Below are 109706 nucleotides of genomic sequence, written 5' to 3'. Positions count from 1 at the left end.
GCGATGCGGAAGCCGTCTCGCACCCGCCGCCCACGGGAGACATCGGCCAGCGCTGTGTCGAGCTCGGCGCTGAGGGTGCGCAGTCCCGGGCGCGCACGTTCAGCCACCGCTTCCGGCAAATCCTCATCCGGGAAGTCGACGGCCGCTTCCAGCATGGCCAGAGACTGGATCAGTAAATCACGCCAGCGGTCATAGCGCTGACCCAGCGCCCCGCCGACCTGGCCGAGCGCCTGCTTGCGCTGAGCCTCGGTTTCGGCGTCGATCAGGTCAGCGACGCCCTCGGCCTGGGTCAAATCGAGCTTGCCATTCTCGAAAGCCCGACGAGTGAACTCCCCGGGCTCAGCCAGGCGCAGACCCAGGTCCGATAGCGCCGACAGCAGCGCCTCGACCACGGCGCGACCGCCGTGCACGTGAAACTCGGCGCTGTCCTCACCGGTATAGCTGGCCGGTCCCTCGAAGCGCAGGACGAGAGCCTCGTCCAGATCCACCCCACCGTGACGCAGGGTACGCAGCGCCGCCATCCGCGCCTTGGGCGGGTGGCCGGTCAACGCCTCGACCACCGACAAGGTCGCGGGACCCGAGACCCGCACGACGGCCACGGCCGCGCGTCCCGCCGCGGTGGCGGGCGCGAAAATCGTATCCGTCATGGCTTAGTCGCGCTTGCCGGCCGCCGCGCCCGCCGCCGCCGTCATCAGTTTGCGGAACTGCTCCTGGGCGCCGGTGCCGAACGCCATCCAGTTCTTCATCAGCTCCTCGGGCGCCAGCATGGCCATGTTGGCGTCCATGCGGTTCTGCATCTCCTTCACCAGATGCTCGTTCAGGGTGCTGACGTCGGGCAGGCCCAGGAAGCTTCTGGCTTCGACAGGGGTGCAGTCGATCTCGATGGTCATCTTCATGCGGAGGTTCCCTTCGGGTAGGGCACGATATTGTTATGGGCCAAGGCCCGTCGGCTCAGGTTAGAGCGCTTTGGTCGAAAGTCACATCGGTCTGACTTGGGACACAGTAAGGACGGAGACCCGCGATGAGTGAGACCCTCACGATCACCACGCCCGATGGCGACTTCTCGGCCTATGTCGCCCGGCCCAAGGCCGAGAGCGCGCCGGCCATCGTCGTGATCCAGGAGATCTTCGGCGTCAACAAGGTGATGCGCGACATCGCCGACGGCCTGGCCGCTCAGGGCTATGTCGCGATCGTGCCCGACCTGTTCTGGCGGATCGAGCCCGGCATCGACATCACCGACCAGTCCGAAGCCGAGTGGAAGCGGGCGTTCGAGCTGTTCAACGCGTTCGACGTGGACGCTGGTATCGGCGACATCGCCGCCACCATCACCAAGGCCCGCGAACTGCCGGGCGTCAACGGTAAGGTCGGCGCGGTCGGCTACTGCCTGGGCGGCCTGCTGGCCTTCCTGACCGCGACCCGCACGGACGTCGACGCCAGCGTCTCCTACTACGGCGTCGGCATCGAGAAGCACGTGAACGAGGCCGAGAAGCTGACCCATCCGCTGCTGATGCACATCGCCGAGAAGGACCAGTTCGTCCCGCCGGAAGCCCAGCAACTGATCCTGAGCGCCCTGAAGGATCACCCGCAGATCGAGCTGCACACCTACGCCGGCCGCGACCATGCCTTCGCCCGCGAGGGCGGCGCCCACTACGATGCGGCTGACGCGGCCAAGGCCAATGGCCGCAGCCTCACCTTCTTCCAGAAGGCGCTGGGCTAGTGCTCGCGATCCAAGCTGTTCGCACCGGCGGTCCGGAGGTTCTGGAAGCCGTGGAGCTTCCCGTCCCCTCGCCTGCCGCCGGACAGATCCTCGTGCGTCACCAAGCCGTGGGCCTGAACTACATCGATACCTACCACCGTTCAGGCCTCTACCCGCTGAAGATGCCGGCGGTGATCGGTCTCGAGGCGGCCGGAATGGTCGAGGCTATCGGCGACGGCGTCACCCGGTTCCAGGTCGGGGACCGCGTCGCCTACAACGGAACCCTGGGGGCCTATGCCGAAGCGGCGGTCGTTCCGGCCGAGCGCGCGGTGAAGGTTCCGGAGGGCGTCAGCCCGGAGACCGCCGCCGCCGTCCTGCTCAAGGGCATGACCGCCGAGTTTCTGGTGCGGCGATGTTTCCACGTGAAACCTGGCGACCTTGTCCTCGTCCACGCGGCCGCCGGCGGCGTCGGCCAGATCCTGGTCCAGTGGTGCAAGGCCCTGGGCGCGACGGTGATCGCCACGGCTGGCGGCGAGGCCAAGCTGGCCCTCGCCCGCCAGCTTGGCGCGGACCATGTCGTCGACTATCGCCACGAGGATGTCGCCGCCCGGGTCGCCGAGATCACCGGCGGAAAGGGCGTGGCGGTCGTCTATGACGGAGTCGGCAAGGACACCTGGGACGCCAGCTTCAAGAGCCTGGCCAGGCGCGGGATGCTGGTCACCTTCGGCAACGCCTCTGGCCCGGTCCCGGCCTTCGCGCCGCTGGAGCTGTCAGGCAAGTCGCTGTACGTCACCCGCCCGCGCCTGTTCGACTACATCGCCACGACCCAGGAACTGGATGAGAGCGCCCAGGCGCTGTTCGCCGTCCTCGGCTCCGGCGCGGTGAAGATCGACATCGGCCAGACCTTCCCGCTGGCCGAGGCCCGCGCGGCGCATGAAGCGCTCGAAGGTCACCGTACGACCGGTGCCACCGTGCTCATTCCGTAGGGCCGAACCCGGCCCGACCAAACCAGTAGGGCCCAATAAAAAAGGCCCCGGGTAGCACCGGGGCCTTTCTCGTATCGGCCAAAAGCCAAAATGTGAGTCCGTTTGGACTCAGGTGTTCATCGACTGGAAGAAGTCGCCGTTGGTCTTCGACTGACGCAGCTTGTCGAGCAGGAACTCGATCGCGTCCGATGCGCCCATCGGGTTGAGGATGCGGCGCAGCACATACGTCTTCTGCAGCTGGTCGCGCGGCGTGATGAGTTCTTCCTTGCGGGTGCCGGACTTGAGCACGTCGATGGCCGGGAAGATGCGCTTGTCGGCGACCTTGCGATCCAGGACGATTTCCGAGTTACCGGTGCCCTTGAACTCTTCGAAGATGACTTCGTCCATGCGGCTGCCGGTGTCGATCAGGGCCGTGGCGATGATCGACAGCGAACCGCCCTCCTCCACGTTGCGCGCCGCGCCGAAGAAGCGCTTGGGGCGCTGCAGGGCGTTGGCGTCGACACCGCCGGTCAGCACCTTGCCCGACGACGGGACGGTGGTGTTGTAGGCGCGGCCCAGACGCGTGACCGAGTCCAGCAGGATGACGACGTCGCGCTTGTGCTCGACCAGGCGCTTGGCCTTCTCGATGACCATCTCGGCCACCTGCACGTGGCGCGTCGCCGGCTCGTCGAAGGTCGAGGCGATGACCTCGCCCTTCACCGTGCGCTGCATGTCGGTGACTTCTTCCGGGCGCTCGTCGATCAGCAGGACGATCAGGTAGCACTCGGGGTGGTTGGTCTCGATCGACTTGGCGATGTTCTGCAGCATGACCGTCTTACCCACGCGCGGCGGGGCGACGATCAGGCAGCGCTGGCCCTTGCCGAGCGGAGCGACGATGTCGATGACGCGGCCCGAGCGATCCTTGATGGTCGGATCGGGCAGTTCCATGTTCAGGCGCTCGTCGGGATAGAGCGGCGTCAGGTTATCGAAGTGGATCTTGTGCTTGACGTTGTCAGGCGCTTCGAAATTGATCTTCGCCACACTGGTCAGCGCGAAGTAGCGCTCACCTTCGCGCGGCGAGCGGATGGCGCCGTCGACGCTGTCGCCGGTGCGCAGGCCATACTTGCGGATCTGTGAGGGCGAGACGTAGATGTCGTCCGGGCCCGGCAGGTAGTTGGCTTCCGGCGAGCGCAGGAAGCCGAAGCCGTCCTGCACCACTTCCATGGTGCCCGAGCCCGAGATCTCCACGCCTTCTTCGGCGAGGGTCTTCAGAATGGCGAACATCATGTCCTGCTTGCGCATGGAGTTGGCGTTCTCGACCTCGAAGGTCTCGGCGAACGCCAGCAGGTCGGCCGGGGATTTCTCCTTCAGCTCCTGCAGGGACATGGACTTCAGGCCCAGGGCGGCGACGGCTTCGGCGATCCCGGAGCCATCGTCTTCGCCTTCGGCCTCGGCTTCCGCGTCGGCGGACGCGGCCTCCACCGTCGTATCGATATCGACGGAGCTCTCTTCGGGGGTCGCCTCTTCGGCGGTCCCACCATCCGAGGCGAGAATTTCGTTTTCGGTTTCTTCGGTCATGACAAGACTCAAGAGTGGGCGCGGACCCCAAGACGGAGTCCGGCCGGTAAGACTTCGATGGTCACACCGGTCCGCCCATGCGGACGGACCAGGCGAGCGCGTCGATTGACGATGACGCGGATCGTTCGGGGGACGGACCTTGGAGCGGATCGCTCGCGGGGCGCGCCAGGACGGGCGCCGGTCCGTAGAGAAGGAGTTCGGAAAATCCGAACTTCCCTGGATGCAAACCACGCGGCGAACCGGCGGTCAAGCCGCCGGCCGGACTCAGTGGTTCAGGAACTTGGTCGTCACCGACAGGACGATGACGATCGCCAGCACGAACGGGATCTCGTTGGTCGCCCGCCAGAACTTTTCGGACCGGGGATATTCGCCCTTCTCGAACTTCTTGCGCGAGGCCGACAGAAAACCGTGGAAGCCGTAGAGCCCGACGAGGGCCACCAGCTTGGTCGCCATCCAAGGCTCGACCAGGAAACTCCAGCCGCGGATCTGGGCGTCGGCCAGGATCAGACCAAGACCGAACAGCGCCGTGGCGATCGAGGCCGGATTGATGATGCCGCGTAGCAGACGCCGCTCCATGACCGTGAAGGTCTCGTGCATCTCCGAGCCCGGCGTCGCCTTGCTGTGATAGACGAACAGGCGCGGCAGGTAGAGCATCCCGGCCATGAAGGCGATGACCGACAGGATGTGCAGGCCCCGCACGACGTTGAAGTGCGCCACCAGGAAATCGGTCATGCCGAGGCCGCCTCTTTGCACGGACAGTTGAACGCGCCGCAGCGCCAGTCGCCGCCGGGAACGACGCCATTGCTGGCGAGGGCCTGACGGACCATTCCGGCCAGGCTGGCTATGAACTCCGGCGCGACGCCCAGGGCCGGTACGCGGATATAGGGCGCGACGCCGACCGCCGTCGCCAGCTCGGCGTATTCGTGGTCCAGTTCGACCAGGGTCTCGACGTGCTCGGAGACGAAGGCGATCGGGGTGATGATCAAGCCCTTGCCTTCGGCGCCCGCGCGGCGGATCTCGTCGTCGGTCGAAGGGCCGATCCACTTCATCGGCCCCACCCGGCTCTGATAGCTGACGGTCCAATCCAGGCCCGCCGGCAGCCTGGCCGCCACCGCGGCGGCCGTGGCCTCGATCTGCTTCTGGTAGGGGTCGCCGCCCAGGATGACCTTCTCCGGCAGGCCATGGGCCGAGAACAGCAGGCGGACATTCGCCGGCGAACCGGCCTTCTCCCACGTCTCCCGGATCAAGCGGGCATGCGCTTCGACGAGCCTGGCCTCGTTCGGATAGCAGCAGACCGTGGTCTGACGTCCGGGACCCGAATAGCTCTTCGCCCAGGCCTTCAGCGACGAGCCGGTCGTGGTCTCCGAATATTGCGGATAGAGCGGCAGCAGCACGATCTCGTCCGGCGCGAAGGCCTTCACCTGCCTGGCGGTCTCAGCCGTCAGCGGGTTCCAATAACGCATGGCGATGAAGCACTTGGCCTCGACGCCCGGCAAGCTCCTGGCCAGTTCGGACTCTAGCGCGCTGGCCTGCTTCTCCGTCTCCGGCAGCAACGGCGAGCCGCCGCCCATGATCGCGTAGTTGGCCTTGGCCATCTTTTCACGGCTGGTCGAGATCAGCGCCGCCAGCGGATAGCGGGCGATGGCCGGCAAGCCAATGATGGCCGGGTCTCGGAACAGGTTGAACAGAAACGGCCGCACCGCGCGCGGACCGTCCGGCCCGCCGAGATTGAACAGGACGACGGCGAGCTTGCGGGTCATCCGCCAACCTTGTGGCCAGTCACCCGCTCCAGCACCAACTCGACATTGGCGATCGGCGTGTCGGGCAGGATGCCGTGTCCCAGATTGAAGATGTAGGGACCCTGGTTCCACTGTTCCAGCAACTGGTCGACGCGACGCAGCAGCGCATCGCCACCGGCCCGCAGCAGCAGCGGATCAAGCGCCCCCTGGATGGTCTTGGTCTTCTGGATCGCTTGACCCAGCTTGGCCGAGGCCGAGGTGTCGAGCGCCACGCCCTGCACCGGAACCTTGGCCGCGTAGTCCTCGACCAGCGTTCCGGCGCCACGCGGGAAGCCGATGATCGGCACGGTCACGCCGCGCGCCCGCAAGCCCTCGATGATCCGGATGTGCGGCTGGGTGACCAGCCGATCGAACAGCGGCTCGGACAGGCCCTCGGCCCAGCTCTCGAACAGCTTCAGGGCCTGGGCCCCGGCGTCGACCTGCATGGCCAGATAGTCGACCGTCGAGTCGACCAGCACCTGGATCAGGGCGTCCAGCTTTTCAGGGTTCTGATAGGCGTAGGTCCGCGCGCCGCTGCGATCGCTGGAGCCGCCTTCGATCATGTAGGTCGCCACCGTCCAGGGCGCGCCGGCGAAGCCGATCAGGGCCTTGGACGGATCGAGCTCTGAGCGAACCCTCGTCAGCGTCTCCCCGACGAGCTTGAGGGCCTCGCCCGCATTCCCGGCCCTTTCGGCCATGGACTCGATCGACGGCATCTCACCCAGCTTCGGGCCTTCGCCGGCCTCGAACCAGACCTTCTGGCCCAGAGCGCCCGGGATCAGCAGGATATCGGCGAACACGATCGAGGCGTCGTAGGGAAACCGGCGCATCGGCTGCAGGGTGACTTCCGCCGCCTTCTCCGGATCGAAGCAGAAACTGATGAAGTCCGGAGCCGTGGCGCGCACCGCGCGGTACTCCGGCAGATACCGTCCCGCCTGACGCATGAACCAGATCGGAGGATTCGCGTGCTTCTCGCCGGACAGCGCGGAGAGAAACTTCGGGGTCCCATTTTCAGGGCGTTGGGTCGGAGACGTCATGGAACGGGTTAAAGCCCGGCGAGCGTCCAGGCTCAAGCCCGTAAGGCTCCTAAGACCTTCCTCTCATATCTTAATAAGAAATTAAGTTTGAAAGAGGGGGTGGGAGGGCAACTGCATAGTGGGGAAAACGCCTGACGGGCGAGTGACTCGCACAGCCGATCCCTCGTTACCCCCAGCCCTTCCCACATGGGGTTAAGGATCTGTTAATCATGTGGACAGACCCGTAAGCGCCTTGAAGGCTTAATGAATTCTTAACACGCCGAGGCGGGAGAAAGACCCTTCGCGAGACTCTGTCCCGAGCCTTGGACAGTTGGGATTCACTTATCGGGGGATGCGGAGCGAGCCTGGGGATGGTACGCGGGCAATGCGACCGTTGATCACAGCGGCGCTATGACACGACGTCTCTTGGGCCATTCGGCGCCCGGGCGTCCCCAGAGGCAGGACAAGTGGTTAAGCAACCGTTAACGGATGATCCACAGGAGAGTCTGGCTCGGGGGGAAGCGGAACGGCTGCCACCGCGCTTCGCCACCTACTTCCATATCCACCTGGTGTCCGATTCCACCGGCGAGACTCTGAACGCCATGGCGCGCGCGGTCTGTGCTCGCTTCACCGACATCCTGCCCATCGAACATATCTACGCGCTGGTTCGCTCCACGCGGCAGCTGGATCGGGCGCTCGAGGAGATCGGCGGCGCGCCTGGCGTGGTGATGCACACCATCGTCGATCCGGGCCTGCGGGCGGCGCTGGAAGAAGGCTGCCGCAAGCTGGAGATGCCCTGCATCGCCGCGCTGGATCCGGTGATCAGCGCTATGTCCCGCTATCTGGGCGCGCGGATCTCGACCCGGGTCGGGGCCCAGCACGCGCTGACAAACGACTATTTCGACCGTATCGAGGCGCTGGACTACGCCATCGCCCACGATGACGGCCAGGGCGGCCAGGACCTGACCCAGGCCGATGTCATTCTGGTCGGCGTGTCACGGACCTCCAAGACCCCGACCTGCATCTATCTGGCCCACCGTGGCGTGCGCGCCGCCAATGTGCCGCTGGTCCCGGGCCGGCCGCCGCCGCAGGATCTGTTCGAGCTTAAGAACACCCTGATCGTCGGCCTGATCACCTCGCCCGATCGCCTGATCCAGATCCGCCGAAACCGCCTGCTCTCCCTCAAGGAAAACCGCGAGAGTGACTATGTCGACGGCGACGCCGTTCGCCAGGAGATCATCGCCGCCCGCCGCCTGTTCGAGCGGATGAACTGGCCGGTCATCGACATCACCCGTCGCTCGGTCGAGGAGACGGCGGCGGCGGTCATCAACCTCTTGTCGGGCGGCCGCGGCAAGGTCGAGGTCCTGAGATGACCCCCGTAACGCTCGCGTCCAAGAGTTCGGCGCGACAGATGATCCTGAAGAACGCCGGCGTCGCCTTCGAGGCGTTCAGCCCCGGCGTCGACGAGGACGCGGCCAAGGCCGGTCTGCTGGCCGAAGACGTCACGCCGCGCGACATCGCCGACGCGCTCGCGGAGATGAAGGCGGTCAAGGTCTCGACCAGACGCTCGGGCCTGGTGATCGGCGCCGACCAGACGCTCGACCTCAAGGGCCGGCTGATCGACAAGGCCAATTCCCTGGAAGAAGCCCGCGAACGCCTGCTGGAACTCCGCGGGACAAGCCATAAGCTGCACTCGGCCGTGGTCGTGGCCCGCGACGGCCAGCCGATCTGGCGGATCGTCGAGAGCGCCAAGCTGTCGGTGCGGCCGTTCAGCGAGGCCTGGCTCGACGCCTATATCGAGCGTCGCGGCGAAGCCCTGCTGTGGTCGGTCGGCTGCTACGAGCTGGAGAGCGAAGGCGTGCAGCTGTTCGACGCCGTCGACGGCGACTATTTCACCATACTGGGCCTGCCGTTGATCGGGCTTCTGGACTTTCTGCGTCTTCACGGAGCCCTGGCCGCATGACCTCCCAACGGGCTTCGGGGATCTCGGGAGCCGCCATCGTCGGCGGCGTCTGCGGCGCGCCGATCAAGCATTCGATGAGCCCGCTGATCCACAATGCCTGGATCCAGGCGGCGGGGCTCGACGCGGCCTATGTTCCGTTCGCGCCCGGCGTGGACAATTTCGAGACCTTCGTGAACGGCTTCCGAGGCGGCGCCATCCGGGGGCTCAACGTCACCATCCCGTTCAAGGAACGCGCGCTCGCGGTCGCCGACCACGCCAGCGACCTCGCCAGGATGGCGGGCGCGGCGAACCTGCTGATCTTCGAGGCCGACGGCTCGATCCATGCCGACAACACCGACGGGCCTGGCCTGTTGGGCGCGCTCGCCGAGCAGGCGCCAGGCTTCGCCGTCTCGGCCGCGCCGGTCGTGATCCTTGGCGCCGGCGGCGCGGCGCGTGGCGCGACCGCCGCCCTGCTGCTGGCCGGCGCGCCCACGGTCCGGATCGTCAACCGCACCGTCGAGAGGGCTCAAGAGCTGGCCGACGCCTTTGGCGAAAAGGTCGTGGCGGCCGGCGAGCCGGACCTTCCGGTCCTGCTGGCCGATGCGGGCCTCGTCATCAACGCCACCTCGCTCGGCCTGGGCGGCGGCGAAGGCCCGGCGGCGGATCTAGCCCTGACGCCGGAGACGGCGGTGATCATGGACATGGTCTACAAGCCGCTGCGAACCGAATTTCTCCGTCGCGCCCAGGCCGCCGGTCGCCGCACCGTCGATGGCCTGGAAATGCTGCTGCGCCAGGCCGTCCCAAGCTTCGAGCGGATGTATGGCGTGGCGCCGCCAGCCGAAGTCGACGCGCGCGGCCTGTTGCTGCGCCTTCTCGGAGAGGCCTGACATGTTGATCCTGGGTCTCACGGGCTCCATCGGCATGGGCAAGTCGACGACCTCGGCCCTGTTCCAGGCCGAGGGCGTGCCCGTCTACGACTCTGACGCCGCCGTCCACGCGCTCTACGCCAGCGGCGGCGCGGCGGTCGGGCCGGTGGGAGAGGCCTTCCCCGGCGTCGTCGTCGACGGCGCGATCGACCGGGCCAAGCTCAGCGCCCAGGTGGTCGGCAATTCCGAGGCCCTGGCCAAGCTGGAGGCGATCGTCCACCCGCTGGTCGGCGCTCATCGCATCGGTTTCTTCGAGAAAGCCCAGGCCGAGGGCCACGAGATCGTGGTGCTGGACATCCCCCTGCTGTTCGAGACCGGTGGCGAGAAGAAGGTCGACAAGGTGGTGGTCGTCTCGGCGCCCGCCGAGATCCAGCGGCAGCGTGTGCTGGCCCGTCCCGAAATGACGCCGGAGAAGTTCGAGGCGATTCTGGCCCGCCAGACACCGGACGCCGAAAAACGCGCCCGCGCCGACTTCGTGATCGATACCAGTCAGGGCGTGGAGCACGCCCACGCCCAGGTCCGCGACCTTCTGACTCTGTTGAGAAGTCCCGGCCCCGCTTGAAGCTCGCCACGAACGGCGGCATTGAAGGATCATGGCCCGGGAAATCATCCTCGACACCGAAACCACCGGCTTCGATCCGAAGACGGGCGACCGCCTGGTCGAAATCGGCTGCATCGAGGTGGTCGACTTCATGCCGACCGGCCGCTCGTTTCATGAATATTGCGACCCGTTGCGCGACATGCCGGCCGAGGCCGAGAAGGTCCACGGCCTGTCGTCGGCCTTCCTGACCGGCAAGCCGAAGTTCCACGAGATCGCCGACAGGTTCATCGACTTCGTCGGCGACAGCGTCGTGGTCGCCCACAACGCCGCCTTCGACCGCTCGTTCGTCAATTTCGAACTGGAGAAGTGCGGTCGCGCGCCGATCCATGAGGAGCGCTGGATCGACACCCTGGCCATGGCCAAGAAGCGCTTTCCGGGCATGTACAACTCGCTCGACGCGCTGTGTAAGCGGTTCAAGATCAGCCTGGACAGCCGCGACAAGCACGGGGCGCTGATCGACTCGCACCTGCTGGCCGAAGTCTATCTGGAACTGCAGGGCGGCAAGGAACGCGCCCTGGAACTGACCCACGTCGAGACCCTGTCGGTCTCGGCCGCGATCCAGGGCTCGTACGGCGCCCGGCCGCGTCCGCTGGCGCCCCGCTCGACCGACGCCGAACGCGAGGTCCACGCCGCCTGGATCCGCAAGAACCTCAAGGACTCGGCGCTCTGGATCAAGCAGGGCATCGTCGCGGCCGAGGGTTAGGACCGCGCGTCTCTAGAAGCCGTACTTGGCGAACGCCTGGACCCGGTCGAGCGCGCCGTCGGTCCCGCTTTCCAGAACCCGCCGGCCCTTCATGTACTCGATCCCCACGTCGAAGCCCGCCACGGGCGTCCAGATCAGGTTGCCGTGCAGACTTTCGGCCCGACGATTGACGTTCAGGCCCGAGGCGGCCGGATTGTCGACGGCCTGGGTCGAATAGAACAGGCTAGACCGCAAGGCCGGGCTCCACAGATGGCGGTAGGCGACGAACCCGGCCGTGACGCCGACCGGCCGGATGGCTCCGGCGCCGTCCGCGGCGACGTCGTTGGCGAAGTTCAGACCGACATAGCGTCCGATCCCTCGACCGCGCGTCAGCATCAGCCGGATATCGTCTCGCCCGCCGACCTTCACGCGCGCCGCGGCCGAGAGGCCCCAGCCGAAAGCGGCGTCGCGAAGCCCGCCCTGGTCGACCGAGAGCCGGCGGCCCAGGGCGGCAAGCGACCAGTCTCCCCACGGACGGCGACCGTCGAGGCGAACCACCAGGTCGGGCAGGCGATTGTCATCGGCCACGAGGCGGGCGCCGCCGCCGGCGGGCGTGACCGTCGTCTCGGGATTTTCCAGGGCCAGGGTCAGCGGTCCCCGCGTGCGCCGGATCTGCGCCTGACGGACGAAGACGAGGCCCTCGCTCGGGCCGAGATAGTCGGCGGTTTCCGGCAGGACCGCGATGTTCTGGAACGTCGACCAGTCCTGGCCAAACAACCAGCCGTCGACCGACACATAGGCCCGGCGCAGCGCGAAGGTCGACGGATTGGTGGTGCGCGCGTCGCCGCCGCCCGGCAGGGTCTGGAAGTCGCCCTCGATCCTGGCCTGGATATCGTGACCGCCCAGTCGGCGGCTGGCGCTCGCCCAGAGACGGGTCTGGCGGGCGTTGAAATCGACCTTCGCGCCCTCTCCCGCCCCGGCGACAGGGATCGCCCCGGGCGAATAGAAGTCGCGAATCGGATCGCCCAGCGCCGGATCGGCGCGCTGGAACCGGGTGGCCATGGCGTCCAGCTTCACATAGCCGCCGAAACGCAGCTCGAGCCGGTCCGTAGCCGTCGGACCGGACGGCGGCCTAGCGGCTGGAACGATAGCTGGCGGCGCGGCCTGGGCGTCCCGGGCCGCCATCTGGGCCTTGAGGTCGGCGAGGGCGCTTTCGAGTTCGCGCACCCGGGCCTCCAACTGGGGATCGGCGGCCCGGGCCAGGGACGGGACGGCAAGCATCGCCAGCATCGCGGCCAGGGCGGCGCGGTCGCGGAACATGGCGCGGCCCTGCGTTAGCCGGCCGCCCGCAGAGCGGGCCCGGCCCGTCCGGCGGCGCGCCCGACTTGTTCGCCCAGGCGGAAACGACCCATCAGCCGCACCAGCTCGACGGTCTCGTTGCGCAGCGAGTGCACCGCGGCCGTCGATTCCTCGACCATGGCGGCGTTCTGTTGCGTCGTCTGGTCGATCTGGCCCATGGCCATGTTGATCTGGCCCAGGCCGTGGGACTGTTCCTGGGTCAGGTCGGCGATCTCTCGGACGACGGTGTCGATCTCGGCGACCTTGGAGACGATGTCGCCCAGGGCGGCGCCCATGACGCGCACCTGGTCGACCCCCTCGGCGATCTGGGCCGTGGTCGAACCGATCAGGCTCTTGATCTCGCGGGCGGAATCCGCCGAGCGCTGGGCCAGGGCGCGGACTTCCTGGGCGACGACCGCGAAGCCTCTGCCGGCTTCACCGGCGCGGGCGGCCTCAACGCCGGCGTTCAGGGCCAGCAGGTTGGTCTGGAAGGCGATCTCGTCGATGACGCCGATGATCTGATGGATCTGTTGCGAGGAGTTCTCGATTTCGCTCATCGAGGCGATCGCCCGTTCGGCCACGCCGCCGCTGTATTCGGCCTGCTTCTGGGTCAGGGCCACGGCGGCGCGGGCTTGGCCCGCGCCCTTGGCCGAGCGGCTCACCGCGTCGGTCAGCTCACCCAGCGCCGCGGCGGTCTCCTCCAGGGTCGCGGCCTGCTGCTCGGTGCGCCGCGACATGTCGTTGGACGCCGAGGCGATCTCGTCGGCGCTGCTGCTGATGCCGGCGGAATTGTCCTGCACCACCTTCATGGCGTCGGCCAACTGGTCCAGGGCGGCGTTCAAGTTCTCGCGCAGCACGGCGTATTGCGCGGGGAAGTCGGCGGCCAGCCGGATCGTCAGGTCTCCGTCGGCCAGGCGGGCGGCGACGGCGGTGACATCGGCCACCACGCGCTCCTGGATCCTCGCCGCCGCGAGGTTCTCGGCCTCGCGTTCGTGGCGAGCGGTCTCGGCGGCCGCCCGTTGCAGCGCGGCTTCCGATTCCAGCCGGTCCTTCTCCACCGCGGCCTCGCGGAAGACTTCCAGGGCCTGCGCCATCTGGCCGACCTCATTCGAGCGATCGACGAACGGCACCGGGCTTTCCTTGTCGTTGCGGGCCAGGGCGGTCATTCGCAGCGTGAGGGCCTTGACCGGGCGCGAGATGGTTCCGCCCAGCAGGCTGGCCAGCGCGGCCATGGCCAGAAGGAGAACCAGGCCCACGGCCGTGAGCTCCAGCGCGGCCTTGTTCACGGCGGCCTCAATGTCATCGACATAGACGCCCGAACCGATGACCCAGCCCCACGCCGGCAGCAGCTTGACGTAGGAGATCTTGGGCTGGGGCGCCTGGTGGCCGGGCTTGGGCCACTGGTAGTCGACGAAGCCTTCGCCCTTGGTCTTGGCCACCTCGGTCATCGCCGCGAACAGCGCCTTGCCATTCGGATCGCGCAGGTTGGACACATCCTTGCCATTCAGCGCTGGCTTGAACGGGTGCAGCACCATTCGCGTGTCGAGGTCGGTGATCCAGAAATATTCCTGGTCGCCATAGCGCAGCGCCGACACGGCCTCCCGGGCGGCGGTCTGGGCCTGGGCGCGGGTTATGCGCCCGGTCCGGGCCTCGGCTGCGTAGTGCGCGACGATCGAACTGGCGGTCTCGACCTGGCTTCGGGTCTTTTCGGCGATGTCGGCGTGCATGGTCGCGCCCAGCTTCACCAGGCCCAGGCCGATCGCCACCGCGAGGCCCAATCCCGTGAGCAGGATAACCAGTCGCAACCTGGCCATGATCGAGAAATCGCGGAATTTTCGCACACCGTCCCCCTGGAGAGGATTGACCAAGTTAACCAAGGGTCATCGGGCGCTCAAAGCAGTTAAGCAAAGATGGTCGCTAGGCTCTCGCAGCTGCGACAACTTGTCTTGGTTTCGTCCTCAACAAGAAAGTTACCGGTATCATTTCCCGGATTTGGGTAAAGTGTACTCAAATCGGGAAATAGTACTTTTGGCTAGGTCGGGACCGCGACGACAGCTTTACAGCCGCAAATCCGCCGTCACCGGGGCATGGTCGCTGGGTCGCTCCCACTCCCGGACGGTGTCGTGGACCCGCGAGGAGACCTTGCCGTCCACGATCGCCGCGTCGCGCAGGCCGGGGCTGGCCAGGATGTGGTCCAGGCGCAGGCCGCGGTTGGACTTGCGGAAGTCGGCCGCGCGATAGCTCCACCAGGAGAACAGTTTTTCCGGCTCCGGCGTCGCCAGGCGCGGCAGGTCCAGCAGGTCCATCGACTTCATCATCGCGTCAAAGGCCTCGAGCTCGCCCGGGGTGTGGCTGACCACCTTGAGCATCTGGCGGTGGCTCCAGACGTCGTTCTCGCCCGGTGCGATGTTGAGGTCGCCGGTGACGATCAGCGGCGCTTTGGGATCGCGCTTCTTCAGGGCGGCGGTCAGGGTCTCGTAGAAGTCCAGCTTGTGGTCGAACTTCGGATTGCCGATGCGGTCGGGCGTATCGCCGCCGGCCGGGATGTAGAAGTTCTGGATGTCGACGCCGGCCACCTTGACCGCGACGCAGCGGGCGTGACCCTCGCGGCAGTTCATCAGGGTCGGGACATCCTCGAACGGCAGGCGCGAGGCGATGGCCACGCCATGCCAGCCCTTCTGGCCCGCGATCTTGAGGTGCTTCAGGCCCATGGCTTCGAAGGCCTCGCGCGGGAACTCGCCCTCCTGGCACTTGATCTCCTGCATGCACAGGACATCCGGCGCCTGCTCGTCGACGAAGCGGGCGGCCTGTTCAGCGCGGAGGCGGACGGAATTGACGTTCCAGGTGGCGATACGGAGGCGCATGGCTTGGCTTTAGGGGGTTTGCCGACGCCTGAAAAGAAAAACGCCCCAACGCAGGGGCGTTGGGGCGAAAGTCTAGTCTCTCATGCCGCCGCCGGGAGGGGATAGGATCCGGCACGGTTTGCGAAGAGCGGGTCGGTCGCTCATCGCCATGCGTGTTAAATATGCCACTTCAAAACTTTAAGTCAACCCTGGATCAGGTTGATTCTTGCCTGTTGTGAGAATGTCACATTTCGGCGGCGCTAGGGTTTGCCGACCTTGCGACGGGGGTCGGTCAGCACGAAGAGCTTGGGATCGAGGTCCGAGGTCTCGGCGAAATCGATCAGGCGCACGCGGATCTGACCGCCCTTGATGTCGGTGACCGTCCAGCCCATCAGGCCCACGGGCGCATTGGAGAAGTCCATCGAGATGCGGCCCAGCGCCTGGCGCTTGGCGTCCTGGGCGACGATGGTGAAGCCGTCGGCCAGCGGGCGAATGTCGGTGATGGTCACGCCGCGATCCAGGCGCACCTCGCGGGCCAGCAGCAGGTTCAGCGGAGTCTTGCTGAGCGGATAGCTCTCATAGGTCTTCAGCCGGCTGTCGAAGATGTTGACATTATTGCCGTTGCTGACGACCAGCAGGCCCGCGGGCGGGTCATAGGCGAACCGCGCCTTGCCCGGGCGCTGCATATAGAAGGCGCCCTGCGTCTGGGTCCCGCGCGCGTCGGTCTGCACGAAGCGGCCCTTGGCCGAGCCCAGGCCCTGGATATAGGCGGTGGCCTTGTCCAGCAGGGCCTTCTGTTCGGTGGTCAAGGCGGCCGGGACCGGCTTGGCGTCCTGAGCCAGAACCGGAGAAGCGATGGCGGCGGCCAGGCCGGCCGCCAGAAGAATACGGCGAGTGGTCATGCGATCTCCTTAGCCTCAACCTTGGCCCGCGCGAAGGCCGCCGCGAGGCCATTTTCCGGCGCCCCGATGAAGCGCCGTTCAGGTTGGGATGCTGGGAACGCGTCCAAACGGCCAAGGTTTCCCCTCATCCCGCTCTCCCCGGCGAAAGCCGGGGCCCAGATTCATCCTGAGCGTCAGATGTTGAAGCGCCCTCCGCCGAGGGTCGACGAAGGGCACTCTGGGTTCGATCTGGACCCCGGCTTTCGCCGGGGAGAGCGGAGTAGAAATTACATCGGCGGTGGCGGCGGGGCCAGGATCTCGCGCTTGCCCGCATGGTTGGCGGCGCCGACGACGCCTTCCTTTTCCATCCGCTCCATCAGCGAGGCGGCGCGGTTGTAGCCGATCTGCAGGCGGCGCTGGATGTAGCTGGTCGAGGCCTTGCGGTCGCGGGTGACCACGGCCACGGCGTGGTCGTAGAGGTCGTTGGACCCGCCCTCGCCGGCGAACGCGCCCTCGATGGCTTCTTCCTGTTCCTCGTCGCCGCCGGCGGTGACTTCTTCCAGATATTGCGGGATGCCCTGGTCGCGCAGGAACTTGGCGACCTGCTCGACTTCGCCGTCCGAGACGAACGGGCCGTGCAGGCGGGTGATACGGCCGCCGCCGGCCATATAGAGCATGTCGCCCTGGCCCAGCAGCTGTTCGGCGCCCTGCTCGCCCAGGATGGTGCGGGCGTCGATCTTTGAGGTGACCTGGAAGCTGATCCGGGTCGGGAAGTTGGCCTTGATGGTGCCGGTGATGACGTCGACCGAGGGGCGCTGGGTGGCCATGATCAGGTGGATGCCGGCGGCGCGGGCCATCTGGGCCAGGCGCTGCACGGCCCCTTCGATGTCCTTGCCGGCCACCATCATCAGGTCGGCGACCTCGTCGATGACCACGACCAGATAGGGCATGGCCTCGGGACGGATCTGCTCGGTCTCGTAGATCGGCCGGCCGGCGTCGTCGAAGCCGGTCTGGACGGTGCGCTCGAAGTGCTCGCCCTTGTCCAGCGCCTCGTTGGCCTTCTCGTTATAGCCGCCGATGTTGCGCACGCCGATCTTCGACATGCGGCGATAGCGGTCCTCCATCTCGCGCACGGTCCATTTGAGGGCCACGACGGCCTTCTTCGGATCGGTCACGACGGGCGCCAGCAGGTGCGGGATGCCGTCATAGACCGACAGTTCCAGCATCTTCGGGTCGATCATGATGAAGCGGCACTTGTCGGGCGGCAGCTTGTACAGGATCGACAGGATCATGGCGTTGACGCCGACCGACTTGCCCGAGCCGGTGGTGCCGGCGATCAGCAGGTGGGGCATCTTGGCCAGGTCGGCGATATAGGGTTCGCCGCCGATGGTCTCGCCCAGGGCCATGGGCAGGATCTGGCTGGCTTTCTCGTAGTCGGCGCTCGAGAGCAGGTCGCGCAGATACACGGTCTCGCGCTTGGAGTTCGGCATCTCGATGCCGATGGCGTTGCGGCCTTGGGCCACGGCCACGCGGCAGGAGATCACGCTCATCGAGCGGGCGATGTCGTCGGCCAGGGCCACGACACGGGCGGTCTTGACGCCCGGCGCCGGCACCAGCTCGTACATGGTGACCACGGGGCCGGGACGGATCTGGTCGATCTGGCCCTTCACCCCGAACTCGGCCAGCACGCTTTCCAGCAGGCGGGCGTTCTGGCGCAGGGCGGCGGCGTCGACTTCCGACGAGCGTGGCTTGGACTTGGCCAGCATCGCCAGCTCCGGCAGCTGGAAGCCCGCCTCGTCGTCGAAGTCGAAGGCCTTCTGCTGCTCGCGCGCCTCGCGACCCGATTCCTTGGGTACGGTCTTGGGCTTGGCGATCGCCATCGGGCGGGCGTCCAGCGAGTCCTCGAAGGCGTCCTCGTCGTCCTGCGGCGGCGGGGTGTAGGCGCGCTCCGTCGCGCGCTGCGACACCGGGGTCGGCGCGGCGGCGACCACGGCCTCGTCGTCATCGGCGTCAATCGGCGGCAGGCGGCCCGGCCGCTCGCGCTGGGGCGGGGCCTCGGCCTTCTCCCTCTTGGCGCGGGCCGGCTTGGGGGCTGGCTCCGGTATCGGTTCCGGCTCGGCGCGGACGCGCGGCTGCAGGGCGTTGCTGACGGCGGTGTGGATGGCGTCGGGATCAACCTCGCGCACGCCAATGGCGAAGCCCAGGGCGACGATGGCCGCGACGGCGAACAGGATGGCGGCGACGATCGTCGCGCCGGGAATGTGGGCGAAGCGCAGGACGCCGGCCACCATGTGCAGCAGGGCGTCGCCCCAGAAGCCGCCCAGGCCCTTCTCCAGCTGCCAGATCGCCGGCGGCGGCGGAGCCGCGAGGGTGGCGGAGAGCGCCAGCAGGCCCAGGGCGCCGACAAGGGCGCGCTGGCGCAGATCCTTGCGCTCGGCGTCCGGGTCGGCCTGGGCCACGCGGGTGACGCCGAAAACGAGCATGAACAGGGCCACGCCCCAGCCGGACAGGCCCAACGACTGCATCAGCAGGTCGGCGATCGCCGCGCCGGGCGCGCCCAGGGCGTTGCGGGCGGGTTCGCCGGTGGCGGCGTTCAGGCTGGGGTCGGTGGCGTTGTAGGTGGCGATGGCCAGCAGCAGGACGGCCCCGATCACGGTGATGATCCCGCCCCGGAACCGGGCGGTCCAGGGCTGGACCCAGCCGTAACGGATCGCATCCCAGAGGAGCTCCGTCGTGGATCGCCGCGCGGCTCGCGCCATGAAAGTCTCCGAACTCAACTTCGCCGTCTGACCCTCAGAATGGGTCGAACCGCGATGTTGTGCCCGAAGAGCGTTAAGAGGCGTTTACGGCGTTCGTCAGGACATGATTCACAACGTCGCGGATGCGCCAGGACGCAGGGCGCTATTCGGGCAAGGCTCAGGCCGCCTCGAACGTGACCGGTCCGCCCCAGAACCCTTGAACCAGTCCGTTCTGCGGTCCCGGCGTTCCGGTGGTCAGGAACACCCGCCCGCCCTTGGTTCCCGTGGCATAGTCCGGATGGCGCTGCAGATAGAGCTCCAGCGCGTCGGCGGTGGCTTCGGGCTGCTGGATCAGCGGCGTGCCGGCCGGCAGGGCGGCGCGGAACAGGTCGGCGATGATCTCGTAGTGGGTGCAGCCCAGCACCACGCGGTGCGGATAGCGGCCGATGCGGGTCTTCAGGGCCTCGACGTGACTCTCGACCGCCTTGGCCAGCTCGACCACCGAGGCGTCGCCCTCGATCAGAGGCACGAGCTCCGGGCAGGCCTCGGAGAACACCGCCAGGTCCTGTTTGCGCTTGTCGATCTCGATTTCGTAGACGCGCGAGCGGACCGTGGCCTGGGTGGCGAAGACCCCCAGGATGTCCAACTGCTCGACCTTCTCGCCGCGCCGCTCGGCCTCGTGCTCCCACGGCAGGCCGGTGGCCTTCTCAATGGTCGGCACGATGATGCCCAGGATGTTGACCGGCCGGCCGATGTCCTTGCGGTAGCCCGGAAGCCAGGTCTGCTGCAGGCGGCGCAGGGCGATGGCCGAGGCGGTGTTGCAGGCCAGGACCACCAGGCTGGCGCCGCGGTCGAACAGGCGGATGCAGCCGGCCTTGGTCAGCTCGACGATGTCCTCGCCGGTGCGCACGCCATAGGGCGCATGGGCCTGGTCGGCCAGATAGGTGAAGTCCGCCTGGGGCAGACGCTGCACGAGGGCGCGGTGGACCGTAAGGCCGCCCACGCCGGAGTCGAAGACGCCGATCATGGGCCAAGCTGTAGCCGCCAAAGCGGGCGTCGTCCACGGACTGGGCGCGGTTCCTGAAAGGTTACGCGCCTGTCATGTGACACGCCCCGGAACCTTGTTAGGGTCGCTGCCAAATCTTCACCGGAGACACTCCGTGCAACGTCGTACATTCCTGGCCTCGGCCGCCGCCACCGGCGCGGTCGTCGCCCTCAATCCGAGTTTGTCCATGGCCCAAGGCGCGAACCCCATGACCCAGAAGTGGGTCGGCCCCTATGGCGGCGTGCCGGCTTTCGACAAGGTCAAGGTCGCCGACTTCAAGCCGGCCCTGGAAACGGCCATGGCCAAGAACCTGGCCGAGATCGACGCGATCACGGCCAACAAGGCCGCGCCGACTTTCGACAACACCATCGGCGCGCTGGAAGACGCCGGCCGGATGCTGAACGACGTCTCGACCTACTACGGCGTCTGGGGCTCGACCATGAGCACGCCCGAGTTCCAGAAGGTCGAGGAGGAGATGGATCCGAAACTCTCGGCCCACGGCGACAAGGTCAACCAGAACGCCGCGCTCTTCGCCCGCATCGAGGCGGTCTACAATTCGCCGGACAAGGCCAAGCTGACGCCGGAACAGCAGCGCGTGCTGTGGATCTACTACACCAACTTCGTGCGCGCCGGCGCCAAGCTGTCGCCCGAGGCCAAGGCCCGGGTCGGCGCGATCAACACCGAGCTGGCCGGCCTCTACACCAAGTTCAGCCAGAACCTGCTGGCCGATGAAAGCACCTGGATCGAGCTTTCCGACGCCGATCTCGCCGGCCTGCCCCAGGGGCTGAAGGACGCCGCCGCCTCGAACGCCGCCGCGCGCAAGCTCCCGGGCAAGTTCGTCGTCGTCAACACCCGCTCCAGCGTCGACCCGTTCCTGGCCGCCTCGCCGGTCCGCGCGGCCCGCGAGAAGGTCTGGCGGGCGTTCGTCAATCGCGGCGACAACGGCGGCGCGACCGACAACAACGCCATCATCAGCAAGATCCTGAAGCTGCGCGTCGAGCGCGCCAAGCTGCTGGGCTACAAGACCCACGCCCACTGGCGCCTCGAGAACGCCATGGCCAAGACGCCCGAGAACGCCATGGCGCTGATGGAGGCGGTGTGGACCCCGGCCATCGCCCAGGTCGCCATCGACGTGGCCGACATGCAGGCGATCATCGACAAGGAAGGGGGCGGTTTCAAGCTGGAGCCCTGGGACTACCGGTACTACGCCGAGAAGGTCCGCCTGGCGAAGTACGCCCTCGATATGAACGAGGTGAAGCCGTACCTGCAGCTGGACAAGCTGCGCGAGGGCATGTTCTGGGCCTCGGGCCAGCTCTACGGCTTCCAGTTCAAGAAGCTGGAAGGCGTCCCCGTCTACCACGAGGACATCACCGTCTATGAGGTGACCCGCGCCGGCAAGCATGTGGGCCTGTGGTACTTCGACCCCTATGCCCGCCCGGGCAAGCGTTCGGGCGCCTGGATGAACGCCTACCGCACCCAGGAGCGGTTCAAGGGCGAGGTCACCACGATCGTCTCCAACAACTCCAACTTCATCAAGGGCAAGCCTGGCGAGCCGCTGCTGATCTCTTGGGACGACGCCACCACCCTGTTCCACGAATTCGGCCACGCCCTGCACGGCCTGAACGCCAACGCGACCTATCCGTCGGTGTCGGGCACCAACGTGGCGCGCGACTATGTCGAGTTCCCCAGCCAGCTGAACGAGCACTGGCTGCCGACGCCGCAGGTGCTGAACCAGTTCGCCCTGCACTACCAGACCGGCAAGCCGATTCCGCAGGCCCTGGTCGACAAGATCGAGGCCGCCGGCAAGTTCGGCGAGGGCTTCGGTACGACCGAGTACCTGTCCAGCGCCCTGATCGACATGAAGCTGCACCTGGCCGGCGACGTCGACATCGATCCGGACAAGTTCGAGCGCGAGGAGCTGGCCAAGCTGAACATGCCGCACGAGATCGTCATGCGTCACCGCACCCCGCAGTTCGGCCATGTGTTCTCGAGCGACGGCTATTCGGCCGGCTACTACAGCTACCTGTGGGCCGACACCCTGACCGCCGACGTCGCCGAGGCCTTCGAGCAGGCGCCCGGCGGCTTCTATGACAAGCCGACCGCCAAGCGCCTCTACGAGACGATCATGTCGAAGGGCAACGCGGTCGACCCTGTCGACCAGTTCCGCGCCTTCCGCGGCCGCGACGTCAAGATCGGGGCCCTGATGCGCAAGCGCGGCTTCCCGGTCCCGGCAGGGGCTTAGGCGCCTGACCCACGCCCTTCTCCCGCCACGGGAGAAGGGCTAAATGGGCTCGGGGGCTGAAGGAGTATCTATGGCTGCGTCCAAGCTCGTACCTCTGGCCCTTTGCTTGGCCCTCGCCACCCCTGCCCTCGCCCAGACCGCGCCTTCTCCGCCCGTGGTCGAGCTCGGCCAGGCCCCGGCTCAGGACGAGAGCGCGGTGGTCGCCGAACTGACCGTGGTGGCCAAGCCCAAGGGGCCGGCGATCTGGCTGGTCGAGAAGGACGGGGCCAAGCTCTATATCCTCGGCTCGGCCGCGCCCCTGCCCCATCAGCTGAAATGGGAAAGCCCGCGCCTGAACAGGGCCTTGGACAAGGCCAGCCTGGTGCTGGTCCCGCCTCAGGCGGCGGTCGGCGTCACCCAGGCGGCGGGTTTCATCCTCAGCTTCGGCGGCGGTCTGCGCCAGCCGATGGGCAAGAACCTGGAAGACCAGCTACCGCCCGACCTGAAGGCGCGCTTCGTGGAGTCCCGCAACCAGGCCCGCAAGGGAGCGGGCGAGTACAAGAACTGGAAGCCGGGCGTGGCCGGCTTCCTGCTGCTTTCGGATTTCCGCCAGGCGGCGGGTCTCTCCGAAGCCAAGCCGGTCAGCACGGTCGAGCGCATGGCCAAGGCCCGCAAGCTGAAGGTCAAGTCGGTCGGGCAGTACCGGATGAGCGCGGTGACCTCGATCGTCTCGAAGCTTTCGCCCGAGGACCAGCTCTACTGCCTGCGGGTGGCGCTGGACGAGATCGCCTATGATGGGGCCCATTCCACCACGATCGGCCAGGATTGGGCGGAGGGCGACCTCGGCTCGGTGCGCGCCCGCTACCGCGCCAGCGGCGCCCAGCGCTGTCTGCTGCGCGCGCCGGGGGGGGCAGCCCTGCTGGAGAAGGGTGTCGACCAGACGACGGACGCCATGACCGACGCGCTGAAGCGTCCCGGCGTCACGGTGGCGGTGGTCGATCTCGGCTTCCTGCTGCCGGCCAACGGCGTGCTGGACCGGCTGAAGGCTGGCGGCGCGACGGTGAGTTCGCCCATCGAGTAGGGGATCGTTGACGCCTGCCCGCCCCTGCCCTCAACCTCGGGCGGGGAGGGACCTCACATGAAGACGATGATCGCCGCCGCCGCCCTGGCGCTGCTGGCCGCCGGTTCGGCGCGGGCCGAGGTCGCGGACGCCCAGCCCAGCGGATTCGAGGTCCGGCATCAGGTCGTGATCGCCGCGCCAGCCAGCGCCGTCTGGGCGACGCTGGTGCAGCCTGCGGAATGGTGGGCCTCGGCCCACACCTGGTCGGGCTCGGCCGCCAACCTGTCGCTGGGCGCGGCCTCGGGCGGTTGCTTCTGCGAGCGGCTGCCGAACGGCGGCTCGGTGCTGCACATGACCACGGTCAACGCCGCGCCTGGGACGAAGCTGGTGCTGGTCGGCGCGCTCGGTCCGCTGCAGAGCTCCGGCGCCAGCGGGGCCCTGACCTTCCTGCTCGCCGAGAAGGACGGCCAGACGACGGTGACCGTCACCTACGATGTCGGCGGCTATTTCAAGGGCGGGCTCGACAAGATCGCCGCGCCCGTCGACGGGGTGCTCGCCCAGCAGGTGGCCGGGCTGAAGGCGGCGGCGGAGGCGAAGTAGGCAAGAAAAAGCCCGCCGGACCGGTCGGTCGGCGGGCTTTAGTCTTTCAGGGCTTCGAGGCTCAGGCGCTTTCCGCCATGCTGTCGTCCGAGGCGCCCAGCAGGGCCATCTGCAGGCGCGATCGGTCGCGGCGGGCCGCCTCCAGGGCGCCTTCGGCCAGGGCGGCTTCCGAGGTGAGGCGCTCGATCGTGGCCTGGAGTTCGGCGACCTTGTCCTCGTGTTCGCGACGGAGCTGGTCCTGGGCTTCCTGCATGCCGTCGAGGCGCGAGCGCAGTTGCTGAGCCCGTTCCTCGGCGCGCCTCATAGCCTTTTCCTGGGCGACGGCGCTCTTGGCCAGCTGGTCGGCGCGCTCGATCGCCGTGGCGCGGGCGGTGTCGACACCGGCGTGGCGCTGACGCAGGCCTTCGGAATCCTCCTCCAGCGTGCGGATGCGTTCCAGGGCGCGTTCCAGGGCGACGTTGAGGTCGCCGGCGCGGCGCTCGACCGCCTTCTGGTGCGCGGAAGATTCGGCGAGACGGGCCGAGATCTGGCCGTTCATCTCTTCCAGCTTGTCGGCGCGGCCGGTGGCGGTCTCCAGGCGGGTCTGCAGGGCCGAGATCTCGGCGCGGGCCGCCTCGACCTGGCTTTCCAGGTTGCGGATGGTGCGACCGCTGTCGGTCTGGTGGGCCGAAAGGGCGTTCTCGATCGCCTGCACGCGGGCGCGTTCGCCGGCCAGCTGGGCTTCGAGGTCGGTTTCGATGCGCGACAGGCGGGCGACGTCCAGGCCGGCCTGGTCGACGCGCTTCTTCAGGGTCGCGACTTCGTCGCCCAGCAGGGCGTTGTCCTGGTTGGCGCGGGCGAGCGCCGCCTCGGCGTCGCCGCGGCGGGTGTCGATGTCCTGGGCCTGAAGGCGCAGGCCCTCGACGTCCTGCACCAGGTGCTCGATGCGGGCGGTGGAGTCGCGCAGGCTGGCGTCGAGGCTGGAGACCTTCAGATCCGACTGCAGCAGGGCGTTGCGCAGGCGGTCGATTTCGAGGGCGTTGTCTTCCAGCGCGGCGTCCTGGGTCTGGCGGCGGGCGTCGGACTCTCCAAGAGCGGTTTCGGCGGCGGCCAGGCGGGCGCTGACCTCGCGTTCCTCGGCCTGGATCTGGGTGACCTGGCGCTGGGCGTGCTCGTAATTGGCGCGTAGGGCGATCAGCTCGGCGTGTTCGGCGCGGCGGGCTTCGAACTCCTGGGCGACCGGACCACGGATCTCGGCGATCAGCGGCTCGATGGCTTTCAGGTGCTCCATCACGCGGCCGATGCTGTCGAGACCGCCGTGAATGGTCTCGTAGCGCTGGCCGATGGCCTGGGTGGATTCGATCTGATGCTGCACGGCCTCGACCCGGGCCTCTTCACCCAGAACGGCCGGCTTGGCGTTCTTGTTATCGCGAGGATTCTTCGACAGCAGTCTCATATCGCCCACCTTCACCCCGTGCGACCCCATCGCGACCTGAAAGGCCGCCTTGCGAACGCCGCGAATCTCTTACCCAGAGGTTAACAACCTAGTTTATTGGCAAGGTGAATGTCGAGGGGCGGACGCCGCGACCTGGCGTCGCGCACGGGCCTCAGAAGCCCGAAAACTGGGGACGATCCGCCGTTTCGACCGCCAGTACCCGGCCGACCGCGTGAACCACGGCGGCGATGCGCAAGGCGGCCTGGACCTGGACGGGCTCCACGCCGCGCTTCCGCAGTTCCGTCTCATGGCTTTCGAGGCAGGCGCCGCAACCGTTGATCGCCGACACGGCGATACACCAGAGTTCGTAATCGACCGCCGTCACGCCGGAATGGGTCAGGCGGTTCATCCGCAGACGCGAGGCCAACGCACCGTATTCGGGCGCTTTCATCAGGTGAACGGCGCGAAAATAGACGTTGGTCATGGCCATCATCGCCGCGGCGGTCTTGGCCGCGGTGAAGGCCTCGGACGAGAAGCCGGCCTCATGCGCGGCGATGGTGATCGCCTTCAGGGTCTCTGGCTCGCCGACCGCGCAGGCGCTGGCGACGAAGCAACCCCAGCGCGCCTGGTCGCTCAGCACGGTCTCGCCGGCCAGGGCGCCCAGATTGGTCCCGATATCCTTGGCGTAGTCGGGCAGCTGGGCGCGTAGGGCCTCGATCGACATGGGGACGCTCCGTGAGATCTGGAGCGGGCTTAGCATCGCGGGAAAGGTTCGTCCCGGTCCGCGCCGCTGGGAGGGGGAGACGCGGGCGGACCGGGTTCAACGGGTTGGGGCCCGGCGTCGGTGGGGGGGAGACACGCCGGAACTTCACCGTGAGACAGAGGTATGCGCTGACCGGTCAGATAGCCAATCGATAGTTTTTGGCTTTCCGATAGATCACGCCTATATCCAGGCCATGCTTCTCCCGACCCTTCGCCAGCTGCAGTATCTGAAACTCCTCTCGGAGCACGGCTCGTTCAGCCGGGCCGCCGAGAGCGCCTATGTCACCCAACCCACCCTGTCGGCCGGCATCCAGGAACTGGAAAAGATCCTGGGCGCGCCGGTGGTCGATCGCGCGCGCTCGGGCGTGATCCTGACCGCCGCCGGCCAGGAGGCGGTGCGGCGAGCCGAGGATATCCTCGCGCGGGCCGAGGACCTGGTGCAGGCCGCGCGCGGGGCCGGCCAGCCTTTGGCCGGTCGTTTCCGCCTGGGCGTGATCCCGACCGTGGCTCCGTACCTGCTGCCGCGCGCCCTGCCCGTCCTGCGCGACAGGTTCCCGAAGCTGAAGCTGTTCCTGCGTGAGGACCTGACTCAGCGGCTGATCGCGGCCCTGAAGAGCGGGGCGCTGGACGCGGCGCTGATCGCCCTGCCCTACGACATGTCCGGCCTGGACTGGGCGCATGTCGAGGACGACGAGCTGCTGGCCGCCGCGCCCGCCAACCACCCGATGGCCGCCTCGACCCGGGTCGATCCCGACAGCCTGCGTGGCGACGACCTGATCCTGCTGGAAGATGGCCACTGCCTGCGCGACCATGCCCTGGCCGCCTGCGGCCTGGAGCCGCCGCGCGGCGTCGGCGACGACGAGACCTTCGCCGCCACGTCGCTGCCGACCCTGGTGCAGATGATCGGCTCGGGCCTGGGCGTCTCGTTCCTGCCGGCTATGGCGGTGCACGCGGGCCTAACCGACAAGACCGCGCTGACGATCCGTCCCCTGGCGACCGAGCATCCCAGCCGCGAGATCGTGGTGGCCTGGCGGGCAGGCTCCAGCCGTGGCGTCGAAGGGCGGCTGCTGGCCGAGACCTTGCGAGAAACCGAAGCTTAACGCGCCGCCGGCCTGGCGGCGCGCGACATCCTAGTGTGCTGGATTTGAAGTTCGCCCGTACTTGGATCAGGCTCTGAGCGAACTTCAAATCCAAAAAAGCACACTAGAAACATAAACTTACTAGTGTCCTTATCGATTCCGAAGTTCGTCGGAGCTTGCCACAAACGCTTGCGAACTTCGGAATCGGGACACTAGACCGCGTGCGAGATCGGACCCTCGGCGCGGCCTTCGACGAACTGGCGGACATATGGATTGTCGGTCGTGCGCAGCTCGGCGGCCGGCCCGCGCCAGATGATCTTGCCGCCATGCAGCATGGCGATCTCGTCGCCGATGGTCTGGGCCGAGGCCAGGTCGTGAGTGATCGACACGGCGGTCGAACCCAGGCGCCGCACCTGGTGGGAGATCAGCTCGTTGATCGCCGCCGCCGTGATGGGGTCCAGGCCGGTGGTCGGTTCGTCGAAGAACAGGATCTCGGGTTGGGCGACGACGGCGCGGGCCAGACCGGCGCGCTTCTGCATGCCGCCCGACAGCTCGGACGGGAAGCGGTCGGCGACGTCGGGAGACAGACGCACCTGCTCAAGGGCTTCGATCGCCCTTTCCCTGGCCTCCTTGCGCGGCGCGCCGTCGGCGTTGATCAGGCGGAAGGCGACGTTTTCCCAGACGGTCAGGCTGTCGAACAGGGCCGCGCCCTGGAACAGCACGCCGACGCGGGAGAACAGCTTGCGGCGGGCGCCCTCCGACAGGGTGACGGTGTTCTTGCCGTCCAGCTCGATCTTGCCGGCGTCCGGGCGCATCAGGCCGAGCGCGGTCTTGATCGTCACCGACTTGCCCTGGCCGGAGCCGCCGATGATGACCAGCGACCGGCCTGGCGCGACCGACAGGTCGAGGCCGTCGAGGACCGCGCGGCCCTCGAAGCGCTTGGTGACGCCCTTCCAGGCGAGTTTCGGGGTCACGTCGGTCATGAGGCGTGGGTGAAGAGGGTGGTCAGGAGGTAGTCGGAGCCGAAGATCAGGATCGCCGACGAGACCACCGCGTGGGTGGTGGCCCGGCCGACGCCCCGCGCCCCGCCCTTGGCGTTGTAGCCGTGGTAGCAGCCCATCAGCGCCACGATGAACCCGAACACCGCGGCCTTGATCAGGCCCGAGACGATGTCCCAGCTCTGCAGGAAGTCGATGGTGTTGCGGATGTAGACGGCCGAGCTGAAGTCCAGCACCCGCGTGGCGACCAGCCAGCCGCCGGCGACGCCGATGGTGTCGGCCACCGCGGTCAGCAGCGGCGTCATCAGGACGCCGGCCAGCAGGCGCGGGCCGACCAGATAGCGGAACGGGTCGGTCGACAGGGTGCGCATGGCGTCGATCTGCTCGGTCGCCCGCATGGCGCCGATCTCGGCGGCGATGGCGGCCGAGACCCGGCCAGCCAGCATCAGCGCCGCCAGAACCGGGCCCAGCTCGCGGGTGATCCCCAGGGCAACGATCTGCGGCATCACCTGCTCGGCGTTGAAGCGTCCGCCGCCGGTGAAGATGTTCAGGGCCAGGGCCGCGCCGGTGAAGATGGCGGTCAGGCCCACCACCGGCAGCGAGAAGAAGCCGATGGCCACGAACTGGCGCCACAGCTGGCCGAGGAACCAGGGCGGGGTCAGGGCGGCGGCGACGCCGCGCACGGCGAAGACGCCGACCGACCCGACCATGCGCACGGCGGCCAGTGTCGAGCGACCCAGAGCCCGGACGGGGCTGGCAAGAGAACGAGGGGCGACCTGCCGGGCCGCCTCGGCCGCGGCCATGTCAGTAGCTCGCGGCGGGCTGCGAGGCGTCCGGCGCGGGTGCGTCCGACGAGGCCGCCGCATCCGAACCACCCTGCGGACGGATCACCGAGCCGATCAGGCCGAAGATGTCCACGGCGCCTTGCGTGTTCTCGATCTGGCCGCCCGGCTTGATGTCGTCCATGGCCGCGCCCGGCGCGATCGAGACGTGCGCGCCGCCCAGCAGGCTGTCGCTGGTGATCTTGGCGGTCGAGTCCGACGGCAGCTTGACGGTCGGATCGATGCTCAGCTTGGCCACGGCCAGGAAGGTCTTCGGCTCCAGCGTGATCTGCGAGACCGTGCCGACCTTGACGCCGGCCACGCTCACCGCCGCGCCCGGGGCCAGCGAACCGGCCTCGCCGAACTTGGCGTTGATCTCATAGTTTCCGCGCTTCATGTGGACGCCGCCCACGCTCAGCGAATAGGTCAGAAACCCCGCCGCCAGGGCGAGGACGACGACGCCCATGGCTGTCTCGGCCCATTGTTCGCGCAATGCCAAATCCCCTTGGTCCTTAACGTGTCGTCCCGTCGCTACTTGCGACGGCCAGAAGGCGCCGCGCCGCCCTTCTGGAGTTGATTGATCAGCACGTCGATGTTGCCGCCGGCGTTGTCGATCGTCGAGACGAAGTCCTGCTGCTGGGTGATGGCCAGCCAGATCCCCTTGAACTGGACGTCGACGACCTTCCAGGTCTGGCCGCCGCCCAGCACGCGCCAGGAGACCGGCAGGGGCTGGGTGATCTGGCCGCCCGAGATCACGGTCTTGACCGTCACGTCGCCCGGCTTGTTGACCACCGAGCCGACCACCTTCAGCTGCTCGCCGCGATAGTCGTCGATACGGCTCTGATAGACGTTCTCGGCATAGGTGCGGAACACCGGCGTGAAGCGCGCGCGCTGCTCAGGCGTGATGGTGCGGGCGTACTTGCCCAGAACGAAGTTGGTGATGCGCGGCACGTCGGCCAACTCGTCCACCGCCTGGTGGAAGACCTGGGTCTTCTGGGCGTCGCTCATGCTCTTGTTGGCCAGCACGGTGATCACGCGCTGGGCCTTGGCCTGGACGAAGGCCTCGGCGCCGGCGTCGCGCGCGCTGTTCTGGGCCAGGGCCGAGCCGCCGATCGCGACGGCCCCGAAGAACGCCAAAAGCGCGGCGTTGGCGCCGCGCCGGGTGGAGGTGGTGTTGGTCATGGTCTTACCGGTCATGGTTTGGGCGTCGCGGGTGAAGCGTCCTGAGGCGGAGCTTCCGGAGGCGGCGCGTCGAAGTCGGGCAGCACCTCGGCGTCGCCCGTGGCGTCGCGGACGAAGGCCTCGCGATACTGGGTATAGGCCGAACGGGTGGTGACATAGGGGTCGGCGGCGTCCTTCAAGGCCTGGAACGCCGGGTCGGTGTTCGAGCGCAGATCAACGATGGTCACGCCCGCACGGGCCTTGCCGAAGTCGGTGGAGAGGCCGCCGACATACAGCGAGACGGGGTCGGTGACGAAGTCGAGCGCGCGGCCGACGCCGTCGCGGACATTCAGCGGACCCATCAGCGGCACATAGAGATAGGCCCCGGGCTTGGCGCCCCATTTGCCGAAGGTCTGGCCGAAGTCGGCGTCGCGACGCGGCAGGTTCATCTTGGCGGCGACGTCGAACAGGCCCAGGACGCCGAAGGTTGAATTGACCACGAAGCGGGTGGTCGAACGCATGGCGCGCTTGGGCTTTCCTTGCAACACCATGTTCATGACGGTGTTCGGCTCGCCCAGATTATAGACGGCCGAGCTGACCCGGTTGCGGACCACGCGGGGCGTAACCGCCATGTAGCCGTGGGCGATCGGCGCCAGGATCACGTGATCCAGGCCCATGCCCAGCTTGAAGGCGCCGCGATTGAAGCCTTCCAGCGGATCGTTGGCCGCCTCGACGTTCGCGGTGGTGCCGACCGACTGGCCCTTGACGCCCTGTTCCCGAGCGAGGGCCGTCGAGAACGTCGCCAGGCTGGCGGCCGCAGCAAGCCCCATGGCGGCGATACGCCGACCGGTCGCCCTGCGGCGGAGGCCGTTATCCTGGTCGTTCAAGCCCGTGCTCCTGCGTCTACACGCCGGCATGTATTCACGCCGCAATCCGTATCAAGACTGATTACGTTGTATTTCGGCCACGTTGGGTCGGCCTTGCTTCAAATCGCCCTGACTTGAAGCGGCGGGCCGCGAAAAGGGCGCCGCCGCGCCGCCGCGTTCTTCGACATAATCAGATATATCGAAAACAGCTCTTGACCCAGCCGCAATCCGATATATCTATAAATCCGATATAACGAAATAGGATCTAAAAACACAATGTTTGGACGACATCACCATCACCGCGGTCACTGGCGCGGCCACGCCGACGAGCATCACGGCCGTCATCCCTTCGGCTTCCACGGCGGCCCCGCCGGTCATCATGGCGGCCCGCGCGGTCGCGGCGGCCGTATGGGCCGGTTCTTCGATCATGGCGACCTGCGCTTCGTGGTTCTCAAGCTGATCGCCGAGAAGCCCAGCCATGGCTACGAGCTGATCAAGGCCATCGAGACCGCGGCCGGCGGCGCCTATACGCCCAGCCCCGGCGTGGTCTATCCGACCCTGACCCTGCTGGAAGAGTTGGGCTACGTCACCGCCAGCGACGCCGGCGGCGGCAAGAAGCTCTACACGATCACGCCGGAAGGCGAGGCGTTCCTGGCCAGCAACGACGCCCCCGTCCGCTCGCTGTTCGAGCGCATGGCCGAGGCCGCGTCCGCCAGTGCCGCCTTCTCGCCGCAGATCATGCGGGCTCGCGAGAACCTCAAGACCGCGCTGCGGCTCAAGCTGCACGGCGGCCAGCTGAGCGCCGAGCAGATCGCGGCCATCGCCAAGGCGATGGACGACGCCGCGGCGGTCATCGAGACCATCTAACCGGAAGGAGGGACGGCATGGAAAGCCACGCTCGCGTCGCCACCGACAAGGCGGCCCGTTACATGACCCAGCTGGCCAAGCACTGGAGCCACAAGTTCGAGGTCGCCTATGACGAGACCTCGGCCCTGTTCCCGCTGCCGTTGGGAACCTGCCGGATGGTTGCTCATCCCGATGGCCTCGACATCACCGTCGAGGCCGCCGACCTCGAAGGCCTGGCCCGGCTGGAGGACGTGGTGGCCAAGCACCTGGACCGCTTCGCCTTCCGCGAGGGCGAGCTGAAATACGGTTGGACTCGCGCCTGGGCGGCCGGTTCGGTTGATCCGCGGGCCATGCGGATCAACGCTCTCCACTAGGGATCCGCCAAGGATCAGTGCAGGCCGCGCAGCAGGTCGATGCGGCGCATGGCTTTGCCGGGGATTTCGGAGATCCGGCCCAGCGGCAGGGATTCGGCGACGCTGCGCATGCCGTAGGCGGCGTGGCGGACCAGGGTCGGCAGCGAGGGCGAGCCCAGGAAGCCGAACACCACCGTCTGACGGGCGTTGGACAGCTCACGCTTGAACCGGTAGTCGCCGGTGCCGAGGTCCAGGCGCGAATAGTCCGTGCCGTCCATGCTCTTCAGGATGTCCTGAAACAGCAGCATGCCAGGCGAATAGCGCTCGAGCTCTGGATTATAGGCGATCAGCCAGCCGTGGAGCGTGTGCTCACCGCGCAGGTGCAGGTGCACGGCCGCCAGCTGGTCTCCCAGATGCAGGGTGTAGAGCCCGCCGCCGAAGTGGGGGGCGCGGTTCTGGAACAGCGCCTCGACGAGGTTATTGACCCAGGGCGTCTTGAAGAGGTCGGTCTGGCCGGTGGCCAGCAGCTGAGCTCGCTTCCAGGCGATCAGCTGGTCGAAGTCGCCGCGGCTTTCCGACATGGCCGTGTAGCGCGAGGGCCCGACCTCGCGCTCGGCCTTGCGGCGCTTTTTGTCGATGTCCTTGAGTACGCCGACATTGGCGGCCTTGCGCTCGGCGGCGTAGGCCTCGTAGCCGTCTGGCAGTTCGATGATCCAGGAGTCCGCCTGCCCACGCCCGTGGCGGGCCAGGGTCTCGTCATCGGCCAGCATGTGACAGAAGTCGATGCGCGAGGCGTGCAGGGCGGTTAGCAGGTCGCGCGGATTGACCGCGACGCCCGGGGCAGAGACCAAGGCCTGATAGTCGCACATCGGAGCGCCGGCCGGCATGGCCACGCCGTGACGGATGCGGGCCGGCAGGAAGGCCAGAGCCTCGCCCTCGGCGCCGCGCACGATCGCGACCTTGACGTCCTCGCCCTTGTCGCTCTGGGCGCGGGCGACCGATAGGGCCCAGTGCGGCGACAGGAACGGCGAGTCCAGCCGCGCCTGGCTGCGCTGCAGCTCCATCCACCGCGCGATATCGGCGGGGGAAAGGTCCAGGGCTTTGACGACTTGGATGGGCACTGTGACGGGTCCGGCAGCTTTGTCGGAGCGCATCTTGGCGTCGATAACTTTCGTTTGGGTTGACGGCGCGGCGTTATCCGAAACGCCGCGCCGTTTTGCTCAATCCATCAGCTTGCGGCTGAGATAGACATATTCCAGAGCCTGGCGACGGGCCGTCTCGGCCAGGTTGGCGCTGGCCGCGTGCCCGCCGTCGATGTTCTCGTAATAGAGCACCGGATAGCCCAGTTCCTCGAGCCTTGCGGCCGCCTTGCGGGCGTGGGCCGGATGGACACGATCGTCCTTGGTCGAGGTCTCGATGAACACCTCGGGGTACTTCTGGCCGGCCTTGAGGTTGGAGTAGGGATCGTACTTGGCGATCACCGCCCGCTCGGACGGGATGGCCGGGTCGCCATATTCGCCCACCCACGAGGCGCCGGCCCCGATCTGGCTGTAACGGATCATGTCGAACAGCGGCACCTGAACGACGATGGCGTTGTAGAGTTCGGGCCGCTGGGTCAGGGCCACGCCCATCAGCAGGCCGCCGTTGCTGCCGCCCATGATGCCCAGGCGGCGCGGCGAGGTGATCTTCCGCGTGATCAGGTCCTGGGACACGGCGAAGAAGTCGTCATAGACCTTCTGGCGGTTGGCCTTCAGGCCGGCCTCGTGCCAGGCCGGGCCGAATTCGCCGCCGCCCCGGATGTTGGCGACGACGTACGTGCCGCCGCGCTCCAGCCACAGCTTGCCCATCACGCCCGAATAGCCCGGGGTCAGCGGCACCTGGAAGCCGCCATAGGCGTAGAGCAGGGTGGGGGCCTGGCCGTCGTACTTGAGGCCCTTGGGCCGCACGACGAAGTAGGGAATCTTGGCGCCGTCGGTGCTGGTCGCCTCGAACTGCTCGACCACGTGGGTCGAGGCGTCGAAGCGCGCCGGCGAGGCCTTGACCTGCTCCAGTTTCAGCGAGCCGGCGTCGGCCAGCCAGTAGGTGGTCGGAGCCAGGTAGCCGGTGACGGTGACGAACAGGCGCTCGTCCTTCTCGGCGGTCGAGCCCAGGCCGATGGCGCTGTTGGCCGGCAGGTCCAGGGCCTGTGAGGTCCAGCCCTTCGGGCCGTGGGTCAACACGAGCGCCGCGCCCTTGACGTTATCCAGCAGACCCACGACCAGCTTGGTGCGGGTGGTGGTCACCTGTTCGACCGATTGGCGGGCCGTCGGGCGCAACACCAGCGTCGCCACGGCCCGGTCCGGCGCGGCCTTCAGTCTGGCCAGGTCGAAGCTGACCAGGTCGCCGGTCTTGAAGCCCTTCCAGTCCTGCTCCATCAGCACGATCATCTGACCGGCGACATAGCCCTGGACCGAGCTCTTCAGCGGCAGGTCCAGCTTCACGGGCTTGTCGCCCTCGAGCAGATAGGTTTCGGCCTCGAAGAAGGTCACGCCTCGGCCGGCCATCACCGCCACGGCCTTGCCGTCGGCGTCGCGCAGAACGAACGGATTGACCGAGACGTCGGTGTCGACGCCCCGGAACACCTCGACTGCCTGGTCCAGGGTCTGGCCGCGCTTCAGGGTCTTCAAGACATAGGCATAGCCGGACTTGGTCAGCTCGCCCGGCTTCCACTCCCGGCCGACCAGCAGGGTGTCCTTGTCGAGCCAGGTGTAGTTCTGCTTGCCCTCGGGCAGGACGAAGCCGCCCGACACAAAGCTCTTCATGGCGGTGTCGAACTCCCGGACCGTCACGGCGTCCTTGCCGCCGTCCGACAGCGTCACGAGGCACCGCGTGTCCTCGGGCGGCAGGCAGGATGCGCCCTTGAACACCCAGTTGGCGCCTTCGGCCTTGGACAGGGCGTCGATGTCGAGGATCGTTTCCCAGGCCGGATCGGCGGTGCGGTAGCTCTCCAGGCTGGTCTCGCGCCAGACGCCGCGCACGTGATCGGCGTCCTGCCAGAAGTTGCGCAGGGAGCCGTCGCCAGCGAACGAGACCCCCGGCACGCGGTCCTTGGCGTTCAGGATCGCCAGGGCCTTGGCCTCCAGGTCCGCATAGCGCTTGTCGCCCTGCAGCACCGGCAGCGTCCTGGCGTTCTGGGCCTTGGCCCAGTCCATGGCGCGCGCGCCCTCGATCTCCTCCATCCAGAGATAGGGATCGTTCTTGCCCAGCTCGGTCAGCGGGGTGCGGGCTTCTTCGGCGGCCTTGGGCTTGTCGGCTTCGGCGGCGATCGCGGGGGTTATGGTCATCAAACTCGTGGAGGCCATGAGAACGGTCAGCAGCTTACCCACTTAGTGATCCATCAGCTGGCGCGACAGGTAGGTGTAGTGCAGCGCCCAGCGGCGGGCGTTGTTCTTGGGGTCGGCGCCATTGGCGTGGCCGCCGTCGGTGTTCTCGAAATAGAGGTGGTCGACGCCCAGATCGTCCATCCTGGCGGCGAACTTGCGGGCGTGGCCGGGGTGGACGCGGTCGTCCTTGGTCGAGGTGGTGATGTAGGCCAGCGGGTATTTCACGCCCGCCTTCAGGTTCTGGTACGGGCTGTATTTCTCGATCCAGGCGCGCTCGGCGGGGATGGCCGGGTCGCCATACTCGCCGATCCACGAGGCGCCGGCGGGCAGGTAGGTGTAGCGGATCATGTCCAGCAGGGGGCTCTCGACCACCACCGCGTTCCACAGGTCCGGACGCTCGGTCAGGGCCACGCCCATCAGCAGGCCGCCGTTCGAGCGGCCATAGGCGCCCAGGTGGCGCGGCGTGGTCGCCTTGTCGGCGATCAGCGTCTCAGCGACCGCGAAATAGTCGTCATAGGCCCGCTGGCGGTTGGCCTTCAGCGCCGCCTCGTGCCAGGCCGGTCCGAACTCGCCGCCGCCGCGGATATTGGCCACGGCGTAGGCGCCGCCGCGTTCCAGCCACAGCTTGCCGATCAGCGGGTCGTAGACCGGCAGCTTGGAAAGATTGAAGCCGCCATAGGCGTGCAGGAGGGTCGGGTTCTGGCCGTCCAGCTTCCAGCCCTTCTTGTGGACCAGGAAGTAGGGGATGGCCGTGCCATCCTTCGAGGTCGCCGACTTCTGCTCGACCACCAGGTCCTTGGTCTCGAACTGGGCGGGCAGGGCCTTGATCGTCTGGGCGGTGGTCCCGGTGGCGTCGGCCAGCTTCAGCTCGGTCGGGGTGAGGAAGCCTTCGTTGGTGTAGAAAACTTCGTCGCCCTCGTCCGAGTGCGAGACCAGGGCCACAGAGGCGTTGTCGATCACCGGCAGGGCCTGGGAGGTGACGCCGAATTCACCGCGCAGCCGCAGGCTGACCAGGCTGCCCCGGACGTTGTCGTAGACCACGGCGACGACGCGGTTGTCGGTGACGGTGAGTTGGTCGATCGACTGGCGCGGACCCGGGGCCAGGAGCTGGCAGGGATCGCAGTCATTGCTGATGACGATCTCGGGGTCCTTTGCCTTGGTCAAGAACTTGGTCGAGGCCGCGACGATCGAACCGGCTGGATAGGTGTAGGGGTGCGCGCCGATGGTGACGGTCCACGGCTCCTCGATCTTCAGGACGAGCTTGCCGTCGATAAGGCCGCGCACGCCGACCTTTTCCGGGATCGGCAGACGCTTGGCGTCCTTGCCGTCCCAGATATAGGTCTCGTCGTGAAAGAAGTCGGTGGCGCGGGTCAATAGGACGATCCGATTGCCGGCGGCGTCGTGCAGCACGTTCGGCCCGGCCGAGACGTCGGACTTCTGGCCGCGGAAGACCTCGACGGCCTGATCGAGGGTCTGGCCCCGCTTCAGCGTCTTGATGACGAAGCCGTAGCCGCTCTTCGTGGTCGTGCCTCCACCCCAGTCGCGCGTCAGGATCAGGGTGTCGGGGTCCAGCCACTCGATCGACTGCTTGCTCTCGGGCAGCACGAAACCGCCCGCGCCGGGGTCGACGAAGCTCTTGGTCGTCAGGTCGAATTCGCGGACCGTGACGGCGTCCTTGCCGCCGTTGGACAGATTCACCAGGCATCGGTCGTGGGTCTTGGGACGACAGTCGGCGCCCTTCCAGATCCAGTTCTTGCCCTCGGCCTTGGCCAGGGCGTCCAGGTCGATGACCGTTTCCCACTGCGGGGCGGCGGTCTTGTAGGACTCCAGGCTGGTGCGCCGCCAGACGCCGCGCACGTGGGTCTCGTCCTGCCAGAAGTTGAACACCGTCTTGCCGATGAAGGTCGGCATGGCGATCCGGTCCTTGGTCGACAGGATCTTCAGGGCCTGGTCCTGCAGGCCAGCGAACCGCTTGTCGCCCGACAGGACCGGCAGGGTCTTGTCGTTCTGGGTCTTCACCCAGGCCAGGGAGTCGGGGCTTTCCACCGCCTCCAGCGCCAGGTGCGGATCGGCGTCCTGGGCGAGGGCGGGAGCGGCGAGGGCGAAGGCCAAGGCGATCGCCGAGCAGGTGCGGAGCAGGGTCATGGCGCGGGACGGTATCGGAAAATTTCCCCCGCGCCAGAGCTAGGCCGAGCCGATCACGCCCCGTCGTCCGGAATGTTCAGCAGAACGCCGCAGGCCTTGCAGTGGACGGCGTCCGGATCGTGCCGGCGCAGGCCGCAGGCGTGGCACTGATAGACGACCTTGTGCGGCCGCAGGATCGACTGGATCAGGCCGATGAACAGCGACACCCCGCCCAGCATCACCGCCATCGACAGCAGCTTGCCCCACACGCCGGGCAGGGTGACGTCGCCATAGCCGGTGGTCGTCAGGCTGGTGACGGTGAAATAGAGGGCGTCGACATAGCCGCCGATCCCCTCGTGGCGGCCGGCGAAGCTGGAATAGACGAAGCCCGTGACCACGAAGACGAAGGTGACCAGCGAGCTGGCCGCCCGGGTGATGTCCTCGATCCGGGTGTCGTCGTAGCGCCGTCCGACCGTGCGCCAGAAGAACTCGCTGTGGATCAGGGTCCACAGGCGCAGCACCCGCAGGAAGCCGAAGTTGAACAGCCAGGCCGGGAACAGCAGGGTGGCCAGCACGAACAGGTCCAGCCAGGTGATGGGCTTCTTCAGCCAGGACCTGATGTCCCCATGGGCGATGGCGCGCGCGACAAGGTCCAGCGCCAGGAAGGCCGCCACCCCGTAGTCGATCAGATAGAAGGTCAGGCCGTGCCGCTGCATCAGCGGGGCGGCGATGAAGAAGGCGATGATCGCCAGGTCGATCAGGATGATCCCGTAGCGGAACCGCACCGCCGTCGGCGAGGCGCCGTGATAGAGGGCCCGCAATCGCGCGCGCAGGCGAAGGCCGGCGTGGTCCTGTTCGTCGCGGTGCATTTCGCTCTGCTTTCCACTATATAGCCCGGCTATGAGCCGCACCTTCCTGAAGATGAACGGGCTGGGCAACGACTTCGTCGTCATCGAGACCCAGACCCAGTCCTTTGAACCGACCCCCGAGGAGATCCGCGCGATCGCCAAACGCGGGGACGGCGGCGTGGGCTGCGATCAGGTCATCGCCATCGATCCGCCGAAGGCGCCGGGCGCGTCGGCCTATGTGCGCTTCTGGAATTCGGATGGCGAGGAGACCGGCGCCTGCGGCAACGGCACGCGCTGCGTGGCGTGGCTCTTGATGCAGTCGTCCGGCAAGGACGCCGTGGCGTTCGACACCGTGGCGGGCCGCCTCTCTGGCGTCGCGGCGGGCGAGAAGCTGGTGACGGTCGACATGGGCGTCCCGGGCCTGGACTGGACGCAGATCCCGCTGTCCGAAGAGATGAACACCGAGCGGGTCGAACTGCAGGTCGGTCCGATCGACGCGCCGCTGGTGCATACGCCGGTCTGCGTCTCGATGGGCAATCCGCACGTGGTGTTCTTCGTCGACGCCCCGGTCAGCGACGCCTTCGCCACGGGTACGGGCAGCCTGGTCGAGCATCACCCGCTGTTCCCGGAAGGCGTCAATGTCGGCTTCGCTCACATCGCCGCGCGCGATCACATCCAGCTTAAGGTCTGGGAGCGCGGCGCGGGCCTGACCGCCGCCTGCGGCACCGGCGCCTGCGCGGCCCAGGTCGCCGCGGTGCGTCGCGGCCTGACCGACCGCAAGGCTCGCGTCCAGTTCGAGACCGGTTCGCTGGTCATCGAATGGCGCGAGAGTGACGGTCACGTGATCATGACCGGCCCGATCACCATGGACTATGCCGGCAAGCTGCCGGAGACGGTCGCGGCCTGAGGTCATGGCCAGCTACACCGTCATCAAGGCGACGCCGAAGCCCAGGCCGGAAGCGGGCGAGGAGGGCGGTCCGGCCACGACCATGTCGGGCCCGGACGGCGTCGACGTCGTCACCTTCGGCTGCCGCCTGAACGCCTATGAGAGCGAGGCCATGCGAGCCCGCGCCGCCGCCGACGGTCTGTCCGACGCGGTGGTGTTCAACACCTGCGCCGTGACCAACGAGGCCGTGCGCCAGGCCCGTCAGGCGATCCGCAAGGCGCGCCGCGAGCGGCCGGACGCGCGGATCATCGTCACCGGCTGCGCCGCCCAGGTCGATCCGGCCGCCTTCGCCGCCATGCCTGAGGTCGATCTTGTGCTAGGCAACGCCGAAAAGGCCGCGCCGGGCGCGATGACGGACACGACCGCCCGGGTGCGGGTCAACGACATCATGTCGGTCAAGGAGACCGCCGGTCACCTGATCGACGGCCTCAAGGATCGCGCCCGGGCCTATGTCGAGGTCCAGAACGGCTGCGACCACCGCTGCACCTTCTGCATCATCCCCTATGGTCGCGGCAATTCGCGCTCGGCGCCGGCCGGCGAGGTCGTCGAGCAGGTCCGCAAGCTGGCGGCCGAGGGTTATCGCGAGGTGGTGCTGACTGGCGTCGACGTCACCTCGTGGGGCGCGGATCTGCCGGGCCAGCCGACCCTGGGCCAGCTGGTCGGCCGCATCCTGCGCATGGTCCCGGACCTGCCCAGGCTTCGGCTCTCGTCGATCGACGCGGCCGAGATCGATCCGGACCTGTTCAAGCTGCTCGAGACCGAGCCGCGTCTGATGCCGTACCTGCACCTCAGCTTGCAGGCGGGCGACAATATGATCCTCAAGCGCATGAAGCGCCGCCACAGCCGCGAGGACGCGCTGAAGCTGGTGGCCGAGGTGCGCCGCGTGCGTCCGGACACCGCCTTCGGCGCCGACCTGATCGCCGGCTTTCCCACCGAGACCGAAGAGGCGTTCCAGAACACGCTGGACCTGGTCGAGGAGGCGGGTCTGGCCTTCCTGCACGTCTTCCCCTACAGCGCCCGCCCCGGCACCCCGGCCGCGCGGATGCCGCCGGTGAAGGGCCCGCTGATCAAGGCGCGCGCCAAGCGCCTGCGCGAAGCCGGCCAACGCGGTCTGGAGCGCCACCTGCAACGCCAGATCGGTCGGACCTTGCCGGGCTTGGTCGAACGGGAAGGCGTCGCCCGCGCCGACGACTTCACCGAGATCCGCTTCACCGGCGCCGCGCCGCTGGGCGAGATTGTAACCTTCACGATCACCGGCCATGACGGGGCTCACGTCATAGCGGAGCGTGCAAACTGATCCGGTCAGCCTGGGCCCTTCTGGCGCTTTGCCTGCTGACGGCCGCGCCGGCGCGCGCCGACGAGCCCAAGCCCGTGACCCTCAGCGTCATGACCTACAATATCGAGGGCCTGCCCTCGCTGGTCCGCAAGGGTCGCGGGACGGCGCTGAAGCAGATTGGCCACGAGCTGGCCGCCATGCGCGCCAAGGGCAAGGAGCCGGACGTCGTCCTGATCCAGGAGGGCTTTCGCGACGAGACCTGGGATCTGATCGACGAGAGCGGCTATCCGTACGTCGCGCGGGGGCCGCGCAAAGGCCAGCGCGACGAAAACTACCTGAAGAGCGAGAAGACCGACTACCGGCGCGTGAAGTATCGCCGCCAGGGCGAGGGCTGGGGCAAGTGGGGCTCCAGCGGCCTGTGGGTGCTGTCCAACCATCCGATCGACTGGGTCAAGTCGCACGCCTACCGTTACTGCGCGGGCCTGGACTGCCTGGCCAACAAGGGGGTGATGCTGGTCTCGATCCAGGTCGCCGGCCTGCCGACCTCGGTCGAGATCGCCGACACCCACATGAATTCGCACGGGGCTTCGAAGGTGCCGCGCAAGCGCTACAACGAGGCCCACGCCCTGCAGACCCAGGAGCTGGGCCGGTTCCTGCAGGCCAGCCGTACGCCCGGCGCGCCGCTGATCGTCGGCGGCGACTTCAATGTCCGCCGCTCGCCCGATCGCTTCGACAAAATGATGAGCGACTACCCGTTCATGGTGGTCAGCCGGTGGTGCCACGAGAACCCGGGCGCCTGCGACACCCAGATCTCTTACACCGGCGAGGCGCCGTGGCTGAACACCCAGGACCTGATCGGCTTCCTGGGCGGCGATGCGGTCGAGGTCACTCCCAGGGCGGTCGAGGCCACCTTCGATGGCGCGGACGAGCCGGTGCTGTCCGATCACAACGGCTACAAGGTCACCTTCAGGCTGACTCCGAAGAGGTAGGGACATCCTGCTTCAGGTCTTGCTCAAGGCGGTCGAGGCCGCCAGAGGTCAGGCGTCGCGGGCCTCTTCTTCTCCCGCGAAGCCCGGCAGGCTCCAGCCGAACTTGATCGCGCAGGCCCGCAACCCGAACGCGGCGACGAACCCCGTGATCCCCGCCGGCCAGAACGGCGCGCCCAGCAGTTTCAGGACCGCGAAGACGCTCGCCCCCAGCAGCGCCGCGGTGATGTAGATCTCGCGGCGTAGCAGCAGGTTCGGCTCCTCGGCCAGGACGTCGCGGATCACGCCGCCGAAGGCGGTGGTCAGCACGCCCATGACCACGGCGCTGAACGGGTGGACGCCCAGGCCCAGGGCCTTGGCGGTGCCGACCACGGCGTAGGCGGCCATGCCCAGGGCGTCGAGCCAGAGGAGGGCGCGGAACCGCCATCCGCGTTTGCCCAGCAGCCAGACCACCGTGGCGGCGGCCAGGCAGGCGATGATGTAGCCCGGCCGCTGCACCCAGAAGACCGGCGCGCCGATCAGCAGGTCGCGCAGGGTGCCGCCGCCCACGCCGGTGATGGCGGCGAAGAATCCGAAGGTGATGATGTCATGCTTGCGTCGGGCGGCCGCGAGGGCGCCCGTTGCCCCGAAAACGGCTACGGCGGCGTAGTCGAGCCAGAAAAGCGCCGCGCCCAGTGGGTCAAGTTGCAAGTCCATGCCCTTTCTTCGCACGCGTTGCGCGACCGCGCTAACCTCGCGCCGGTAATCTCCGATTTACACTTTCGCCCGTTCCCCTAAAGGAGCGCGGATGAGCGAGAAGCCCGAACAGAAAAAAGGCTGGTTCCAGCGCCTGACCTCCGGCCTGACCCGGTCGTCCCAGCAGATGACGGACCAGGTCACCGGGGTCTTCACCAAGAAGCCCTTGGATCAGGAACAGCTGGACGCGCTGGAAGAGATGCTGATCGAGGCCGATCTCGGTCCGCAGATCGCCGCCCGCATCACCGAAGCCTTCGGCAAGGCGCGCTTCGGCAAGTCGTCGACCGACGACGAGGTCAAGGAGGCCCTGGCCGAGTTGATCGCCGCCGAACTGGCCGATCGGCAGGGCGACTTTGACCCGCTGAGCGGTCCGCGCCCCTATGTGGTGCTGTTCATCGGCGTCAATGGTTCGGGCAAGACCACCACCCTGGGCAAGATCGCCGCCGACCTGACCGAGAAGGGCGCCCGCGTCCTGATCGCCGCCGGCGACACCTTCCGCGCCGCCGCCGTCGAGCAGCTGAAGGTCTGGGCCGACCGCGCCGGAGCCGACTTCATGTCCAAGCCCACCGGCTCGGACGCAGCCGCCCTGGCCTATGAGGCCGTCGAGCGGGCCAAGGCCGAGCACTACGACGTGGTGCTGATCGACACGGCCGGCCGCCTGCAGAACAAGCAGGGCCTGATGGACGAGCTGCTCAAGGTCATCCGTGTCGTGAAGAAGGTCGATCCCGACTATCCGCACGAGACCCTGCTGGTGCTCGACGCCACCGTGGGCCGCAACGCCCTGGCCCAGGAGAAGATCTTCGGCAACCAGGTTGGCGTGTCCGGGATTGTCATGACCAAGCTGGACGGCACCGCGCGCGGCGGGGTGCTGGTGCCGGTGGCGCGCGCTTCCGACAGCCCGATCAAGCTGATCGGCGTCGGCGAGGGCGTGGAAGACCTGCAACCGTTCGACGCCCGCGCCTTTTCGCGCTCCCTCGTCGGCCTGAAGGACTGATCCGTGAGCGAAGCGTCCGCAGAGACTCCGAAGAAGAGCAACGGCTGGGTCCGGACGGTCGTCGACTACGGCGCGGCCATCGCCTTCGGCGTCGCCTATTTCGTCACCAAGGATTTCCAGAAGGCGACCTGGGTGCTGGTCGCCGCCTCGGCCGCGGCCCTGGCCATCGGTTTCGCGGTCGAACGGCGCCTGGCCCTGCTGCCGCTGTTCTTCGGCGGCATGGCGCTGATTTTCGGCGCGCTGGGCCTGATCTTCCATTCCGACGTGTTCGTGAAGATCAAGGTCACGGTGATCAACCTGGCCCTGGCCGGCTTCCTGTTCGGCGGCGTCTTCACCGGCCGCCAGCCGCTGAAGCTGATCATGGGCGAGGCCCTGCACCTGTCCGACGCGGCCTGGCGCACCCTGACCCTGCGCTACGGCGGCTATTTCGGCGTCGTGGCTCTGTTGAACGAGATCGTCCGCAACACTCAGGATACTGAAACCTGGGTGAAGTTCCGCCTCGGTCTCTTGCCTTTGGCGCTTGTGTTCGTCGCCACCCAGGTGCCGTTCATGATGAAACACATGGCCAAGGGCGACGAGCCGGCCGCGGTCGAGCCGCCGGACGCCGGTTTCTAGAGGCGCCGTTTCCACCGTCCACGGACCGTTGTCGTCAAATCGACGTGTAAAGGTGCTACCTTTCGTCCGTCGGCCGAGCACGGCCTGCGGAAACGGGGGCGCGAGCATGGCCAAGAGCAAGGGCGAAAAGACGGTCGGGGGTCTCCTGGAGCGCTCGCCCAGCCACCTGCTTCACCGGGTCCTGCAACTGGCGCTCGACATCTACGCCGAGGAGTGCGGCGAGGCGGGGGTCACCCAGCGCCAGTTCGCCGTGCTGGCCGCCGTGGCCGAGAACGAGGGCGTCACCCAGACGGCCCTGGTCCGCGCCACCGGCATCGACCGCTCGACCCTGGCCGACATGGTCGCCCGCATGATCACCAAGGGCCACCTGGAGCGCCAGCGCTCCAGTGAGGACGCCCGCGCCAACAGCGTCCGCCTGACTGACGCCGGCCGCGAGGCCCTGGAGGCCATCCGTCCGATGGTCGGCATGGCCGACGCGCGTATCCTGGCCCTGCTGAAGCCCGGCAAGCGCGAGGGCTTCCTCGACCTGCTGTCCGACATGGCCGGCGCCGAGCTGCACCCGGCCGAACCGGAGCCCAAGGCCAAGAAGCCGAAGGCCGAAAAACCCAAGAAGGACAAGAAGCCCAAGAAGGACAAGGCCGCGAAGAAGGCGGCCTGAGCCTCTCTGGGCTAGACCACGATATTCAGCAGCGAGCCGGGGCGCAGGATCCTCGTGGGCTGGGCGTCCGGCTGCACGAACGGCTTCTGCGGCGCCTGGCGCTGTTGCGGCTGGGCCATGGTCTGCATCTGCACGGTCGACGGCGCGACGGCCGGACGGGTCGGGGTCGCGTCGCCCAGGGCCTGCTGGAAGAAGGCCGCGCGCGTCTGAGCGGCCGGACCCGTAGCGGGGGCGGAAGCGGGCTTCGACGGGACGGACGGCCAGCCGGCCGGGCGAACGTTGCTCATGACGCGAACTGTAACATGGTTAACGGAGGTTCGGCGAGTATGGTCAACGCCGCGTTAACGCGATAGCTCCGCGACCTGAGAGCGCACCCTCGCGCGAGACTTGACGTCTGGAGACCCCGTGAGCCGGCAGAAGATAATCTTCCTGATCGTCCTGGTCGTGGTCGGGCTGTTCATCGCCTCGATGGTCGGCTCGATGATGCCCAGCAGGCAGGTCCTGCCGAACGGCTACCAGATCTCGGTCGGCGGCAAGGGCGAGACCTGGATCCGGTCGCCCGACCGCCAGACCCTGGTGACCGACGTGAGTTCGGTCTGGACCTCCGCCGACCGGATGCTGGTGGAGCGGCATGCGACCGACGAGAAGCCGCCGTTCGAGCTTCTCGATTGCGACTACCAGGTTGCGGAGGGGCGCGGCGCCTTGCATCCGGTCGTCAAGGCCGAGGCGCTGGCCATGCTGGCGGGCCTGGAGCGTCAGGCCGTGTCGCCCAAAACCTGCGTGAAATAGCGCCTGGAGCCCTTTAGCTTCAGGTGGCGTCACCTAAAGCTAAAGGGATATAGATATTTGATTCTATAGACTTTCGTCCCGTTAGGCGGTTCCGCTAAACGGGACAGGCCTTAGGTGCGCGGCGGCCTGCTAAAGCCGCTCCGGGATCCGCACCATCATCCGCTCGTAGCCCTTCACGAAGGTCGAATAGACTCGCTTGGGCTCTTCCAGCACCTCGATCCGGGGGAAGCGCTTGAGGATCTCTTCCCAGACGATCTTCAGCTGCATCTCGGCCAGGCGATTGCCGACGCAGCGGTGGATGCCGAAGCCGAACGACAGGTGACGGCGGGCGCTGGGCCGGTCGATGATGAAGGCGTCGGCGTTCTCGATCACCGTGTCGTCGCGGTTGCCCGAGACGTACCACATGACGACCTTGTCGCCCTTCTTGATGGTCTTGCCGCCCAGCTCGTAGTCCTCCAGCGCCGTGCGGCGCATGTGGGCGAGCGGGGTCTGCCAGCGAATGATCTCCGAGACCATGTTCGGGATCAGGCTGGGGTCGGCGCGCAGCTTGGCCTCTTCCTGCGGATTCTTGGACAGGGCGTAGAGACCGCCGGTCAGCGAGTTGCGGGTCGTGTCGTTGCCGCCGACGATCAGCAGGATGACGTTGCCCAGATACTCCATCGGCGGCATGTCGCGGGTGGCCTCGCCGTGAGCCAGCATCGAGATCAGGTCGTTGCCCGGCTCGGTCTGGTTGACCCGCTCGTTCCACAGATTGGTGAAGTAGCCCAGGCACTCCAGCAGCTCAGCGCGGCGGGCGTCCTCGCTCTCGATGATGCCGCTCTCGGGCGAGGCGGTGGCCACGTCCGACCAGCGGGTCAGCTTGCGGCGCTCTTCCCAGGGGAAGTCGAACAGAGTGGCCAGCATCTGGGTGGTCAGCTCGATCGAGACCTTGTCGACCCAGTCGAACGGCTCGTCGATCGGCAGGTTGTCGAGGATCTGGCAGACCCGTTCGCGGATGACGCCTTCCAGCCGGCCCAGGTTTTGCGGCGAGACGATCGGGCTGACCGTCTTGCGCTGGATGTCGTGCTTGGGCTGGTCCATGGCGATGAACATCGGCAGGACGAAGTCCTCGTCGAAGTCGCGGATGGTGATGCCGCCCAGGTGCGCGTCCGACGAGAAGACCTGATGGGTCGTGTCGACGGTCATGATGTCGTTGTAGCGGGTGATCGACCAGTAGGGGCCGGTCTCCTCGTCGCCCTTGGAATAGTGGACGGGGTCCTCCTTCCGCAGCCGCTCGAAATAGGGCCACATGGCGTCGGCCTGGAACAGGGCCGGGCTGGCCACGTGGATGTCTTCCAGGGGCATCGCGTAGGCTTCAGCCCGCGCGGCTTCCTTCAGGTCAACCGAACCATCGCTCATCTTCAGGATCCTCCCGCGGACCATTGTTATTCCGCCATACCGCCAGAAAATGACGCCTGTGTCACTTTTAAAATTCGCCGGTCTACGGTCTTGTGAACGCGGCGGCCGGTCTTGCGTCACGACCTCGCGAGGTCCATTTCAGAGTCATGTTCATTCAGACCGAAACCACCCCGAACCCCGAGGTCCTGAAGTTCCTGCCCGGCCGCGAAGTGCTGGGCTCAAATACTTCGGGCGGGGGCGCGCGAGAATTCCGCACCCCGGAAGAGGGCGACGCCTCGCCGTTGGCCAAGGCCTTGTTCGACCTGGGCGACGTGACGCGGGTGTTCTTCGGTCCCGATTTCCTGACCGTGACCAAGGGCGAGGACGCCCAGTGGCCGCACCTGAAGGCGCCGATCCTGGCGGCCATCATGGACCACTTCACCAGCGGTCGGCCGGTCCTGCTCGACCAGAGCGCCAACGCCCATGGAGGTGGCGGCCACGACGAGGACGGCGTCTATGACGAGGAGACCTCGCAGATCGTCGCCGAGATCAAGGAACTGCTCGACACCCGCATCCGTCCCGCCGTGGCCCAGGACGGCGGCGACATCGTCTTCTCGCGCTTCGAGCCGCAGACCGGCGTGGTCTGGCTGCACATGCGCGGCGCCTGCTCGGGCTGCCCGTCCTCGTCGGCGACCCTGAAGGCCGGCGTCGAGAACATGCTCAAGCACTATGTGCCGGAAGTGACCCGGGTCGAGCAGACGCTCTGAGGGCGCGGGCTTGATCCTGTCGCGCGGGCGGCTATATCGTAACCCATAGAGTTACAGATAGCCTCCCGAAGGATTGATCATGGCCAAGCTCGAAGACGGCGCGCTCGCCCAGCTGTTCACCGAAGCCCGCACCCGCAACGGCTGGGACCCGACCCCCCTGCCGGAAGAGACGCTGCACGCGCTGTACGAACTGGTGAAGTTCGGCCCGACGGCCGCCAACGCCAGCCCGGCCCGCTTCTATTTCCTGACCTCGCCGGAAGCCAAGGAGCGCCTGGCCAAGCTCGCGTCGGGCTCGAACGCGCCAAAAATCCTGCAGGCGCCGGTGACGGTGATCGTCGGCTACGACCTCGATTTCCCGGAAACCCTGCCGAAGCTGTTCCCGCACGCCCCGGGCGCCAAGGACTGGTTCAGCGACATGACGGCCCGTGAGTGGGGCGCGCTGCGCAATAGCTCGCTGCAGGGCGGCTATCTGATCCTGGGCGCGAGAGCCCTTGGCCTGGACGCCGGTCCGATGTCCGGCTTCGACAACGCCGGCGTCGACGCCGAGTTCTTCGCGGGCACCAACATCAAGAGCAACTTCATCGTCTCGATCGGCCACGGCACGGACGAGGGCCTGTTCCCGCGCAATCCGCGTCTCGCCTTCGACGAGGCGGCGAAGATTCTGTAACGCACCCAGCCTTGTCATCCCGGAAGCCTCGCAGAGGCTGTCCGGGACCCAGGAGCCGGCGCGGTGCGGCTACCCCTGGGTCCCGGTTCTCCGCTTTGCTGCGGCCGGGATGACAAGCATTTTGTGCGTGTTGCGAACATTCGCTAGAAGAGGGTCATGACCCTCCGCCACACCCTCCTCGCCCTGCCGCTCGTGCTGCTCGCCGCCTGCGGGCCGGCCAAGAAGGACGAGACTCAGCCCGCTCCTGGCGCGACGCCCGCCGCCGAGACTGGCGCGAAAGCCCCCGTGCGTGTCGCCATCGCGCCCTATGCCGGCGGCCCGCTGAAAGTCAGCAACGACGGTGTCGGTCCGATCAACGGCTCGGTCGCCTTCGATCTGGCCACGTTGAAGGTGCTGTTCCCCAAGGCCAAGGTCGAGCAGGCCTTCATGCACTTCGGCGAAGGCCCGGCCCAGCCGATCATCACTGTCGAGCAGGACAACACGCCCTTGGCCGAGATCGGCAAGAACGACGAAGCCGAGATCGCCTATGTCCTGGTCGACGCCGGCGATGCACGGGGCCCCAAGGACGAGCAGCTCCTGGCCAAGTGGGCCGGCCTCGGCTTCACCGTCGACCAGTGCCGGGCCGGCGAAGGCCGCGAGATCAACCAGACGATCTGCGTCCGTCCCGAGGCCCCGAACGTCTCCTACGTGTTCGGCATCCCCGGCTACACCGGCAAGGCCGTGCCGCCCGAGGCGACCCTGAAGGCCAAGGGCCAGCTGAATGCGTTCATCTGGCGTCCGGCCGAAGGCGCGGTCGTCGGCGCCGGCTGATCCATGATCCTGTCGATCGACACCTGTCTCGGCGCCAGCTCGGTCGCCGTGCTGGACGGCGAGCGCGTGCTGGCCGCCCGAAGCGAGCCCATGACCCGCGGCCATCAGGAGCGGATCGGCGTCCTGGCGCGCGAGGCGGCCGCCGAGGCCGGCGTGGCCTTCGCGGATCTCACCCGCATCGGCGTGACGGTCGGCCCCGGCTCGTTCACCGGACTGCGCGTGGGCCTGGCCTTCGCCAAGGGCCTGGCCACGGCGCTGTCGATCCCGTGTGTCGGCGTCAACACGCTGGAGAGCCTGGCGTTCGGCCACAAGGGCTTCGTCGCCGCCGTCATCGATGCGCGGATGAGCCAGGTCTACATCCAGGTGTTCGCCGACGGCGCCTCGCTGATGGCGCCGGACGCCCTGAGCCTCGGCGAGGCCGCCGCGCGCCTGGCCGAGCTCTATTCCGGCGGCCCCGCGACCCTGGTCGGTTCCGGCGCGCCGCTGCTGGCCGACACGCTGAGCGGCGTCACCGTGCTGCCCCTGGCCGCGCCGGATCCCGTCGCCGTCGCGCGCCTGGCCGCCGCCAAGCCCACGCCGAGCCATTCGCCCCGGCCGCTCTATCTGCGCGCGCCCTACGCGACCTTGCCGGCCGCCCAATCATGAACCTGCGTCCCGTCGGCTCCGAGGCCGCTTTCGATCTCGCCGATCTCCACGACAAGGCCTTCGACCGGCCCTGGACGGCGCCGGAGTTCGACGACCTTTTGAAATCCCCCGGCGTCTTCGCCGTTCTGGGCGAGGCTGGCGACCCCGCCGAGGCCAAGGGCTTCATCCTGTGCCGCTCGATCGCCGGAGAGGCCGAGATCCTGACCATCGCCGTCGATCCGGCTGCCCGCCGCCGTGGCTGGGGCGCGGCGCTGGTGGAAATCGCCGCCGGAATCGCCGCCGAGACGGGGGCCGAGGCGATGTTCCTGGAGGTCGCCACGGACAATCTGGCGGCCATCGCCCTCTACCAGACGACCGGTTTCGCCAAGGTCGGCCTGCGCAAGGGCTATTATCCCCACCCGGATGGGGCCAAGGACGCGCTTGTCATGCGGCGGGCGCTTAACACTTAAGGGCCGACCGCCTATCTTGCCGCGACTCAGACGGAGGTTCCGCCGTGGATCGACTCGAAAAGGCCTGTATCGAAAAGGGCATGCGCATGACGGACCAGCGCCGCGTGATCGCGCGCGTGCTGTCGTCGGCCGACGACCACCCGGACGTCGAGGAACTGCACCGCCGGGCCCACGCCATCGACCCGCACATCTCGATCGCCACGGTCTACCGTACGGTCCGCCTGTTCGAGGAAAGCGGCATCATCGAGCGCCACGACTTCCGTGACGGTCGCTCGCGCTACGAAGAGACGCCCGATCACCACCACGACCACCTGATCGACATGAAGACCGGCAAGGTCGTCGAATTCGTGGACGAGGAGATCGAGGCCCTGCAGAACGCCATCGCCCGCAAGCTGGGCTACAAGCTGATCGACCACCGGCTGGAGCTTTACGGCGTTCCGCTGGAGGATTGATCCGGCGAGGGTGTGGCCCTGGCGAACTTGCGCCAGGGGCCGCGTGACCCCATAACCTCGCGCATGAGCGAGACCCCGCAAAAGCGCCTCTATATCAAGACCTACGGCTGTCAGATGAACGTCTACGACAGCGAGCGCATGGCCGATGTCTTGCGCCCGCTGGGCTATGGCGTGGTCGATGACCCGGAAGGCGCGGACCTGGTGGTGCTGAACACCTGCCACATCCGCGAGAAGGCGACCGAGAAGGTCTATTCCGAGCTCGGCTACATCAAGCAGATGAAGGACCGGAAGGCCGAGAGCGGCGGTCGCATGACCATCGCCGTGGCCGGTTGTGTCGCCCAGGCCGAGGGCGTTCAGATTATGCAAAGGCAGAAGGCGGTCGATCTGGTGGTGGGGCCGCAGGCCTATCACCAGCTGCCCGAGCTGATCGCCCGCGCCCACCGGGCGACCGGCGAGCGCCTGGCCGCCGATTTCGCCGCCGACGAGAAGTTCGACGCCCTGCCGGCCGAGCGCCACGTCACGGGCGTGACCGCGTTCCTCACCGTGCAGGAAGGCTGCGACAAGTTCTGCACCTTCTGCGTGGTGCCCTATACGCGCGGCGGCGAATGGTCGCGGCCGGTCAACGACATCGTCGAGGAAGCCAAGCAATTGGCCGGAAAGGGCGTGCGCGAAGTCACCCTGCTGGGCCAGAACGTCAACGCCTATGACGGCGACGGCTCGACCCTGGCCAAGCTGGTCCGCCAACTGGCCAGGATCGATGGCCTGGACCGCATCCGCTACACCACCAGCCACCCGCGGGACATGGGCGAGGACCTGATCGAGGCCCACGGCGAGCTGCCCGAGCTGATGCCCTACCTCCACCTGCCCGTGCAGGCGGGCTCGGACAAGATCCTCAAGGCCATGAACCGCGATCATACGGCCGAGAGCTATGTGAAGCTGATCGAGAAGATCCGCGCGGCGCGACCGGACATCGCCATGAGCGGCGACTTCATCGTCGGCTTCCCCGGCGAGCGCGACGGCGATTTCGAGAAGACCCTGGAGCTGGTCCGTGAGGTCGGCTTCGCCAGCGCCTTCTCGTTCAAGTATTCGCGCCGTCCGGGGACGCCGGCCTCGGCGATGCCCGGCCAGGTCGACGAAGCGGTCAAGGCCGAGCGCCTGGAGCGTCTGAACCAGCTGCTGGACGAGCAGCAGCGCGCCTTCAACACCAGCCAGGTCGGCAAGGTGATGCCGGTGCTGTTCGAGAAGTCGGGCCGCCACCCTGGCCAGATCGTGGGGCGCAGCCCATATCTGCAGGCCGTCCACGCCGAGGGCCCCGAAAGCCTGATCGGGACGATCGCGCCCGTCCGCATCGAGAGCGCCGCCAAGATGAGCTTGGGCGGCGTCCTGGAAGCCCAACCCGACACTATCCAGCCCATTTGGGAGACCGCTTGAGCCGCACCCCTGAGTTCCTGCCGCTGTCCGATGACGCCGTCGTCGCCGTTACCGGCCCGTCCGGCCGTCACGCCGCCCTGATCGAAGACGCCTTCAAGGTGCTGATCGAGACCCCGGGCGGCGGCGTCACCCTTACCGGCGACGCGCGGGGACGCACCGGCGCCAAGCGGGTGCTGCAGACCCTGGCCGCCCGCGCCGACGCCGGCGAGGAGGTGGTCGAGGCCGACGTGCGCATCGCCATCGGCCAGGCTCACGAGACTGGCGGCCAGGCCTCGCCCCGCGCGGTGCGCAAGGGCAATGTCTCGCCCAAGACCAAGGGCCAGGCCCGCTACATGGAGGCCATGGCCAGCCATCCGCTGAGCTTTGGCCTCGGTCCCGCCGGCACCGGCAAGACCTTCCTGGCCGTGGCCCATGGGGCGGGCATGCTGATGCGCGGCGAGGTCGATCGCCTGATCGTCACCCGTCCCGCCGTCGAGGCCGGCGAGAAGCTGGGCTTCCTGCCGGGCGACCTGAACGAGAAGGTCGATCCTTACATGGCGCCGGTCTGGGAGGCTCTGACCGACATCATGGGGGCCGATCAGCTGCGTCGGCGTCGGGAAAAGCTGGAGATCGAGGTCGCCCCGATCGCTTTCATGCGCGGCCGCACGCTGGCGCACGCCTTCGTCATCGTCGACGAGGCCCAGAACTGTTCGCGCCTGCAGATGAAGATGGTCCTGACCCGCCTGGGCGAAGGCGCGCGCATGGTGGTGACCGGCGATCCGACCCAGGTCGATCTTCTGAACCCGCGGGATTCGGGTCTGGCCCATGCCGTCTCGATCCTCGAGGGGGTCGAGGGCGTGTCGGTGTCGCGCTTCACCTCGGCCGACGTCGTCCGCCATCCGCTCGTCGAGCGGATCGTCAAGGCCTATGACGCCGACGCGGCCCAAAGCACGCCCCGGTAAGTGAGTACGCCCCTTTAGATGACCATCACCGTCGACATCGAGATCGAAGACGAGGCCTGGACCCGGGCCGAGGCGGATACCGAGGCTCTGGTCTGGCGCGCGGCCCAGGCCGTGCTGGACGCGCACGAGGACATCGAAGGCCAGGGGATCGTGATCCTGCTGACAGACGACGACAGCGTCCAGGCCCTGAACCGCGACTTCCGCCAGAAGGACTACGCGACCAACGTCCTGTCCTTCCCCTCGCCGCAAAATCCGGAAGCCAACCCCGAGGGTCAGATCGGCGACATCGCCCTGGCTTATGGCGTCTGCGCCCGTGAAGCGGCCGAGCAGGGCAAGCCTCTCGCCCACCACCTGCAACATCTGGTGGCGCATGGCGTGCTTCATCTCCTAGGATATGACCACGAGGACGACGAAGAGGCCGAGGCCATGGAGTCGTTCGAGCGCGAAATTCTGGCGGGTCTGGACGTTCCGGATCCTTATGCCGGTGATGAAGAGGGGCGCTGACAGGGGCCATGCCCAGCGACGAGCCTAGTCAACAGCCCGCCGGTCCGGCTCGCAGGAGCCGGGGCGTGCGGGCGTTTTTCCGGCGTATGCGCCGACAGCTGACCGGCGGCGAGCCCTCGCGGCCGCCCGAACCCCCGGCCGCGACCGGCGTCATCGACATCGTCGACCAGGCCGAGGCCTTCCAGACCTTGCGGGTCGCCGACGTCATGACTCCGCGCGCCGACATCGTCTCGGTCGAGCTCTCGACGCCGTTCGAGACGGTCGTCGCCCAGTTCGCCGAGGCCGAGCACTCGCGGATGCCGATCTATCGCGAGACCCTCGACGATCCCGTCGGCGTCGTCCACGTCAAGGACATCTTCCGCCTGCTCTCCGACGAGGCCAGACGGCCGGCGGCGGGCGATCTGGTGCTGAACAAGCTGCGCCGTGACGCGTTGTACGTGCCCGCTTCGATGAAGGCCGCCGATCTCCTGCTCCGCATGCGCACCAGCCGTATCCACATGGCCCTGGTCATCGACGAGTTCGGCGGCACCGACGGTCTGGTCTCGATGGAAGACCTGATCGAGGCGGTGGTCGGCGAGATCGACGACGAGCACGATGACGCGGCCGCCGTCGCGATCGTGGCGCGGCCAGGCGGGGTTTTCGACGCCGACGCCCGCGCGCCGCTGGAAGAACTGGAGGCCGCCCTCGGCCGCGAGCTGGCCCCCTCGGACATGGAAGAGGACATCGACACGGTCGCCGGCCTGGTCGTGGCCCTGGCCGGCCGCGTGCCGCAGCGGGGCGAGGTCATCGCCCATCCGGACGGCTACGAGTTCGAGGTGGTCGAGGCCGATCCGCGCCGGGTGCGCCGGGTGCGTGTGCGCGGCGGTTCGTCACCGCAGGCAGCGCTGGCCGAGACCGTTTCCGAGGGCCTTGGAGCCTCGTGACCGCGTGGACGGACTTCCGCGCGAAGGCCTGGAGCGCCCCGCTTCTGGCGTTGATCGCCGGCCTTGCCGCCGCCCTGGCCCATCCGCCGTTCGGCGTGCTGCCGGGGCTGCTGGGCTATGCCGTTCTTCTTCATCTTCTGGACGACGCCAATCCGGCCAAGCCGCTGCGCTCGGCCTTCTGGCGCGGTTGGCTGGCCGGGGTGGGGTATTTCGGCCTGAGCACCTGGTGGATCGCCGAGGCCTTCATGGTCGACGCCGCCAACCAGGGCTGGATGGCCCCCTTCGCCGTGGCGGCCATGGCCTCGGGCCTGGCGCTGTTCTGGGGCCTGGCGGCGCTGCTCTACCGCTGGGTTCGGCCGGCCGGCGCCTGGCGGGTCCTGACCTTCGCCGGCGCCTTCGCGGCGCTGGAATGGATGCGCGGCCATGTCCTGACCGGCTTTCCCTGGAACCTGCCGGGCGAGACCTGGCGGGCGGGATCCTTCCCGTCCCAGGCCGCCGCCCTGGTCGGCGCCTACGGCCTGACCTGGATCACCCTGGCCATCGCCGCCGCCCCCGCCGTCTCCATAGTGTCCTGGCGCGAGGGCAGGGCCGGGAAGATCGCGCTGGGCTCGGCCGCCGCCGGCCTCGTCGCGCTCTACGCCTATGGGGCGGTGGTCCAGTCGCGGCCGCTGGTCGACGGCCCGCCGACCACCGTGCGGATCGTCCAGGCCGACATTCAGCAGGACGCCAAGTGGGACGCCGAGCGCTTCTCGCGGATCGTACAGTCCTACGTCTCGCTGACCGCGGCGCCGTACAAGGACAGGCCCGCGGACATCGTGATCTGGCCCGAGGGCGCCTTGCCGGCGGCGACCAACGATTATCTCGCGCCGGGGACCTGGGTCCGCCAGGCGATCGTCGACAGTCTCCAGCCTGGGCAGCTGCTGCTGATCGGCGGTTATCGTTACGAAGGGCCGGTCCAGGCGCCAGTCTATTATAATAGCCTGATCGCCCTGCGCCGCACGGCCACGGATCTCGCGGTGGTCGGGATCTATGACAAGCATCGGCTGGTGCCGTTCGGCGAATACCTGCCGGCGGAGAAGTTCCTCACCCTCATCGGCTTCAAGAGCCTGACGCATCTGGGCGACAGCTTCGCCACGGGTCCGCGCCCGGCCCCTCTTCGCATCGCGCCCGACCTGCTGGTCCAGCCGCTGATCTGCTACGAGAGCCTGTTTCCGGGCTTGGCCAAGCACGATCCGAACGTCCGGGTTTTGATCAATGTGTCGAACGACGCCTGGTTCGGCGTGACGTCCGGCCCTTTGCAGCACCTCAATCTGGCCAGCTATCGCGCCATCGAGAGCGCCAAGCCGATCCTGCGCGCCACGCCCACCGGAGTAAGCGCTGTCATCGACGCGCATGGTCGAATCATCCCGGGGGCCCGGCTTGATTTAGGCAAAAGCGGCGTCGTCGATGCGCAAATACCGGGGATGGGTGAGGTTACACCCTTCGACAACTTCGGAAATCTCGCGTTTCTTGCGCTTCTACTGATATCTGCGGTTGCGTCAGTTCGCCCGCGAGCAGGTAAGTCCTTTTCCTCTATTGCGCGCCTGTAAGACTTAGGCTGAATTAAAACCGCAATTTCAGCTATCAAGCGTGGGTATGAGCGACCTGCCGCACACCGAGCGCCACCCCAACCCCATCGACCTGCACGTCGGGGCGCGTATCCGCATGCGCCGGAAGATTCTGGGCGTCAGCCAGGAACGACTGGCCGAGCACCTGGGTCTGACCTTCCAGCAGATCCAGAAGTACGAGCGCGGCGCCAACCGGGTCAGCGCCAGCAAGCTCTATGAAATCGCCAAGAGCCTGCAGTCGTCGGTGGCCTATTTCTTCGAGGGCCTGGCCGATACCGCCAGCGAGGGCGTGGCCGAGGGCGGCGAGGTGTTCGTCCACGATTTCCTGATGACGCCCGAGGGCCTGGAACTGGCCAGCCTGTTCCCTCGGATCACCAAGCCGAAGGTGCGCCGGCGGATCCTGGAGCTGGTTCGCTCGATGGCCGAGGAAGAGGAACCCGGCGACGACGAGTCGTAAGTCTCTCAAGCGCCGCTTGATCGCATAAACATATCTTTATATGGTTCCGGTCTAACTGACGCCGTACCGGGCGCCTGTCCGCCTGCGCGGAATTTCATGACCGGAGCTGTCTCTTGAGCCGTTCGTCCTACATCTTCACCAGCGAGAGCGTCTCTGAAGGTCACCCCGACAAGGTCGCCGACCGTATCAGCGACACCGTTGTCGACGCCTTCCTGACCGTCGATCCCGAGGCGCGCGTCGCCTGCGAGACCCTGGTGACGACCAACCGCATCGTCCTGGCCGGCGAGGTCCGCGCCGGCAAGCCGGATGGCGACAAGAAGGCCAACAAGCAGCTGACCAAGGACATCCTCGCCTCGCTCGAGCCCAAGGTTCGCGCGGCGATCAAGGATATCGGCTACGAGCAGAAGGGCTTCCACTGGCAGAAGGCGAAGTACTCGAACTTCCTGCACGGCCAGTCGGCGCACATCGCCCAGGGCGTGGACGCCACCGAGAAGAAGGACGAGGGCGCCGGCGACCAGGGCATCATGTTCGGCTACGCCAGCACCGAGACCCCGGAACTGATGCCGGCCACCCTGCAGTACAGCCACAATGTGCTGAAGCGCCTGGCCGAGCTGCGTCACAGCGGCGAGCTCTCGGCGCTGGAGCCGGACGCCAAGAGCCAGGTGACCCTGGAATATGACGGCAATGGCCGCCCCGTGCGCGTCGTCTCGATCGTCGTGAGCCACCAGCACAAGAAGAAGATCGACGGCAAGGCCGCGACCTCCAAGCGCGTGCTGGACCTGATCAAGCCGCACATCCTGCCGGTCTTCCCGGACGGCCTGATCACCAAGAAGACCCAGTGGCTGGTCAACCCGACCGGTCGCTTCGAGATCGGCGGCCCCGACGGCGACGCCGGCGTCACCGGCCGCAAGATCATCGTCGACACCTACGGCGGCGCGGCCCCGCACGGCGGCGGCGCGTTCTCGGGCAAGGATCCGACCAAGGTCGACCGCTCGGCGGCCTATGCCTGCCGTTACCTGGCCAAGAACGTCGTGGCCTCGGGCCTGGCCGACCGCTGCACCATCCAGATCGCCTATGCGATCGGCGTGGCCCACCCCGTCTCGTTCCACGTCGACCTGCACGGCACCGGCAAGGTGGATCCGGCGGTGCTGGAAAAGGTTCTGCCGCAGCTGATCGGCGGCGCTACCCCGCGCGCCATCCGCGAACACCTGCAGCTGAACCGCCCGATCTACGCCCGCACCGCCGCCTACGGCCACTTCGGCCGCACGCCGGACAACGAAGGCGGCTTCTCGTGGGAGAAGACCGACCTCGTGGGCGAACTGAAGGGCCTGGCGTAAGCCTCACCTTCGACCCCTCGCGAAACGGGCTCCGATCCATCCGGGTCGGAGCCCGTTTTCATTTCGCTTTCAAAGCTCTAAGACGCCGCCCATGACTTCCGCTCCCATTCCCCACGGACCGCTGCGCTCGTTCGGTCGCATCAAGGCGCGCCCGGTGAAGCCGCGCCAGCAGGCTCTGCTCGACACCCTGCTGCCCGAAATCGCCGTGCCGCAGGGCCCGTTCCAGCCCCTGGACCTGATGCCCGACGCCAAGGCCGTGTGGCTGGAGATCGGCTTCGGCGGCGGCGAGCACATGGCCGCCCAGGCCGGCCGGGTTCCCGAGACCCTGGTCATCGGGGCCGAGCCGTTCGTCAACGGCGTGGCCAGCGCCGTACGCCATGTGGAAGAGCAGGCGCTGAAGAACGTGCGCATTCATGAGGGCGACGCTCGCGACGTGGTCGACTGGCTGCCCGACGCTTGCCTCGATCGCGTGTTCATCATGTTCCCCGACCCCTGGCACAAGGCGCGCCACAACAAGCGCCGTCTGATCCAGCCGGAGTTCGTGGCCAAGCTGGCGCGCGTCATGAAGCCGGGCGCGGCCCTGCGCTTCGCCACCGACTGGGCCGACTACGGCGAGTGGACCACCGAGCGGGTCCTGGCCGATCCGAACTTCCGCTTCGCCGACCCGGACGCCGACCGCAACGCGATCCCGGCCGACCACGTGACCACGCGCTACGAGGAAAAGAAGCTGGGCGACTGCGCCCCGGTGTTTCTGGACTTCGTCAGGGCATAGGCGCTGACCTTCCCTCCCCACGAGGGGGAGGGGCGTCATCGTCTGGCCTAGTAGGTTTCGTTGTAGCGCTTGATCGCCGTGCGGATGATGTCGGCGGTTTCCTCGATGTCCGCCCAGCCGCTGATCTTGGTCGACTTGCCCTTTTCCAGATCCTTGTAGTGCTGGAAGAAGTGGGCGATCTGCTCGGTCAGGATGGTCGGCAGGTCGCGCCAGCTGGACACGCCGGTATAGAACGGGTGCAGCTTGTCGACCGGCACGGCCAGGATCTTCTCGTCTGAACCGGCTTCGTCGACCATCATCAGGGTGCCGATCGGGCGGCAGCGGATGATCGCGCCCGGCACCACCGGGGTCGGGCCCACGACCATGATGTCGGCCGGGTCGCCGTCGTCGGCCAGGGTGTGCGGGATGAAGCCGTAGTTGGCCGGATAGAACATCGCGGTGTGCAGGAAGCGGTCGACCATCAGGGCGCCGCTTTCCTTGTCGATCTCATACTTCACCGGCTCGCCGCCCTGCGGGATCTCGATGATGGCGTTGAGGTCGTAAGGCGGATTGGCCCCGGTGGGGATCTTGGAGAGGTCCATTGTGACTCTTCGTCTTATGAGGTCCGCGGGGAGGCGGCCTGCGCGGGCTGGCTTATAGAGCGTGATAGCCAAAAGTGTGAGCGGTTTTGGCGGCCATCACGCTCTACTTTTTTAAAACGAGCCTGTTTATCCATTTTGGATGCAGGCATCCAAAATGGACAGGCTCTTCCTAAAATTGCTGCGGCGCGGAAGGGGCGTACGCCGATGGAGTCGACAAGGTTTTTCAATTCGCCTATAAAGCGTCCTACATCGTCCGTTAGCGCTAGATGGCGCTTTCGAGCGGCGGCCGAAAGGCTGCCGCTTTTTGTTTGGCTGAACGGGAGTTTTCCCGCCAGCCGTATCGAGTTGAGAAGAACGTGCGCGGCAAGACGCAGGAAGACCGTGATCTGATCGACATGCTCGATCCCGTGGCCGAAACCCTTGGCTACGAGATCGTCCGGCTGCGCCTGATGGGCGGCGCCGAGCAGCGTCGCCTGCAGATCATGGCCGAACATCCGCTGCAGGAAGACGGCAGCGGCGGCGACATGAACGTCGAGGACTGCGCGAAGCTGTCGCGCGGGATCTCCGAAATCCTCGACGCCGCCGACCCGATCGCCGGCGAATATACGCTGGAGGTCTCCAGCCCCGGCATCGACCGGCCGCTGACCCGCCTGAAGGATTTCGCCGACTATGCCGGCCTCGAGGCCCGCATCGAACTCGACCGCGTGGCCGAGGGCCGCAAGCGCTTCAAGGGCGAGCTGGCCGGGATCGAAGACGACCAGGTCGGCCTGAACATCGAGGGCGAAGACGACGTCACCGTCTACTTCCCCTTCGCCTGGATCATCGACGCCAAGCTCGTCATGACCGACACCCTGATGGAGCGGGGCGCGAAGCAGCGCGCCGCCCGCATTCAATCCGACAACGACGACCTGTCCGAAAGTGAAGAGGACTGACCATGGCCATCGGCATCTCCGCCAACCGGCTCGAACTCCTGCAGATCGCCGACGCGGTCGCGCGTGAAAAGAGCATCGAGAAGGAAGTCGTCATCGAGGCCATCGAGGACGCTCTGCAGAAGGCCGCCCGCGCCCGCTACGGCGCCGAGCACGACATCCGCGTCAAGATCGACCCGCGCACGGGCGAAATGACGCAGAAGCGCGTGATCGAGGTTGTGCCCGACGACGCCGAGCTGGAAGGCGAGATCGGCAAGATGCAGCTGTCGATCGCAAAGCGCACCTGGCGCGACGCTGAGGTCGGCAAGATCTACGAAGAAGTTCTGCCGCCGTTCGAGATCGGCCGCGTCCAGACCCAGATGGCCCGCCAGGTCGTCATGCATAAGGTCCGCGAAGCCGAGCGCGAGCGTCAGCACGAAGAGTACAAGGATCGCGTCGGCGAGATCGTCAACGGCAGCGTCAAGCGCGTCGAATACGGCAATGTCATCGTCGACCTGGGCCGCGGCGAAGGCATCATGCGCCGCGACCAGTCGATCCCGCGCGAGAACTTCAACGTCGGCGACCGCATCCGCGCCTACATCTACGACGTCCGTCGCGAGACCAAGGGCCCGCAGATCATGCTGAGCCGCGCGCACGGCGGCTTCATGGCCAAGCTGTTCGCGCAGGAAGTGCCGGAAGTCTATGACGGCGTCATCGAGATCCGCGCCGTGGCCCGCGACCCGGGGTCGCGCGCCAAGATGGCCGTCATTTCCAACGACAGCTCGATCGACCCCGTCGGCGCCTGCGTCGGCATGCGCGGCTCGCGCGTGCAGGCGGTCGTGGCCGAGCTGCAGGGCGAGAAGATCGACATCATCCAGTGGTCGGAAGACGAGGCCACCTTCATCGTCAACGCCCTGGCCCCGGCCGAAGTCTCCAAGGTCGTCATGGACGAGGAAGACGAGCGCGTCGAAGTCGTGGTGCCGGACGAGCAGCTGTCGCTGGCCATCGGCCGCCGCGGCCAGAACGTCCGCCTGGCCTCGCAACTGACCGGCTGGCAGATCGACATCATGACCGAGAGCCAGGAGAGCGAGCGCCGTCAGCGCGAGTTCGCCGAGCGCACGACCCTGTTCCAGGAAGCGCTGGACGTCGACGAGGTCATCGCCCAGCTGCTGGTCACCGAAGGCTTCGCCGCGGTGGAAGACGTGGCGTTCGTCGAACCGCACGAGATCGCCTCGATCGAGGGCTTCGACGAGGAAACCGCGGAGGAGCTGCAGGCCCGCGCTCGCGAATTCCTCGACAAGGAAGCCGCCGCCCTGGACGCCAAGCGCCTGGAACTGGGCGTGCAGGACGAACTCCTGGCCGTCGAGGGCGTGACCCTGGCCATGGCCGTGGCCCTGGGCGAAGGCGACGTGAAGACGGTGGAAGACCTCGCGGGTCTGGTGCCGGACGACATGCGCGGCTGGTTCGAGACCAAGAACGGCGAGCGCGTGCGCGAGCCGGGCATCCTGGAAAGCTTCAACCTGTCGCCGGAAGACGCCGAGGCCCTGATCATGCGCGCCCGCGTCGCCATGGGTTGGGTCGAAGCGCCGCCGGAACCGGAATACGAAGCGGAAGCCGAGTATGAGGCCGAAGCTGAAGGCGAAGGCGAAGCCGTCGCCGAGGCCCCCGCGACCGAAGAAGCCGTCTCCGAAGAAGAGGCCTAAGCCCTTCGGAGCGTGAAACGACGGCCTCGCGGAGCGATCCGCGGGGCCGTTCGCCATTCCGGAGCGCGGCGTTCGCCTCGCTCCAAGCAAAAGACAAGATGACCGAGACCGACCCCAAAACCCACGCCGAGGCCAATCGTCTGCGCAAGGACATCGTCCTGGGCGAGGCGACGGACGAAGCGCGCCTGGTCCGCTTCGTGGCGGGGCCGGACGGGACGGTCACGCCCGACGTGGCGAGAAAGTTGCCGGGCCGAGGTATCTGGGTCGGCGCCGACCGGGACTCGATCGCCACCGCGGCCAAGAAGGGTCTGTTCTCGCGCGCGGCCAAGACCAAGCTGACGGTTCCGGCGGATCTCGCCGACCAGGTCGAGGCCTTGCTGGTTCGCCGGCTGCTGGACAGCCTGGGCCTTGCGCGCAAGGCTGGAAGCATTATCTCGGGATACGAAAAGGTGGTCGCCGCCCTGGGAACGGGCAAGGTGGCCTGGCTGATCGAGGCGTCCGACGCGGCCGCCGATGGTCGCCGCAAGATACTTAACGCCGCCCGAAAGGCCCCCACGCCGCCTCGTTTGCTGGGCGCCTTCAATTCGGATGAATTGAGTTTGGCCTTGGGCGGGGAGAATGTGATACACACCGCACTCCTCGCCGGGCGCGGCGCCGAACGTTGGACATTGGATGTCGAGCGTTTGTCAGGTTTCCGCCCGCTTTTGCCTCCCGAATGGTCGGCGAACGGACGTGAGGACGGCTAGCGGCCTTCCCGCCCTCGGCGGATGAGAAGGTCACTGGACTAAGAGGGCGGGCCTGTTCGCCCTGGTCGGTCAGCCGGCCGGGACAGGCTCTAGAGCTTTTGCATCCCACTGGATCCGCTTCAGTGCGATGGAAAAGCTCTAGAATCTTAGACGTTGGGCGCGGCTATTCGGGTCGCGTTCGTGAGTGAAGGGTCGGGAAACGCGCTTGCCTCGGCAGGTACGTCCAGGCCCCTTTCTCACATGGAAAATGCGGTTTTTTAGCCAGGTACCGCCTGGCGGAAGTACAAGCGAGCGCATGAGCGACGAGAACGAAAACGGCCGACCCGGCGGACGAGCCCCCATCACCCTGAAGCCCCGCCAGGGCTCGGTGAGCGCCGGGGTCGTGAAGCAAAGCTTCAGCCACGGCCGGACCAAGACGGTGGTGGTCGAAACCAAGCGCACGCGTCCGCACGCGTCCGCGACGGGCAATCTCGCCGCGCCGTCTTCGGCTGAGCGTCGCCATGACGCGCCGCCGCCGCGCCAGCAGTCATCGCAAGGCGGCGGCCACGCCCCGTCGGGCGGCGGTTCGGCCGGTGGTCTCTCGCAGGAAGAACTGCGCGCTCGCCAGCGCGTCGTCGACGCCGCGCGCGAAAACCAAGCGCGTCAGGCGGCCGACCAGGCCGCCGCCGAGGCCCGCGCCCGCGCCGCTCAGGAAGCCGCTCAGCGCGAAGCCGCCGCTAAAGCCGCGGCCGAACGCGCCGCCGCCGCGCCGCCGGTTCAAGCGCCCGCCGCTCAAGCACCGGCTCCGGCGCCGGCTCCGGTCGCGCCCGCCGCACCGGTGACGCCGCCACCGGCCGCGCCGGTTCAGCGTCCCGTGGCCCAGGCTCCGGCGGCGCCGCGCGCCGAGGCTCCGCGCCAGGACGCGCCCCGTCATGAAGGTCCGCGTCACGACGGGCCCCGCCCGGCGGCTCCCGCTGGCCAGACCCGCACCTACGAGCCTAGCCGCGAGCGTCGCGACGATCGTCCGAGCACGACGACCTATCGTCCGGCCCCGCAAGGCGACCGTCCGTTCAACCAGCGCGCCCCGCGCCCCGACGCCGGCGCCAACTTCGGTCAACGCGCCCCGCGTCCGGAAGGCGACCGCCCGCGCGGTCCGCGTCCCGACGGCGATCGTCCGCAGGGCGACCGCGGCGGCTATCGTGGCGACCGCCCGCAGGGTGATCGTCCGCAAGGCGACCGCCCGCAGCAGACCGTCCGCTATTCGGCCCTGGCCCCGCGCCCGGCGCCCGGCGCCCGCACGGGTCCCGGCGGCCCGCCGCGCGGTCCGCGTCCGGGCGTGCCGGCTCAGGCTCCGGCCACGCCGGAAATCCAACGCGCCATGCGTTCGGCCCCGCGTCCCGGCGGCGAAGTCAGCCGCCGTCCGGACGACGACGATGATCGCCGCAAGGCCGCCAACGCGCCCAACAAGGCCGTCTCGCGCGTCAAGGGCGCTCCGCAGCGCCGCGAAGGCCGTCTGACCATCCAGGCCGTGGCCGGTGATGGGGATTCCGCCGACCGCATGCGCTCGCTGGCCTCGGTTCGCCGGGCCCGCGAACGTGAAAAGGAAAAGCGTCGCGGCGGCGTCGCCGAACAGACCCGCGTCGCGCGTGAAGTCGTCATTCCCGACGTCATCACCGTGCAGGAGCTGTCCAACCGGATGGCCGTGCGCGGCGTCGAGATCATCAAGTTCCTGATGCGTCAGGGCGTGATGCTGAAGATCAACGACGTCATCGACAACGACACCGCCGAGCTGGTGGCGACCGAATTCGGTCACACCGTGCGCCGCGTGTCGGAAGCCGACGTCGAAGAAGGCTTCATCGGCGCCGAGGACATCGACGATCACCTGGAGCCGCGCCCCCCGGTCGTCACGATCATGGGTCACGTCGACCACGGCAAGACGTCGCTTCTGGACGCTCTGCGCTCCACGGACGTGGCGGCCGGCGAACACGGCGGCATCACCCAGCACATCGGCGCCTATCAGGTTCGCCTGAAGGACGGTCAGCGCGTGACGTTCCTCGACACGCCCGGCCACGCCGCCTTCTCGGCGATGCGCGCCCGTGGCGCCAACATCACCGACATCGTCGTGCTGGTGGTGGCGGGTGACGACGGCGTGATGCCGCAGACGATCGAGGCGATCAAACACGCCAAGGCCGCCACCGTGCCGATCATCGTCGCCGTCAACAAGATGGACAAGCCGGGCTCGGATCCGACCCGCGTGGTCAATGAGCTGCTGCAGCACGAGATCGTCGTCGAAAGCCTGGGTGGCGACACCCAGATCATCGAGGTCTCGGCCAAGGCGCGCACGGGTCTCGACGAGCTGCTCGACGCCATCCTGCTGCAGGCCGAAGTGCTGGACCTGAAGGCCAACCCCGACCGCACCGCCGACGGCGTGGTGATCGAGGCCAAGCTGGACAAGGGTCGCGGCGCGGTTTCGACCGTGCTGGTCAATCGCGGGACGCTGAAGCGCGGCGACATCGTCGTCGCCGGCGCCCAGTTCGGCCGGGTTCGCGCCCTGCTGAACGAGCGCAACGAGCAGCTGACCGAAGCAGGGCCCGCCACCCCGGTCGAGATCCTGGGTCTGGACGGCGTCCCCTCGCCCGGCGAAGCCTTCGCCGTGGTCGAGAACGAAGCCCGCGCCCGTGAACTGACCGAGTACCGCATCCGCCAGAAGCGCGAGAAGTCGATGGCCCCCGTGGGCGCCGGCGCCTCGATGGCCGACATGATGGCCAAGCTGCAGGACAAGAAGCTGAAGGAACTGCCGCTGGTCATCAAGGCCGACGTGCAGGGTTCGGCCGAAGCGATCATCGGTTCGCTGGACAAGATGTCGACCGACGAGGTCCGCGCGCGGATCATCCTGTCGGGCGCCGGCGCGATCAGCGAAAGCGACGTCATGCTGGCCAAGGGCGCCGGCGCGCCGGTCATCGGCTTCAACGTCCGGGCCTCGGCCCAGGCGCGGGCCCTGGCCGAACGCGAAGGGGTCGAGATCCGCTACTACGCGATCATCTACGACCTGCTGGACGACATCAAAGGCGTGCTCTCGGGCATGCTGGCCCCGATCCAGCGCGAAACCTTCCTCGGCAACGCCGAGGTCCTGCAGGCCTTCGACATCTCGAAGATCGGCAAGGTCGCCGGCTGCCGGGTCACCGAGGGCGTGGTCCGCAAGGGCGCCAAGGTCCGGATCATCCGCAACGACATCGTCGTTCTGGAACTGGGCACCCTGGCGACGCTCAAGCGCTTCAAGGACGAGGTCAACGAGGTCCCGTCCGGTCAGGAGTGCGGCATGCTGTTCGCCGGCTTCCAGGACATCAAGGTCGGCGACACCATCGAGTGCTTCACCGTCGAAGAAATCAAGCGCCAGCTCGACTAGGGCTGATCGCGAGATCGAAAATTCGAAGGGCGCGGATCGCGAGGTCCGCGCCCTTTGTCTTTGTCCGGGTATTGCTTGGGGACTCGAAGCGAGACTGGAAATCGCCCCAATCCGGCGCTACCCCTTTCGCATGCGTATCAAGGCCCTCCTCGCTCTCACCGCCGTCGCCGCATCGCTCGCGGCCTGCGCGACCGTGAATCGTCTCGACGCCGGCGGCGACGTGCACGACCTGCTGGTCGCCATCCGCGACAACGACCGGGCGACGTTCGAGGCGCATGTCGATCGCCGGGCGCTGAAGGCCCAGATCGAGACGCGGCTGATGGAAGAGGCGCGTCAGCGCGGCGGGCAGAGCAGCGGGGTCATGGCCCTGGCCGCCCTGGCGGCGGGCCCGTTGGCCGACGCGGCCGGCGAGGCGCTGATCCGGCCCGAGACCTTCCACGCGGCCGCCAACTACTATGGCTACACGCCCGATCGGCCGATCCCGGGCCGGGTGGCGATCGCCGGCGCGCTACGCCCCGTCGGCGACGGCCGGGTCTGCGCGGCCAAGAAGGACGGCCCCTGCCTGCTGACCTTCACTCAAGAGGGGGCGACCTGGCGCCTGACGAGCTTCGACGCCGAGGCCGCGAACCTGCATCTGAAACGATGAAGCCAGTCGTCTGGGGGGGCGTCGCCCTAGCCTTGCTGTCGGCCACCGCCGCCCGGGCCGAAACCCGGCTGTTCTCGTACGACCCGATCTCGGCCGACGCCAAGCGGCTGACCGGCGCTGGCGTGACCATCCTCTTCAACCAGGGCTTCATGGGCGCCAGCCGGCCGATCAAGGTGCTGGCCACCGGCGTGCCGGCCGAGGCGCGGCTGAAGGACGGCCGCCAGAAGGATCTGGGTCCAGGCGGCCTCTCGGGCATGGAGGGCGTCGACGCCGACGCCTCGCTCTACGAGGTCGATGCCACGGCGGCCCAAGGCAAGATCTATGTCCGCGCCTTCTGCCCCGGCTCGACGCGGCTGTGGCTGTCGTTCAGCACCATCGCCTTGCGCCGCGACCTGCGGATCCAGGCGTTCGGCGACGATCCGAAGGCGGAGGGGAAGGCGCGGCTCTGCGGCACGCTGGATTTCTCGTATCGCGGCGAGTGGCGCCTGCCGCGCGGCCGCGATGGACCGGACCCGATGTCGGACTGGACCGACAATCCCCAGCATCCCGACACAACCAACTAGGCGATCGTTCAAGAATTTAGCCGCCGCATGTCGCAACAACAGGGGCTGGCGCGTCTTTAGGATGAGGCCGGCGATTTCCCGGCGGGAGACGCGCGATGCGGTTCATGGTGTTGCTGAAGGTCGAAACCGACGTCGGGCCGGAACTGGGCCAGGCCATGCGGAACTATGACGCCGAACTCGTCAGGGCCGGCGTGGCGGACCGGGCGAGGCTGTCGGCCCGCGGCGCGCGGATGGAAGCCGACGCCTCCGCTGAAGGTCGAACCCTGGCCGGCTTTTGGGTCTTCGATGTCGCCTCGCGCGAGGACGCCGCCGCCTGGGTGCGCCGTTGTCCCGCGCCGGCGGACGGTTCGGCCGAGATCGAGATCCGCCTGCTGCTTGAGCCGGGCGATCTCTCCGAACGTCCCGAGCCGGGCAGGCCGCGGCCCGCCTGGAAGCGGGCGATGGCCTTCTGATCCTGACCGGGAGCCTTTTGCTTTGACGCATTTTCCGACGCCGAACCGGTATCCACTTCGTCGGAAAATGCTCTAGCCTTCTCGAAACAAAGAGGGGGCGGGCATGGCTGACGACGGGCTGTCGGGATTCGAGCGCTTCGAGTTCGACGACGGGCGCTGGACGCGCGAAGTCTACAAGATCGGCTCCGGGCCGGCGGTGATCGTCATCCACGAGGTGCCGGGCCTGCATCCGGGCGTGCTGGCCTTCGCCCGCGACCTGGCCGCCTCGGGCCTGACCGCCTATTGCCCCAGCCTGTTCGGCAAGCCCGCCAAGCAAGTCACGCGCGGCTATGCGATCGGGGTGATCCTCAAGAACATCTGCGTGCGGCGCGAGTTCAGCGTCTGGAAGGACGGCCGCTCCAGTCCGATCGTCGACTGGCTGCGGGCCCTGGCCCGCCAGGCGCACGAGGACTGCGGCGGCAAGGGCGTCGGCGCGGTCGGCATGTGTTTCACCGGTGGCTTCGCCCTGGCGATGATGACCGAACCGGCCGTGGTGGCCCCCGTGCTGTCCCAACCCTCCCTGCCGTTGAAGGACAAAGGCGGCCTGGACTGCTCGGCCTCGGAGCTGGCCTGCGCCAAGCGGCGGTTCAAGGACGAGGACCTGTCGCTGCTGGCCCTGCGCTTTTCCGCCGACAAGCTGGTGCCCGACGCCCGCATCGCGCGCCTGAAGGCCGAGTTCGGCGACAAGGTCGAGGTGGTCGAGCTGGATGACGCGGACGCCGCGCCGGGCGTGCCCATGGCCCCGCACTCGGTGCTGACCCTGCACCTGCACCGCTCGGTCCCGGACAGCGGCTCGATGAAGGCGCGGGACAAGGTGATCGCGTTCTTCAAGGATCGGGTTGGCGCCTAGGGAAGGGGGCGGGGCTGGACTTCCGCCGCTTACGCGCCTAGACACCCGCCTCCGATTTTCCCCGCGCACCGGCGTTCGATCCGCCGGCCGGGCCACAAGGATTCCGCGCCATGAAGCGCCTCTCGGGCCCCAAGAAGGCCGAAACCAAGAAGGCCTCCCCGACGGGCCCTTCGCAACGCCAGCTCCGCGCCGGCGAACTGATCCGCCATGCCTTGGTCGATGTCTTCCGCGAGGAAGGCCTGGCCGATCCGGTGCTGGTCAACGTCTCGTTCACGGTGTCGGAGGTGCGGATGAGCCCCGATCTGCGCCACGCCGTCTGCTTCGTCGAACCCCTCGGCGCCGGCTTGAAGGGCGAGGTTGGCCGCGGGGACGAGGACATCAAAGAGGTCATGAAGGCCCTGAACCGGGGGGCCAGCTTCCTGCGTGGGCGCCTGGGCAAGGTGATCGACATGAAGTTCACGCCGGACCTGAAGTTCATCCACGACGAGAGCTTCGGCGCCGCCGCCTACATGGACCGCCTGTTCGACGACCCGCGCGTGCAGCAGGACGTGCGCACCCTCGCGGACGTCGCCGGCGAAGACGATCAGGGCCATGGGGACGAGCACTAGGCATGGCTCGCCGCAAGAAGGGTGACGCCGTCTCGGGCTGGATCTGCCTGGACAAGCCCTACGACCTGACCTCGACCACGGCCGTCAGCCGGGTGCGCCGGGCGTTCAACGCCCAGAAGGGCGGCCATGCCGGCACGCTGGACCCGCTGGCCACGGGGATCTTGCCCATCGCCCTGGGCGAGGCGACCAAGACCGTCCCGTTCCTGATGGACGCCGACAAGGCCTATCGCTTCACCATCGCCTGGGGCCGCGACACCACGACCCTGGACCGCGAGGGCGAGACGACCGGAACCTCCGACGTGCGGCCGACCCGCGAGCAGGTCGAAGCCGCCCTTCCGGCCTTCATCGGCGAGGTCGACCAGGTCCCGCCGAACTTCTCGGCCATCAAGGTCGACGGCGAGCGCGCCTATGACCTGGCGCGTGACGGCGTCGAGTTCGAGCTGCCGACCCGCAAGGTCAACATTTTCGACCTCAAGGTTGTCGAGCAGGCCGACGCCGACCACGTCACGCTGGAGATGGAATGCGGCAAGGGCACCTATGTCCGGGCCGTGGTCCGGGACCTGGCCAAGGCGCTGGGAACCTGCGGTCACGTGGCCGAGCTGCGCCGGACGCGGGTGGGCGACTTCGCCGAGGCGACCGCGATATCGCTGGAAACCCTTGAGAATTTGAGCTATGAGGCCCGGCTGTCGGAGGCATTGCTTCCGGTCGAGACCGCGCTGGACGACATCCCGGCGTTGGCCGTGACCGACGAAGACGCCTTCCGGCTTGCACAGGGACGCGCCATCGTCCTGCTTCCGAGGCAGGTTGAAACGCTGAAAGCCGAGCTCACGCCCGGCGATCGCACCGTTTCCGCCATGTCCGGCGACAGGTTGGTGGCCCTGTGCGAGATGCGCGCCGGGAAGCTCAATCCGGTGCGGGTCTTCCAACTCACCTGAGCGGAGACAACCCGATGTCGATCACCATCGAGCGCAAAGCCGCTCTTATCGCCGAACACGCCCGCACCACTGGCGACACCGGCAGCGCTGAAGTCCAGGTCGCGATCCTCTCGGAACGCATCTCGAACCTGACCGAGCACTTCAAGACGCACAAGAAGGACAACCACAGCCGTCGTGGCCTGCTGAAGCTGGTTTCCCAGCGTCGCCGGCTTCTCGACCACCTGAAGAAGTCCGACGCCGGTCGCTATCAGGCCCTGATCGAAAAGCTGGGTCTGCGTCGCTAAGGCACAATTCGGCCGCTCTGCTTTCGTAGAGCGGCCGAACGTTTTTCTGAAGCGTGCCGGTCGAAAACGGTTTGCCGAAAGTGGTTTCCGGTTTCGGCGCCCGTCACGCGAAAAAGTCCAAGCCTTCGTTTCGAGACAGGCCGAAACGAAAGGTTGCCGCGGGTCCGCCATGCGTGATCCGAACACGTAAGCCGGAGATCACCGTCTTCGGACGTCTGTCGAACTGGATGAGGAAATCTCGGGACCGCCCTTCGGCCGCCCGCCCCTGTCCGTCCTGAAGGAAATGGGTCCTTCGGAACCGAAAGAAGCAAAAATGTTCGATATCAAGCGCAAGACGATCGAGTGGGGCGGCAAGACGCTGGTCCTCGAAACCGGTCGCATCGCCCGTCAAGCCGACGGCGCCGTTCTGGCCACCATGGGCGAAACCGTCGTCCTGGCCACCGCCGTGTTCGCCAAGAGCCAGAAGCCCGGTCAGGACTTCTTCCCGCTGACGGTCAACTATCAGGAAAAGACCTTCGCGGCCGGCAAGATCCCGGGCGGCTTCTTCAAGCGCGAAGGCCGTCCGTCGGAAAAGGAGACCCTGGTCTCCCGCCTGATCGACCGTCCGATCCGCCCGCTGTTCGTCAAGGGCTTCAAGAACGAAGTCCAGGTCGTCGTCACCGTGCTGCAGCACGACCTCGAGAACGATCCCGACATCCTGGGCATGGTGGCCGCCTCGGCCGCCCTGGTCCTGTCGGGCGCCCCGTTCATGGGCCCGATCGGCGCGGCCCGCGTTGGCTGGATCAATGACCAATACGTGCTGAACCCGACGCTCGACGAGCTGAAGGACAGCAAGATGGACCTCGTGGTCGCCGGCACCACCGAAGCGGTGATGATGGTCGAAAGCGAGATCCAGGAGCTTTCGGAAGAGATCGTGCTGGGCGGCGTCAACTTCGCCCACAAGGAAATGCAGACGGTGATCGACGCGATCATCGACCTGGCCGAGCACGCCGCCAAGGAGCCCTTCGCGTTCGAGCCGGAAGACACCGACGCGATCAAGGCCGAGATGAAGGGCATTGTCGGCGCCGACATCGCCGCCGGCTACAAGATCACCAAGAAGCAGGACCGCTACGAAGCGATCGGCGCCGCCAAGAAGAAGGCCATCGAGGCCCTGGGCAAGTCGGACACCAATCCGGCCGGCTACGACCCGCAGAAGCTGGGCGCGATCTTCAAGGAACTGGAAGCCGACGTCGTCCGTCGCGGCATCCTGGACACCGGCCTGCGCATCGACGGCCGTGACGTCCGCACCGTCCGTCCGATCCTGGGCGAAGTCGGCATCCTGCCGCGCACCCACGGCTCGGCCCTGTTCACCCGCGGCGAGACCCAGGCGATCGTGGTCGCCACCCTGGGCACCGGCGACGACGAGCAGTTCATCGACGCCCTGGAAGGCACCTACAAGGAATCCTTCCTGCTGCACTACAACTTCCCCCCCTACAGCGTCGGTGAAACCGGCCGTATGGGCAGCCCGGGCCGCCGCGAAATCGGCCACGGCAAGCTGGCCTGGCGCGCCCTGCGCCCGATGCTGCCGAGCAAGGAAGACTTCCCCTACACGATCCGCCTGGTCTCGGAGATCACCGAGTCGAACGGCTCGTCCTCGATGGCCACGGTCTGCGGTTCGTCGCTGGCCATGATGGACGCCGGCGTTCCGCTGATCCGTCCGGTCTCGGGCATCGCCATGGGCCTGATCCTGGAAAAGGACGGCTTCGCGGTTCTGTCGGACATCCTGGGTGACGAAGATCACCTGGGCGATATGGACTTCAAGGTCGCCGGCACCAGCGAAGGCCTGACCTCGCTGCAGATGGACATCAAGATCGCCGGCATCACCCCGGAGATCATGAAGCAGGCCCTGGCCCAGGCTCACGAAGGCCGCGCTCACATCCTCGGTGAAATGAACAAGGCCATGGACGCGCCGCGCGCCGACGTGGGCGACTTCGCGCCGAAGATCGAGACCATCACCATCCCGACCGACAAGATCCGTGAAGTGATCGGCACCGGCGGCAAGGTGATCCGCGAGATTGTCGCCACCACCGGCGCCAAGGTCGACATCAACGACGAAGGCACCGTGAAGGTCTCGGCCTCGGACGGCGCCAAGATCAAGGCCGCGATCGACTGGATCAAGTCGATCACCGACGAAGCCGAAGTGGGCAAGATCTACGACGGCAAGGTCGTGAAGGTCGTCGATTTCGGCGCCTTCGTGAACTTCTTCGGCGCCAAGGACGGCCTCGTCCACGTCAGCCAGATCAGCAACGAACGCGTCGCCAAGCCGTCGGACGTGCTGAAGGAAGGCCAGATCGTCAAGGTGAAGCTCCTGGGCTTCGACGATCGCGGCAAGACCAAGCTGTCGATGAAGGTCGTCGATCAGGAAACTGGCGAAGACCTGTCCAAGAAGGAAGCGGCGGCCGAAGAAGCGTAAGCCTCTTCAGCCTCCATTCCGGACGCTATCAGGCGGGCGGTTCCGAAAGGGGCCGCCCGTTTTTGCGTTTTGGCTTTTCATTGTTCTCTCTTTGTTCCATTCTGGGTTGCGGAACAGGAGGCGAGCGATGGCCGACCATGTCGTGCAGTGCGGAGCGTGCCGCGTCGATGTCCAGGTCGTGCGAGAGGGCGATGGTTTTGCCGCGCGCTGTCCGGCCTGCGCCCGGACCGCGCCCAAGGATGAGGCCATCCGGGTGGCCCGCAGTTCTCTGATCGACGTCGTCATGCGCGATCTCGACGAGAACCTGCGGGAAATCGTCCGCGCCAGCCCGATCGTCGGTTACCAGCCGGCCCAGCGCTACGACTGGGTGCTCAAGGGCGTCGGCGGATAAAGTTCAAAATTGGAAACAATGGATTTCCATAGTTTCTATATCCGCGATAATCGTCCGCGTTCATTCTCTCCTCATCGGAACAACGGGACGGGCCAGACGGCCTCCCAGCCAGAGGGAAAACGGACATGAGCAGCGGCTATTTCATCACCAGCGACGGCGCCCAGATCTTCTTCAAGGACTGGGGTTCGAAGAGCGCCCAGCCGATCGTCTTCCACCATGGCTGGCCGCTGTCGTCGGACGACTGGGACGCCCAGATGATGTTCTTCCTGGCCAAGGGCTATCGCGTCATCGCCCATGACCGTCGCGGCCACGGCCGGTCCAGCCAGACCGACACCGGCAACGAGATGGACACCTACGCCGCCGACGTCATCGCGCTGGCCAAGCATCTGGACCTGAAGAACGCCATCCACATCGGTCACTCGACCGGCGGCGGCGAGGTCGCCCACTACGTGGCCCGCGCCGAGCCCGGCCGTGTCGCCAAGGCCGTGCTGGTCGGCGCCGTGACGCCGCTGATGCTGAAGACCGAGGCCAATCCGGGCGGCCTGCCGCTGGAGGTGTTCGACGGCTTCCGCAATGGCACGGCCTATAACCGCGCCCAGTTCTTCCGCGACGTCGCCGCCGGCCCGTTCTACGGCTTCAACCGCGAGGGCGCGAAGGTCTCGGAAGGCGTGATCGACAACTGGTGGCGCCAGGGCATGATGGCCGGCGTCAAGGCGCTGTACGACTGTGTGGCGGCCTTCTCCGAGACCGACTTCACCGAGGATCTGAAGGTCATCGACGTGCCGGTGCTGGTGCTGCATGGCGAGGACGATCAGGTCGTGCCGATCGACGCCTCGGCCCGCCAGGCGATCAAGCTGCTGAAGAACGGTCAGCTGATCACCTATCCGGGCTTCCCGCACGGCATGGCGACCACGCAGGCCGAGACGATCAACAGGGACCTTCTGGCCTTCATCCAAGGCTGAGATCGATGTCCAGGGCCGCGTCCTTCCTTCGGGAAGGGCGCGGTCTAGCGGGCTTTCTTCAGCAGGTCCTCGGCAGCGTCGGGCGTCAGCGGGCCGGTGTGCTTGGCCAGGATCGTGCCGTCCGAGCTCACCAGATAGGTCTCCGGCACGCCGGTGACGCCGAACTCCAGGCCCGCGCGGCCGTCGCGGTCGACCAGCCGCTCGGCGAAGGGATCGCCCAGGCGGGTCAGGAAGGCCTGGGTGTTGGCCGGGGCGTCCTTGTAGGCGATGCCGACCACCTTCACGCCCTGGGCCTTGAGGGCCATCAACTGCGGGTGCTCGACCTCGCAGGGGGCGCACCACGAGGCGAAGAAGTTGACCAGGATCGGGCCGTCCGTTGTGGCCCGGATCGGGGCCGGGCGGCCGCTGTCCAGTTCGGGCAGGGACAGGGCCGGCATCGGCTTGCCGACCAGGGCGTGCGGCTGGACGTGCGGATCACGCTTCAGGGCGAAACCCGCGAACAGGGCCGCGAGGGCGATCAGGATGATCAGCGGCGCGAAGGCCAGCCAGCGCCTCACGGCCCGACACTTTCTTGGCCGACCTCGTTCAACTCGGCCTGCAGGCGTTCGGCCTCGCGCTTCCACCGGCGGGTCGTCAGCAGGCTGTCGGCGATCATCCAGGCGAAAGCCGCCGCCGAGATGGCGAAGGCGGGCCACAGATAGACGGCGTACTTGCCGGCGTCGAAGTCGAAGCTCATCGCGCGCCCTCCGCCAGCTTCATGGCCAGGCTCCGGGCCTTGCGCCGCCACACCAGGCCGCGGATGCGGACCAGCCACAGCGCGCCGAAGCCGCCGAGATAGGCCAGGCCCATCAGGACGGCCGGCCAGGCGTAGATGGCCGGCAGGCCGTCGCCGTCCTTGGCCATGAAGGTCGAGGAGCCCTGGTGCAGGGTGTTCCACCACTCGACCGAGAACTTGACGATCGGCAGGTTGATCAGGCCGACCAAAGCGAGGATCGCGGCGGCGCGGGCGGCCTTCTGCTCATCTTCCAGGGCGCCGCGCAGGGCCATGTAGCCGAGATAGAACAGCAACAGCACCAGCACCGAGGTCAGACGCGCGTCCCACACCCACCAGGCGCCCCACATCGGCTTGCCCCACAGCGAGCCGGTGATCAGGGCCAGGGCCGTATAGGCCGCGCCGATCGGGGCGCAGGCCTGGGCGGCGAGGTCGGCCAGGGCCTGGCGGAAAACCAGGGCCAGGAAACTGGCCGCGCCCAGACAGACATAGATGAAGATGGCCAGCGAGGCGGCCGGAATGTGGATGAACATCATCCGCACCGTGTCGCCTTGCTGATAGTCCTCGGGGACCAGGAAGGTCATGACCAGGCCGGCGATCCCGGCGAGGGCCGACAGCGCGCCGAGCCACGGCGCGGCCCACCGCGAGAAGGCCATGAACCGCTCGGGGTTGGTCAGGAAATCGAACGTGTGGCGCGCGTCCATGAGGGCTGCTTAGAGCGCGGCGAGAGCGCGGGCAATGGTCGTATCGCTACTGAAGAGGAGAAGGCGCGTCGGTTGCAGGCCCGACGCGCCTTCGTGCTCGGTCGGGGTCAGCCGACCTTGCGCTGGATGACGACCTTACGGTCGTCGCTTTTGATCATCGGGCCGCGGGTTTCGAAGCGACGTACGAAGACGCGCTGGTCGCCTTCGCCCTCGCCCATGCCCAGGATGTCGAAGGTCTTCTGCTGGGCCGGAGTCAGGGTCGTGTAGAAGGCGCGGGTGGCTTCCGCGCGCGTCTTCATGGCGTCGGCGGCCTTGGTCATGCGGTCCAGGCGCTCCAGGGTGGTCAGCGGCTTGCGCTCGGCCCATTCGCCTCCGTCACGCTTGGAGTCGCCGTCCTTCTTGTCGTCCTTGGAGACTTCGCGCTTCTCGATGACGATCTTCGGCGTGGTGGCCTCGACATAGGCCTTCAGGGCGCCGTCCTGGTCGCCGCGCAGCTGCAGGATGTCGCGCAGGCGCTGGGCGCGCTTTTCCGGGTCGGCGTGGCGGTCCTGGCGCATGAACATCATGTCCGGACCCATCGCCATCATCATGTCCATCGGGGGCATGGGGGGCAGGGGCGCTTCCGGCGGCGGCGGGGGGGCGGGCGGGGCCGGGGGCGGCGGAACCTGGGCCAGGGCCGCGCCGGCGATAAGGGTTGCGGCAGCCCCTGCAAACGCCAGGCGGGTAAGGGTTTTACGCATGGTTGTGAGCTCCCTGTCGTATGATGGCGAGAGCTTGGCCATCGGGATATGGCGCGAAAATGTCAGAAAACATGAACAATGTTCCATGTTTGACGAAGTCCGCAAAAGGTTCCGTGCTTGCGCTCAAGCGGGCGTGCTTTATGTCAGCTGCCAGTTCCGGGATCGTCGTGATCTAGAGGACGCCGGTCCCGCCGTGCGTCCGCGCCGGTCTGCCCGCGTTTCCGGCCCGGAGTCTTTTCATGAAGTCGATCGCTTTCGTCGCCCTGGCGCTGGCGGGACTGTGCTGGGGCCTGGGCTTTCCAACCGGCAAGTTGATCCTGACCGAGATGGACGCGGCCCATATGGTGCTGCTGCGCTTCGTGGTCGCCGCCCTGGCCGCCGCGCCGTTCGCTCTGCGCTCGCCCGAGGTCCGGGCCCTGTTCAAGTCGCCGGTCGTGCTGCTGGCGGGCGTACTCTACGGCGTGGCCTTCATGGTCCAGTTCGAGGGTCTGGCCCATGTCAGCGTCACGGTCGCGGCCCTGCTGGTCGGCGCCATGCCGGCCCTGATCGCGGTCAGCGCCAAGATCCTGGGCGAGACGGTTTCGCGAATGTCATGGGCTGGCGTGGCCGCGGCGACCCTGGGCGCGGCCCTGATCGCCGGCAAGCCGGATGGGGCCAGCTCGCCGTTGGGCGTGGCGTTGTCGCTGGGCGCGCTGTTCCTGTTCCTGGCCTGGCTGCTGACCTTGCGCCGCGCCCCGAAGGCCCCGAACGCCATGGCCATCCCGGCGGTGTCGATCATCATCGCGGCCGCGACCGTCCTGCCGATTGCCTTCGTCATGCACGGCCCGCCGAAACTGACCCTGAGCGCGCCCGTCTGGGCCGCGATCCTGGCCCAGGGCGTGCTGGCCACCCTGCTGGCCACCGCCGCCTGGCAGTACGGCGCGGCCCGGGTCGGCGCGGCCAGCGCCGGGGTGTTCATCAATATCGAGCCGCTGATCGGCGCCTGCTGCGGCGTGCTGCTGTTCGGCGACCACCTGACCGCGGCGCTGTTCGCTGGCGGCCTGCTGATCATCGGCGGTTCTCTGGCGGTGGTGCTGGGGGAGAAGAAAGCCGCGCTGGGCGACATCCAGGCGACGGTGGCGCCAACCCCTTGATATGGGCGGCTCAGTCCAGCGCGTTGCGGCAGGCCGCGCCCATGGCCAGCGGCGACAGGGCGATCGCGCCGACGCAGTAGGCCAGCAGCAGCAGCAGTCCGCCCGTCCACGGCAGGCCGGCCGAATAGCCGTCCAGCGCCCCGGCTCCGAAGATCACCGGCGGGGCGAACAGCGGCAGGACGATCACCGCCACCAGCAGGCCGCCGCGCTTGCTGCCCAGGGCTAGCGCCGCGCCGAGACCGCCGAGGAAGGCGAAGGCCAGGCCGCCGGCCAGGGCGCACAGCACCAGCAGCGGCATGACCTTGAGATCCGCGCCCAGCATCAGCGCCGCGATCGGCGCGGCGAGCGCGAGCGGCGCGCCGGTGGCCAGCCACTGGGCCAGGCACTTGGCGACCGCGACGGCCTCCAAGGGCGCGGGGCCCAGGGCCAGCAGGTCCAGGGTCCCATCCTCGTAGTCGCGTTCGAACAGGCGCTCCAGCGACAGCAGCGCCGCCAGGGCCAGGGCCAGCCAGGCGATCCCGGGCGCGATGGCGGCCAGGCGCTCGGGCGCGCGGCCCGAGGCCATCGGCAGCAGCACCACGACGCAGGCGTAGAAGGTCAGGGCCAGCAGCGGCCCGCCGCCCTTGCCCCAGGCCAGGGCCAGTTCCCGCCGCAGGAGGATGCCGAAGCCTTTCATCGCCCGGCTCCTTCCATGCCAATGGGCACCGACCGGGTCGGGATCGGCAGCGGATCGTGCACCGAGGCCAAGATCATGCCGCCAGCGGCCAGGTGCTCGGCCATCACCTGGCCGAACGCCGCGCGCTGGCCCGCGTCCAGCGGGGCCATCGGCTCGTCCAGCAGCCATAGCGCCCGCGGACTGGCCGCCAGTCGCGCCAGGGCCAGGCGACGGCGCTGGCCGGCCGACAGGCGGCGGACTTCCAGGTCCAGCAGGCGATTGAGGTCGAAGCGCTTGGCCGCCGCCCGGGCGTTATCCTCGGTTCCGCCGGTCCACAGCGTCTGGAAGCGCAGCTCCTCCCAGGCTGTCCGGCTGGACTTCAGCCCGTCCTGGTGGCCCAGCAGGTGCAGGTGCTCGGCCCGTGCGGTGTCGGCCTCGATCGGTCCGGTCTCGCTCTCGAAGGCGATCGTTCCTTCGGCGGGGCGCAGCAGGCCCGCCACGGCCCGCAAAAGGCTGGTCTTGCCGGCCCCGTTGCGGCCCATCAGCACCGCCGCCTCGCCGGCGCGCAGCGTCAGATCCAGGCGCGAAAACAGCGTGCGCTCGCCCCGCGTGATCGCCAGTTCCTTAATGAGAACAACTCTCAACACGTCAAGACCCCGTGCGCGACATGGACGTTCGACGACGGCGGCGCTAATAAGCGCGCGGTCGTCCCCCTCCAGTCGTTTTGGGTGGTACGCGGCGCGGAGGCGGAACCTGTGTGTCCCTTCCGATCAGCGCGTGATCCCGGGAGCGGTTTTCGGGCGGCCGTGGACAGAGAAGGATCCTCGAGAATGGCGTCTGTTGACAGCCTGAAAGCCCGCCGCGAACTGAAGGTCGGCAATAAGTCCTACGTCTATTACAGCCTTCGCGCCGCCGAGGAAGCCGGTCTGACCGGAACTTCGTCGCTGCCGGTGTCGATGAAGGTGCTGCTGGAGAACCTGCTTCGCAACGAAGACAGCGTTTCGGTGTCGGAAGACGACCTGAAGGCCGTCGCCGCCTGGCTGCAGAACAAGGGCTCGGTCGAGCACGAGATCAGCTTCCGTCCGGCCCGCGTGCTGATGCAGGACTTCACCGGTGTTCCCGCCGTCGTCGACCTGGCCGCCATGCGCGACGCCATGGTCGCCCTGGGCGCCAACCCGGTCAAGATCAACCCGCTGAACCCGGTCGACCTGGTCATCGACCACTCGGTGATGGTCGACAACTTCGGCAACCCGAAGGCCTATGACGACAACGTCAAGCGCGAGTACGAGCGCAACATCGAGCGCTACCGCTTCCTGCGCTGGGGTTCGTCGGCGTTCAACAACTTCCGCGTCGTGCCGCCCGGCACCGGCATCTGCCACCAGGTGAACCTCGAATACCTGGCCCAGACCGTGTGGACCAACGAAGTGGACGGCGATGAAGTCGCCTATCCCGACACCGTCGTCGGCACCGACAGCCACACGACCATGGTCAACGGCCTGGCCGTGCTGGGCTGGGGCGTGGGCGGCATCGAGGCCGAGGCCGCGATGCTGGGCCAGCCGATCCCGATGCTGATTCCGGAAGTCATCGGCTTCAAGCTGACCGGCGCCATGCCGGAAGGCGCGACCGCGACCGACCTGGTGCTGACCGTCACCCAGATGCTGCGCAAGAAGGGCGTGGTCGGCAAGTTCGTCGAATTCTACGGCGACGCCCTGGCCAACCTGACCCTGGAAGACCAGGCGACGATCGCCAACATGGCCCCGGAATACGGCGCCACCTGCGGCTTCTTCCCGATCTCGGCCTCGACCGTGGCCTATCTGAAAGGCACCGGCCGCACGCCCGAGCGCGTCGCCCTGGTCGAGGCCTACGCCAAGGAACAGGGTCTGTGGTGGGAGCCGGGCACGCCCGAGCCGACCTTCACCGACACCTTGGAACTCGACCTCTCGAGCGTCCAGCCGTCGCTGGCCGGCCCGAAGCGTCCGCAGGACCGCGTCCTGCTGGCCGAGGCCTCGTACAAGTTCCAGGAGTCGCTGGTCGGCGAGTTCGGCAAGGCCGATCAGCCTGACCTGCGCGCCCCGGTGGAAGGCGAGAACTTCGACGTCGGCCACGGCGACGTGGTCATCGCCGCCATCACCTCGTGCACCAACACGTCCAACCCCTCGGTTCTGATCGCCGCCGGCCTGGTGGCCAAGAACGCGGTGGCCAAGGGCCTGAAGGTCAAGCCGTGGGTGAAGACCTCGCTGGCCCCCGGCTCGCAAGTCGTCACAGACTATCTGGCCAAGGCCGGTCTGACCAAGCACCTCGATGCTCTCGGCTTCAACCTCGTGGGTTATGGCTGCACCACCTGCATCGGCAATTCCGGCCCGCTGCCGGAAGCCATCAGCAAGACGATCAACGACAACGACCTAGTCGCTTGCTCGGTGCTGTCGGGCAACCGCAACTTCGAAGGCCGCGTGAACCCGGACGTCCGCGCCAACTACCTGGCCTCGCCGCCGCTGGTGGTGGCCTACGCCCTGGCCGGCACGATGAAGATCGACCTGGCCACCCAGCCGATCGGCCAGGACAAGAAGGGCAACGACGTCTTCCTGAAGGACATCTGGCCTTCGAACGAAGACATCGCGACCCTGCAGCGCAAGGCCATCAACGAGAAGATGTTCGCCACCCGTTACGGCGACGTCTTCAAGGGCGACAAGAACTGGCAGGGCATCAAGGTGACCGGCGGCCAGACCTACGCCTGGGAAGGCGACTCGACCTACGTCCAGAACCCGCCGTACTTCCCCAACATCTCGATGACCCCCACTCCGGTCACCGACATCGTGGAAGCCCGCATTCTGGCCGTGTTCGGCGACTCGATCACCACCGACCACATCAGCCCGGCCGGTTCGATCAAGACCAGCAGCCCGGCCGGTCAGTACCTGATCGACCACGGCGTCCAGCCGGTGGACTTCAACGGCTACGGCGCCCGCCGCGGCAACCACCAGGTCATGATGCGCGGCACGTTCGCCAACATCCGCATCCGCAACAAGATCACCCCGGAGATCGAAGGCGGCGTGACCAAGCACTTCCCGACCGGTGAAGTGATGCCGATCTACGACGCGGCCATGAAGTACCAGGCCGAAGGTCGTCCGGCGGTCGTGTTCGGCGGCAAGGAATACGGCACCGGCTCGTCGCGCGACTGGGCCGCCAAGGGCACCAAGCTCCTGGGCGTCCGCGCGGTGATCTGCGAAAGCTTCGAGCGCATCCACCGCTCGAACCTGGTCGGCATGGGCGTGCTGCCGCTGCAGTTCGTCCAGGACGGCTGGCAGAAGCTGGAGCTGACCGGCGAGGAGATCGTCTCGATCCGCGGCCTCACGGACCTGGCGCCGCGCAAGCAGCTGATCGTCGAGCTCTATCGCCCGACCGACGGCCGCATCGCCCGCTTCCCGGTTCGCTGCCGCATCGATACGCCGACCGAGCTCGAGTACTTCAAGAACGGCGGCGTGCTGAACTACGTGCTGCGCAACCTGGCCAAGTCGGCTAGCTAAGCGAAGCGTTCAGGCGCACGAAAAAGGCGGCCGGCTCCCTCGGGGGTCGGCCGTTTTCGTTGGAGGAGCGCGTGACAACGATGTCTCCACCTTTTCTCCCCATGACCGACGCTATTCACGGCCTCGTGAACGGCTATCTCGGGCGTTCTTGGCTTAAGTGACCCGCAATGCGTAAGGCCGCCCTCTCCCTGCTCGCCCTGGCCCTGTCCGGCGTCGCCATCTCCCTGTCTTGGGGGCCCGCCGCGTGGGCCGCCAAGCCGCCGGTGGTGGTCGAGCTGTTCACGGCCCAGGGCTGCTCGTCCTGCGGCAAGGCCAACCAGCTGGCGGCGGATCTTTCCAAGCAGGACGGCGTCCTGGCCCTGACCTATTCGGTCGACTACTGGGACTATCTCGGCTGGAAGGACACCTTCGCCAAGCCGAGCTTCGCCGAGCGCCAGCGCGCCTACGCCAAGAAGTTCGCCCTGCGCGACGTGCCCACGCCCCAGATGGTGGTCGGCGGCCGCGTCCAGGCGTCCGGGACCAAGGCCGAGGCGATCGAGGATCTGGTCAAGACCGCCAAACGTTCGGCCGGCGATCCGCCGGACATGCAGTTCGTCGGCAAGACGCGCGTCGCGGTCGGTTCGGGTCCTGCGCCGCGCGGCGGGGCCGAGGTCTGGCTGGTGCGCTACGACCCGCGCGAGCAGGACATCGCCGTCAAGCGCGGCGATAACAAGGGCCAGACCCTGGTTCACCGCAACGTGGTGCGCGAACTGGTCAAGCTGGGTCCCTGGGCAGGCCGGCCCAAGCTTTATCGCCTGCCGGCCTCGACCGACGACGGTCTGGAGAGCGTGATCCTGGTGCAGGGCGCCAAGGGCGGCCGTATCCTGGGCGTGCTGGAAACCACCACCCCCGAGCGCTGAGGTCTCTGAACTTCAGGAGCCCGTCAAAAGAAAACCCGCGTGGCCGGAGGGGACGGGCCACGCGGGTTCCTTTGCATGCCGACGAGAAGCGTCTCGTGACCGGGCGGGCTGGGGGGGCTGGACAGGAACCCGGTCCGCTCTTCGTCGACACATCCCTTATCGCCGCCCAAACAGGCGAGGACTGGACCAAACAAAGGTCGTTTCTGGGCGGGCTGTGTCATGGATGAGACACGTCATGGATGAGGCGCACGCGCAAAAAAGCCCGCGCGGTAGGGGGATCCGCGCGGGCTCATTTGGGGGAGGGGATATAGAGTTTGTCGGCTGACCGGCCCGCGATCTGGGGGGCTGGGGGGGCTGTTCAGGATCCTGGACCACAGGGTGTCCGATCAGCCGACAATCACTTTATCGACCCGCAAACAGGCGGGCGAACGACCGAAATAAGGTCATATCGGGGCGCAGCATGGCCGTGGCGTGTCTTTTTGGCCGGGCGTGACCGGCGTGACACGAAGGCCGGGGTTTCGTGGCGCCAGGCTGTTCCAATCGTCCGATTTGGGATTAGATTCCGCCGATGGCCTTGGAATCCCAATCCGCGCCCGTCGGCGGCGTTGTCTTCTTCGAACGACGTGAGCTGGACCAGCTGATGCGCCTCTACGGCCGCATGGTGGCGGCCGGCGAGTGGCGCGACTACGGCATCGCCGGCCTCTCCGACCACGCCGTGTTCTCGATCTTCCGCCATACGGCCGAAGCGCCGCTCTATCGGGTCGAGAAGCGTCCGGCCCTGGCCCGCAAGCAGGGCGCCTGGGCTGTGCAGGGCCAGGGCGGCCAGATCCTCAAGCGCGGCCACGAACTGGCCCAGGTGCTGCGGGTGTTCGAGAAGGGCAAGTTCTCGGTCGTCGACTGACCGCTAAAACGAGAAACCCAGCTTGGCGCCGACGAAGCGGCCCTCGTTGTCGTAGCCGCGGGCCGCGCCGACGCCGCTGGTGTCGGCGCTGGGCTGGATGCCGCACAGCACCCCGATCCCGCCCGAGACTCCGCCCTCGCGCCGCTCGATCGCCGTCCGGGCCACGCCGCGCGGCAAGGGCGGCCGCGCCTGGGCGTAGCGCAGCTCCACCGGACCGACGGGCTTGAGGTTCAGGGGCGTGGAGAGGTTCGGGGTCTTGGCGACCGGCGGATAGGCCGGGAGCGTCGTCTCGGCGTGGGCCCCGACGGCGAACAGCAGTGCGGCGGTCAGGACGAGGGTTCGGATCATGGTCGTCTCCATCCCCGACACTGTGGGCGCGATGCACGCAAAGAAAAAGCCCCGGCGGTTTCCCGCCGGGGCTTCGTGGTTTCGACCTCGGTTCTTTCCAGTCTCCGGTCCGCCCCTTCGGTCGGACCGGTGGCCGTCTTAGCGACGGCTGCCCAGGATGCTGAGCAGGAATTGGAAGAGGTTGATGAAGTTCAGATAGAGGTTCAGCGCGCCATAGTTGGTGGCCACGGCCATCGACTGCTGCTCGCCGCCCAGCTGGTAGTAGGTCATCTTCAGGCGCTGGGTGTCGTAGGCGATCAGGCCCGCGAAGATCAGCACGCCCAGGACGCTGATGATGAAGCTCAGGCCCGGCAGGTGCAGGAACATCTGGACCAGCGAAGCCAGCACCAGGCCGATCAGGCCCATGATCAGGAAGCTGCCGAGACCGGTCAGGTCCTTCTTGGTGGTGTAACCCACCAGGCTCAGACCGCCGAAGGCGATGGCGGTGATCAGGAAGGTCGAGGCCACCGAGGCGCCGGTATAGGCCAGCAGCCACACGCCCGCGCCCGCGCCGATCGACGCGACCAGGGCCCAGTAGAGAATGCCCGACGAACGCGCCGTCGGGTTCTTCATGGCGAACATGGCCACCAGCATCATGGCCAGCGGCGCGAAGCGGACGATGGTGCCCAGCATGGTGAAGCCGGCCAGGCGGCCGTCCGGGGTCAGCACATACAGCTGGCTGGCGACCGGCGTATAGGCGCTGGTCAGGAAGGCCAGGCCGGCCGACAGCAGGAGGCCCAGCGCCACCTTGTTGTAGACGCCGAGCATGAAAGTACGCAGGCCGGCGTCAACCGACATGTCGGCGCGATCCGCCGGGATCGAGCGCGCGTAGCCGCGGTTGAAGTCGTTCATCGAAGTAAGCCCTTGAGCTAGAGCGTCCACGGTGGACGCTAGACGAATATCGGGTGTCGCGACCGGTCGCGCAATCCCCTCACGAAAGTGTTCATGGTATGCGTTCGTGAAGGGGCCGGTTCCCTGACGCGGCCATCGACGCGTCTTGCGGTGACGCGATGACAGCCCTTAGAACGCTTGCCTGACAAAGCTTGCCCAATAGGGCGAAAGAGGGGCTGGCCCATGGAGTACGTCAAGCTCGGCCGCACCGACGTGTCGGTCTCGCGCTGCTGCCTGGGCACCATGACCTGGGGCTCGCAGAACACCGAGGCCGAGGCTCACGAACAGATGGACTACGCGCTGTCGCGCGGCGTCAACTTCTGGGACACGGCCGAAATGTATTCCAGCCCTCCCAATCCGGAGACCCAGGGCCGCACCGAGCGGTATATCGGCACGTGGCTGGAAAAGACCGGCAAGCGCCACGAGATCGTGCTGGCGTCCAAGGTCGCCGGCCAGGGCGCGGCCTTCGGCGGCTTGTCGTGGATGCGCAAGGACGGCGCGACCACCCGCCAGACCAAGGCCCAGATCGACGAGGCCGTCGAAGGCTCGCTGCGCCGCCTGAAGACCGACTATCTCGATCTCTACCAGCTGCACTGGCCCGACCGCAAAGTGCGGGTGTTCGGCGGCCAGTCCTACCGCGACTACGACCAGGATTTCGAAGCGTTCGGCGACATCCTCGAGGCGCTGGACGCCCACGTGAAGAAGGGCTCGATCCGCCATGTCGGCGTCTCGAACGAGTTCCCCTGGGGCGTCATGAAGTTCCTGGCCGAGAGCGACACCAAGGGCCTTCCCCGCATCGCCTCGATCCAGAACGCCTATCATCTGGCCAACCGCACCTTCGAGTTCGGCCTGGCCGAGATCGCCATGCGCGAACAGGTCGGCCTGCTGGCCTATTCGCCCCTGGCCCAGGGCCAGCTGACCGGCAAGTACCTGGACGGCGGCCTGCCCGAGGGTTCGCGCAAGGCGCTCTACAACCGCATGCAGCGCTATGAGGGTCCGGGCGCGGTGGAGGCGTTCCGCGCCTATGTCGCGCTGGCCAAGGCCAACGGGCTGGACCCGGCCCAGCTGGCGCTGAAGTTCTGCGACGCGCGCCCGTTCGTGACCGCCACGATCATCGGCGCCACCTCGATGGCCCAGCTGAAAACCGACATCGACGCCTTCGACCTGGCCTGGACCGACGAGCTGGAAAAGGCCGTCAACGACATCCACGCCCGCCAGCCCAATCCCTGCCCGTAGACGTTCTCCCCGGATGATCCGCCTGTTCACCGCCATCGCCATACCGCCGGAGATCGGCCAGGGGCTGCTCTCGCGCCAGCACGGGATCGAGGGCGCGCGCTGGCGGCCGCTGGAGGCGTTCCACATCACGCTGAAGTTCATCGGCGACGTGCAGGAGCCGGTGGCGGCCGAGCTGGACGAGGCCTTGGCGGAGATCGCCGCGCCGGCCTTCGACCTGGAACTGACCCGCGCCGGCTGCTTCGGCGAGGGCGCGGACATCCATGCTGTCTGGGCGGGGGTCGAGGACAGCACGCCGCTGCGTCGCCTGCAGAAGGCCAATGAGAGCGCCGCCCGATCGGTGGGGCTCAAGCCCGAGAGCCGCCTCTACACCCCCCACGTCACCCTGGCCTATCTGAAGCGCGCCTCGGTCGCCGAGGTCGGGGCCTGGATCCAGGCCAACAACCTGCTGCGCTCGCCGGCTTTCACGGTGGATCGCTTCGGCCTCTATTCCAGCTGGCAGACCAGCGAAGGCTCGGCCTACCGGCTGGAACGGGAATACCCGCTGGGGTGAGGTTGGTCGGTGATCGCCTGGGCCGGGAGCCGACATGCTGATCGCCTGAGAGGGTGGAAAGTCGCCGGTCGGTCTGGCAAACTCTGGCCGTTCGGAGATGTCGAGATGAATGGGTGGTACGACGGTTTCGGACTGTACCATGGCCCTGACGACCCACGGCTTATCGTGCCGAAGCGTATTCCCATGATGGGTTGGACAATCAATGTGTCACACCCCCACGGGCCTTTGGTCCTCCTGCTGCTCGGCGCCATTATCTTCGGGGCGATCCTGGCGAAGGTGCTCGCTTAGGCGAGCATCGCCGAGGTCTGACTAGGGGCGAAGCCCGACCTTGGTCGCTGCGATCCTTAAATCTCTTGGAGGCTGCAGCGTGCAGGGCTGTCCAGGTCAGTCAAGGACGGCTTCGCCGCCGCGCGCGGCCGCTCGGAGAGCGGTGTCGGCGGAGTGACCTGGACAGCCCTGCGATCGTCTCGCCGTGAGATGTAAGGCGGGCGCTCTTCCGGGGCGGAAGGGCTTTCTCACAGATCCTAAAGACATCCCGTCATTCCCGCCCTGAAACGACGAGAGTAACCCGGTAGCGGAAATCCCGGCCGAGGGGTTTAGGCGGAACGCCGGAGCTCTCGTTAGCGCAACAGAAGACGAAAACCTCGCGTGCAGCGGATCATCCGCTCCCGCTCCCGCTCGCCGGAGCGAGCATGGCTTGGCAGCGCAGCGGGGCTGTTTGAGGCTCCGCCATCGTTACGGCGGTTTAACTTCGCGGCGACAGCGGGATGATCCAAGGTCGCACTGATAGTGATGTGGAGCGCGATCGATGAGCCGTCTTCTGTTAGGCATGGCCCTGGTCGTGGCGATCGCGACGCCAGCATGGGCGGCGAACTCCGATCCGCTGGCGGCTCTTGGCCACGGCCTGCGTCCCGACGTGATCGCGGCGGGCCAGACGGCGCCAGGTTGGTCGCTGACAGAGCGCATGGCTCACTACAAGGTGCCAGGAGTAGCCATCGCCATACTCCGGGACGGCGAGGTCGTGCGTGCGGTCGGCTACGGTGTTCGCGAAGCCGGGAGTCAGGACAAGGTCGACGGCGACACACTGTTCTCGGTGGGATCGATCAGCAAGGTGGTGACAGCGGCGACCACGCTGCGACTGGTCGCGGACGGTCGGCTGGATCTGGACCGCGACGTCGACGACTACCTGAAGCGCTGGAAGCTTCCAGCCTCGGCCGAGGTCCCCGATCCGCGCGTCAGCCTGCGCATGCTGATGTCGCATACCTCGGGCCTGGGCGTGCACGGCTTCGCCGACTACCAGCCCGCCGAGCCGTTGCCGACCCTGGTCCAGGTGCTGAACGGGGAGAAGCCGGCCAAGAACGAGGCCGTGCGGTTCAAGCAGTCGCCGGGCGCTCTCAACGACTATTCGGGTGGCGGGATCACCGTCGAGCAGGCCGTGATCGAGGATGCGACGGGGCAGACCCTCGGAACGCTGGCTCAGGCCCGGGTGTTCGCGGCGCTGGGCATGAAGCGCAGCACGTTTGAGAGCCCACTGTCTGCGGCGCGCGGCAATATCGCCAAGGCCCACGACGCCCAGGGTGCGCCGACCGCCCTGCCGCGCGGTTGGGAGAGCTTCGCCGAGGCCGGCGCGTCCGGTCTGTGGACCAGCGCGAACGACTTGGGCCAGTTCGTCGGCGGCCTGGTCAGGAGCTACCAGGGACGCGGCGACTTCCTGCCCCAGCCTCTGGCGACGGCGATGATGACCGAGGTCGCGCCCAGCCCCTTCGGTCTGGGACCGCGGCTTGGCGGCGCCGGTCTGGGGCGGTACTTCTTCCACCTGGGCGCCAACGAGAGCTACCGCGCCCTCATGGAAGGCTATCTCGAGACCGGAGACGGCTTCGTGATCCTGACCAATGGCAGCAATGGCCCGGCCTTGATCGCCGAGGTCCGCAACGCTCTGTCCGACGCGATCGGGCAGGGCGCGCGCCCGCCGCTACGCGCCGTCGCCCTGCGCGCGCCGCCGTCGCCGGATTTCGCCGGCCGTTATCGGCTCGACCCCGCCACGCCCGTCGATCTGCGCCGGGCCCTGGCTGACAATTTCGAGTACGACACCCTGCAGGTGGGCGTCACCGACGACACCGTCGCGATCACGCCGGCCGGTCAGGACAGGCCAATGCCGCTGGCGCCGCTGGGGCCGGCCAGGTTCGCCCAGTCGGGCCTCTACGCCTTCACCTTTGAATTCCATCGCGACGCCTGGGGCAAAGTGCGCGGGCTGACGGTCTTCATGCCCGAGACCAGTTCGTCGGCGCACTATTTGCGCCAGTAAGCGTGTTCAGAGGTCGCCTGGCATCTAGCTAGACGTTGCATTTGCCCGTTCGTCAGCATGGCTGGATCTCGCCTTCCCGGAGCGACCGCAGAGTCCGTTCATGGCGCAACACGGCCGAAGGCGGACCCTAAATCGCCGCCGATATCAACTGTCGGTACCGGTCAACACACGCCCTTGTGGCGGGAACCCCTCCGTCCGCCGCAAGGGCGGCGGTGTGGCGGGCAAGCCCGCCAAGGCCTCTCACGTGTCAGCTGAACCAGGGGTTCCCGCCACAAGGGCGGGAATGACGGTTGTTTGTGGGGATTGAGGGGTCTGTATCCCCGGCGTTCGCGGCGCCGAACCCCACGAAATCAACGACTTCCCACTTTTTCACGCCCCTGAATGATCCGCGTTGAATCCGCCGCGATACTCAGAGCTGTCCCCGTCGCGGGGGAGGGCGTTTGGATCCGGCCCAATACGGCGGCGGGGGTAGGTTGAGCGGGGCCGCTGGCGGTTCCCGGCGGTGTCGTCAGGTCGTGCGGCTTACTCTTTAGGAGCGCGTACGGGTGACTGGATCGTTGGGATCAAACCCTCAGTGGAGCGACAGGGCGGTGATCGTACAAGCCGCCTATCGTGGATCGTCGGGGTCGAGACGGATGTAGCCGATCGACTTGGTCCGCGCCCGTCCGGGGGCTAGTGGGGTCCCGAGCTGAAAGACGCTCACGCCCCCCATCCTCACGGGCAAGAACAGCCTGGCGGAGCGGTCGTCCGAGCCGAAACACAACAAACCTCACGGTCTCCGGGTTCGCCCGGCCGCTCCGTCGCCTCCCCATACGCCTTCAGCGGCCCCGCCGCGTGAAGCGGCGGACGTGCGTCTGACTCAGCACTGGCCCCCACCTGACCTGCTCGCGCAGGTCTGTCCGCCCCCAAGCGGGGCGGAGAGGGAGCCACGTCCCCTTCTCTCCTCCCCCTGTTGGGGGAGGGGGACCGGCGGAGCCGGTGGAGGGGGGGCAGCGCCGCCCTTGACGCCCCTCGCCCGAAACCCCAGAAGCCGTTGGTGACCGACGCCGTTCCCCCCGCCTCAGCCGATACGCCGCCCCCCGCGCCCAAGACGGGGGGGCTGCTCAAGTCGTCGGCGATCTATTCCGGCCTGACCCTGGTCAGCCGGTTCATGGGTTTCGCGCGCGATCTGGCCGTCTCGTACCGGATGGGGGCCAGCGCCACCCCGGCCGCCGACGCCTATAACGCCGCCCTGGCGTTCCCGAACCTGTTCCGTCGGTTCTTCGCCGAAGGCGCCTTCGCGGCGGCCTTCGTGCCGGCCTACGCCAAGTCGCTGCAGCGCGACGGCGAGGAGAAGGCCGACATCCTGGCCGCCGACGCCATGGCCACCCTGGCGGCCTCGACCATCCTCATCACCGTCGTCTGCCAGCTGGCCATGCCGTGGCTGATGATGCTGATCAGCCCGGGCTTCGGCTGGGGCACCGAGAAGTACAAGCTGGCGGTGCTGCTGACCCAGATCACCATGCCCTACCTGCCCTGCATGGCGATCGTGGCCCACCTGTCGGGGGTGCTGAACGCCCGCGACCGCTTCATCCTGTCGGCCGGCGCGCCGATCCTGCTGAACCTCTGCACCCTGGCCTTCATCCTGCCGCAGAGCACCGCGATCGACGCGGCCCGCTGGGGCTCGATCGGCGTCGTGGTCGCCGGTGTCGCGCAAGCCGCCTTGCTGACCTGGGGCGTCAACAAATCCGGCGCCAAGGTCCACTGGCGGCTGCCGCGCCTGACGCCCGAGGTGCGCGAGCTGATCGGCAAGGCCATCCCCGGCGCCCTGGCGGCCAGCGCCACCCAGGTCAACATCTTCATTTCCGGCAACCTGGCCAGCCATGTGCCCGGCGGCCGCACCTGGCTGGCGACGGCCGATCGCCTCTATCAGCTGCCGCTGGGCCTGGTGGGCGTGGCCATCGGCGTGGCCCTGCTGCCGCGCCTGTCGCGGGCCGTCCACTCGGGCGACCGCGCGGACGCCCAGAGCGCCATGGACCAGGGGATCACCCTGGCCATGGCCCTGACCCTGCCGGCCGCGGCGGCCCTGATCGCCATGCCCGGCTTCCTGTCGGACGGCCTCTACACACGCGGCCAGTTCACCGCCTTCGACGCCAGCCAGACGGCGGCGGCCCTGTTCTTCTACGGCCTGGGCACCCCGGCCTTCGTGCTGCAGCAGCTCTATTCGCGGGCCTTCTTCGCGCGTGGCGACACCAGGAGCCCGATGCGCTACGCCCTGATTTCGGTGGCGGTGAACATCGCCTTCGGCGTGGTCCTGTTCCAGCTGGTCGGGGTCAAGGGCATCGCGGCGGCCACGGCCATCGCCTCGTGGATCAATGTCGGCCAGATGGCCTGGGGCCTGTCGGCCAAGAAGGAATATGGCCCGTCGCCGCAGACCTGGTCGCGCTTGCTCCGGATCCTGGCCGCCAGCCTGGGCATGGGCCTGTTGCTGGCCGCCGCCTCGCATTATCGCGACCTGATCGAGGCGCCGTTGCGGGGTCTGGGCCTGACCGGCCATGCGATCGGCGCCAAGGAGTTCGCCCTGGCCCTGACCTGCCTGGCCGGCGTGGCGGTCTATCCGCCGCTGCTGTTCCTATTCGGCGGGGTCAAGCCGGCCGAACTGAAGGCGGTGCTGCGACGTGGCAAGGCTTGATCCATGCCCGCGAGGAGGCTAACCAGCGGGGCATGGCTCCGATCGGTCCCCTCGCGCCGCGATGGCGCGGCTCTTTCTGATCTCGATCCTCGCGCTTCGGCGCGAGCGCGCGACCGCGCCCTAGCCACATCCTTCGAATTCCGCAGCCAAGGCTGAAGCCATGACCGATCAAGCCCCCGTCGTCTATGCGGGCCCCAAACGCATCCTGTCCGGGATCCAGGCCTCCGGGGCCCTGCATCTGGGCAACTATCTCGGCGCCCTGAAGCGCTTCGTCGATATCCAGGACGAGAAGCCCTTCATCTTCGTCGCCGACATGCACGCCATCACCGTCTGGCAGGATCCGGCCGTTCTGGCCGCCCAGACCCGCGAGATCGCCTGCGCCTACATCGCCGCCGGCCTGGATCCGCGAAAGGCGACGATCTTCCCACAGTCGGCCGTGCCGGCCCATGCCGAGCTGGCCTGGATCTTCAACTGCGTCGCCCGCCTCGGCTGGCTCGACCGCATGACCCAGTTCAAGGAAAAGAGCGGCAAGCACAAGGAACGCAGCTCGGTGGGCCTCTACACCTATCCGGTGCTGCAGGCGGCCGATATCCTGCTCTACAAGGCCACGCACGTGCCGGTCGGCGAGGACCAGAAGCAGCACCTGGAGCTGACCCGCGACATCGCCCAGAAGTTCAACAACGACTTCGGCGCGCCGGGCTTCTTCCCGATCACCGAGCCGGTGATCGAGGGACCGGCGACGCGGGTGATGAGCCTGCGCGACGGCTCGGCCAAGATGAGCAAGTCCGACCCGTCCGACGCCTCGCGCATCAATCTCATGGACGACGCCGACACCATCGCCGCCAAGATCCGCAAGGCCAAGACCGATCCGGAGCCGCTGCCGGAAACCGTCGAGGGCCTGAAGGAGCGTCCGGAAGCCAAGAACCTGGTCGACATTTTCGCGGCCCTCTCGAGCCAGACCCGCGAGCAGGTGATCGGCGAATATGGCGGCAAGGGTTTCGGCACGTTCAAGCCGGCCCTGGCCGAACTGGCGGTCGAGGTGATGGGCCCGATCGGCGCGCGCATGCGCGAGCTGACCGGCGACCCAGGCCAGATCGACGCCATCCTCCGGGACGGCGCCGAGCGGGCCCGAGCCGTCGCCGATCCGGTGATCGCCGAGACCAAGAAGCTGGTCGGCTTCTGGGGGGCTTGAGGTTCGGATTGAAGCGGCGTCATCTCGCGCGATGACCGACGCCGCTTCATCCAACGCCTTGGGCAGCCGCCGCAAGTTCCTGGTCGTCGCCGACGACTCTCCGGAGTTCGCGGCGGCGCTGAAATACGCCTGCCGCCGCGCCCGCTCGACCGGCGGTCACGTGGCGCTGCTGAAGGTGATCTCGCCCGCCGAGTTCGAGCACTGGAGCGGCGTGCGCGAAGAGATCGAACGCCAGGAGCGCGAGGAGGCCGAGGCCCTGCTGCAGAGCCTCGCTGGCCAGGTGGTCGCCGCCACCGGCTTGCCGCCCGAGTTCATCATCAAGCACGCCGACGGCGTCCGCACGGCGCTGAAGCAGGTCATCGCCGCCGACCCGGCCATCAAGATCCTGATCCTGGCGACCTCCACGGCCGGCCGGGGCCCCGGCCCCCTGATCTCGGCCATCGCCAAGGAAGGCGTCGGCTTCGCGGGGCGGAAGCTGCCCGTCACCGTGGTGCCGGGCGACCTGACCGACGCGGAGATCGAGGCGCTGGCCTAGAGCCTGTCCCGTTAGGCGGCTCTATCTGAACGGGGCAGGCTCTAGCCCCGCGGCGTCACCCGCACCGGCAAGGCGTCCGGCGCGCCGTTGCCGCCTCGGCAGGCGGCGGGCTTGAACTTCAGGTCCAGGCAGACCCAGACCTCGGTCAGGCGGCCGTCCTTGACGCGGACATTGAGACCCTCGCGGGTCATGCCCTTGTTGCGCTTGAGAAAGGCGTCGCGGATCTGGCCGGCGGTCATGGTCTCGCCGACGGGCGTCAGGTCGGGGACGTTCAGGCCCTTACGGACCTTCTGGGCCTTCTTGAAATAGGCCTCGGGGCTGTCCCAGTTGCACGTGCCGTGCGCCTGCCACTCGTGCTGCAGCAGCCAGGGCGACGGGGTCATGCAGAGATTGGCTTTCACCGTCGCCGGGCTCATCGGTGGGCTAGGCCTGCAGTAGCGCGGGTGGACCTTGTCCGGCCCGTTCGGCCACAAGCCGTGCACCGTGAAGCCGAAGCGGTTGTTCTGGCACTGGATGACCTTGTCCGACTCCGGAATGCCGGCGCGGCAAGCCTCGGGCGACCAGAACAGCGCCAGCAGATAGGCGGCGATCGGCACGTTGGCGTGGATCTCGTCGGCCGGAGGCGTCTCGGCCGGGGCGGGGGTCACGACGGGCGGGACCGCGCAGGCCTTCAGGTCGGAGGCCTGGACGCCGGTCGCAAGCGTCAGGACGGCGAAAGCGGTGGCGAGGGCGGTCTTCATCATGAACTCCGGAACAGCGGCGCGGATAGGGACCCGCGCCGGCGCCGACGTCAAGAAGCCCTTTGGCGACACCCCGGGGGGCGCGTCTCGATGGCCCGCGCGGCCAGGACGCCCGCATCTCGCCACGTTTGCCGTGATTGAGAACGATTATCATTGCGACTGCATCGCAGGATCGATAAGAACGCCTCGCAATTTCAGGAGGGGCTCTCACGGCGAGCCCTCGGGGAATAGGGACGATCATGCGTAATTTGAACTCCGCCGGCGTTGTCAGCCGGCCTCGTCGCGCCCTGGGCGCCGCCGCCGTCGCCGGCTTGGCGGGTCTCGGCTGGGCCCACGCCGCCGCTGCCGGCGAGGCGGCCGCCGCCATCGCGACCGCGCCGGCTGTCGCCTCGCCAACGGCTGACGAAGACAGGACCGAGGTCTCGACCGTCAAGATCGACGCTCGCCGCGTCGCCGACCCCTCGTCGAGCAAGTTCACCGCGCCGCTGGTCGACACCCCCAAGTCGGTGACGGTCATTCCGTCGCGAATCATCGAGCAGACCGCCGCCACCTCGCTGCAGGACATCCTGCGCACCTCGCCGGGCATCACCTTCGGCGCCGGCGAAGGCGGTCAGCCGCTGGCCGACCGTCCGTTCATCCGGGGCTCCAGCTCGGCCAACAACATCTTCGTCGACGGCGTCCGCGACAGCGGCGGCCAGACCCGCGAGATCTTCAACCTCGAGCAGGTCGAGGTCGTGAAAGGTCCGGACAGCGCCTATAGCGGCCGTGGCTCGGGCGGCGGCAGCATCAACCTGTCGTCCAAGACCCCGAAGGCCGACACCTTCGCGCGCGGCTCGGTCGGCATGGGCACGGACGCCTATGTCCGCGCCACCGCCGACCTGAACTACGCGATCAACGACAGCGTCGCGGTGCGCCTGAACGTGCTGGGCACGCAAGGCAATACGCCGGGCCGCAAGGCCGTCGATTTCGACCGTTGGGGCGTCGCGCCCTCGCTGGCCATCGGCCTCAATGGCGACACCCAGATCACCATCGCCTACTACCACCTCGACACCAACCAGACGCCCGACTACGGCATCCCGTTGATGACCAAGACGACCGAGCCGCGTACGGCCTCGGGCATCCTTAACGTCGACCGTCGCAGCTTTTACGGCATCAAGAGCCGCGACTTCCAGAAGACCAGGTCGGACATCGCCACCTTCGCCATCGACCACAAGATCGATGACGACCTGAACGTCCGGCAGGTGGTCCGCTATTCGAAGAGCGTGAACGACTATCTGGTCACCAACCCCGGCGACGGCGGCGCGGCCCAGTTCGTTCAGGGCCAGTGGTGGATGAAGCGGGGGACCAAGAGCCGCTGGAACCCGACCGAGACGGTCGCCGCGGTCACCGACCTGCACGGCAAGAAGGTCTTCGCCGGCCTGGAACACAGCTTCGATGTCGGCATCGAGTTGAGCCGCGAGGAAAACCGCAACGCCGCCTACCTGCCTTACGGTACGACGACCTCGGCCTGCCCGACCGGCTTCGTGATCGCCGCGACGGCCCTGACCAGCGTCGGCGGCGGGGACTGCACGCTCGTCTACAAGCCCAACGCCAACGACGTCTGGGTCGGCACGCTGAACAAGGGGCCGCTCACGCGCAACCTGACCAAGACGGCCGCGATCTACGGCTTCGACACCATCAAGCTCGGCGACAAGGTCCTGCTGAACCTGGGTCTGCGCCACGACAGCTACGAGAGCCGTGGCGTTGACGCGTCCTCGACCAGCGCCAACGGCGTCGTCACCTCCGTGACCTACACGCCGCGCGGCGGCTCGTGGGACTTCACCAACTACCAGGTCGGCCTGGTCTACAAGCCGACGACCAGTTCCAGCCTGTATGTCTCGTACGGCACCTCCTCGACGCCTCCGGGCATTTCGGGCGGCGACCAGAACAGCAACACCTCGACCGGCACGGGCAACCTGGCCACGGTGCAGCTGGAGCCGGAAGACAGCGAGAGCTTCGAACTGGGCGCCAAGGCCAATGTGTTCCACGACACGCTGGCGCTGTCGGCGGCGGCCTTCAAGACCACCCGCAAGAACGCCCAGATCCTGATCGACGCCAACACCTACGCCCAGGTCGGCGAGGTCGAGGTGAAGGGCTTCGAACTCGGCTTCTCGGGCAACGTCACCCCCAAGTGGCAGGTGTTCGGCGGCTATACCTACATGGACAGCGAGCTGGTCCGCGGCGCCTATACCAGCGTCAACCAGGGCGACCCGCTGGCCAATACGCCCAAGCATACCTTCTCGACCTTCACGACGTACAAGATCACCCGCCAGATCGCCCTGGGCGGCGGCGCCTACTACGTGTCGACCAGCTTCGGCGGCAACCAGGGCGGGGCCGGCGGCGGTACGAACCGCATCTATGCGCCATCCTACACGCGCTATGACGCCTTCGCCTCGTGGAGCATCAACCCGAAGGTCGACCTGCAGCTGAACATCCAGAACTTGACGGATGAACGCTACATCGCCCGCACCAATGGCGTGCACCACGCCGATCCGGCGCCGGGCCGCCAGGCGATCCTGACCGTCAACGTGAAGTACTAGGTCTCCCCTGAACAGCGTGACGGCGTCACGGGTTCTGGCCCCGGGAGGAAAGGTTTGAAACCTTGCCTCCGCGCCCCGTCCGGCCTCTCCATGGCCGGGCGGGGCGATTTGGTTTCGGTCTGATCCGGATCAAACAAGACGCGGCGCGGCGTGGTAGGAACGAGTCGCAACAAGGACGTCCCCATGATGCTGCAGATTCCCGAGGTGCTGACCAAGGCCCAGGTCGCCGAGTGCCGGGCGATCCTGGACGCCGGTCCGTGGGTGGACGGCAATCTGACCTCGGGCTTCCAGGCCGCGCGGGCCAAGACCAATGAGCAGCTGCCGCAGGACTGTGAGGCCGCCCTCAGGGTCGGCGAGGCGATCCTCCAGGCGCTGGAGGCCAATCCGCTGTTCGTCTCGGCCGCCCTGCCGCAGTTCATCCTGCCGCCGATGTTCAATCGCTACGGCGAGGGCATGGGCTTCAGGGATCATGTCGACAACGCCATCCGTCGCGACCCGGTCAGCGGCCGGCGCCTGCGCACCGACCTGTCGGCGACCCTCTTCCTGGAGGAGCCGGAGAACTACGACGGCGGCGAGCTGGTCGTGAACGATCTCTATGGCGATCACGTCGTCAAGCTCTCGGCCGGGGACATGATCCTCTATCCCAGTTCCAGCTTGCACCATGTCACCGCGGTGACGCGCGGTAGGCGCACAGCCAGCTTCTTCTGGATCCAGAGCCTGGTCCGCGACGACGCCAAGCGCACGATGCTGCTGGAGATGGACGTCGCGATCCAGCGCCTGGCCCGCAAGGTCGAGGCCGGCGACGAGGGCGTCCTGTCGCTGACCGGCGTCTATCACAACCTGTTGCGCCAATGGGCCGAGGTGTGAAAATCGATTGAAATAGCGTGTTCGCGGAACGCGGGTCCTCCTTGCGAACCATAAGTTTACGGTTGCGTCCCACGATCCGCCCAACTTGGCGGAGACCTGATGTCCCAGGGGCGAGATAACGAAGGGGTCGCGGACGCGCCATCGCCGTTTGGCGAGGCCGAGGCCGCGCGCTGGCTGTTCGAGAACGCCAGCGATCTCTTCGCCGTGGTCTCGCCCGAGGGCCGCTTCGTCAGCGTCAACTGCGCTTGGACGGCGCTAACGGGCTGGACCCCCGAGGAGCTGATCGGTCAGCCCACTCTGAAGTTCGCCCATCCCGACAGCCAGGCCGAGCTGATCGAGAGCGGCTCTCGCCTGCGCGCGACCGGCGAGACGATCAACGAACTGAAGATCCGCTGCAAGGACGGCCGTACGATCTGGGTGCAGGGCCGTTCGCGGTTGGGTCCGAACGGTGAGCTGATCGGACTGATGCACGACATTTCGGCCGAGGTGGCGGTCCGGGCCGGACTGGAGTCGGCGCGCCGCACGCATCAGATCCTCGCCGAGGAGGCCGGCGTCGGGATCTGGAGCTACGAGCCCGAGGGCGAGCGCATCGACTGGTCGCCCGACGTGCTGGCGCTGCTGGGCCTATCGCCGGCCGACGTGGCCACGGCGGATCTGTTTCTGGCCCGCCTGCCCGACAACCAGCGCGAGACGGTGCGCGAGGCCTTCGGCCACGCCGCTCGCACCGGCGAAGGCGGCGCGATCGAGTTCCGCCTGCGCGGCGCCGACGGCCGGTGGGAGACCTTCCGCAGCACCTATCGGGCCGCCGACCGGCGTGGCGCGCTGTTCGCCTTGAAGGGCATCACCCAGAACATCACCGACGTGGCGCGCAGCCGCGACAAGGCCATCTGGAGCGAGCGCCGGGCCCGCCGCCTGGTCGAGGACGCTCCGTTCGCGGTCGCCGTCTACGACCTGGACATGCGCCTGCGGCTGGTCAGCCCGCGATTCCTGGAGATCTTCCGGTCCACCGAGGCCAAGGTCATCGGCAAGACCCTGTCCGAACTGACCAATGGCGGGCGCCGCCGCTTCGTGGCCGGGGTCGCCCGAGCCCTGTCCGGTGAAGTGGTCACCCGCCGCGAGGACCGCCTGTTCGACGCCGAGGGCGTGGAGCGCGCCTTTCGGTGGGAGGCCCGGCCTTGGCTGGACGCGGCCGGCGAGATCGTCGGCGTCATCACCTATATGGACGATATCACCGCCCTGACGGCGGCGCGGCGCGAGGCGCGGATCAACGCCCGCCGCCTGAAGGTCGCCCTGGGCGCGGCGCGGGCCGGCGTCTACGAGATCGACCATGAGGCCGAGAGCTTTTGGGGCTCGCCGGAGTTCCACCGCATCATGGGGCGCCGAGTCGTCTATGACGATGTTCGCGAGGCCATCTTACCGATGGTCCACCCCGAGGATCGCGCCCACGTCTACAAGGCCGCCGCCGAGTGGTGGCGCGACGATCTCGGCGGAACCCAGGAATATGACGTGCGCGTGCTGTCGCCCGGCGGCGAGACGCGCTGGGTGCGGATCTTTCACGACGTGCGCCGCGACGCCCGCGGCATCGCCCGCAAGGCGGTAGGCCTCGTACTCGACATCGACGAGAAGAAGAAGGCCGAGCTGGCCCTGGTGGCCGCCGAGCGCGCCGCCCAGGCCGCCAACGAGGCCAAGGCCCAGTTTCTGGCCAATATGAGCCACGAGATTCGCACGCCGATGAACGGGGTGCTGGGGGTCATGCACGTGCTCCGCCGCGAGCTGCCGGCCGGCGATAGCGCCGATCTCTTGCGAGAGGCCTTGGCCGCCGGCCAGATGCTGTCGACCTTGCTGGACGACGTGATCGACATCTCCCGCATCGAGGCCGGGCGCCTGGATCTGAACCGGGAGCCGGTCGATCCGCGCGAGCTGACCCGGGGCGTGGCCCGGCTGCTGGCCGGCCAGGCTTCGCACAAGGGCTTGCGACTGGAGCTCGATCTCGCCGACGATCTGGGCTGGATAGAGACCGACCCGACCCGCGTCCGCCAGGCCCTGTTCAACCTGATCGGCAACGCGGTGAAGTTCACCCTGAAGGGCTCGGTGACCGTCCGGGCCCGCAAGGTCATGACGGCGGAGGGCCAGCGCCTGGTCTTCGATGTGATCGACACCGGCATCGGCGTGCCGCTGGAGGCGCAGGCCAGCCTGTTCGAACGTTTCCAGCAGGCCGACGCCAGCACCACCCGCCGCTTCGGCGGCTCGGGTCTTGGCCTGGCCATCACCCGCAAGCTGGCCCAGATGCTGGGGGGCGAGGTGTCGTTCCGCTCGACGCCGGGCGAGGGCTCGACCTTCACCCTGGCCATCGCCGGCCCGCCGGCCGCCGCGCCAGCCGCCATCGAGGCGGCGGCCGACGACCTGCTGGCGGGGCTCAAGGTCCTGGTGGTCGAGGACAACCCGACCAACCAATTGGTCGCTTGCCGGATCCTCGAGCAGTTGGGCGCCCGGGTCAGCGTCGCCGACGACGGCGCGGCGGGTGTCGAGGCCGCGCGGATCGGCGCCTTCGACCTGATCCTGATGGACGTCCAGATGCCGGGCATGGATGGCTTGGAGGCGGCCCGCCGCATCCGAGCCCTGCCGGGGGCCGCGGCGCGCGCGCCGATCATCGCTCTGACCGCCAATGTCATGGCCCACCAGCGCGCCGCCTACCGCGCCGCCGGGATGGACGGGGTCGCCGCCAAGCCCATCGCGCCGGCCGCCCTGGTCGCCGAAATCCTCCGCCTGTCGCAGGCGGGCGACGACAGCAGGGGCGCGGTCGCCTAACCTCCGTTTCCGAAGCCCTTTCCCCGCCCCCTTTTCGCCGGGCCCTGAACCACGCTAAGCAGGGTCAAAATACGGGGGAACAAAGATGGCCGAAGCCGATCGGGAACGCGCCTCGATGCGCACTGTGGTGGCGGCCTCGTCGGCCGGCACGGCCTTCGAATGGTACGACTTCTTCATCTTCGGCAGCCTGACCCAGGTCATTTCCAAGACCTTCTTCGCGGGGCTCAACGACACCGCCGGCTATATCGCGGCGCTCGCCCTGTTCGGGGTCGGCTTCGCCTTCCGGCCGCTCGGCGCCCTGGTGTTCGGCAAGATCGGCGATCAGGCCGGCCGCAAGGGCGCGTTCCTGGCCACGGTGCTGCTGATGGGCGGCGCGACCTTCGCCATCGCCTTCCTGCCGACCTATCAGCAGGCCGGCATTATCTCGCCGATCCTGCTGATCCTGATGCGTTGCGTGCAGGGCTTCGCGCTGGGCGGCGAATACGGCGGGGCGGCGATCTATGTCGCCGAGCACTCGCCGCCGAACCAGCGCGGCTGGTCGACCTCGTGGGTGCAGACCTCGGCCGCCTTCGGCCTGTTCGGGGCCTTGCTGGTGATCATGGGCGCGCGCGCCGCCGTCGGCGTGGAAGCCTTCGACGCCTGGGGCTGGCGCATTCCCTTCGCGGTTTCGATTGGTCTCCTGGGCGTGTCGGTCTGGATGCGCATGAAGCTGACCGAGAGCCCCGCCTTCGCCGCCATGAAGGAAGAGGGGCAAGCCTCCAAGGCGCCCTATGCCGAGGCGTTCGGCCAGTGGAAGAACCTGAAGCTCGTTATCCTGGCCTTCCTGTCGATGATGTGCGCGCAGGGGGCGGTCTGGTACACCAGCTTTTTCTACGTCCAGACCTTCATGGAGAAGTTCCTGAAGGTCGACGCCGCGACGATCAACGGCGTGATGATGACCGCCACGGCGATCAGCGCGGTGTTCTATGTCGTCTTCGGCTGGCTGTCGGACCGGATCGGCCGCAAGCCGGTGATGCTGGGCGGCATGACCTTGGCCCTGCTGTTCTATTTCCCCGGGTTCCACCTGCTGGAAAGGGCCGCCAACCCGGCCCTGGCCGAGGCCTCGGCGAAATCGCCTGTCGTGGTCGTGGCCGATCCCAAGGACTGTTCGCTGCAGTTCGATCCGGTCGGCAAGACCGCCTTCGTCAGCTCGTGCGACATCATCAAGAGCGCCCTGGCCAATGCGGGCGTCTCCTACGCCAACCAGAAGGCCCCCGCCGGCTCCGTGGCGGTGATGAAGATCGGCGGCGCCGAGATCGTCTCCAGGAGCGCCAAGGGCCTGCCCAAGGCCGAGGTGAAGGCGGTAAAGACCGGCGTCGAGACCCGGATCAAGGCCGCCCTGGCCGAGGCCGGCTATCCGGCCAAGGCCGATCCGGCGCGGATGAACAAGCCGCTGATGCTGGGCGTGCTGTTCGTCTTCGTGATCGGGGCGACGGCCCTGTTCGGCCCGCTGGCGGCCTGTCTGGTCGAGCTGTTTCCGACGCGCGTCCGCTATACGGCCCTGTCGCTGCCCTACCACATCGGCACGGGCTGGGTGGGCGGCTTCGTGCCGTTCTTCGCCTTCGCCATCGTCACGGCGGTGGGCAACATCTATGCTGGCCTCTGGTATCCGATCGCCTTCACCCTGATCAGCGTGCTGACCACGGCCTTCCTGCTGCCGGAGACCAAAGGGCGGTCGCTCGACTAGGCTGAGGCGCCTACTCCGAAGCGGACGGCAGCACCTCGACCGCGACGCCGGCCTGGGTCAGGGCGTGGACCAGGGCCGGGTCGATGGCGTGAGTGATCAGCCGGACGATCTGACGGCCTTCGCGCGCCAGCTGCACCAGGTGATCGGCGCCGGCCTGCGACGGGTCCAGCCGCTCGACGTCGCGGCGGGCCATCCTGACGACCTCCGGTTCGGCGTCGCCGTCCAGCACGAGCACGTCGGCCGCGCCCAGGGCCCGGCTGGCGCGCAAGGTCAGCAGGTCGGCCGGGCCCTTGCCGGCGATGAAGCGCACAACGCCCTTGCGGGCCGAGCCCTTGGCCAGGGCCTCGCGGAACAGCTGGCCGGCCTTTTCCATGTCGCCGTCGCGGGCGGCCTGGGCCGCCTCGCCCAGCACCGCGTCGCGCAGGAAGGCCCGGCGCTCGTGCAGGGCCGGCAGCGCCCCGCGCACCTCGCTCTGGAACTTCCGCAGCAGGGCGGCGACCCGGCCCATGCCCTCGGGGACCTGGGCCTCGATGTCATTGCGCAGCATGGTCGCCAGCACCGGGGCCGAACCGCCGGTGCCGACCGCGGCCACCACCTCGCCGCGGTCGATCACGGCGGGGGTGTTGAAGTCGCAGAGTTCGGGCCGGTCGACGACATTGACCAGAACCCGCGCCGCCCGCGCCGCGCCGGCGGCGGCCTGGACGAACACCTCGTCCTGGCTGGCGACGAAGGCCAGGATCGCGCCGGTGTAGGACCCGGGGAGATAGGCCTCATGGCCGTCCAGGCGGATCACCGTGGCGGGCGAGCCCTCGAACAGGCGGGCCTTGGCGTCGGCGGCGTCGCCCGAACCGGCGATCACCACCTTGCGGCCGGCCAGGGGGAAATAGGCGGGGAAGGAATCCAACGGGAACCTCGGAACTATTGCGAGCGGCAATCGGCGTAAGGACCGCCGGGGAAACCCTTGAGCATGGCGTCCGCGCCCTTGCCCCACAGCTCGGCTTCGCCGGCCGCGTAGCGCGCGCCGGACGCCGAGCGGGCCAGCTTCAGGGTCTTGGTCGCGCCGCCGGCGGTGACCACCACCGTCTTGCCGTGCAAGGCGTAGGCGCTGGTGAACCGCTTGCCAGCCTTGCAGCTGTAGCGGATCGGCGCGTCCGTGGAGTCCATCGGGGCCACGGTGGCGCAGCCGGCCAGGGTGACGGCGAGGACGGCGAAGGAAACGAGGACGCGGCGCAAGACGAAGATCTCCACACGGTGCGGCCAAAGCATAGCGGGTTTCGAAGACGGCGCCCGCCCGCCTTCGCATCCGCGGAAGCGTTTTTACAATGTCGTGCGTTCTCCGCCCGAACACCCCTGGCGAAATCCCCTGGTCAAGCCCGGAGTGAACGGTGTTAGGTTTCGATATCGGCGAGACCTTATCGTTGGAGACGAAGACGCATGGCCGTGACGCTCGATATCAATGGCAAGCCGACCGCGATCCAGGCCGCGCCGGAGACCCCGCTGCTGTGGGTTCTGCGCGACGAACTGGGCATGACGGGCACCAAGTTCGGCTGCGGCATGGCCCAGTGCGGGGCTTGCACCGTTCACCTCGACGGCCAGCCGATCCGCTCGTGCGTCACGCCGATCGCGGCCGTCGGAGCCGCCAAGATCACCACTATCGAGGGCCTGGGCGGCCAGCATCCGGTGCAACAGGCCTGGGTGCGCCACGACGTGCCGCAGTGCGGCTACTGCCAGTCGGGCCAGATCATGTCGGCCTGCGCTCTGCTGGCCCAGAAGCCCAAGCCCTCCGACGAGGACATCGACAACGCCATGGCCGGGAACATCTGCCGCTGCGGCGCCTATCAGCGCATCCGCGCGGCGATCAAGGACGCGGCCGACTTCGGCCCGCCGCAGGGTGATAAGCACGCCGACATCGACGAGGCCATCGTGGCCGCCTCGGGCGCGACCAATCGCGGAGCCGGCCGATGAACGCGCCCGTCAACCCCAAGGACCTCGCCCAGGCCCAGCCGAGCCGCCGCGACGTGGTCGTCGCCTCGGCCCTGGTCGGCGGAACGCTGCTGGTCGGCTGCTCGCCGGCCGACATCATGAGCGCCGGCTCCAAGGTCGAGGTCGGGGCCTTCGGGCCTTTTATCAAGATCGCGCCCGATGGCGTGGTGACGGTGATCTCCAAGCATGTCGAGTTCGGTCAGGGCAATCACGCCGGTCTCGCGGCCATCGTCGCCGAAGAGCTGGACGCCGACTGGACCAAGGTCCAGGTCGAGCAGGCCCCGGCCAACGCCAAGCTCTACGCCAACGGCGCCCTGGGCGCGCAGCTGACCGGCGGTTCGTCGGCGATCTCCAACTCGTGGGACCAGCTGCGCAAGGCCGGCGCCGGCGCACGGGCCATGTTCGTCCAGGCCGCCGCCAACAAATGGAACGTCGCGGTCGGCGAGATCACGGTCAAGGACAGCGTCCTCACCCATACCTCCGGCAAGACCGCCAGCTTCGGCGAGCTGCTGGCAGACGCCGCCAAGGTTCCGCCCCCGGCCGACGTCAGGCTGAAGGACCCCAAGACCTTCACCCTGATCGGCACCGACCGGGTGCGCCGCAAGGACGCCCAGATCAAGAGCGACGGCACGGCCCGATACACCCAGGACGTCCGCCTGCCCGACATGTTGACGGCGGTGGTCGCCCACGCCCCGCGCTTCGGCGCTAAGGTGAAGAGCTTGGACGCCGTCGACGCCAAGAAGGTGCCGGGCGTGGTCGACGTCTTCGAGATTCCGACCGGCGTGGCGGTGGTGGCCCAGACCACCTACGCCGCCCGCATGGGCCGCGAGGCGCTGAAGCTCGAGTGGGACGAGGACAAGGCCGAGAAGCGCGGCTCGGCCGCCATCGCCCAGCTCTTCAAGGACGTCGCGGCCGGCAAGAATACCGAGACCAAGTGGGAAGCCTTCGACCAGCGCGGCGACGCCACGGCGCTCGCGTCCGCCAAGGGCGACAGAGTGTTCGAGACCACCTACGAGTTCCCCTACCTGGCCCACGCGACCATGGAGCCGATGAACTGCGTCGCGGCCGTGGACGGCAGCAAGGTCAAGCTGACCTTCGGCTCGCAGGGGCAGACTCTGGACCAACTGGCCGCCGCCAAGATCGTCGGCTGCCTGCCGGGCTCGGTCGAGATCGAGACCCTGTTCGCCGGCGGCTCGTTCGGCCGGCGCGCCAACTTCCAGTCCGACTACGTGGCCGAGTGCGTCCACATCGCCAAGAAGGTCGGCAAGGGCCGGCCGGTGAAGCTGGTCTGGACCCGCGAGGACGACATGCGGGCCGGCTATTTCCGGCCGCTGACCATCCACGCCGTCAAGGTTCAGCTGGACAAGGACGGCTATCCGGCCGCCTGGCGCCATCGGATCGTCAGCCAGTCGATCATGAAGGGCTCGCCGATGGGCGGCAAAGGCCCCGACCAGACGGCGATCGAGGGCACGGCCGGCTCGCCGTACCTGAAGGCCACCCCGATCGTCGACGCCCAGGTGGCGCTGCCCGATGTCGGGGTGCCGGTGCTGTGGTGGCGCTCGGTGGGCGCGACCCACACCGCTTTCGTCATGGAGCACACGATCGACCAGCTGGCCGCCAAGGCCGGCAAGGACCCGATCGAGTACCGCCGGGCGCTCTACACCAAGGCCGGGGCCGACCGGCATCTGGCGGCCCTGAACCTGGCCGTCGAGAAGGCCTCGGCCCCGACGGTCGGATGGACTCGTGGCGTGGCGGTGCATGAGAGCTTCGGCTCGGTCGTCGCTCAGGTGGCCGAGGTCAAGCTGGAGGACGGGGTTCCACGCGTCGGCCGCGTGGTCACCGCCATCGATTGCGGCGTCGCCGTCTCGCCCGACCAGATCGCGGCGCAGATGGAGGGCGGGACCTGCTACGGCCTCTCGGCGGCGCTGTTCGGCGAGGTCACCCTGACCGACGGTCAGGTCGACCAGACCAATTTTGACCGCTATCGCGTGCTGCGCATCAACGAGGCGCCGATGGTCGAGACCAACATCGTGCCGTCCGGCAATCCGCCCAGCGGGGTCGGCGAGCCTGGCACGCCGGTGATCGGTCCGGCTGTGGCCAACGCCCTGTTCGCCCTGAACAAGACGGCGACCACCCGCTTGCCGTTCGTGCGCTCGGAAACCTGACCCACTGCAATTACCCGTTTCGCTCGCTAGACGGGAACAATTGGGCCGCCCATCCTAGGCGCATGGTTCAGGGCGTCAGTACCGCGTTCGAAAAGCTTACCCCGCGCGAGCGGGAAATCCTGCGGTTGGTCGCGGGCCATCTCCAGTCCAAGGAGATCGCCCGCGCGCTGGGCCTGTCGCCCAAGACCGTCGAGATGCACGTGCTCAGCGCCCGTCGCCGCCTGTCGGGCCTGAGCCGCCGCGACGCCGCCCTGGCCTTCGTGGCCTGGGAGGGCGGCGACCCCGGCAATGACTACCGTAAGCAGCCAGACAGTCTGGCAGCGCTTGCCGGCCTGCCGCCTTCTGAGCGAGAGGCAGGGAGCGGCGATGCACGACCAAGACCTGAGTTTTCTAACCCCTCGACACGCGGCGAACACGACCGGCTTCGTGGCCAGCTGGGTGTCGCTGGAGGCGTGCCTGACCTTGCTGGCGGTCACGCCGGAGCGAGGCGCCCTGGTGCCGGAGACGGTGTCGGCGCTGCGCAAGGCCCAGGCGACTGGCGAGCCGTCTTCGCGGACCTTGTTGAGGGTCCTGGCGGCGACGGCGTTCCTGACGGACGACCGGCCGCTCGGCGGGTCAATGGGCGGGCCAATGGGCGGGATTGGCGCCATGAGTTGACCACCGTCCAGTGGCTCGGCCTGATCCTCGTGGTGACGGCCGTGACCGCGGTGTTGCTGGCGGTGACCACCATCGGGCTGCACCAGTTCATCAAGGCGGTCGAACGGATCATGGCGCCGCACTACAGCTAGGCGCCTGTCCGGTCGTCTCTCCGAAATCCCAGCGTCCCCAACGCGCGGCCGGCGCCGCGCGACAGGATTTCCTTTGCATGAAACGGTCTAGCGCCAGATCATCGGCCCTCCGCGACCACGGGGCGTGGTGCTCTTCGGGATCAGCGTTTGTTCGAATATCTCGCGTCAGTCACCTACGTCCTCATGTGGGCGATCTGCGGCGTGGCCTTCTGGCTGGGCGACCGACCGCTCAAGGCGACGGCGGCGGTCAGCATCTTCTTCTGGAGCATCACGCCGCTGGTCAGCCACTGGTGGCAGGGCTGGAACATGCCCGTGATCGTCGTCGACCTGAACGCCACGCTTGCCTTGACCTGGATCTCGCTGCGGTGGCGGCGATTGTGGAGCACCGTGATCGTCGCTCTGAGCTTCCTGCAGGTGTTGACGCCGTTTGTCGCCTACCCGGCGCATTTCCACCGGTTCTACTGGCAGAGCGCTTACAATGTGCTGGGCTACCTGCTCCTCGCGGTCATGGTCGTCGCCACCGTGCTGACCGTGCGCGCCCGGGGACGGGGCGATGAGGGAGCAGTTCGATCCTGACCTCGACGCGATCGCCGACGCCGAGGACACCGCCGAGTTCAAGCGCAACCTGGTCGGCGTCAATGCCGACCATCGCCGGATCCTGCGGGTGCTGCTGCCCAGGCTGGCCGCCCTGCAGGAGCGCGGCGACTGCGCGGCCGCCCTGCGGCTGATCGCGGAGGTCAAGCGTATCGTCATCGGCGAGGAGGAGCCGCTGCACTGAACCTAACGGGCGAAGGTCGTGGCCGGGCCTCGGGGGAGGGCCCCGGCGTCAGCGGCCTTCGAAGGCGCGGGCAAGGTCCTCGGGTCGATCCACGTCGAGGTGGATCCCCGGGTCCTGCACGGGAATCCGCGCCAACCGGGCGCCCGCGTTCTCCAGGAGGGCGCGGGCGCCTTCGTCTCCGGACAGCGCCCGCAGGGCCGGCAGCCAGGTCGCGCCGAACAGCACCGGATGGCCGCGACGGCCCAGATGCGCGGGCGCGACGATGTCGTACGGGCTCTTCAGGGACCGGGCCAGCAGCGCCGGCGTGGCCGGATCGACGGCCGGCATGTCGCCCAGGAACACGAAGACGCCCGCCGTGTCGTCGGGCAGGGCCGACACCGCCGCCCTCAGCGAAGCGCCCATGCCCTCGTCCGCGTCCTCGACCTGAACCATCACCAGCCGCTCCGAAGCCTTGAGCCGCCGGGCCGTCGTCTCGACCGCCGCGCGCACAGCCGGATCGGCGACGGCCACGAACACCCGCCGCACGGGCGACAGCAAGGCGGTGCGCAGGGCGTGGGCCACCAGCGGCGCGTCTTCCAGCATGGCCAGTAATTTGCCGCCGCCAAAGCGTACGCCGCGGCCGGCCGCCAGCACGACGGCCTCCAATCCGTTCGTATCGCTTTGCGTCATGGGCTCCAGCGCCTATTCTTACAGACAGACATGACGCCTTATGACGACAGTCCCGCGCAAGCGGTTCACGCGCCCGCCCCCTCGCCGAGCCCGGTCTTGATCGACGGGTTCGGGCGGGCCGTCACCTATCTGCGCGTCTCGGTCACCGATCGCTGCGACCTGCGCTGCCTCTATTGCATGTCCGAGCATATGACCTTCCTGCCGAAGGCCGAAGTGCTGACGCTTGAGGAGCTTGATCGACTGGCCTCGACCTTCGTCGGCCTGGGGGTGCGCAAGCTGCGGCTCACCGGCGGCGAGCCGCTGGTGCGCAAGGGCTTCATGACCCTGGTCGCCGGCCTGTCGCGCCACCTGCGCAGCGGAGCGCTGGACGAGCTGACCCTGACCACCAACGGCACCCAGCTGGAAGGCTACGCCGCCGACCTCGCGCGTCATGGGGTGCGCCGGATCAACGTCTCGATGGATACGCTGAAGCCCGACCTCTTCCGCACCCTGACCAGGGGCGGGGACCTCGACCGGGTGATCGCCGGTGTCGATGCGGCCCTGGCGGCCGGGATCGCGGTGAAGATCAACGCCGTGGCCCTGAAGGCCGACAACGCCGCCGAGCTGCCCAGCCTGATCCAGTGGGCTCACGCGCGCGGCTGCGACATCACCCTGATCGAGACCATGCCGATGGGCGAGGTCGATCAGGACCGCACCGGCCAGTATCTGTCGCTGCAGGATGTGCGCCGCGATCTGTCCTCCTTCTGGACGCTGGAGGACATTCATCACACCACCGGCGGTCCGGCTCGCTATGTCCAGGTGGCCGAAACCGGCGGGCGGTTGGGCCTGATCACGCCGCTCAGCAACCACTTCTGCGACACCTGCAACCGGGTGCGCCTGACCTGCACCGGCACCCTGCACACCTGCCTGGGCCGCGACGACGCCAGCGACCTGCGCGCGGTGATTCGGGGCGGCGCGACGGACGCGGAACTGCGCTCGGCGATTTTCGCGGCGATCGGGTCCAAGCCCAAGGGCCACGACTTCCAGATCGCCCGTCCCGCCGTGGCGCGCCACATGTCCCAAACGGGCGGTTAGACGATGGCGCGGGTGCTGCTGTTTGGACGCCTGGCCGACCAGGCCGGCTGGCGCGAGCGCGTGGTCGAGGCCGGCGATCTGGCTAGCTTGCGCGCGACGCTTTCGGCCACTGACCCCGAGCTGGGCGAGGCTCTCTCCGGTCCCGGCGTCCAGGTCGCCGTCGACAAGGCCATCGTGCGCGGCGAGAGCGTGCTGACCGTCGCGACCGAGGTGGCCTTCCTGCCCCCCATGAGCGGCGGATGAGCGTCAC

112 protein-coding genes and 1 pseudogene (2 of these 113 running past the window's edge) are annotated in these 109706 nt (G+C 67.6%); 74 read left to right on the top strand and 39 right to left on the bottom strand.

What is annotated here, in order from left to right; translation table 11 throughout:
- Positions 1-647, bottom strand: partial view of a tRNA uridine-5-carboxymethylaminomethyl(34) synthesis GTPase MnmE gene (gene mnmE / locus AC07R7_RS21710; RefSeq protein ID WP_494636558.1) — the beginning only. It extends 694 nt beyond the left edge of the window; only the first 647 of its 1341 coding nucleotides appear in the window; it begins with the start codon at positions 645-647; the stop codon falls past the left edge of the window.
- A 3-nt stretch (positions 648-650) separates the two neighbouring features.
- Positions 651-896 (bottom strand): DUF6489 family protein, encoded by a 246-nt coding sequence (locus AC07R7_RS21705; RefSeq protein WP_492838959.1) that lies wholly within the window; start codon positions 894-896, stop codon positions 651-653.
- A gap of 125 nt (positions 897-1021) precedes the next feature.
- On the opposite strand from AC07R7_RS21705, the gene AC07R7_RS21700 reads away from it, so the two are divergent.
- Both AC07R7_RS21700 and AC07R7_RS21695 read left to right on the top strand, forming a co-directional pair.
- Complete coding sequence (locus AC07R7_RS21700; RefSeq protein ID WP_494636557.1) at positions 1022-1717, top strand: dienelactone hydrolase family protein; 696 nt, start codon at positions 1022-1024, stop codon at positions 1715-1717.
- Positions 1717-2682: a quinone oxidoreductase family protein gene (locus AC07R7_RS21695; RefSeq protein ID WP_494636556.1), complete on the top strand. Its 966-nt coding sequence runs from the start codon at positions 1717-1719 to the stop codon at positions 2680-2682. The genes AC07R7_RS21700 and AC07R7_RS21695 overlap by 1 nt, the downstream gene beginning before the upstream one ends.
- Before the next feature lie 108 nt (positions 2683-2790).
- Here the strand turns inward: AC07R7_RS21695 and rho are convergent, their stop codons facing one another.
- The 4 genes from rho to hemE form a co-directional block, all read right to left on the bottom strand.
- The gene (gene rho, locus AC07R7_RS21690) at positions 2791-4239 is read right to left on the bottom strand and encodes a transcription termination factor Rho (protein ID WP_492838954.1); all 1449 of its coding nucleotides are present in this window, start codon (positions 4237-4239) and stop codon (positions 2791-2793) included.
- A gap of 264 nt (positions 4240-4503) precedes the next feature.
- Positions 4504-4971: a CopD family protein gene (locus AC07R7_RS21685; protein ID WP_494636555.1), complete on the bottom strand. Its 468-nt coding sequence runs from the start codon at positions 4969-4971 to the stop codon at positions 4504-4506.
- Entirely contained in the window at positions 4968-5999 is a 1032-nt protein-coding gene (gene hemH, locus AC07R7_RS21680) for a ferrochelatase (protein ID WP_494636554.1), read from the bottom strand. The genes AC07R7_RS21685 and hemH overlap by 4 nt, the downstream gene beginning before the upstream one ends.
- Positions 5996-7054, bottom strand: coding sequence for a uroporphyrinogen decarboxylase (gene hemE / locus AC07R7_RS21675; protein ID WP_492838949.1), 1059 nt, complete (start codon positions 7052-7054; stop codon positions 5996-5998). Before hemE ends, hemH begins: the two co-directional genes overlap by 4 nt.
- Positions 7055-7500: 446 nt before the next feature.
- Here hemE and AC07R7_RS21670 point away from each other — a divergent pair, with 446 nt between their 5' ends.
- The 5 genes from AC07R7_RS21670 to dnaQ are packed head-to-tail and all read left to right on the top strand — an operon-like array spanning position 7501 to position 11205.
- Positions 7501-8406 (top strand): pyruvate, water dikinase regulatory protein, encoded by a 906-nt coding sequence (locus AC07R7_RS21670; RefSeq protein WP_492838948.1) that lies wholly within the window; start codon positions 7501-7503, stop codon positions 8404-8406.
- The gene (locus AC07R7_RS21665) at positions 8403-8996 is read left to right on the top strand and encodes a Maf family protein (RefSeq protein WP_494636553.1); all 594 of its coding nucleotides are present in this window, start codon (positions 8403-8405) and stop codon (positions 8994-8996) included. Before AC07R7_RS21670 ends, AC07R7_RS21665 begins: the two co-directional genes overlap by 4 nt.
- Entirely contained in the window at positions 8993-9862 is an 870-nt protein-coding gene (aroE, locus tag AC07R7_RS21660) for a shikimate dehydrogenase (RefSeq protein WP_494636552.1), read from the top strand. The genes AC07R7_RS21665 and aroE overlap by 4 nt, the downstream gene beginning before the upstream one ends.
- A 1-nt stretch (position 9863) precedes the next feature.
- On the top strand, positions 9864-10463 hold the full coding sequence (gene coaE / locus AC07R7_RS21655; protein WP_492838943.1) for a dephospho-CoA kinase: 600 nt from the start codon (positions 9864-9866) through the stop codon (positions 10461-10463).
- A 31-nt stretch (positions 10464-10494) separates the two neighbouring features.
- Positions 10495-11205 (top strand): DNA polymerase III subunit epsilon, encoded by a 711-nt coding sequence (dnaQ, locus tag AC07R7_RS21650; protein WP_492887325.1) that lies wholly within the window; start codon positions 10495-10497, stop codon positions 11203-11205.
- 12 nt (positions 11206-11217) lie between these two features.
- On the opposite strand, the gene AC07R7_RS21645 is transcribed toward dnaQ, so the two are convergent.
- From AC07R7_RS21645 to AC07R7_RS21620, 6 genes are all read right to left on the bottom strand, one after another.
- On the bottom strand, positions 11218-12504 hold the full coding sequence (locus tag AC07R7_RS21645; protein WP_494636551.1) for a DcaP family trimeric outer membrane transporter: 1287 nt from the start codon (positions 12502-12504) through the stop codon (positions 11218-11220).
- A gap of 14 nt (positions 12505-12518) precedes the next feature.
- Positions 12519-14363, bottom strand: coding sequence for a methyl-accepting chemotaxis protein (locus AC07R7_RS21640; RefSeq protein ID WP_494636550.1), 1845 nt, complete (start codon positions 14361-14363; stop codon positions 12519-12521).
- Between the two features lie 216 nt (positions 14364-14579).
- Positions 14580-15386, bottom strand: a complete 807-nt coding sequence (locus tag AC07R7_RS21635; protein ID WP_494636549.1) for an exodeoxyribonuclease III — start codon at positions 15384-15386, stop codon at positions 14580-14582.
- Between the two features lie 239 nt (positions 15387-15625).
- Complete coding sequence (locus tag AC07R7_RS21630) at positions 15626-16267, bottom strand: outer-membrane lipoprotein carrier protein LolA (protein ID WP_492838933.1); 642 nt, start codon at positions 16265-16267, stop codon at positions 15626-15628.
- A 266-nt stretch (positions 16268-16533) separates the two neighbouring features.
- Positions 16534-19023, bottom strand: coding sequence for an FtsK/SpoIIIE family DNA translocase (locus AC07R7_RS21625; RefSeq protein WP_494636548.1), 2490 nt, complete (start codon positions 19021-19023; stop codon positions 16534-16536).
- Positions 19024-19162: 139 nt separating this feature from the next.
- Positions 19163-20011: a glutamate racemase gene (locus tag AC07R7_RS21620; protein ID WP_492887330.1), complete on the bottom strand. Its 849-nt coding sequence runs from the start codon at positions 20009-20011 to the stop codon at positions 19163-19165.
- A 133-nt stretch (positions 20012-20144) separates the two neighbouring features.
- Between AC07R7_RS21620 and AC07R7_RS21615 the strand changes: the two genes are divergently transcribed.
- The 3 genes from AC07R7_RS21615 to AC07R7_RS21605 all read left to right on the top strand — a co-directional run bounded on the left by AC07R7_RS21615 (position 20145) and on the right by AC07R7_RS21605 (position 23910).
- Positions 20145-22271 carry a M3 family metallopeptidase gene (locus AC07R7_RS21615; protein WP_494636547.1) on the top strand — a complete coding sequence of 709 codons (2127 nt, stop codon included), beginning with the start codon at positions 20145-20147 and terminating at the stop codon, positions 22269-22271.
- 70 nt (positions 22272-22341) lie between these two features.
- A complete protein-coding gene (locus AC07R7_RS21610) occupies positions 22342-23331 on the top strand; it encodes a TraB/GumN family protein (RefSeq protein ID WP_494636546.1) in 990 nt (329 codons plus the stop codon).
- Positions 23332-23388: 57 nt separating this feature from the next.
- A complete protein-coding gene (locus tag AC07R7_RS21605) occupies positions 23389-23910 on the top strand; it encodes an SRPBCC family protein (RefSeq protein WP_494636545.1) in 522 nt (173 codons plus the stop codon).
- Positions 23911-23971: 61 nt separating this feature from the next.
- Here the strand turns inward: AC07R7_RS21605 and creS are convergent, their stop codons facing one another.
- Together creS and ahpD are read right to left on the bottom strand one after the other, a co-directional pair.
- Positions 23972-25345: a crescentin gene (gene creS, locus AC07R7_RS21600; protein WP_494636544.1), complete on the bottom strand. Its 1374-nt coding sequence runs from the start codon at positions 25343-25345 to the stop codon at positions 23972-23974.
- Between the two features lie 151 nt (positions 25346-25496).
- A complete protein-coding gene (gene ahpD / locus AC07R7_RS21595) occupies positions 25497-26048 on the bottom strand; it encodes an alkylhydroperoxidase, AhpD family (protein WP_494636543.1) in 552 nt (183 codons plus the stop codon).
- Positions 26049-26280: 232 nt separating this feature from the next.
- On the opposite strand from ahpD, the gene AC07R7_RS21590 reads away from it, so the two are divergent.
- The gene (locus AC07R7_RS21590; protein WP_492887336.1) at positions 26281-27186 is read left to right on the top strand and encodes a hydrogen peroxide-inducible genes activator; all 906 of its coding nucleotides are present in this window, start codon (positions 26281-26283) and stop codon (positions 27184-27186) included.
- A 191-nt stretch (positions 27187-27377) separates the two neighbouring features.
- Here the strand turns inward: AC07R7_RS21590 and AC07R7_RS21585 are convergent, their stop codons facing one another.
- Genes AC07R7_RS21585 through AC07R7_RS21565 form a run of 5 tightly spaced genes read right to left on the bottom strand, consistent with a single transcriptional unit; the run spans position 27378 to position 31062 of the window.
- The gene (locus AC07R7_RS21585) at positions 27378-28148 is read right to left on the bottom strand and encodes an ABC transporter ATP-binding protein (RefSeq protein WP_492838915.1); all 771 of its coding nucleotides are present in this window, start codon (positions 28146-28148) and stop codon (positions 27378-27380) included.
- Positions 28145-28966 carry an MlaE family ABC transporter permease gene (locus AC07R7_RS21580; RefSeq protein WP_492887338.1) on the bottom strand — a complete coding sequence of 274 codons (822 nt, stop codon included), beginning with the start codon at positions 28964-28966 and terminating at the stop codon, positions 28145-28147. The genes AC07R7_RS21585 and AC07R7_RS21580 overlap by 4 nt, the downstream gene beginning before the upstream one ends.
- Before the next feature lies 1 nt (position 28967).
- The gene (gene mlaD, locus AC07R7_RS21575; RefSeq protein WP_492838911.1) at positions 28968-29483 is read right to left on the bottom strand and encodes an outer membrane lipid asymmetry maintenance protein MlaD; all 516 of its coding nucleotides are present in this window, start codon (positions 29481-29483) and stop codon (positions 28968-28970) included.
- Positions 29484-29515: 32 nt separating this feature from the next.
- Positions 29516-30181, bottom strand: a complete 666-nt coding sequence (locus tag AC07R7_RS21570) for an MlaC/ttg2D family ABC transporter substrate-binding protein (protein WP_494636542.1) — start codon at positions 30179-30181, stop codon at positions 29516-29518.
- On the bottom strand, positions 30178-31062 hold the full coding sequence (locus AC07R7_RS21565; RefSeq protein ID WP_494636541.1) for an MlaA family lipoprotein: 885 nt from the start codon (positions 31060-31062) through the stop codon (positions 30178-30180). Before AC07R7_RS21565 ends, AC07R7_RS21570 begins: the two co-directional genes overlap by 4 nt.
- Positions 31063-31287: 225 nt before the next feature.
- Here AC07R7_RS21565 and AC07R7_RS21560 point away from each other — a divergent pair, with 225 nt between their 5' ends.
- The gene (locus AC07R7_RS21560) at positions 31288-31878 is read left to right on the top strand and encodes a PadR family transcriptional regulator (RefSeq protein WP_492838906.1); all 591 of its coding nucleotides are present in this window, start codon (positions 31288-31290) and stop codon (positions 31876-31878) included.
- Positions 31879-31895: 17 nt separating this feature from the next.
- Positions 31896-32231 (top strand): DUF2218 domain-containing protein, encoded by a 336-nt coding sequence (locus AC07R7_RS21555; protein WP_492887341.1) that lies wholly within the window; start codon positions 31896-31898, stop codon positions 32229-32231.
- A 14-nt stretch (positions 32232-32245) separates the two neighbouring features.
- Here AC07R7_RS21555 and AC07R7_RS21550 read toward each other — a convergent pair whose 3' ends face one another.
- The 4 genes from AC07R7_RS21550 to AC07R7_RS21535 all read right to left on the bottom strand — a co-directional run bounded on the left by AC07R7_RS21550 (position 32246) and on the right by AC07R7_RS21535 (position 38565).
- Positions 32246-33331 (bottom strand): GNAT family N-acetyltransferase, encoded by a 1086-nt coding sequence (locus tag AC07R7_RS21550; RefSeq protein WP_494636540.1) that lies wholly within the window; start codon positions 33329-33331, stop codon positions 32246-32248.
- A 99-nt stretch (positions 33332-33430) separates the two neighbouring features.
- Positions 33431-35551 (bottom strand): prolyl oligopeptidase family serine peptidase, encoded by a 2121-nt coding sequence (locus AC07R7_RS21545; protein ID WP_494636625.1) that lies wholly within the window; start codon positions 35549-35551, stop codon positions 33431-33433.
- A 24-nt stretch (positions 35552-35575) separates the two neighbouring features.
- Complete coding sequence (locus tag AC07R7_RS21540) at positions 35576-37717, bottom strand: prolyl oligopeptidase family serine peptidase (RefSeq protein WP_494636539.1); 2142 nt, start codon at positions 37715-37717, stop codon at positions 35576-35578.
- Positions 37718-37770: 53 nt separating this feature from the next.
- The gene (locus tag AC07R7_RS21535) at positions 37771-38565 is read right to left on the bottom strand and encodes a potassium channel family protein (protein ID WP_494636538.1); all 795 of its coding nucleotides are present in this window, start codon (positions 38563-38565) and stop codon (positions 37771-37773) included.
- Between the two features lie 31 nt (positions 38566-38596).
- Here AC07R7_RS21535 and dapF point away from each other — a divergent pair, with 31 nt between their 5' ends.
- From dapF to AC07R7_RS21520, 3 genes are all read left to right on the top strand, one after another.
- Positions 38597-39451, top strand: coding sequence for a diaminopimelate epimerase (gene dapF, locus AC07R7_RS21530; protein ID WP_494636537.1), 855 nt, complete (start codon positions 38597-38599; stop codon positions 39449-39451).
- A 4-nt stretch (positions 39452-39455) separates the two neighbouring features.
- Positions 39456-40787, top strand: a complete 1332-nt coding sequence (gene mtaB, locus AC07R7_RS21525) for a tRNA (N(6)-L-threonylcarbamoyladenosine(37)-C(2))-methylthiotransferase MtaB (protein WP_494636536.1) — start codon at positions 39456-39458, stop codon at positions 40785-40787.
- 74 nt (positions 40788-40861) lie between these two features.
- Positions 40862-41755 carry an endonuclease/exonuclease/phosphatase family protein gene (locus tag AC07R7_RS21520; protein ID WP_494636535.1) on the top strand — a complete coding sequence of 298 codons (894 nt, stop codon included), beginning with the start codon at positions 40862-40864 and terminating at the stop codon, positions 41753-41755.
- A 48-nt stretch (positions 41756-41803) separates the two neighbouring features.
- Here the strand turns inward: AC07R7_RS21520 and AC07R7_RS21515 are convergent, their stop codons facing one another.
- A complete protein-coding gene (locus AC07R7_RS21515) occupies positions 41804-42448 on the bottom strand; it encodes a trimeric intracellular cation channel family protein (protein WP_494636534.1) in 645 nt (214 codons plus the stop codon).
- A gap of 91 nt (positions 42449-42539) precedes the next feature.
- Here AC07R7_RS21515 and ftsY point away from each other — a divergent pair, with 91 nt between their 5' ends.
- From ftsY to AC07R7_RS21500, 3 genes are all read left to right on the top strand, one after another.
- Positions 42540-43481, top strand: a complete 942-nt coding sequence (gene ftsY / locus AC07R7_RS21510; protein WP_492887349.1) for a signal recognition particle-docking protein FtsY — start codon at positions 42540-42542, stop codon at positions 43479-43481.
- 3 nt (positions 43482-43484) lie between these two features.
- The gene (locus AC07R7_RS21505; RefSeq protein ID WP_494636533.1) at positions 43485-44096 is read left to right on the top strand and encodes an inner membrane-spanning protein YciB; all 612 of its coding nucleotides are present in this window, start codon (positions 43485-43487) and stop codon (positions 44094-44096) included.
- A 106-nt stretch (positions 44097-44202) separates the two neighbouring features.
- Positions 44203-44754, top strand: coding sequence for a MarR family winged helix-turn-helix transcriptional regulator (locus AC07R7_RS21500; RefSeq protein WP_125158908.1), 552 nt, complete (start codon positions 44203-44205; stop codon positions 44752-44754).
- A gap of 11 nt (positions 44755-44765) precedes the next feature.
- On the opposite strand, the gene AC07R7_RS21495 is transcribed toward AC07R7_RS21500, so the two are convergent.
- Positions 44766-45041: a hypothetical protein gene (locus tag AC07R7_RS21495; protein ID WP_494636532.1), complete on the bottom strand. Its 276-nt coding sequence runs from the start codon at positions 45039-45041 to the stop codon at positions 44766-44768.
- A 118-nt stretch (positions 45042-45159) separates the two neighbouring features.
- Between AC07R7_RS21495 and AC07R7_RS21490 the strand changes: the two genes are divergently transcribed.
- The gene (locus AC07R7_RS21490) at positions 45160-45543 is read left to right on the top strand and encodes a hypothetical protein (RefSeq protein ID WP_494636531.1); all 384 of its coding nucleotides are present in this window, start codon (positions 45160-45162) and stop codon (positions 45541-45543) included.
- A 129-nt stretch (positions 45544-45672) separates the two neighbouring features.
- Here the strand turns inward: AC07R7_RS21490 and AC07R7_RS21485 are convergent, their stop codons facing one another.
- Entirely contained in the window at positions 45673-46941 is a 1269-nt protein-coding gene (locus AC07R7_RS21485) for a cytochrome P450 (RefSeq protein WP_492838883.1), read from the bottom strand.
- Positions 46942-47087: 146 nt separating this feature from the next.
- On the opposite strand from AC07R7_RS21485, the gene AC07R7_RS21480 reads away from it, so the two are divergent.
- The 14 genes from AC07R7_RS21480 to trmB all read left to right on the top strand — a co-directional run bounded on the left by AC07R7_RS21480 (position 47088) and on the right by trmB (position 58682).
- On the top strand, positions 47088-47687 hold the full coding sequence (locus AC07R7_RS21480; RefSeq protein ID WP_494636530.1) for a NifU family protein: 600 nt from the start codon (positions 47088-47090) through the stop codon (positions 47685-47687).
- A 79-nt stretch (positions 47688-47766) separates the two neighbouring features.
- Positions 47767-48354 (top strand): malonic semialdehyde reductase, encoded by a 588-nt coding sequence (locus tag AC07R7_RS21475; protein ID WP_492838879.1) that lies wholly within the window; start codon positions 47767-47769, stop codon positions 48352-48354.
- A gap of 156 nt (positions 48355-48510) precedes the next feature.
- Positions 48511-49164 carry a DUF1131 family protein gene (locus AC07R7_RS21470; RefSeq protein ID WP_494636529.1) on the top strand — a complete coding sequence of 218 codons (654 nt, stop codon included), beginning with the start codon at positions 48511-48513 and terminating at the stop codon, positions 49162-49164.
- A 3-nt stretch (positions 49165-49167) separates the two neighbouring features.
- Positions 49168-49809 (top strand): tRNA (adenosine(37)-N6)-threonylcarbamoyltransferase complex dimerization subunit type 1 TsaB, encoded by a 642-nt coding sequence (gene tsaB / locus AC07R7_RS21465; RefSeq protein WP_494636528.1) that lies wholly within the window; start codon positions 49168-49170, stop codon positions 49807-49809.
- On the top strand, positions 49806-50258 hold the full coding sequence (gene rimI, locus AC07R7_RS21460) for a ribosomal protein S18-alanine N-acetyltransferase (protein WP_494636527.1): 453 nt from the start codon (positions 49806-49808) through the stop codon (positions 50256-50258). The genes tsaB and rimI overlap by 4 nt, the downstream gene beginning before the upstream one ends.
- A gap of 44 nt (positions 50259-50302) precedes the next feature.
- On the top strand, positions 50303-50710 hold the full coding sequence (locus tag AC07R7_RS21455; RefSeq protein ID WP_125158899.1) for a Fur family transcriptional regulator: 408 nt from the start codon (positions 50303-50305) through the stop codon (positions 50708-50710).
- A gap of 63 nt (positions 50711-50773) precedes the next feature.
- Positions 50774-52141: a tRNA (N6-isopentenyl adenosine(37)-C2)-methylthiotransferase MiaB gene (miaB, locus tag AC07R7_RS21450; protein WP_494636526.1), complete on the top strand. Its 1368-nt coding sequence runs from the start codon at positions 50774-50776 to the stop codon at positions 52139-52141.
- Positions 52138-53082: a PhoH family protein gene (locus tag AC07R7_RS21445; RefSeq protein ID WP_494636525.1), complete on the top strand. Its 945-nt coding sequence runs from the start codon at positions 52138-52140 to the stop codon at positions 53080-53082. The genes miaB and AC07R7_RS21445 overlap by 4 nt, the downstream gene beginning before the upstream one ends.
- Positions 53083-53118: 36 nt before the next feature.
- Positions 53119-53586, top strand: a complete 468-nt coding sequence (ybeY, locus tag AC07R7_RS21440) for an rRNA maturation RNase YbeY (RefSeq protein ID WP_492887609.1) — start codon at positions 53119-53121, stop codon at positions 53584-53586.
- Positions 53587-53594: 8 nt separating this feature from the next.
- The gene (locus AC07R7_RS21435) at positions 53595-54509 is read left to right on the top strand and encodes a hemolysin family protein (RefSeq protein ID WP_494636524.1); all 915 of its coding nucleotides are present in this window, start codon (positions 53595-53597) and stop codon (positions 54507-54509) included.
- Positions 54506-56098: an apolipoprotein N-acyltransferase gene (gene lnt / locus AC07R7_RS21430; protein WP_494636523.1), complete on the top strand. Its 1593-nt coding sequence runs from the start codon at positions 54506-54508 to the stop codon at positions 56096-56098. Before AC07R7_RS21435 ends, lnt begins: the two co-directional genes overlap by 4 nt.
- Positions 56099-56138: 40 nt before the next feature.
- Entirely contained in the window at positions 56139-56573 is a 435-nt protein-coding gene (locus AC07R7_RS21425) for a helix-turn-helix domain-containing protein (RefSeq protein ID WP_492887362.1), read from the top strand.
- A 113-nt stretch (positions 56574-56686) separates the two neighbouring features.
- Complete coding sequence (gene metK, locus AC07R7_RS21420; protein WP_492887363.1) at positions 56687-57910, top strand: methionine adenosyltransferase; 1224 nt, start codon at positions 56687-56689, stop codon at positions 57908-57910.
- A gap of 91 nt (positions 57911-58001) precedes the next feature.
- On the top strand, positions 58002-58682 hold the full coding sequence (gene trmB / locus AC07R7_RS21415; RefSeq protein ID WP_492838864.1) for a tRNA (guanosine(46)-N7)-methyltransferase TrmB: 681 nt from the start codon (positions 58002-58004) through the stop codon (positions 58680-58682).
- A gap of 47 nt (positions 58683-58729) precedes the next feature.
- Here trmB and ppa read toward each other — a convergent pair whose 3' ends face one another.
- Positions 58730-59263, bottom strand: coding sequence for an inorganic diphosphatase (gene ppa / locus AC07R7_RS21410; protein ID WP_013077233.1), 534 nt, complete (start codon positions 59261-59263; stop codon positions 58730-58732).
- 356 nt (positions 59264-59619) lie between these two features.
- On the opposite strand from ppa, the gene rimP reads away from it, so the two are divergent.
- The 14 genes from rimP to AC07R7_RS21340 all read left to right on the top strand — a co-directional run bounded on the left by rimP (position 59620) and on the right by AC07R7_RS21340 (position 74187).
- Positions 59620-60195, top strand: a complete 576-nt coding sequence (gene rimP, locus AC07R7_RS21405; RefSeq protein ID WP_494636522.1) for a ribosome maturation factor RimP — start codon at positions 59620-59622, stop codon at positions 60193-60195.
- A gap of 2 nt (positions 60196-60197) precedes the next feature.
- Positions 60198-61874 (top strand): transcription termination factor NusA, encoded by a 1677-nt coding sequence (gene nusA / locus AC07R7_RS21400; protein WP_494636521.1) that lies wholly within the window; start codon positions 60198-60200, stop codon positions 61872-61874.
- Between the two features lie 98 nt (positions 61875-61972).
- Entirely contained in the window at positions 61973-62620 is a 648-nt protein-coding gene (locus tag AC07R7_RS21395) for an RNA-binding protein (RefSeq protein WP_492838858.1), read from the top strand.
- 295 nt (positions 62621-62915) lie between these two features.
- Positions 62916-66005, top strand: coding sequence for a translation initiation factor IF-2 (gene infB, locus AC07R7_RS21390; protein WP_494636520.1), 3090 nt, complete (start codon positions 62916-62918; stop codon positions 66003-66005).
- A gap of 130 nt (positions 66006-66135) precedes the next feature.
- The gene (locus AC07R7_RS21385) at positions 66136-66651 is read left to right on the top strand and encodes a DUF2939 domain-containing protein (protein WP_492838854.1); all 516 of its coding nucleotides are present in this window, start codon (positions 66136-66138) and stop codon (positions 66649-66651) included.
- Positions 66648-67214, top strand: coding sequence for a hypothetical protein (locus tag AC07R7_RS21380; protein ID WP_492887368.1), 567 nt, complete (start codon positions 66648-66650; stop codon positions 67212-67214). The genes AC07R7_RS21385 and AC07R7_RS21380 overlap by 4 nt, the downstream gene beginning before the upstream one ends.
- Positions 67215-67309: 95 nt before the next feature.
- Complete coding sequence (locus tag AC07R7_RS21375; RefSeq protein WP_492838851.1) at positions 67310-67666, top strand: YciI family protein; 357 nt, start codon at positions 67310-67312, stop codon at positions 67664-67666.
- Positions 67667-67769: 103 nt separating this feature from the next.
- Complete coding sequence (locus tag AC07R7_RS21370; protein WP_492887370.1) at positions 67770-68555, top strand: dienelactone hydrolase family protein; 786 nt, start codon at positions 67770-67772, stop codon at positions 68553-68555.
- Positions 68556-68665: 110 nt separating this feature from the next.
- On the top strand, positions 68666-69163 hold the full coding sequence (rbfA, locus tag AC07R7_RS21365) for a 30S ribosome-binding factor RbfA (protein ID WP_494636519.1): 498 nt from the start codon (positions 68666-68668) through the stop codon (positions 69161-69163).
- Between the two features lie 2 nt (positions 69164-69165).
- Entirely contained in the window at positions 69166-70098 is a 933-nt protein-coding gene (gene truB, locus AC07R7_RS21360; RefSeq protein ID WP_492887372.1) for a tRNA pseudouridine(55) synthase TruB, read from the top strand.
- Between the two features lie 14 nt (positions 70099-70112).
- A complete protein-coding gene (gene rpsO / locus AC07R7_RS21355) occupies positions 70113-70382 on the top strand; it encodes a 30S ribosomal protein S15 (protein WP_099581985.1) in 270 nt (89 codons plus the stop codon).
- Positions 70383-70695: 313 nt separating this feature from the next.
- Positions 70696-72834, top strand: a complete 2139-nt coding sequence (gene pnp, locus AC07R7_RS21350) for a polyribonucleotide nucleotidyltransferase (protein WP_492887373.1) — start codon at positions 70696-70698, stop codon at positions 72832-72834.
- 127 nt (positions 72835-72961) lie between these two features.
- Positions 72962-73225, top strand: coding sequence for a hypothetical protein (locus AC07R7_RS21345; protein ID WP_492102370.1), 264 nt, complete (start codon positions 72962-72964; stop codon positions 73223-73225).
- A 125-nt stretch (positions 73226-73350) separates the two neighbouring features.
- Positions 73351-74187, top strand: coding sequence for an alpha/beta fold hydrolase (locus AC07R7_RS21340; RefSeq protein WP_494636518.1), 837 nt, complete (start codon positions 73351-73353; stop codon positions 74185-74187).
- A gap of 44 nt (positions 74188-74231) precedes the next feature.
- On the opposite strand, the gene AC07R7_RS21335 is transcribed toward AC07R7_RS21340, so the two are convergent.
- From AC07R7_RS21335 to AC07R7_RS21320, 4 genes are all read right to left on the bottom strand, one after another.
- Entirely contained in the window at positions 74232-74744 is a 513-nt protein-coding gene (locus AC07R7_RS21335; protein WP_492887376.1) for a DsbE family thiol:disulfide interchange protein, read from the bottom strand.
- The gene (gene ccmD, locus AC07R7_RS21330; RefSeq protein ID WP_492887377.1) at positions 74741-74923 is read right to left on the bottom strand and encodes a heme exporter protein CcmD; all 183 of its coding nucleotides are present in this window, start codon (positions 74921-74923) and stop codon (positions 74741-74743) included. Before ccmD ends, AC07R7_RS21335 begins: the two co-directional genes overlap by 4 nt.
- The gene (gene ccmC, locus AC07R7_RS21325) at positions 74920-75663 is read right to left on the bottom strand and encodes a heme ABC transporter permease CcmC (RefSeq protein ID WP_492838837.1); all 744 of its coding nucleotides are present in this window, start codon (positions 75661-75663) and stop codon (positions 74920-74922) included. Before ccmC ends, ccmD begins: the two co-directional genes overlap by 4 nt.
- Before the next feature lie 107 nt (positions 75664-75770).
- On the bottom strand, positions 75771-76403 hold the full coding sequence (locus tag AC07R7_RS21320; RefSeq protein WP_494636517.1) for a Spy/CpxP family protein refolding chaperone: 633 nt from the start codon (positions 76401-76403) through the stop codon (positions 75771-75773).
- 239 nt (positions 76404-76642) lie between these two features.
- On the opposite strand from AC07R7_RS21320, the gene AC07R7_RS21315 reads away from it, so the two are divergent.
- Positions 76643-77536 carry a DMT family transporter gene (locus tag AC07R7_RS21315; protein WP_494636516.1) on the top strand — a complete coding sequence of 298 codons (894 nt, stop codon included), beginning with the start codon at positions 76643-76645 and terminating at the stop codon, positions 77534-77536.
- 10 nt (positions 77537-77546) lie between these two features.
- Here AC07R7_RS21315 and ccmB read toward each other — a convergent pair whose 3' ends face one another.
- A complete protein-coding gene (ccmB, locus tag AC07R7_RS21310; RefSeq protein ID WP_492838834.1) occupies positions 77547-78212 on the bottom strand; it encodes a heme exporter protein CcmB in 666 nt (221 codons plus the stop codon).
- A complete protein-coding gene (gene ccmA / locus AC07R7_RS21305) occupies positions 78209-78838 on the bottom strand; it encodes a heme ABC exporter ATP-binding protein CcmA (protein WP_494636515.1) in 630 nt (209 codons plus the stop codon). Before ccmA ends, ccmB begins: the two co-directional genes overlap by 4 nt.
- A gap of 183 nt (positions 78839-79021) precedes the next feature.
- On the opposite strand from ccmA, the gene acnA reads away from it, so the two are divergent.
- From acnA to AC07R7_RS21290, 3 genes are all read left to right on the top strand, one after another.
- Positions 79022-81712: an aconitate hydratase AcnA gene (acnA, locus tag AC07R7_RS21300; RefSeq protein WP_494636514.1), complete on the top strand. Its 2691-nt coding sequence runs from the start codon at positions 79022-79024 to the stop codon at positions 81710-81712.
- A gap of 167 nt (positions 81713-81879) precedes the next feature.
- The gene (locus tag AC07R7_RS21295; RefSeq protein ID WP_494636513.1) at positions 81880-82611 is read left to right on the top strand and encodes a DUF1223 domain-containing protein; all 732 of its coding nucleotides are present in this window, start codon (positions 81880-81882) and stop codon (positions 82609-82611) included.
- Positions 82612-83179: 568 nt separating this feature from the next.
- Positions 83180-83512 carry a DUF2794 domain-containing protein gene (locus AC07R7_RS21290; protein ID WP_494636512.1) on the top strand — a complete coding sequence of 111 codons (333 nt, stop codon included), beginning with the start codon at positions 83180-83182 and terminating at the stop codon, positions 83510-83512.
- A 3-nt stretch (positions 83513-83515) separates the two neighbouring features.
- On the opposite strand, the gene AC07R7_RS21285 is transcribed toward AC07R7_RS21290, so the two are convergent.
- A complete protein-coding gene (locus AC07R7_RS21285) occupies positions 83516-83860 on the bottom strand; it encodes a hypothetical protein (protein WP_494636511.1) in 345 nt (114 codons plus the stop codon).
- Positions 83861-83998: 138 nt separating this feature from the next.
- Positions 83999-84751, bottom strand: coding sequence for a Bax inhibitor-1/YccA family protein (locus tag AC07R7_RS21280; RefSeq protein WP_492838826.1), 753 nt, complete (start codon positions 84749-84751; stop codon positions 83999-84001).
- Between the two features lie 222 nt (positions 84752-84973).
- On the opposite strand from AC07R7_RS21280, the gene AC07R7_RS21275 reads away from it, so the two are divergent.
- The 8 genes from AC07R7_RS21275 (at position 84974) to AC07R7_RS21240 (ending at position 93279) form a co-directional block, all read left to right on the top strand.
- Positions 84974-86026, top strand: coding sequence for an aldo/keto reductase (locus AC07R7_RS21275; RefSeq protein WP_494636510.1), 1053 nt, complete (start codon positions 84974-84976; stop codon positions 86024-86026).
- A 13-nt stretch (positions 86027-86039) separates the two neighbouring features.
- Positions 86040-86576 carry an RNA 2',3'-cyclic phosphodiesterase gene (gene thpR, locus AC07R7_RS21270; RefSeq protein ID WP_494636509.1) on the top strand — a complete coding sequence of 179 codons (537 nt, stop codon included), beginning with the start codon at positions 86040-86042 and terminating at the stop codon, positions 86574-86576.
- A 105-nt stretch (positions 86577-86681) separates the two neighbouring features.
- Positions 86682-86864, top strand: a complete 183-nt coding sequence (locus tag AC07R7_RS21265) for a DUF5808 domain-containing protein (protein ID WP_494636508.1) — start codon at positions 86682-86684, stop codon at positions 86862-86864.
- Positions 86865-87384: 520 nt separating this feature from the next.
- A complete protein-coding gene (locus tag AC07R7_RS21260) occupies positions 87385-88881 on the top strand; it encodes a serine hydrolase domain-containing protein (RefSeq protein ID WP_494636507.1) in 1497 nt (498 codons plus the stop codon).
- Positions 88882-89917: 1036 nt separating this feature from the next.
- Positions 89918-91552 carry a murein biosynthesis integral membrane protein MurJ gene (gene murJ, locus AC07R7_RS21255; protein WP_494636506.1) on the top strand — a complete coding sequence of 545 codons (1635 nt, stop codon included), beginning with the start codon at positions 89918-89920 and terminating at the stop codon, positions 91550-91552.
- Between the two features lie 32 nt (positions 91553-91584).
- Positions 91585-91632 carry a hypothetical protein gene (locus AC07R7_RS21250; RefSeq protein ID WP_370450218.1) on the top strand — a complete coding sequence of 16 codons (48 nt, stop codon included), beginning with the start codon at positions 91585-91587 and terminating at the stop codon, positions 91630-91632.
- Between the two features lie 80 nt (positions 91633-91712).
- Entirely contained in the window at positions 91713-92744 is a 1032-nt protein-coding gene (gene trpS, locus AC07R7_RS21245; protein WP_494636505.1) for a tryptophan--tRNA ligase, read from the top strand.
- A 31-nt stretch (positions 92745-92775) separates the two neighbouring features.
- Positions 92776-93279, top strand: a complete 504-nt coding sequence (locus AC07R7_RS21240; protein WP_492837804.1) for a universal stress protein — start codon at positions 92776-92778, stop codon at positions 93277-93279.
- A 41-nt stretch (positions 93280-93320) separates the two neighbouring features.
- On the opposite strand, the gene AC07R7_RS21235 is transcribed toward AC07R7_RS21240, so the two are convergent.
- Positions 93321-94019 carry a ribonuclease T2 gene (locus AC07R7_RS21235; RefSeq protein WP_494636504.1) on the bottom strand — a complete coding sequence of 233 codons (699 nt, stop codon included), beginning with the start codon at positions 94017-94019 and terminating at the stop codon, positions 93321-93323.
- A gap of 239 nt (positions 94020-94258) precedes the next feature.
- Between AC07R7_RS21235 and AC07R7_RS21230 the strand changes: the two genes are divergently transcribed.
- The 4 genes from AC07R7_RS21230 (at position 94259) to AC07R7_RS21215 (ending at position 101999) form a co-directional block, all read left to right on the top strand.
- Positions 94259-96598, top strand: coding sequence for a TonB-dependent receptor (locus tag AC07R7_RS21230; protein ID WP_492887390.1), 2340 nt, complete (start codon positions 94259-94261; stop codon positions 96596-96598).
- A 183-nt stretch (positions 96599-96781) separates the two neighbouring features.
- Positions 96782-97465, top strand: a complete 684-nt coding sequence (locus AC07R7_RS21225; protein ID WP_494636503.1) for a Fe2+-dependent dioxygenase — start codon at positions 96782-96784, stop codon at positions 97463-97465.
- 99 nt (positions 97466-97564) lie between these two features.
- Positions 97565-100273, top strand: a complete 2709-nt coding sequence (locus AC07R7_RS21220; RefSeq protein ID WP_494636502.1) for a PAS domain-containing hybrid sensor histidine kinase/response regulator — start codon at positions 97565-97567, stop codon at positions 100271-100273.
- An 85-nt stretch (positions 100274-100358) separates the two neighbouring features.
- A complete protein-coding gene (locus AC07R7_RS21215) occupies positions 100359-101999 on the top strand; it encodes an MFS transporter (protein WP_494636501.1) in 1641 nt (546 codons plus the stop codon).
- Positions 102000-102009: 10 nt separating this feature from the next.
- On the opposite strand, the gene AC07R7_RS21210 is transcribed toward AC07R7_RS21215, so the two are convergent.
- Both AC07R7_RS21210 and AC07R7_RS21205 read right to left on the bottom strand, forming a co-directional pair.
- Positions 102010-102903: an NAD(P)-dependent oxidoreductase gene (locus AC07R7_RS21210; protein ID WP_494636500.1), complete on the bottom strand. Its 894-nt coding sequence runs from the start codon at positions 102901-102903 to the stop codon at positions 102010-102012.
- 14 nt (positions 102904-102917) lie between these two features.
- Positions 102918-103232 carry an MliC family protein gene (locus AC07R7_RS21205; protein WP_494636499.1) on the bottom strand — a complete coding sequence of 105 codons (315 nt, stop codon included), beginning with the start codon at positions 103230-103232 and terminating at the stop codon, positions 102918-102920.
- Positions 103233-103433: 201 nt separating this feature from the next.
- Here AC07R7_RS21205 and AC07R7_RS21200 point away from each other — a divergent pair, with 201 nt between their 5' ends.
- The 7 genes and pseudogenes from AC07R7_RS21200 (at position 103434) to AC07R7_RS21170 (ending at position 107713) form a co-directional block, all read left to right on the top strand.
- Positions 103434-103964, top strand: coding sequence for a (2Fe-2S)-binding protein (locus tag AC07R7_RS21200; RefSeq protein WP_494636498.1), 531 nt, complete (start codon positions 103434-103436; stop codon positions 103962-103964).
- Complete coding sequence (locus tag AC07R7_RS21195) at positions 103961-106147, top strand: xanthine dehydrogenase family protein molybdopterin-binding subunit (protein ID WP_494636497.1); 2187 nt, start codon at positions 103961-103963, stop codon at positions 106145-106147. The genes AC07R7_RS21200 and AC07R7_RS21195 overlap by 4 nt, the downstream gene beginning before the upstream one ends.
- A gap of 62 nt (positions 106148-106209) precedes the next feature.
- Positions 106210-106389 (top strand): annotated as a pseudogene (locus AC07R7_RS21190) (LuxR C-terminal-related transcriptional regulator); the annotation flags it as partial.
- Between the two features lie 124 nt (positions 106390-106513).
- Positions 106514-106804: a hypothetical protein gene (locus AC07R7_RS21185; protein ID WP_494636624.1), complete on the top strand. Its 291-nt coding sequence runs from the start codon at positions 106514-106516 to the stop codon at positions 106802-106804.
- Entirely contained in the window at positions 106801-106935 is a 135-nt protein-coding gene (locus tag AC07R7_RS21180; RefSeq protein WP_492887622.1) for a hypothetical protein, read from the top strand. The genes AC07R7_RS21185 and AC07R7_RS21180 overlap by 4 nt, the downstream gene beginning before the upstream one ends.
- 147 nt (positions 106936-107082) lie before the next feature.
- Positions 107083-107511 (top strand): hypothetical protein, encoded by a 429-nt coding sequence (locus AC07R7_RS21175; RefSeq protein ID WP_494636496.1) that lies wholly within the window; start codon positions 107083-107085, stop codon positions 107509-107511.
- Entirely contained in the window at positions 107489-107713 is a 225-nt protein-coding gene (locus AC07R7_RS21170; protein ID WP_494636495.1) for a hypothetical protein, read from the top strand. The genes AC07R7_RS21175 and AC07R7_RS21170 overlap by 23 nt, the downstream gene beginning before the upstream one ends.
- Before the next feature lie 48 nt (positions 107714-107761).
- Here AC07R7_RS21170 and AC07R7_RS21165 read toward each other — a convergent pair whose 3' ends face one another.
- On the bottom strand, positions 107762-108382 hold the full coding sequence (locus AC07R7_RS21165) for a nucleotidyltransferase family protein (RefSeq protein ID WP_494636494.1): 621 nt from the start codon (positions 108380-108382) through the stop codon (positions 107762-107764).
- Positions 108383-108412: 30 nt separating this feature from the next.
- Between AC07R7_RS21165 and moaA the strand changes: the two genes are divergently transcribed.
- The 3 genes in view from moaA to AC07R7_RS21150 are tightly spaced (at most 3 nt apart) and all read left to right on the top strand, a layout consistent with a single transcriptional unit that may run on beyond the window.
- Complete coding sequence (moaA, locus tag AC07R7_RS21160; RefSeq protein WP_494636493.1) at positions 108413-109456, top strand: GTP 3',8-cyclase MoaA; 1044 nt, start codon at positions 108413-108415, stop codon at positions 109454-109456.
- Positions 109457-109459: 3 nt separating this feature from the next.
- A complete protein-coding gene (locus AC07R7_RS21155) occupies positions 109460-109699 on the top strand; it encodes a MoaD/ThiS family protein (RefSeq protein WP_494636492.1) in 240 nt (79 codons plus the stop codon).
- Positions 109696-109706: the start of a molybdenum cofactor biosynthesis protein MoaE gene (locus AC07R7_RS21150; RefSeq protein WP_494636491.1), read on the top strand. Its footprint extends 448 nt past the window's final position; the window shows 11 of its 459 coding nt (coding positions 1-11); the start codon lies at positions 109696-109698; its stop codon lies beyond the right edge, outside the window. Before AC07R7_RS21155 ends, AC07R7_RS21150 begins: the two co-directional genes overlap by 4 nt.

The organism is Caulobacter sp. GW821-FHT05F04 (assembly GCF_059419665.1).
The sequence above is the reverse complement of the archived record's forward strand: the minus strand, read 5'-3'. Positions and strand labels throughout refer to the sequence as shown.

What these genes read in the sequence shown, in the direction of transcription:
- dnaQ (WP_492887325.1), top strand. Translation starts at nt 10,495, where the DNA reads ATGGCCCGGGAAATCATCCTCGACACCGAAACCACCGGCTTCGATCCG.
- rbfA (WP_494636519.1), top strand. Translation starts at nt 68,666, where the DNA reads ATGAAGCGCCTCTCGGGCCCCAAGAAGGCCGAAACCAAGAAGGCCTCC.
- pnp (WP_492887373.1), top strand. Translation starts at nt 70,696, where the DNA reads ATGTTCGATATCAAGCGCAAGACGATCGAGTGGGGCGGCAAGACGCTG.
- AC07R7_RS21200 (WP_494636498.1), top strand. Translation starts at nt 103,434, where the DNA reads ATGGCCGTGACGCTCGATATCAATGGCAAGCCGACCGCGATCCAGGCC.
- AC07R7_RS21560 (WP_492838906.1), top strand. Translation starts at nt 31,288, where the DNA reads ATGTTTGGACGACATCACCATCACCGCGGTCACTGGCGCGGCCACGCC.
- AC07R7_RS21275 (WP_494636510.1), top strand. Translation starts at nt 84,974, where the DNA reads ATGGAGTACGTCAAGCTCGGCCGCACCGACGTGTCGGTCTCGCGCTGC.
- infB (WP_494636520.1), top strand. Translation starts at nt 62,916, where the DNA reads ATGAGCGACGAGAACGAAAACGGCCGACCCGGCGGACGAGCCCCCATC.
- thpR (WP_494636509.1), top strand. Translation starts at nt 86,040, where the DNA reads ATGATCCGCCTGTTCACCGCCATCGCCATACCGCCGGAGATCGGCCAG.
- AC07R7_RS21265 (WP_494636508.1), top strand. Translation starts at nt 86,682, where the DNA reads ATGAATGGGTGGTACGACGGTTTCGGACTGTACCATGGCCCTGACGAC.
- AC07R7_RS21220 (WP_494636502.1), top strand. Translation starts at nt 97,565, where the DNA reads ATGTCCCAGGGGCGAGATAACGAAGGGGTCGCGGACGCGCCATCGCCG.
- acnA (WP_494636514.1), top strand. Translation starts at nt 79,022, where the DNA reads ATGGCGTCTGTTGACAGCCTGAAAGCCCGCCGCGAACTGAAGGTCGGC.
- AC07R7_RS21545 (WP_494636625.1), bottom strand. Translation starts at nt 35,551, where the DNA reads ATGGCCTCCACGAGTTTGATGACCATAACCCCCGCGATCGCCGCCGAA.
- AC07R7_RS21535 (WP_494636538.1), bottom strand. Translation starts at nt 38,565, where the DNA reads ATGCACCGCGACGAACAGGACCACGCCGGCCTTCGCCTGCGCGCGCGA.
- AC07R7_RS21580 (WP_492887338.1), bottom strand. Translation starts at nt 28,966, where the DNA reads ATGGCCGCGGCCGAGGCGGCCCGGCAGGTCGCCCCTCGTTCTCTTGCC.
- AC07R7_RS21585 (WP_492838915.1), bottom strand. Translation starts at nt 28,148, where the DNA reads ATGACCGACGTGACCCCGAAACTCGCCTGGAAGGGCGTCACCAAGCGC.
- AC07R7_RS21620 (WP_492887330.1), bottom strand. Translation starts at nt 20,011, where the DNA reads ATGATCGGCGTCTTCGACTCCGGCGTGGGCGGCCTTACGGTCCACCGC.
- truB (WP_492887372.1), top strand. Translation starts at nt 69,166, where the DNA reads ATGGCTCGCCGCAAGAAGGGTGACGCCGTCTCGGGCTGGATCTGCCTG.
- AC07R7_RS21170 (WP_494636495.1), top strand. Translation starts at nt 107,489, where the DNA reads ATGAGGGAGCAGTTCGATCCTGACCTCGACGCGATCGCCGACGCCGAG.
- AC07R7_RS21555 (WP_492887341.1), top strand. Translation starts at nt 31,896, where the DNA reads ATGGAAAGCCACGCTCGCGTCGCCACCGACAAGGCGGCCCGTTACATG.
- ahpD (WP_494636543.1), bottom strand. Translation starts at nt 26,048, where the DNA reads ATGTCGATCGAGGCCCTACGCGCCCAGCTGCCCGACTACGCCAAGGAT.
- AC07R7_RS21685 (WP_494636555.1), bottom strand. Translation starts at nt 4,971, where the DNA reads ATGACCGATTTCCTGGTGGCGCACTTCAACGTCGTGCGGGGCCTGCAC.
- AC07R7_RS21290 (WP_494636512.1), top strand. Translation starts at nt 83,180, where the DNA reads ATGGCCTTGGAATCCCAATCCGCGCCCGTCGGCGGCGTTGTCTTCTTC.
- rpsO (WP_099581985.1), top strand. Translation starts at nt 70,113, where the DNA reads ATGTCGATCACCATCGAGCGCAAAGCCGCTCTTATCGCCGAACACGCC.
- moaA (WP_494636493.1), top strand. Translation starts at nt 108,413, where the DNA reads ATGACGCCTTATGACGACAGTCCCGCGCAAGCGGTTCACGCGCCCGCC.
- AC07R7_RS21235 (WP_494636504.1), bottom strand. Translation starts at nt 94,019, where the DNA reads ATGAAGACCGCCCTCGCCACCGCTTTCGCCGTCCTGACGCTTGCGACC.
- trmB (WP_492838864.1), top strand. Translation starts at nt 58,002, where the DNA reads ATGACTTCCGCTCCCATTCCCCACGGACCGCTGCGCTCGTTCGGTCGC.
- AC07R7_RS21155 (WP_494636492.1), top strand. Translation starts at nt 109,460, where the DNA reads ATGGCGCGGGTGCTGCTGTTTGGACGCCTGGCCGACCAGGCCGGCTGG.
- AC07R7_RS21565 (WP_494636541.1), bottom strand. Translation starts at nt 31,062, where the DNA reads ATGCCGGCGTGTAGACGCAGGAGCACGGGCTTGAACGACCAGGATAAC.
- rimI (WP_494636527.1), top strand. Translation starts at nt 49,806, where the DNA reads ATGAACCTGCGTCCCGTCGGCTCCGAGGCCGCTTTCGATCTCGCCGAT.
- AC07R7_RS21340 (WP_494636518.1), top strand. Translation starts at nt 73,351, where the DNA reads ATGAGCAGCGGCTATTTCATCACCAGCGACGGCGCCCAGATCTTCTTC.
- AC07R7_RS21315 (WP_494636516.1), top strand. Translation starts at nt 76,643, where the DNA reads ATGAAGTCGATCGCTTTCGTCGCCCTGGCGCTGGCGGGACTGTGCTGG.
- AC07R7_RS21385 (WP_492838854.1), top strand. Translation starts at nt 66,136, where the DNA reads ATGCGTATCAAGGCCCTCCTCGCTCTCACCGCCGTCGCCGCATCGCTC.
- hemH (WP_494636554.1), bottom strand. Translation starts at nt 5,999, where the DNA reads ATGACCCGCAAGCTCGCCGTCGTCCTGTTCAATCTCGGCGGGCCGGAC.
- dapF (WP_494636537.1), top strand. Translation starts at nt 38,597, where the DNA reads ATGAGCCGCACCTTCCTGAAGATGAACGGGCTGGGCAACGACTTCGTC.
- nusA (WP_494636521.1), top strand. Translation starts at nt 60,198, where the DNA reads ATGGCCATCGGCATCTCCGCCAACCGGCTCGAACTCCTGCAGATCGCC.
- AC07R7_RS21380 (WP_492887368.1), top strand. Translation starts at nt 66,648, where the DNA reads ATGAAGCCAGTCGTCTGGGGGGGCGTCGCCCTAGCCTTGCTGTCGGCC.
- aroE (WP_494636552.1), top strand. Translation starts at nt 8,993, where the DNA reads ATGACCTCCCAACGGGCTTCGGGGATCTCGGGAGCCGCCATCGTCGGC.
- AC07R7_RS21515 (WP_494636534.1), bottom strand. Translation starts at nt 42,448, where the DNA reads ATGGACTTGCAACTTGACCCACTGGGCGCGGCGCTTTTCTGGCTCGAC.
- AC07R7_RS21185 (WP_494636624.1), top strand. Translation starts at nt 106,514, where the DNA reads ATGCACGACCAAGACCTGAGTTTTCTAACCCCTCGACACGCGGCGAAC.
- AC07R7_RS21285 (WP_494636511.1), bottom strand. Translation starts at nt 83,860, where the DNA reads ATGATCCGAACCCTCGTCCTGACCGCCGCACTGCTGTTCGCCGTCGGG.
- AC07R7_RS21605 (WP_494636545.1), top strand. Translation starts at nt 23,389, where the DNA reads ATGAAGACGATGATCGCCGCCGCCGCCCTGGCGCTGCTGGCCGCCGGT.
- AC07R7_RS21375 (WP_492838851.1), top strand. Translation starts at nt 67,310, where the DNA reads ATGCGGTTCATGGTGTTGCTGAAGGTCGAAACCGACGTCGGGCCGGAA.
- rho (WP_492838954.1), bottom strand. Translation starts at nt 4,239, where the DNA reads ATGACCGAAGAAACCGAAAACGAAATTCTCGCCTCGGATGGTGGGACC.
- AC07R7_RS21225 (WP_494636503.1), top strand. Translation starts at nt 96,782, where the DNA reads ATGATGCTGCAGATTCCCGAGGTGCTGACCAAGGCCCAGGTCGCCGAG.
- AC07R7_RS21630 (WP_492838933.1), bottom strand. Translation starts at nt 16,267, where the DNA reads ATGACCACTCGCCGTATTCTTCTGGCGGCCGGCCTGGCCGCCGCCATC.
- ccmC (WP_492838837.1), bottom strand. Translation starts at nt 75,663, where the DNA reads ATGGACGCGCGCCACACGTTCGATTTCCTGACCAACCCCGAGCGGTTC.
- miaB (WP_494636526.1), top strand. Translation starts at nt 50,774, where the DNA reads ATGAGCGAGACCCCGCAAAAGCGCCTCTATATCAAGACCTACGGCTGT.
- AC07R7_RS21345 (WP_492102370.1), top strand. Translation starts at nt 72,962, where the DNA reads ATGGCCGACCATGTCGTGCAGTGCGGAGCGTGCCGCGTCGATGTCCAG.
- creS (WP_494636544.1), bottom strand. Translation starts at nt 25,345, where the DNA reads ATGAGACTGCTGTCGAAGAATCCTCGCGATAACAAGAACGCCAAGCCG.
- AC07R7_RS21395 (WP_492838858.1), top strand. Translation starts at nt 61,973, where the DNA reads ATGACCGAGACCGACCCCAAAACCCACGCCGAGGCCAATCGTCTGCGC.
- AC07R7_RS21370 (WP_492887370.1), top strand. Translation starts at nt 67,770, where the DNA reads ATGGCTGACGACGGGCTGTCGGGATTCGAGCGCTTCGAGTTCGACGAC.
- AC07R7_RS21240 (WP_492837804.1), top strand. Translation starts at nt 92,776, where the DNA reads ATGACCGACGCCGCTTCATCCAACGCCTTGGGCAGCCGCCGCAAGTTC.
- AC07R7_RS21540 (WP_494636539.1), bottom strand. Translation starts at nt 37,717, where the DNA reads ATGACCCTGCTCCGCACCTGCTCGGCGATCGCCTTGGCCTTCGCCCTC.
- AC07R7_RS21435 (WP_494636524.1), top strand. Translation starts at nt 53,595, where the DNA reads ATGCCCAGCGACGAGCCTAGTCAACAGCCCGCCGGTCCGGCTCGCAGG.
- AC07R7_RS21495 (WP_494636532.1), bottom strand. Translation starts at nt 45,041, where the DNA reads ATGAGCAACGTTCGCCCGGCCGGCTGGCCGTCCGTCCCGTCGAAGCCC.
- AC07R7_RS21195 (WP_494636497.1), top strand. Translation starts at nt 103,961, where the DNA reads ATGAACGCGCCCGTCAACCCCAAGGACCTCGCCCAGGCCCAGCCGAGC.
- AC07R7_RS21635 (WP_494636549.1), bottom strand. Translation starts at nt 15,386, where the DNA reads ATGCGCCTCCGTATCGCCACCTGGAACGTCAATTCCGTCCGCCTCCGC.
- tsaB (WP_494636528.1), top strand. Translation starts at nt 49,168, where the DNA reads ATGATCCTGTCGATCGACACCTGTCTCGGCGCCAGCTCGGTCGCCGTG.
- AC07R7_RS21645 (WP_494636551.1), bottom strand. Translation starts at nt 12,504, where the DNA reads ATGTTCCGCGACCGCGCCGCCCTGGCCGCGATGCTGGCGATGCTTGCC.
- coaE (WP_492838943.1), top strand. Translation starts at nt 9,864, where the DNA reads ATGTTGATCCTGGGTCTCACGGGCTCCATCGGCATGGGCAAGTCGACG.
- AC07R7_RS21485 (WP_492838883.1), bottom strand. Translation starts at nt 46,941, where the DNA reads ATGAGCGATGGTTCGGTTGACCTGAAGGAAGCCGCGCGGGCTGAAGCC.
- ppa (WP_013077233.1), bottom strand. Translation starts at nt 59,263, where the DNA reads ATGGACCTCTCCAAGATCCCCACCGGGGCCAATCCGCCTTACGACCTC.
- AC07R7_RS21320 (WP_494636517.1), bottom strand. Translation starts at nt 76,403, where the DNA reads ATGCGTAAAACCCTTACCCGCCTGGCGTTTGCAGGGGCTGCCGCAACC.
- AC07R7_RS21480 (WP_494636530.1), top strand. Translation starts at nt 47,088, where the DNA reads ATGTTCATTCAGACCGAAACCACCCCGAACCCCGAGGTCCTGAAGTTC.
- ccmD (WP_492887377.1), bottom strand. Translation starts at nt 74,923, where the DNA reads ATGAGCTTCGACTTCGACGCCGGCAAGTACGCCGTCTATCTGTGGCCC.
- AC07R7_RS21570 (WP_494636542.1), bottom strand. Translation starts at nt 30,181, where the DNA reads ATGACCGGTAAGACCATGACCAACACCACCTCCACCCGGCGCGGCGCC.
- AC07R7_RS21215 (WP_494636501.1), top strand. Translation starts at nt 100,359, where the DNA reads ATGGCCGAAGCCGATCGGGAACGCGCCTCGATGCGCACTGTGGTGGCG.
- AC07R7_RS21260 (WP_494636507.1), top strand. Translation starts at nt 87,385, where the DNA reads ATGAGCCGTCTTCTGTTAGGCATGGCCCTGGTCGTGGCGATCGCGACG.
- hemE (WP_492838949.1), bottom strand. Translation starts at nt 7,054, where the DNA reads ATGACGTCTCCGACCCAACGCCCTGAAAATGGGACCCCGAAGTTTCTC.
- AC07R7_RS21470 (WP_494636529.1), top strand. Translation starts at nt 48,511, where the DNA reads ATGACCCTCCGCCACACCCTCCTCGCCCTGCCGCTCGTGCTGCTCGCC.
- AC07R7_RS21590 (WP_492887336.1), top strand. Translation starts at nt 26,281, where the DNA reads ATGCTTCTCCCGACCCTTCGCCAGCTGCAGTATCTGAAACTCCTCTCG.
- AC07R7_RS21705 (WP_492838959.1), bottom strand. Translation starts at nt 896, where the DNA reads ATGAAGATGACCATCGAGATCGACTGCACCCCTGTCGAAGCCAGAAGC.
- AC07R7_RS21280 (WP_492838826.1), bottom strand. Translation starts at nt 84,751, where the DNA reads ATGAACGACTTCAACCGCGGCTACGCGCGCTCGATCCCGGCGGATCGC.
- AC07R7_RS21500 (WP_125158908.1), top strand. Translation starts at nt 44,203, where the DNA reads ATGGCCAAGAGCAAGGGCGAAAAGACGGTCGGGGGTCTCCTGGAGCGC.
- AC07R7_RS21165 (WP_494636494.1), bottom strand. Translation starts at nt 108,382, where the DNA reads ATGACGCAAAGCGATACGAACGGATTGGAGGCCGTCGTGCTGGCGGCC.
- AC07R7_RS21475 (WP_492838879.1), top strand. Translation starts at nt 47,767, where the DNA reads ATGGCCAAGCTCGAAGACGGCGCGCTCGCCCAGCTGTTCACCGAAGCC.
- AC07R7_RS21665 (WP_494636553.1), top strand. Translation starts at nt 8,403, where the DNA reads ATGACCCCCGTAACGCTCGCGTCCAAGAGTTCGGCGCGACAGATGATC.
- ccmB (WP_492838834.1), bottom strand. Translation starts at nt 78,212, where the DNA reads ATGAAAGGCTTCGGCATCCTCCTGCGGCGGGAACTGGCCCTGGCCTGG.
- AC07R7_RS21230 (WP_492887390.1), top strand. Translation starts at nt 94,259, where the DNA reads ATGCGTAATTTGAACTCCGCCGGCGTTGTCAGCCGGCCTCGTCGCGCC.
- AC07R7_RS21610 (WP_494636546.1), top strand. Translation starts at nt 22,342, where the DNA reads ATGGCTGCGTCCAAGCTCGTACCTCTGGCCCTTTGCTTGGCCCTCGCC.
- AC07R7_RS21700 (WP_494636557.1), top strand. Translation starts at nt 1,022, where the DNA reads ATGAGTGAGACCCTCACGATCACCACGCCCGATGGCGACTTCTCGGCC.
- mtaB (WP_494636536.1), top strand. Translation starts at nt 39,456, where the DNA reads ATGGCCAGCTACACCGTCATCAAGGCGACGCCGAAGCCCAGGCCGGAA.
- AC07R7_RS21295 (WP_494636513.1), top strand. Translation starts at nt 81,880, where the DNA reads ATGCGTAAGGCCGCCCTCTCCCTGCTCGCCCTGGCCCTGTCCGGCGTC.
- trpS (WP_494636505.1), top strand. Translation starts at nt 91,713, where the DNA reads ATGACCGATCAAGCCCCCGTCGTCTATGCGGGCCCCAAACGCATCCTG.
- ftsY (WP_492887349.1), top strand. Translation starts at nt 42,540, where the DNA reads ATGAGCGAGAAGCCCGAACAGAAAAAAGGCTGGTTCCAGCGCCTGACC.